General features: G+C 57.2%; 102 protein-coding genes and 6 tRNA genes (2 of these 108 only partly in view). 68 read left to right on the top strand and 40 right to left on the bottom strand.

Annotated elements, in window-relative coordinates; genetic code table 11:
• A protein-coding gene (gene pelG / locus C7H09_RS15575; RefSeq protein WP_106764342.1) for an exopolysaccharide Pel transporter PelG crosses the window boundary here: on the top strand, positions 1–165 show its 3' end. 1,212 nt of this gene lie to the left of the window's left edge; 165 of the gene's 1,377 nt are visible here — the last part of the coding sequence; its start codon lies off the left edge, out of view; the stop codon is at positions 163–165.
• A 75-nt stretch (positions 166–240) separates the two neighbouring features.
• On the opposite strand, the gene secD is transcribed toward pelG, so the two are convergent.
• From secD to C7H09_RS15560, 3 genes are all read right to left on the bottom strand, one after another.
• Positions 241–2,544: a protein translocase subunit SecD gene (gene secD / locus C7H09_RS15570; RefSeq protein WP_106764340.1), complete on the bottom strand. Its 2,304-nt coding sequence runs from the start codon at positions 2,542–2,544 to the stop codon at positions 241–243.
• A 63-nt stretch (positions 2,545–2,607) separates the two neighbouring features.
• Positions 2,608–2,985 carry a hypothetical protein gene (locus C7H09_RS15565; RefSeq protein ID WP_106764338.1) on the bottom strand — a complete coding sequence of 126 codons (378 nt, stop codon included), beginning with the start codon at positions 2,983–2,985 and terminating at the stop codon, positions 2,608–2,610.
• 157 nt (positions 2,986–3,142) lie between these two features.
• The gene (locus tag C7H09_RS15560) at positions 3,143–4,315 is read right to left on the bottom strand and encodes a trans-sulfuration enzyme family protein (protein WP_106764335.1); all 1,173 of its coding nucleotides are present in this window, start codon (positions 4,313–4,315) and stop codon (positions 3,143–3,145) included.
• Positions 4,316–4,425: 110 nt separating this feature from the next.
• Here C7H09_RS15560 and selD point away from each other — a divergent pair, with 110 nt between their 5' ends.
• Positions 4,426–5,463 carry a selenide, water dikinase SelD gene (gene selD / locus C7H09_RS15555; RefSeq protein WP_106764333.1) on the top strand — a complete coding sequence of 346 codons (1,038 nt, stop codon included), beginning with the start codon at positions 4,426–4,428 and terminating at the stop codon, positions 5,461–5,463.
• Positions 5,464–5,535: 72 nt separating this feature from the next.
• Here the strand turns inward: selD and C7H09_RS15550 are convergent, their stop codons facing one another.
• On the bottom strand, positions 5,536–6,690 hold the full coding sequence (locus tag C7H09_RS15550) for a cytochrome P450 (protein ID WP_106764330.1): 1,155 nt from the start codon (positions 6,688–6,690) through the stop codon (positions 5,536–5,538).
• A gap of 99 nt (positions 6,691–6,789) precedes the next feature.
• On the bottom strand, positions 6,790–7,176 hold the full coding sequence (gene rnk, locus C7H09_RS15545) for a nucleoside diphosphate kinase regulator (protein WP_106764328.1): 387 nt from the start codon (positions 7,174–7,176) through the stop codon (positions 6,790–6,792).
• Positions 7,177–7,504: 328 nt separating this feature from the next.
• Between rnk and C7H09_RS15540 the strand changes: the two genes are divergently transcribed.
• Positions 7,505–8,419: an AEC family transporter gene (locus C7H09_RS15540; RefSeq protein WP_106764326.1), complete on the top strand. Its 915-nt coding sequence runs from the start codon at positions 7,505–7,507 to the stop codon at positions 8,417–8,419.
• On the opposite strand, the gene C7H09_RS15535 is transcribed toward C7H09_RS15540, so the two are convergent.
• The gene (locus C7H09_RS15535) at positions 8,387–9,352 is read right to left on the bottom strand and encodes a zinc ABC transporter substrate-binding protein (RefSeq protein ID WP_106764324.1); all 966 of its coding nucleotides are present in this window, start codon (positions 9,350–9,352) and stop codon (positions 8,387–8,389) included. The genes C7H09_RS15540 and C7H09_RS15535 overlap by 33 nt on opposite strands.
• Before the next feature lie 139 nt (positions 9,353–9,491).
• Here C7H09_RS15535 and gltX point away from each other — a divergent pair, with 139 nt between their 5' ends.
• From gltX to C7H09_RS15520, 3 genes are all read left to right on the top strand, one after another.
• Positions 9,492–10,973 carry a glutamate--tRNA ligase gene (gltX, locus tag C7H09_RS15530; protein WP_106764322.1) on the top strand — a complete coding sequence of 494 codons (1,482 nt, stop codon included), beginning with the start codon at positions 9,492–9,494 and terminating at the stop codon, positions 10,971–10,973.
• A gap of 116 nt (positions 10,974–11,089) precedes the next feature.
• A tRNA-Ala gene (locus tag C7H09_RS15525) sits at positions 11,090–11,165 on the top strand.
• Positions 11,166–11,172: 7 nt separating this feature from the next.
• Positions 11,173–11,248 (top strand) — tRNA-Glu (locus C7H09_RS15520).
• Positions 11,249–11,439: 191 nt separating this feature from the next.
• Here C7H09_RS15520 and C7H09_RS15515 read toward each other — a convergent pair.
• The 4 genes from C7H09_RS15515 to C7H09_RS15500 all read right to left on the bottom strand — a co-directional run bounded on the left by C7H09_RS15515 (position 11,440) and on the right by C7H09_RS15500 (position 15,561).
• Positions 11,440–12,294, bottom strand: a complete 855-nt coding sequence (locus tag C7H09_RS15515) for a 6-carboxytetrahydropterin synthase (RefSeq protein ID WP_106764320.1) — start codon at positions 12,292–12,294, stop codon at positions 11,440–11,442.
• A 203-nt stretch (positions 12,295–12,497) separates the two neighbouring features.
• Positions 12,498–13,610: a response regulator gene (locus C7H09_RS15510; protein ID WP_106764318.1), complete on the bottom strand. Its 1,113-nt coding sequence runs from the start codon at positions 13,608–13,610 to the stop codon at positions 12,498–12,500.
• A gap of 55 nt (positions 13,611–13,665) precedes the next feature.
• A complete protein-coding gene (locus C7H09_RS15505; RefSeq protein ID WP_106764316.1) occupies positions 13,666–14,985 on the bottom strand; it encodes a PEGA domain-containing protein in 1,320 nt (439 codons plus the stop codon).
• A gap of 114 nt (positions 14,986–15,099) precedes the next feature.
• The gene (locus tag C7H09_RS15500) at positions 15,100–15,561 is read right to left on the bottom strand and encodes a hypothetical protein (RefSeq protein WP_106764314.1); all 462 of its coding nucleotides are present in this window, start codon (positions 15,559–15,561) and stop codon (positions 15,100–15,102) included.
• Positions 15,562–15,660: 99 nt separating this feature from the next.
• Here C7H09_RS15500 and C7H09_RS15495 point away from each other — a divergent pair, with 99 nt between their 5' ends.
• Positions 15,661–18,585, top strand: coding sequence for an insulinase family protein (locus tag C7H09_RS15495; RefSeq protein ID WP_106764312.1), 2,925 nt, complete (start codon positions 15,661–15,663; stop codon positions 18,583–18,585).
• Positions 18,586–18,637: 52 nt separating this feature from the next.
• On the opposite strand, the gene ppsR is transcribed toward C7H09_RS15495, so the two are convergent.
• Positions 18,638–19,453 carry a posphoenolpyruvate synthetase regulatory kinase/phosphorylase PpsR gene (gene ppsR, locus C7H09_RS15490; protein ID WP_106764310.1) on the bottom strand — a complete coding sequence of 272 codons (816 nt, stop codon included), beginning with the start codon at positions 19,451–19,453 and terminating at the stop codon, positions 18,638–18,640.
• A gap of 133 nt (positions 19,454–19,586) precedes the next feature.
• Here ppsR and ppsA point away from each other — a divergent pair, with 133 nt between their 5' ends.
• Together ppsA and rraA are read left to right on the top strand one after the other, a co-directional pair.
• Complete coding sequence (gene ppsA / locus C7H09_RS15485; RefSeq protein WP_106764308.1) at positions 19,587–21,959, top strand: phosphoenolpyruvate synthase; 2,373 nt, start codon at positions 19,587–19,589, stop codon at positions 21,957–21,959.
• Complete coding sequence (gene rraA / locus C7H09_RS15480; protein ID WP_206074341.1) at positions 21,943–22,470, top strand: ribonuclease E activity regulator RraA; 528 nt, start codon at positions 21,943–21,945, stop codon at positions 22,468–22,470. The genes ppsA and rraA overlap by 17 nt, the downstream gene beginning before the upstream one ends.
• A gap of 55 nt (positions 22,471–22,525) precedes the next feature.
• Here rraA and C7H09_RS15475 read toward each other — a convergent pair whose 3' ends face one another.
• From C7H09_RS15475 to C7H09_RS15465, 3 genes are all read right to left on the bottom strand, one after another.
• On the bottom strand, positions 22,526–22,816 hold the full coding sequence (locus C7H09_RS15475; protein ID WP_106764306.1) for a PilZ domain-containing protein: 291 nt from the start codon (positions 22,814–22,816) through the stop codon (positions 22,526–22,528).
• Positions 22,817–22,820: 4 nt separating this feature from the next.
• The gene (locus C7H09_RS15470; RefSeq protein ID WP_106764303.1) at positions 22,821–23,489 is read right to left on the bottom strand and encodes a TIGR04211 family SH3 domain-containing protein; all 669 of its coding nucleotides are present in this window, start codon (positions 23,487–23,489) and stop codon (positions 22,821–22,823) included.
• A gap of 134 nt (positions 23,490–23,623) precedes the next feature.
• Positions 23,624–23,923: a YciI family protein gene (locus C7H09_RS15465; protein WP_106764301.1), complete on the bottom strand. Its 300-nt coding sequence runs from the start codon at positions 23,921–23,923 to the stop codon at positions 23,624–23,626.
• Positions 23,924–24,008: 85 nt separating this feature from the next.
• Here C7H09_RS15465 and C7H09_RS15460 point away from each other — a divergent pair, with 85 nt between their 5' ends.
• Entirely contained in the window at positions 24,009–24,875 is an 867-nt protein-coding gene (locus C7H09_RS15460) for a PHP domain-containing protein (protein WP_106764423.1), read from the top strand.
• A gap of 4 nt (positions 24,876–24,879) precedes the next feature.
• Here the strand turns inward: C7H09_RS15460 and C7H09_RS15455 are convergent, their stop codons facing one another.
• Complete coding sequence (locus C7H09_RS15455) at positions 24,880–25,422, bottom strand: YecA/YgfB family protein (RefSeq protein ID WP_106764299.1); 543 nt, start codon at positions 25,420–25,422, stop codon at positions 24,880–24,882.
• Positions 25,423–25,424: 2 nt separating this feature from the next.
• Positions 25,425–28,574, bottom strand: a complete 3,150-nt coding sequence (gene rne, locus C7H09_RS15450; protein WP_106764297.1) for a ribonuclease E — start codon at positions 28,572–28,574, stop codon at positions 25,425–25,427.
• A 626-nt stretch (positions 28,575–29,200) separates the two neighbouring features.
• Between rne and rluC the strand changes: the two genes are divergently transcribed.
• From rluC to C7H09_RS15435, 3 genes are read left to right on the top strand one after another with little or no spacing between them, the layout of a single operon-like run.
• Positions 29,201–30,238 carry a 23S rRNA pseudouridine(955/2504/2580) synthase RluC gene (rluC, locus tag C7H09_RS15445; protein ID WP_106764295.1) on the top strand — a complete coding sequence of 346 codons (1,038 nt, stop codon included), beginning with the start codon at positions 29,201–29,203 and terminating at the stop codon, positions 30,236–30,238.
• A complete protein-coding gene (locus C7H09_RS15440; RefSeq protein WP_106764292.1) occupies positions 30,235–30,888 on the top strand; it encodes an HAD family hydrolase in 654 nt (217 codons plus the stop codon). The genes rluC and C7H09_RS15440 overlap by 4 nt, the downstream gene beginning before the upstream one ends.
• 52 nt (positions 30,889–30,940) lie before the next feature.
• Complete coding sequence (locus tag C7H09_RS15435; RefSeq protein WP_106764289.1) at positions 30,941–31,990, top strand: S49 family peptidase; 1,050 nt, start codon at positions 30,941–30,943, stop codon at positions 31,988–31,990.
• A gap of 13 nt (positions 31,991–32,003) precedes the next feature.
• Here the strand turns inward: C7H09_RS15435 and C7H09_RS15430 are convergent, their stop codons facing one another.
• Positions 32,004–32,600, bottom strand: coding sequence for a Maf family protein (locus C7H09_RS15430; RefSeq protein ID WP_106764286.1), 597 nt, complete (start codon positions 32,598–32,600; stop codon positions 32,004–32,006).
• Positions 32,601–32,743: 143 nt separating this feature from the next.
• Here C7H09_RS15430 and C7H09_RS15425 point away from each other — a divergent pair, with 143 nt between their 5' ends.
• From C7H09_RS15425 to C7H09_RS15355, 15 genes are all read left to right on the top strand, one after another.
• Positions 32,744–33,301 carry a YceD family protein gene (locus C7H09_RS15425; protein WP_106764283.1) on the top strand — a complete coding sequence of 186 codons (558 nt, stop codon included), beginning with the start codon at positions 32,744–32,746 and terminating at the stop codon, positions 33,299–33,301.
• Positions 33,302–33,331: 30 nt separating this feature from the next.
• Positions 33,332–33,511 carry a 50S ribosomal protein L32 gene (rpmF, locus tag C7H09_RS15420; RefSeq protein WP_029653924.1) on the top strand — a complete coding sequence of 60 codons (180 nt, stop codon included), beginning with the start codon at positions 33,332–33,334 and terminating at the stop codon, positions 33,509–33,511.
• Positions 33,512–33,554: 43 nt separating this feature from the next.
• Positions 33,555–34,559, top strand: a complete 1,005-nt coding sequence (gene plsX / locus C7H09_RS15415) for a phosphate acyltransferase PlsX (protein WP_206074340.1) — start codon at positions 33,555–33,557, stop codon at positions 34,557–34,559.
• Positions 34,560–34,683: 124 nt separating this feature from the next.
• Complete coding sequence (fabD, locus tag C7H09_RS15410; protein WP_106764279.1) at positions 34,684–35,622, top strand: ACP S-malonyltransferase; 939 nt, start codon at positions 34,684–34,686, stop codon at positions 35,620–35,622.
• A gap of 16 nt (positions 35,623–35,638) precedes the next feature.
• Entirely contained in the window at positions 35,639–36,382 is a 744-nt protein-coding gene (gene fabG / locus C7H09_RS15405) for a 3-oxoacyl-ACP reductase FabG (protein ID WP_106764277.1), read from the top strand.
• A gap of 132 nt (positions 36,383–36,514) precedes the next feature.
• Positions 36,515–36,748: an acyl carrier protein gene (gene acpP / locus C7H09_RS15400; RefSeq protein ID WP_022988070.1), complete on the top strand. Its 234-nt coding sequence runs from the start codon at positions 36,515–36,517 to the stop codon at positions 36,746–36,748.
• A gap of 124 nt (positions 36,749–36,872) precedes the next feature.
• The gene (gene fabF, locus C7H09_RS15395) at positions 36,873–38,120 is read left to right on the top strand and encodes a beta-ketoacyl-ACP synthase II (RefSeq protein WP_106764275.1); all 1,248 of its coding nucleotides are present in this window, start codon (positions 36,873–36,875) and stop codon (positions 38,118–38,120) included.
• A gap of 6 nt (positions 38,121–38,126) precedes the next feature.
• Positions 38,127–38,936: an aminodeoxychorismate lyase gene (pabC, locus tag C7H09_RS15390; RefSeq protein ID WP_106764272.1), complete on the top strand. Its 810-nt coding sequence runs from the start codon at positions 38,127–38,129 to the stop codon at positions 38,934–38,936.
• Between the two features lie 14 nt (positions 38,937–38,950).
• Positions 38,951–40,015, top strand: coding sequence for an endolytic transglycosylase MltG (gene mltG, locus C7H09_RS15385; protein ID WP_240616611.1), 1,065 nt, complete (start codon positions 38,951–38,953; stop codon positions 40,013–40,015).
• A 1-nt stretch (position 40,016) separates the two neighbouring features.
• Entirely contained in the window at positions 40,017–40,658 is a 642-nt protein-coding gene (gene tmk / locus C7H09_RS15380) for a dTMP kinase (protein WP_240616610.1), read from the top strand.
• Positions 40,659–40,665: 7 nt separating this feature from the next.
• Positions 40,666–41,445, top strand: a complete 780-nt coding sequence (locus C7H09_RS15375; protein WP_106764268.1) for an AraC family transcriptional regulator — start codon at positions 40,666–40,668, stop codon at positions 41,443–41,445.
• 327 nt (positions 41,446–41,772) lie between these two features.
• Positions 41,773–43,263, top strand: a complete 1,491-nt coding sequence (gene putP, locus C7H09_RS15370) for a sodium/proline symporter PutP (RefSeq protein ID WP_106764266.1) — start codon at positions 41,773–41,775, stop codon at positions 43,261–43,263.
• A 160-nt stretch (positions 43,264–43,423) separates the two neighbouring features.
• Positions 43,424–44,434 (top strand): TAXI family TRAP transporter solute-binding subunit, encoded by a 1,011-nt coding sequence (locus C7H09_RS15365; protein WP_106764264.1) that lies wholly within the window; start codon positions 43,424–43,426, stop codon positions 44,432–44,434.
• Positions 44,434–46,596 carry a TRAP transporter permease gene (locus C7H09_RS15360; RefSeq protein WP_106764262.1) on the top strand — a complete coding sequence of 721 codons (2,163 nt, stop codon included), beginning with the start codon at positions 44,434–44,436 and terminating at the stop codon, positions 46,594–46,596. Before C7H09_RS15365 ends, C7H09_RS15360 begins: the two co-directional genes overlap by 1 nt.
• Positions 46,597–47,343 carry a sulfite exporter TauE/SafE family protein gene (locus C7H09_RS15355; RefSeq protein WP_106764259.1) on the top strand — a complete coding sequence of 249 codons (747 nt, stop codon included), beginning with the start codon at positions 46,597–46,599 and terminating at the stop codon, positions 47,341–47,343.
• Between the two features lie 88 nt (positions 47,344–47,431).
• Here the strand turns inward: C7H09_RS15355 and C7H09_RS15350 are convergent, their stop codons facing one another.
• Positions 47,432–50,041 carry a bifunctional aconitate hydratase 2/2-methylisocitrate dehydratase gene (locus tag C7H09_RS15350; protein WP_240616609.1) on the bottom strand — a complete coding sequence of 870 codons (2,610 nt, stop codon included), beginning with the start codon at positions 50,039–50,041 and terminating at the stop codon, positions 47,432–47,434.
• A gap of 241 nt (positions 50,042–50,282) precedes the next feature.
• On the opposite strand from C7H09_RS15350, the gene C7H09_RS15345 reads away from it, so the two are divergent.
• Positions 50,283–50,903: a MiaE family protein gene (locus C7H09_RS15345; RefSeq protein ID WP_106764257.1), complete on the top strand. Its 621-nt coding sequence runs from the start codon at positions 50,283–50,285 to the stop codon at positions 50,901–50,903.
• On the opposite strand, the gene C7H09_RS15340 is transcribed toward C7H09_RS15345, so the two are convergent.
• Positions 50,867–51,772, bottom strand: coding sequence for a LysR family transcriptional regulator (locus C7H09_RS15340; RefSeq protein ID WP_106764254.1), 906 nt, complete (start codon positions 51,770–51,772; stop codon positions 50,867–50,869). The genes C7H09_RS15345 and C7H09_RS15340 overlap by 37 nt on opposite strands.
• 166 nt (positions 51,773–51,938) lie before the next feature.
• Here C7H09_RS15340 and C7H09_RS15335 point away from each other — a divergent pair, with 166 nt between their 5' ends.
• From C7H09_RS15335 to C7H09_RS15325, 3 genes are all read left to right on the top strand, one after another.
• Positions 51,939–52,709: a ferredoxin--NADP reductase gene (locus C7H09_RS15335; protein WP_106764252.1), complete on the top strand. Its 771-nt coding sequence runs from the start codon at positions 51,939–51,941 to the stop codon at positions 52,707–52,709.
• A gap of 103 nt (positions 52,710–52,812) precedes the next feature.
• A complete protein-coding gene (locus C7H09_RS15330) occupies positions 52,813–53,214 on the top strand; it encodes an acyl-CoA thioesterase (RefSeq protein ID WP_106764250.1) in 402 nt (133 codons plus the stop codon).
• Positions 53,204–54,109, top strand: a complete 906-nt coding sequence (locus C7H09_RS15325; RefSeq protein WP_106764247.1) for a hypothetical protein — start codon at positions 53,204–53,206, stop codon at positions 54,107–54,109. Before C7H09_RS15330 ends, C7H09_RS15325 begins: the two co-directional genes overlap by 11 nt.
• Here the strand turns inward: C7H09_RS15325 and lpxH are convergent.
• Both lpxH and C7H09_RS15315 read right to left on the bottom strand, forming a co-directional pair.
• Positions 54,104–54,829 carry a UDP-2,3-diacylglucosamine diphosphatase gene (lpxH, locus tag C7H09_RS15320; RefSeq protein ID WP_106764244.1) on the bottom strand — a complete coding sequence of 242 codons (726 nt, stop codon included), beginning with the start codon at positions 54,827–54,829 and terminating at the stop codon, positions 54,104–54,106. The genes C7H09_RS15325 and lpxH overlap by 6 nt on opposite strands.
• The gene (locus C7H09_RS15315; RefSeq protein WP_106764242.1) at positions 54,826–55,326 is read right to left on the bottom strand and encodes a peptidylprolyl isomerase; all 501 of its coding nucleotides are present in this window, start codon (positions 55,324–55,326) and stop codon (positions 54,826–54,828) included. Before C7H09_RS15315 ends, lpxH begins: the two co-directional genes overlap by 4 nt.
• Before the next feature lie 166 nt (positions 55,327–55,492).
• Here C7H09_RS15315 and C7H09_RS15310 point away from each other — a divergent pair, with 166 nt between their 5' ends.
• The 3 genes from C7H09_RS15310 (at position 55,493) to C7H09_RS15300 (ending at position 60,883) form a co-directional block, all read left to right on the top strand.
• Complete coding sequence (locus C7H09_RS15310; protein ID WP_106764239.1) at positions 55,493–57,172, top strand: glutamine--tRNA ligase/YqeY domain fusion protein; 1,680 nt, start codon at positions 55,493–55,495, stop codon at positions 57,170–57,172.
• Entirely contained in the window at positions 57,172–58,557 is a 1,386-nt protein-coding gene (gene cysS, locus C7H09_RS15305) for a cysteine--tRNA ligase (RefSeq protein ID WP_106764236.1), read from the top strand. The genes C7H09_RS15310 and cysS overlap by 1 nt, the downstream gene beginning before the upstream one ends.
• A gap of 154 nt (positions 58,558–58,711) precedes the next feature.
• Positions 58,712–60,883, top strand: a complete 2,172-nt coding sequence (locus tag C7H09_RS15300) for a malate synthase G (protein ID WP_106764233.1) — start codon at positions 58,712–58,714, stop codon at positions 60,881–60,883.
• 86 nt (positions 60,884–60,969) lie between these two features.
• Here the strand turns inward: C7H09_RS15300 and folD are convergent, their stop codons facing one another.
• Entirely contained in the window at positions 60,970–61,827 is an 858-nt protein-coding gene (gene folD, locus C7H09_RS15295) for a bifunctional methylenetetrahydrofolate dehydrogenase/methenyltetrahydrofolate cyclohydrolase FolD (protein WP_106764231.1), read from the bottom strand.
• Positions 61,828–62,066: 239 nt separating this feature from the next.
• Here folD and C7H09_RS15290 point away from each other — a divergent pair.
• From C7H09_RS15290 to C7H09_RS15245, 10 genes are all read left to right on the top strand, one after another.
• A tRNA-Pro gene (locus C7H09_RS15290) sits at positions 62,067–62,143 on the top strand.
• 32 nt (positions 62,144–62,175) lie between these two features.
• Positions 62,176–62,252 (top strand) — tRNA-Arg (locus C7H09_RS15285).
• Between the two features lie 90 nt (positions 62,253–62,342).
• A tRNA-His gene (locus tag C7H09_RS15280) sits at positions 62,343–62,418 on the top strand.
• Between the two features lie 62 nt (positions 62,419–62,480).
• Positions 62,481–62,565: transfer RNA gene (locus tag C7H09_RS15275), tRNA-Leu, on the top strand.
• A 220-nt stretch (positions 62,566–62,785) separates the two neighbouring features.
• Positions 62,786–64,090: a trigger factor gene (tig, locus tag C7H09_RS15270; protein WP_106764228.1), complete on the top strand. Its 1,305-nt coding sequence runs from the start codon at positions 62,786–62,788 to the stop codon at positions 64,088–64,090.
• Between the two features lie 159 nt (positions 64,091–64,249).
• On the top strand, positions 64,250–64,885 hold the full coding sequence (gene clpP, locus C7H09_RS15265) for an ATP-dependent Clp endopeptidase proteolytic subunit ClpP (protein ID WP_106764225.1): 636 nt from the start codon (positions 64,250–64,252) through the stop codon (positions 64,883–64,885).
• A gap of 73 nt (positions 64,886–64,958) precedes the next feature.
• Positions 64,959–66,242, top strand: coding sequence for an ATP-dependent Clp protease ATP-binding subunit ClpX (clpX, locus tag C7H09_RS15260; RefSeq protein WP_106764222.1), 1,284 nt, complete (start codon positions 64,959–64,961; stop codon positions 66,240–66,242).
• A gap of 163 nt (positions 66,243–66,405) precedes the next feature.
• The gene (gene lon, locus C7H09_RS15255) at positions 66,406–68,823 is read left to right on the top strand and encodes an endopeptidase La (RefSeq protein WP_106764220.1); all 2,418 of its coding nucleotides are present in this window, start codon (positions 66,406–66,408) and stop codon (positions 68,821–68,823) included.
• 237 nt (positions 68,824–69,060) lie between these two features.
• Positions 69,061–69,333 (top strand): nucleoid-associated protein HU-beta, encoded by a 273-nt coding sequence (hupB, locus tag C7H09_RS15250; RefSeq protein ID WP_106764218.1) that lies wholly within the window; start codon positions 69,061–69,063, stop codon positions 69,331–69,333.
• A 171-nt stretch (positions 69,334–69,504) separates the two neighbouring features.
• Positions 69,505–71,355 (top strand): SurA N-terminal domain-containing protein, encoded by a 1,851-nt coding sequence (locus tag C7H09_RS15245; protein WP_106764216.1) that lies wholly within the window; start codon positions 69,505–69,507, stop codon positions 71,353–71,355.
• A gap of 555 nt (positions 71,356–71,910) precedes the next feature.
• Here C7H09_RS15245 and C7H09_RS15240 read toward each other — a convergent pair.
• From C7H09_RS15240 to C7H09_RS15205, 8 genes are all read right to left on the bottom strand, one after another.
• Complete coding sequence (locus tag C7H09_RS15240) at positions 71,911–72,591, bottom strand: sensor histidine kinase (protein WP_106764214.1); 681 nt, start codon at positions 72,589–72,591, stop codon at positions 71,911–71,913.
• Entirely contained in the window at positions 72,588–74,228 is a 1,641-nt protein-coding gene (locus C7H09_RS15235) for a tetratricopeptide repeat protein (protein WP_206074339.1), read from the bottom strand. The genes C7H09_RS15240 and C7H09_RS15235 overlap by 4 nt, the downstream gene beginning before the upstream one ends.
• Complete coding sequence (locus C7H09_RS15230) at positions 74,225–77,743, bottom strand: hybrid sensor histidine kinase/response regulator (protein WP_106764213.1); 3,519 nt, start codon at positions 77,741–77,743, stop codon at positions 74,225–74,227. The genes C7H09_RS15235 and C7H09_RS15230 overlap by 4 nt, the downstream gene beginning before the upstream one ends.
• A 28-nt stretch (positions 77,744–77,771) precedes the next feature.
• Positions 77,772–78,278, bottom strand: coding sequence for a hypothetical protein (locus C7H09_RS15225; RefSeq protein WP_106764211.1), 507 nt, complete (start codon positions 78,276–78,278; stop codon positions 77,772–77,774).
• A 101-nt stretch (positions 78,279–78,379) separates the two neighbouring features.
• Positions 78,380–80,176 carry a sodium:solute symporter family protein gene (locus C7H09_RS15220; protein ID WP_106764209.1) on the bottom strand — a complete coding sequence of 599 codons (1,797 nt, stop codon included), beginning with the start codon at positions 80,174–80,176 and terminating at the stop codon, positions 78,380–78,382.
• A gap of 6 nt (positions 80,177–80,182) precedes the next feature.
• The gene (locus C7H09_RS15215; protein ID WP_106764207.1) at positions 80,183–80,446 is read right to left on the bottom strand and encodes a DUF4212 domain-containing protein; all 264 of its coding nucleotides are present in this window, start codon (positions 80,444–80,446) and stop codon (positions 80,183–80,185) included.
• 205 nt (positions 80,447–80,651) lie between these two features.
• A complete protein-coding gene (locus C7H09_RS15210; RefSeq protein ID WP_106764204.1) occupies positions 80,652–81,359 on the bottom strand; it encodes a 3'-5' exonuclease in 708 nt (235 codons plus the stop codon).
• A 15-nt stretch (positions 81,360–81,374) separates the two neighbouring features.
• On the bottom strand, positions 81,375–83,291 hold the full coding sequence (locus tag C7H09_RS15205) for a putative nucleotidyltransferase substrate binding domain-containing protein (protein WP_106764202.1): 1,917 nt from the start codon (positions 83,289–83,291) through the stop codon (positions 81,375–81,377).
• 198 nt (positions 83,292–83,489) lie between these two features.
• Between C7H09_RS15205 and smrA the strand changes: the two genes are divergently transcribed.
• The 6 genes from smrA (at position 83,490) to C7H09_RS15175 (ending at position 87,361) form a co-directional block, all read left to right on the top strand.
• Positions 83,490–84,071 (top strand): DNA endonuclease SmrA, encoded by a 582-nt coding sequence (gene smrA, locus C7H09_RS15200; RefSeq protein ID WP_106764200.1) that lies wholly within the window; start codon positions 83,490–83,492, stop codon positions 84,069–84,071.
• A 45-nt stretch (positions 84,072–84,116) separates the two neighbouring features.
• The gene (locus tag C7H09_RS15195) at positions 84,117–84,308 is read left to right on the top strand and encodes a hypothetical protein (RefSeq protein WP_106764198.1); all 192 of its coding nucleotides are present in this window, start codon (positions 84,117–84,119) and stop codon (positions 84,306–84,308) included.
• 111 nt (positions 84,309–84,419) lie between these two features.
• Positions 84,420–85,046, top strand: coding sequence for a methylthioribulose 1-phosphate dehydratase (locus C7H09_RS15190; RefSeq protein ID WP_106764196.1), 627 nt, complete (start codon positions 84,420–84,422; stop codon positions 85,044–85,046).
• Complete coding sequence (locus tag C7H09_RS15185; protein ID WP_106764194.1) at positions 85,043–85,603, top strand: 1,2-dihydroxy-3-keto-5-methylthiopentene dioxygenase; 561 nt, start codon at positions 85,043–85,045, stop codon at positions 85,601–85,603. The genes C7H09_RS15190 and C7H09_RS15185 overlap by 4 nt, the downstream gene beginning before the upstream one ends.
• Entirely contained in the window at positions 85,600–86,292 is a 693-nt protein-coding gene (mtnC, locus tag C7H09_RS15180) for an acireductone synthase (RefSeq protein WP_106764192.1), read from the top strand. The genes C7H09_RS15185 and mtnC overlap by 4 nt, the downstream gene beginning before the upstream one ends.
• Before the next feature lie 10 nt (positions 86,293–86,302).
• Entirely contained in the window at positions 86,303–87,361 is a 1,059-nt protein-coding gene (locus tag C7H09_RS15175) for a DUF3080 domain-containing protein (protein WP_106764189.1), read from the top strand.
• 6 nt (positions 87,362–87,367) lie between these two features.
• On the opposite strand, the gene tfpB is transcribed toward C7H09_RS15175, so the two are convergent.
• The 4 genes from tfpB to arsC are packed head-to-tail and all read right to left on the bottom strand — an operon-like array spanning position 87,368 to position 90,573.
• Positions 87,368–89,173 (bottom strand): type IV pilus assembly ATPase TfpB, encoded by a 1,806-nt coding sequence (tfpB, locus tag C7H09_RS15170; RefSeq protein WP_106764187.1) that lies wholly within the window; start codon positions 89,171–89,173, stop codon positions 87,368–87,370.
• A 28-nt stretch (positions 89,174–89,201) separates the two neighbouring features.
• Positions 89,202–89,561: a DUF2069 domain-containing protein gene (locus C7H09_RS15165; protein ID WP_106764184.1), complete on the bottom strand. Its 360-nt coding sequence runs from the start codon at positions 89,559–89,561 to the stop codon at positions 89,202–89,204.
• 33 nt (positions 89,562–89,594) lie between these two features.
• A complete protein-coding gene (wrbA, locus tag C7H09_RS15160) occupies positions 89,595–90,200 on the bottom strand; it encodes an NAD(P)H:quinone oxidoreductase (protein ID WP_106764182.1) in 606 nt (201 codons plus the stop codon).
• A 19-nt stretch (positions 90,201–90,219) separates the two neighbouring features.
• Positions 90,220–90,573: an arsenate reductase (glutaredoxin) gene (arsC, locus tag C7H09_RS15155; RefSeq protein WP_106764179.1), complete on the bottom strand. Its 354-nt coding sequence runs from the start codon at positions 90,571–90,573 to the stop codon at positions 90,220–90,222.
• Between the two features lie 71 nt (positions 90,574–90,644).
• Here arsC and C7H09_RS15150 point away from each other — a divergent pair, with 71 nt between their 5' ends.
• From C7H09_RS15150 to C7H09_RS15070, 17 genes are all read left to right on the top strand, one after another.
• Positions 90,645–91,121 carry a TlpA family protein disulfide reductase gene (locus tag C7H09_RS15150; RefSeq protein WP_106764176.1) on the top strand — a complete coding sequence of 159 codons (477 nt, stop codon included), beginning with the start codon at positions 90,645–90,647 and terminating at the stop codon, positions 91,119–91,121.
• A 2-nt stretch (positions 91,122–91,123) separates the two neighbouring features.
• On the top strand, positions 91,124–94,606 hold the full coding sequence (gene dnaE / locus C7H09_RS15145; RefSeq protein ID WP_106764417.1) for a DNA polymerase III subunit alpha: 3,483 nt from the start codon (positions 91,124–91,126) through the stop codon (positions 94,604–94,606).
• A gap of 102 nt (positions 94,607–94,708) precedes the next feature.
• Positions 94,709–95,662, top strand: coding sequence for an acetyl-CoA carboxylase carboxyl transferase subunit alpha (accA, locus tag C7H09_RS15140; protein ID WP_106764173.1), 954 nt, complete (start codon positions 94,709–94,711; stop codon positions 95,660–95,662).
• Positions 95,646–96,983 (top strand): tRNA lysidine(34) synthetase TilS, encoded by a 1,338-nt coding sequence (tilS, locus tag C7H09_RS15135; RefSeq protein ID WP_106764171.1) that lies wholly within the window; start codon positions 95,646–95,648, stop codon positions 96,981–96,983. Before accA ends, tilS begins: the two co-directional genes overlap by 17 nt.
• 88 nt (positions 96,984–97,071) lie before the next feature.
• Positions 97,072–98,700, top strand: a complete 1,629-nt coding sequence (locus tag C7H09_RS15130; RefSeq protein WP_106764169.1) for a CTP synthase — start codon at positions 97,072–97,074, stop codon at positions 98,698–98,700.
• Positions 98,701–98,702: 2 nt separating this feature from the next.
• Complete coding sequence (gene kdsA, locus C7H09_RS15125) at positions 98,703–99,548, top strand: 3-deoxy-8-phosphooctulonate synthase (protein ID WP_106764167.1); 846 nt, start codon at positions 98,703–98,705, stop codon at positions 99,546–99,548.
• A 327-nt stretch (positions 99,549–99,875) separates the two neighbouring features.
• Positions 99,876–101,171 (top strand): phosphopyruvate hydratase, encoded by a 1,296-nt coding sequence (gene eno / locus C7H09_RS15120; RefSeq protein ID WP_106764165.1) that lies wholly within the window; start codon positions 99,876–99,878, stop codon positions 101,169–101,171.
• A 201-nt stretch (positions 101,172–101,372) separates the two neighbouring features.
• Positions 101,373–101,645: a cell division protein FtsB gene (gene ftsB / locus C7H09_RS15115; protein ID WP_106764163.1), complete on the top strand. Its 273-nt coding sequence runs from the start codon at positions 101,373–101,375 to the stop codon at positions 101,643–101,645.
• A 143-nt stretch (positions 101,646–101,788) separates the two neighbouring features.
• On the top strand, positions 101,789–102,490 hold the full coding sequence (gene ispD / locus C7H09_RS15110) for a 2-C-methyl-D-erythritol 4-phosphate cytidylyltransferase (protein ID WP_106764415.1): 702 nt from the start codon (positions 101,789–101,791) through the stop codon (positions 102,488–102,490).
• Between the two features lie 34 nt (positions 102,491–102,524).
• Positions 102,525–103,004, top strand: coding sequence for a 2-C-methyl-D-erythritol 2,4-cyclodiphosphate synthase (gene ispF / locus C7H09_RS15105; protein WP_106764161.1), 480 nt, complete (start codon positions 102,525–102,527; stop codon positions 103,002–103,004).
• A complete protein-coding gene (truD, locus tag C7H09_RS15100; protein WP_106764159.1) occupies positions 103,001–104,077 on the top strand; it encodes a tRNA pseudouridine(13) synthase TruD in 1,077 nt (358 codons plus the stop codon). The genes ispF and truD overlap by 4 nt, the downstream gene beginning before the upstream one ends.
• 17 nt (positions 104,078–104,094) lie before the next feature.
• Positions 104,095–104,865 carry a 5'/3'-nucleotidase SurE gene (surE, locus tag C7H09_RS15095; protein ID WP_106764156.1) on the top strand — a complete coding sequence of 257 codons (771 nt, stop codon included), beginning with the start codon at positions 104,095–104,097 and terminating at the stop codon, positions 104,863–104,865.
• The gene (locus C7H09_RS15090; protein ID WP_106764154.1) at positions 104,862–105,518 is read left to right on the top strand and encodes a protein-L-isoaspartate(D-aspartate) O-methyltransferase; all 657 of its coding nucleotides are present in this window, start codon (positions 104,862–104,864) and stop codon (positions 105,516–105,518) included. The genes surE and C7H09_RS15090 overlap by 4 nt, the downstream gene beginning before the upstream one ends.
• Positions 105,518–106,492, top strand: coding sequence for a DUF368 domain-containing protein (locus C7H09_RS15085; RefSeq protein ID WP_240616608.1), 975 nt, complete (start codon positions 105,518–105,520; stop codon positions 106,490–106,492). Before C7H09_RS15090 ends, C7H09_RS15085 begins: the two co-directional genes overlap by 1 nt.
• Before the next feature lie 265 nt (positions 106,493–106,757).
• Positions 106,758–107,537: a peptidoglycan DD-metalloendopeptidase family protein gene (locus tag C7H09_RS15080; protein WP_106764411.1), complete on the top strand. Its 780-nt coding sequence runs from the start codon at positions 106,758–106,760 to the stop codon at positions 107,535–107,537.
• Positions 107,538–107,733: 196 nt separating this feature from the next.
• Complete coding sequence (gene rpoS, locus C7H09_RS15075; RefSeq protein WP_106764152.1) at positions 107,734–108,726, top strand: RNA polymerase sigma factor RpoS; 993 nt, start codon at positions 107,734–107,736, stop codon at positions 108,724–108,726.
• A gap of 210 nt (positions 108,727–108,936) precedes the next feature.
• A complete protein-coding gene (locus C7H09_RS15070) occupies positions 108,937–109,512 on the top strand; it encodes a chalcone isomerase family protein (RefSeq protein ID WP_106764150.1) in 576 nt (191 codons plus the stop codon).
• Between the two features lie 55 nt (positions 109,513–109,567).
• Here C7H09_RS15070 and nth read toward each other — a convergent pair whose 3' ends face one another.
• The 6 genes in view from nth to rsxB are tightly spaced (at most 20 nt apart) and all read right to left on the bottom strand, a layout consistent with a single transcriptional unit that may run on beyond the window.
• Positions 109,568–110,206 (bottom strand): endonuclease III, encoded by a 639-nt coding sequence (gene nth, locus C7H09_RS15065; protein WP_106764148.1) that lies wholly within the window; start codon positions 110,204–110,206, stop codon positions 109,568–109,570.
• 16 nt (positions 110,207–110,222) lie between these two features.
• Entirely contained in the window at positions 110,223–110,939 is a 717-nt protein-coding gene (locus tag C7H09_RS15060) for an electron transport complex subunit E (protein ID WP_106764145.1), read from the bottom strand.
• Positions 110,936–111,643, bottom strand: coding sequence for an electron transport complex subunit RsxG (gene rsxG, locus C7H09_RS15055; RefSeq protein ID WP_106764142.1), 708 nt, complete (start codon positions 111,641–111,643; stop codon positions 110,936–110,938). Before rsxG ends, C7H09_RS15060 begins: the two co-directional genes overlap by 4 nt.
• 3 nt (positions 111,644–111,646) lie before the next feature.
• Positions 111,647–112,699 (bottom strand): electron transport complex subunit RsxD, encoded by a 1,053-nt coding sequence (rsxD, locus tag C7H09_RS15050; RefSeq protein ID WP_106764139.1) that lies wholly within the window; start codon positions 112,697–112,699, stop codon positions 111,647–111,649.
• Between the two features lie 20 nt (positions 112,700–112,719).
• The gene (rsxC, locus tag C7H09_RS15045) at positions 112,720–114,540 is read right to left on the bottom strand and encodes an electron transport complex subunit RsxC (protein WP_106764136.1); all 1,821 of its coding nucleotides are present in this window, start codon (positions 114,538–114,540) and stop codon (positions 112,720–112,722) included.
• Positions 114,540–114,943 carry the 3' portion of an electron transport complex subunit RsxB gene (gene rsxB, locus C7H09_RS15040; RefSeq protein WP_106764133.1) on the bottom strand. The gene runs 175 nt beyond the window's last position, so only the last 404 of its 579 coding nucleotides appear in the window; the start codon falls outside the window, past its right edge — the gene reads right to left on this strand; it ends in the stop codon at positions 114,540–114,542. Before rsxB ends, rsxC begins: the two co-directional genes overlap by 1 nt.

The following is a 114,943-nucleotide window of genomic DNA, read 5'->3' as shown; positions in this document are numbered from 1 at the left end:
ATCTCCAACATCGTATTTACCTTCATCACCATAGAGCTGGGCGCCGCGTTTTACGGCTATGGCTACGCTGGCGCGACCCTGGTCTCCGCGTTCGCTGGCCTGGTGCTGCTGTCGCGCAAGTTCGACGAACTGGAATACGAAACCTTCATGCTCCAGGGCCGCTGAGTGTGGGGTCAGGCCCCCGGACATTTGCTGGGGCGAAATGTCTCTGGGTCTGACCCCAAAGCTCGACTCCAAAGCTCAGGGGATGAGGTCGAGTTGCTGGCGCAGTTCTTCGGCAGAGGGCCGGAGCTGGGGCCGGCCTTTTCTTGATCGCCGCTCACTGAGGTAGTACAGAATCGGTGAAGCGATAAAGATGGACGAGCTGGTGCCTATCACGATGCCGAACAGCATAGGCTGCGAGAAGCTGGCAACTGCGGTTCCCCCGGCAATGCCCATGGGCAACAGGGCCAGGAAGGTAGTCACCGATGTGAACACAGTGCGGCCAAGAGTGGCGGAGATGCTCTGGTTCAGTACCTGGATAAAGGGCGTCTCGGGTGTCTGCCTCAGCTTTTCGCGGATTCGGTCAAACACGACCACCTTGTCGTTCACCGAATAACCGATCAGCGCCAGTAGTGCCGCGACGGCCGTAAGGTTGAATTCAACGCCAGCAAGGGCGAAGAAGCCGATGGTCTTGGTGAGATCCAGCGCAATGGTGAGCGTTGCGGCCAGTGCAAAGTGGGATTCGAATCGCCACCACAGATACGCCAGCATACCCGCGCCCGCAAGCAATATGGCCAGAATTGTTGCATCGCCGAAACCACCGCTTACTTTCGGGCCCACCACGTCCACTTTCGTGAAACTGGCGGCGGGCTGCATCTCCGTGACCGCAACTTTCAGAGTATCCACCGTCTCAGCGGCATCAGCACCTGAAGCGGTGTCGGCGGGCAGGCGTACGAGATAGTCACCTGCCTGGCCAAATTCCTGGATGGAGGCCGAGCCCAGATCCCGGGCCTGTAAAGCTGCTCGCAGTTGATCCACCGATACCGACGGGGCCGACATTTCCACCAGCGTTCCGCCGGTAAAGTCTACGCCGTAGTTCAGGCCTGGCTTGAGGAACAGTCCGATGGCTGCTATCGACAGCAGAGCGGATAGGCTTAGCCCCAATACCCGACCTTTCATAAAATTCAGGTTTCGGCCGGTCAGCCGGTCTAGCCAGGCGAAACCGCCAATTGCCAAAGGAGACCGTTCCCGGCCGCGAATCCACCATTCCATTACCAGGCGGTTAAAGGCCACAGAGGTGAATAGTGACGTGAGCAAACCGATGCCAATGGTTACGGCAAACCCGCGAACCGGGCCACTACCGAACATAAATAGCAGGCTGACAGCGATAAGGGTGGTGATGTTGGAGTCCAGAATCGTGCTGTAGGCACGCCCGAAGCCTTCCTTTAAAGCCATCCAGGCGGGTTTTCCCTGCCGGGATTCCTCTTTGATGCGTTCGTTGATCAGGACGTTGGCGTCCACGGCCATGCCAAGAGTGAGAATAACGCCGGCAATGCCAGGCAGAGTAAGGGTGGCGCCAAGCACACTGAGCAGGCCAAATACCAGTCCGATGTTGATGGCAAGGCCAGCACAGGCAATCAGGCCCCACCGACCATAAATGCCCAGAATGAAGGCCACCACAAGGGCGGCGCCCAACAGACCTGTGCTGATGCCCATGGCAATGGCATCACTGCCAAGATCCGGGCCAACCGAGCGCTGCTCGATGACGTGCAGCGGCGCGGGCAGTGCTCCGGCGCGCAACAGAAGCGCCAGATTGCTGGCTTCTGTGGTGGTAAAGGATCCGCTGATTTCACCGCTGCCTCCGGCGATCACGCCACGAATGACCGGCGCGGTCAGAACCTGGTTGTCCAGCACAATGGCCAGTGGGCGACCAATGTTGAGGCGCGTCATGTCACCAAAGCGTTTGGCGCCCTCTGTGTCCAGCCTGAAATTGACCACGGGTTGGCCGGTGTCCGGGTTGAACGCCATGTGGGCGTCCCGGATGCGTTCGCCCGCCAAGGCGACGCGTTTCTCCAGTGTGTACGTCTGGCCGTCGGCGTCGGTCAGGCGCAAGGTGGCTGAGCGCGGAGTATTGTCGCCTCGGGCCACCCAATGGAAGCTCATCTGAGCGGTGGTGCCCAGCAAGTCACGAATGTCTGCCGGATCTGCCACCCCGGGCATTTGTACCAGAATCTGGTCTTCACCCTGCCGGGTGATGCTGGGTTCGACAAGGCCGGTTTCATCCAGCCGCCGGCGCACCACTTCCAGGCTGCGTTCAATCGCATCCTTTACCAGTTGCTGGCGGTTTTGATCGGGGTTGGCTGCAATCAGTTCGCTGGTATCGACTTCCAGCAGCAGGTGGGAGCCGCCCTGCAGGTCGAGACCGAGCGCGATCGTATTTTCCTGATACCAGGGCGGGAGCTTCTCGGCCAGGTTACCAGGCAGTAGATTGGGTAGGGCACAGAGCAGCCCGAGCAGAATCACCAGACCATAGACAATGGCCCGTGAACGTAATGATTTCATGGGTAATCCTTTGCAAAAGTGATGCTATCGGCGGTGAGGCCGGATCTTTGGCGCGTATGGGGATTACTTTGCGGGCGGTGCTCTGGGTGACGGCGAAAAGAAGGCCGGTGGGTGTGATATTGACGGCCGAGGCGCGATGGCAGGCGTGTGGCGGTTTAATGTGGTTGCCGGTGCCCGTTCGGATAAGGGCAGGAAGTCGCCGTGGTCAGGTTGGGCTTCGTTATCATCCGGTTGGGTTGCTCGCTGGCTTTGCCAGGCGGATGAATGGCTGGCGACCACCAGATGTTGCAGCTGACTTGCGGCCGAAGGGCCGTCTTCGAAGTTCGGACTGGTCTGTGCCTGAGTTGCCGAGCATACAAACACCAACGCCAGCAACAGCGCCGAAAGCCCGGGAATCAGGCGTTTCAGGGGCTGAGATAGCGGCTGGCGATTTGGCTGCATGGGCGGTTGTTCCGGGGTCAATACCGCAGTTTGAGGCCAGGGTACCGCCTCGTCAACGGACGGAACTACCTATACCGGGGTCAGACCCCCGGACATTCAATGTGGGGTCAGACCCCAACGTCGAAATGTCACGGGGTCTGACCCCAACGTATAAGCTTCAGTCGAGGGCCTGGTGGAGGTCGTTGATCAGATCCTGGGCGTCTTCCAGGCCGACGGAGAGCCGGAGCATGCCGTCGCCGATGCCGCGTTGCAGGCGCTCTTCTCGGCTCAGACCGTGGTGGCTGGTGGCGCTGGGTTGGCTGACCAGGCTTTCCACGCCGCCGAGGCTGGTGGCCAGCAGGAAGACCTGCAGCTTGTCGGCAACCCGGGCGGCGGCTTGCTGGCCCCCTTCGACCTCGATACTGAGCATGCCACCGAAGCCCTGCATTTGCCGGGCGGCCAGTGGGTGATCCGGGAACGAGGGCAGGCCGGGATAATGTACTTTGAGCACAGCCGGGTGCTGTTCCATGGCCCGGGCGACGGCGAGCGCGTTTTCGTTATGCTGGCGGATTCTTATCGGCAGGGTTCGCAGGCTGCGGGACAGCAAGGCCGCGGTTTCCGGCGCAATCAACTGGCCCAGATTCTTGCGCCAGGCGATAACGGGTTTGATCAGCTCAGCCGAGGCCATGAGTGCCCCGGCGGTCAGGTCGCTGTGGCCGCCCAGGTATTTGGTGGCGCTGTGCAGCACCAGGTCGGCGCCAAGGGCCAGAGGATTCTGGTTGACTGGGCTGGCGAAGGTATTGTCCACCGCCACCAAGGCCTGTTTACGGTGAGCGAGTTCGGCAATGGCCGCGATATCCAGAATGGCCAGATTCGGATTGGCCGGAGTTTCGAAATACACCAGTTTGCCCGGCGCCTGGAGGTGAGCTTCCAGTTGCGATAGTTCGCCTCGGAACAGAAACTGAACGTCAATGCCCAGCGCCATGCAGTGATTTTTCAGGAATTCCTGGGTACCGCCATAGAGATCCCCCACGCAAACAATACCCTGACGACCGTGGGCCAGCAGGGTGGCAGAAATAGCGGCCATGCCCGAAGCGAAGGCCAGTGCAGTCTCGGCCTGCTCGAGCCGGGCCAGCCCTTGTTCAAGCTCCTGGATACTGGGGTTGGTGCCCCAGCGGGTGTAGAGGTTGCCCGGGGTGCGTCCTTCGATAACGTCCAGCAGAGCCTGGGTGTTTTCGAAGCGGTAGGTGGTGGTGTTATATACCGGGCTGTAAGGGCTGCCGAAGGCGTCCTGGTGGCGCTGGTTGTGGATAATGCGGGTTGCAGGGCCCTGTTGGTCTGAAGTGCTCATTGAATTTCCTGTTTTGTAGCGACAAGGTAGGCTGGACGTAAGGCTCGGCCGTATTCAGAATAGGTCTGAGCCATACTATCAAAGATTTTCATCCGCAGAAGGAACCGACTTTGTCTATCAAATTGACCCAGTTCAGCCATGGTGCCGGTTGTGGCTGCAAAATTGCGCCCGATGTTCTGGATCGCATTCTGCACACCGATGCGCCGGAATTCCACGATCCACGCCTGCTGGTGGGTAACAGCAGCCGGGACGATGCTGCGGTGGCCGACGTGGGTAACGGTATTGGTATTATCAGTACGACCGACTTTTTTATGCCGGTGGTCGATGATCCGTTCGACTTCGGCCGGATTGCCGCCACTAACGCCATCAGTGATGTCTACGCCATGGGCGGCAAGCCGGTTATGGCGATTGCCATCCTTGGCTGGCCGGTGAACGAACTGGCTCCGGAAGTTGCGGCGAAAGTGATCGACGGTGGCCGGGCGGTCTGTGCCGAAGCCGGAATTGCGCTGGCGGGCGGCCACAGTATTGATTCGCCCGAGCCAATTTTTGGTCTTGCAGTGACTGGCCAGGTGTCGGTGGATCGCATTATCCGCAATGATACCGCTAGGGCAGGCGACTTGTTGTATCTCACCAAGCCATTGGGTGTCGGCATTCTCACCAGCGCCTCCAAGAAGGGTAAGGTCACCGAGGCGGATTTGGCGGTGGCGGTTGAGAATATGGCGACATTGAACAAGGTCGGTGAAGTGTTTGCCGGTATCGAGGGGGTAAATGCCATGACCGACGTCACCGGTTTTGGTCTGGCCGGGCATTTGCTGGAAATCTGTCGCGGCAGCGGAGTGCAGGCGAGGGTGAGCCGCAAAGCCGTGCCGCTGTTGCCTAACCTGAAACCCTACATTGACGCTGACTGTATTCCTGGCGGTACGCACCGCAATGCGGCGGCGTTTGGCAAGGTAATCTCCGGCATGAGCGAGGCTGATAAACTGGTGTTCTGCGATCCCCAAACCAGTGGTGGCCTGATGGTCAGTGTGGCGGAAAGCCAGCGTGCTGCGTTTGAGGCTGCTGCAAGGCAACAGGGTCTGGACTTGCAGCCGCTGGGGCGTCTGGAAGAAGCCGCTGGTGGCGAAAGCCTGATATTTATTGAAGACTGAGGATCAGGCCGCGTCCGGGTTATCGGATGTGGCCTGGTTCGTGCCGTGAATTCCAGGCGTCTGCGCAGACGCCTAGCGGAACACCAGGGGCAGATAGTTGAAGCCGCCGGTGGGGAACATGGCGCGCTCGGGCTGTTGGTCTGCCGCCGGTTCGATCTTGTCGATCTGTTTCAGCAACTCCTCCATGAATACCTGCAATTCCATTCGTGCCAGAGGCGCGCCCGGGCAAACGTGAATGCCAGCGCCGTAGAGCAGGTTTTTCGACGCGTTCTGGTGTGGGCAGAAGGCCTCGGGGTCACCAAAGACGGCTTCATCCCGATTGGCGGATGCCCAGAGCAGGGTGATTTTCTCGCCAGCGGGAATGGTGCGCCCGCCGACATTCACTTCCCGCGTGGTTACCCGACGATTCGATATCAACGGGGCGTCTATGCGAAGAATTTCATCAATGGCGCCTGGCAGTTCATCGGGAGCGGCCTTGAGATCTCGCAACAATGATGGGTGATTGGCCAGATAGCTGGCCAGAATGGAAATGCTGGCAGAGATGGTTGCCAGCTCGCCGACCGTCCAGTTCCGCAGCAGACTGACCAGTTCTTCGTCGGTCATCGGCTTGCCGTTCACTTGTTCCCGCATCAGTCGGGTGGTTACGTCGTCCGGCGCCTGATCGCCCGCCTGGCGGCGGCTTTCCAGCAGATCCCGGATGTAACCGTCGAATTCTTCGGCCACATCTGCCATGGCAGCGCGATCCCGGGCCAGTGTGGCGCGGTGATTTTTTACCACCCAGTCGGCCAGCGGCTGGTGCAGGCTGTTAGGCCAGCCCATAAACGCACACTGGATTCTCAGAGCGAACGGCCGGCTGAGCGCATCAACGACATTAACCGGCTGGCCTTTGCTCAGGGTGGCGACCAGCGCCCGGGCAACCTCTCGACACTCCGGCTCGAATCTGGCCATGGGTTCGGGGGCGAAATAGGGCTCGATGGCCCGGCGATAGGCGGTATGGTCGGGTAGATCCATACCATTGGGGACAGAGAGGTGCGCGGACACTGCGTTGCTGAAAGTGTCGTGATCTTCCAGAGCCTGCATGACGTCTTGATGTCGGAACAGCGTCCACTGCTGGTAGTCACTCCAGGCTACCGGGCACTCGCGGCGCATGGCGTCGTAAGCCGGTATCTGATCCTTCTGGATGTGGCGGGCTCTTGGATCCCAATCTTCCGGGCGCTGTTCGGTCATACGGCCTCCTTACACTATGTTTGCCCTTGAGAGGGTAACACCGGAGGCCGTTTTTCCTTTGGAGAAATATCAAGTCCTGATATATGTAAAGGAAATTGCTTACGCGTTTCGGGTAACGGCGACCACTTTCAGGTGGATCGGCTTGCGGCCTTTCATCGGCCACTCAATGCTGTCGCCAATGCTCAGGCCGAGCATGGCGGCACCGGCCGGTGCCAGAATGGACACTTTCTGGATAGAGTCGCCAACTTCGTGAGGGTACACCAGTGACACCTCGTTCTCCTCGTTGGTGTCGGTATTCAGAAACCGCACTTTGGAGTTCATGGTGACCACGCCATCCGGCATCTCGGCGAGCGGCATCATATCGGCACGGCTAAGCTCTTCTTCTAGGCCGTCGGCCACGTCAGACTGGCCAGCCATGCGCTCGAGCAGGGTGCTCAGGCGATTGTAATCTTCTTCTGCAACAGTTATGGATGGTAAATCAGCCATAAAAAACTCCGGGAAATAGGTTTTGAACTTCGGTTACTTGCTGAATCCGGGAAGGTATCTTGAAGGGGGGATTCAGCGAAATCAGAGACGAGCAGCTGACCTGCCGGTGTTCCTGATGGAAAACCGCAGTGACAGGGGAGATGTAAGCATGCCTGAATAAGAAAAAATCACGGCTTTCGCATTTCACTTGAAAGAAGCTGTATTGCTGAATCTACCTTTGGCCGATGAAAATGGCAACTGCGAAGTTGTGCTTGTTCTATGATAGTGTTCCCGTTGGAGAGGTGGGGCCGTTCCCGGTGTCCCAGGCCAACCTGAAAGGAAGTAGGCAATGTCGGTGGTGCTGCAGGCGCTGGTTCCTGTTTTTGCGTTGATCATGCTTGGCCACGTTCTGCGCCGGCTGGATTTTCCCGGAGGGGATTTCTGGCCCAGGGCGGAGCGCTTTACCTACTATGTGCTGTTCCCGGCGATGCTGGTATTCAAACTGGGGCAGGCTCGATTGCCGCCCTCAGCCTATGCCGATACTGCGCTGTTGATTGTCTCCATGCTGGTGGCCATGTCGCTGGCGTTGTTTCTGGTGCAGCTGGCATGGAAATGGCGGGGCCCGGTGTTTTCGTCGGTGTACCAGGGCGCCATCCGTTTCAATTCTTATGTGGGCCTGGCGGCCGGTGGCATGTTGCTCGGTGATGACGGGCTGTCGCTGACCGCCATTGCCGTCGCTATCATGGTTCCACTTCTCAACCTGTTGTGTATTCTGATGTTTTCCCTGGTGTCGAGTCAGGGGCGGGTCAGTCTTGCCGGTGTCTTGAAAACCATTGCCTCAAACCCTCTGATTCTTGGCTCCGTGCTAGGGGTAGTGTGGGGCTATTTTGAGATCGGTTTCCACCCTTTACTGGCCGGTACTCTGGCGCCTTTGAGTAATCTTGCGTTACCCATGGGGCTGATGGCGGTAGGGGCCGGGCTGGAGCTGAGCGCGCTTCGGGGCAGCACATCCGCTTTCGTTGTGTCGTCGGTGTTGAAGTTGGTGGCACTGCCCTTGATGGCGGCGGGATTGGCCTGGGCGCTCGGGCTGGAGGGGCTTCTGGTACAAGTGGTGGTTTTACTGGCGGCCTTGCCCACGGCAACTTCCGCTTACATCCTGGCGCGTCAACTGGGCGGAGATGCACCGCTGATGGCGGGCATCATCAGCGGCCAGACCCTGTTGGCGATGATTTCAATTCCTCTGATGCTGGCCCTGCTCTGGTAAACAGTTCAGCGTCGCCGTGGCTATGGCCTGCTGAAACTGTATGTAGCCGTCCGGCGTGGAGGGGATATCAGTTGCCAGAGGGTCCCAGGTGCTGAACCTCACGTTCAGTCCCTCGGTGATTGAATGCCACCACTGCCTGTTGAACTGGGGTTCGGTCAGCAGGCAGGGTTGGCTGGCGGTTCTGAGCTTCTGCTGCACTTCGGCCACGTGTCTGGCGCCCGGTGACAGTTCGGGGTTGAGCGTGAGCACGCCGTGCAGAGACAGCCCGTAATGTTCGGCAAAACGGGTATAGGCGTCGTGATAGGCAAACAGGCTGACGCCTTCCAGGCCCTGGAAGCTCGCTCGAATTGAGATCTCGGTTGCCATCAGCTTTTGTTCAAAGCGCGCCAAATTGTTCTCGAGCAAACGTTCATCGAGACTGCCCAGCCCGCCCAGAGCGCTTTTAATTGTTCTCGCCATATCCAGCGCTAACAGCGGATCTACCCAGATGTGAGGGTCTTCGCCGTCGCCATGATCGTGGTGTCCATGCTCATGCGGATGCTCGGGTTCGTGCTCCTGCCCGGACTCCTCATGACCGTGAGCGTTATGCTCACCTTTTTCGTCAGGCGCGGCTTCGGTGAAGGCAACGGTTTTGTCCGCAAATTCCTGGCCGCTCAGAAGCCGGTTCAAAAAGGTTTCCATGGCCGGGCCAACCCAGAACACCAGATCCGCCTCGGCCAGCGCACGGCGCTGAGAGGGTTTCATCGTGTAGTTATGGGGGCTGGCGCCGGGGGGCACGAGTGATGTCACGTCCACGGCATCACCGGCTACCGCCTTCACCAACAATTCGACTGGCTTTATTGAGGTGACAATATTTACCTCGGCTGCGGAAACCGGCGCGGTCAGTGCCAGCGAGGCCAGGATCAATGAGCGGGGAAATCGTTTGCGGTTCATGGAGTAGTCGTTCCTGATGTGTGTAATGTTATAATATAACAGCGTTGTGGGAGGATGCAAAAGCCGGTCATGCGAAAAAGCGGGAGGGCCGGTATAATGCCCGCTTTATCAACCGGCCACTTATTTTCAGGATGGATTCATGACTGTACGTACTCGAATTGCCCCGTCGCCAACCGGTGATCCACACGTTGGCACCGCCTATGTGGCCCTGTTCAACCTGTGTTTTGCCCGTCAGCATGGCGGTCAGTTCATTCTTCGCATTGAAGATACGGATCAGGCTCGCAGTACCGCCGAGTCTGAGCAGGATATTCTCACCGCATTGCGCTGGCTGGGGCTGAACTGGGATGAAGGCCCCGATGTAGGCGGTCCCCATGGCCCTTACCGTCAGTCTGAGCGCAAGCACATGTATGCCCAGTATGCCGAGGACCTGGTAACCGCAGGCCACGCCTTTTATTGCTTTCGTACTCCGGAAGAGCTGGATGCCATCCGTGAAGAGCGCAAGGCGCAGGGCCTTAACCCGGGTATCAAGGGCAACCTGGAGTTGCCCGCGGAGGAGGTGAAACGCCGCCTTGATGCGGGCGAGAGCTATGTCATCCGGATGAAAGTGCCGGACGAGGGGGTCTGCGAGATTCAGGACATGCTTCGGGGCACCATTGAAATCGATTGGGCCCAGGTGGATTGTCAGATTCTGCTGAAATCCGATGGTATGCCGACCTACCATCTGGCGAACGTGGTGGATGATCACCTGATGGAGATCACCCATGTTCTTCGGGGTGAGGAATGGATCAACTCTGCGCCCAAGCATAAGTTGTTGTACCAGTACTTTGGCTGGGACATGCCCGAATTGTGCCACCTGCCGCTGCTGCGCAACCCGGACAAGAGCAAGCTCTCCAAGCGCAAGAACCCCACCAGCATCAATTTTTATGAGCGCATGGGCTTTTTGCCGGAGGCGGTGACGAACTACCTGGGCCGAATGGGTTGGTCTATGCCGGACGAGCGGGAGAAGTTCACCCTGGATGAGATGATCGAGAACTTCGACATTCAGCGGGTCTCCCTGGGTGGGCCGGTGTTTGATGTGGAGAAACTGCGCTGGCTGAACGGTCAGTGGATTCGTGATGAGCTGAGCGACGAGCAGTTCATGGCCCGACTGCAGCAGTGGTGGTTCAATAAAGACGCCCTGAAGGCTGTCGTGCCGCACATCAAGGGCCGGGCAGAGGTGTTTGCCGATGTCGCGCCTATGGCGCAGTTCATGTTCAGTGGTATGTTGAGTCTGAAGCCTGAGGATTTCGCCCATAACAAACTGGAAGAGGCCCAGATCCGGAGGGTGTTGCAGTTTACCCTGTGGAAGCTTGAGGCTCAGCGGCACTGGGGCAAGGACACCATCTTTGCCGACATCAAGGCGTTGGCCAAGGCGATGGACTTGAAGATGGGGGACTTCATGTTCTCGATCTTCGTCGCTATTGCTGGAACGCCCAATTCCTGGTCGGTTATGGACTCCATGGCACTGCTGGGGCCGGACATGACCCGTGCCCGTTTACGCCATGCGCTAGAGGTGATGGGCGGTTTTTCCAAGAAAGAAACCAAGAAAGTCGAGAAAGAGTACGCAGCTTTGGCGGTTTAATAACCGCTTTGTGCAAGAAGTGAACGGATTGAGCAGGGATGTTCAGAAAAGTGAAAAAAAGTGGAAATTAACGGTTGACGACCCAGGGGGCGATCCTTAATATACGCATCCGTTGAGGGGCCATAGCTCAGCTGGGAGAGCGCAACACTGGCAGTGTTGAGGTCGGCGGTTCGATCCCGCCTGGCTCCACCAATTTCTAGTCCCCTTCGTCTAGTGGCCTAGGACTCCGCCCTTTCACGGCGGCAACAGGGGTTCGAACCCCCTAGGGGACGCCAATTAGGCTTGACGGTTTAGTCCACCGGATAGCCATCAAAAAACCGCCTTCGGGCGGTTTTTTTGTTTTTAAGGGTCTGACCCCGAACAGGGTCAGACCCTACCTTCCTTTACCAAGGTTGAGCCTGATACCAAGTTGAATGGTGTTGGTGTTACTTTGGGGTGGGTCAGACCCCATTCGGGGTCAGACCCTTTAGGCCCTGTGGGCAATCGCGCCCTTGCCAACGCCTTCGTAGGCTTTTACGCGGATACTGTCGCCGGGGTATTCGGCTTGCAGGGTGTCGGCGATGTGGGCGGCAATCAGTTCTACAGTGGTGTCGGTGGCCAGCATGTAGACCCGGCTTTCCGGCAGGGTGAGGGCGAACTCGCCCTGGTTGGCTTCATACTCGAAGCTGATGTAGGCCTCGCCGTTACCTTCCACAAACCGGCGAGTTACATCTTCCTCGGTGCCTACGTAGATATCTTCCCAGAGCTTCGCCCAGTGCTTTTCCAGGCCTGTATCACGGTGCCCGTTGCGGTCTATACGAATCGGGGAGCGATGGCCGTGGGCAATGCGCTGGCAGTTGCCCAGGTGCTTCTTCAGGCCATGCACGTAATGGTAGTAGGCGCCTTCGATCACATCTTCCCGAAGATTTATTTCAATGGAGGTTACGTTACCGGGCAGCACGGCTTTCAGTTCTTTTTCCAGAAGTTCCGCCACGGCCGAGGGCAGTACCCGGTCAGCCGATAACCAGACGACCGCTTCGTCGGGGGAGGTGTGTTCAATATAGTTGCCGTCGACCAGTTGCCAGCGGAAGGTGTCGGGCCGGTCTTCGTCCCATTGCAGGCCAGGGTAGCCCCTGGGGATGACCAGCCGATGGTCTACCCGCTCATCGATCACCCGCTTGATGGTGCGTTTGACGTTGCTGAAATCGAACACCATGCCCTGTTCATCCAGCTCCCCGCCCAGTACAACATCGGCAATCCAGCTTTCTCCCACCAGGCCCCGTTTCGGATCCAGGTAGGCGAAATCAATGACGGTCAGGTTGTCGACAAACAGATGGTTCATGAAGGTTCCAGAGCGTGAAGTTGCACAATCGCAGAAGTCTAGCAAAATTAGCGGCATTCAGCAGTTCGCAGGGGCGTATCTTAGCGCCGGGTGGGCGCATCATGGATCCGCAGTTTCCGGCACGAGGTGATAGCCAGGACTTACTGTGAGGGAGGGCCCGGGAGCGCGCGTATGCGCCCCCGGATATTGGGCTAAGCTGTTGCCTAGCTAAACAACCCGGCCAGCCAGGCAATGCCGACGCTGAAGATTCCCAGGCTGACTGCAAGCGCGATGGTGTAGAGGCGGGAATTAGCCGACTTTTGTTGTGATACATACAAGTCGATTGTCCGCTGGGCAATGTCTTCAGCGGTTTCCCGTGATATTTCGTGGGCCTGTTGAATGGCTTCAGATTGCAGTGTTTGCCAGAACTCTGTGTCGATCGTTTGCACGCTGGTAATGTGGTCTTTGAGCTCTGCCAGATGATCCGGGGTAAACCCGGCATTTTTCGACAGGTCTTTCTTCAGTGCCGAGAGTTCCCGGGCAAGGTTCAGGTTTACTTCGGCGGCGACTTCATCCCGAAGGTGGGTGCTGCGCTCTTCGAGCAGGCGGATAACCTCTTGCAAGCGGGCCTCGATGGCTGCTTCCTGGCGGCTTCTGCTTTCTTCCAGCGCCCGTTTCAGATGGTCGAACTGCTCGTCGAAAAGCGAGCCCAGCAGTTCGTGCAGACGATTGTTGATCTGGGTCTTCACTGCAGACCGGGCAACCTGTTCAACTCGCTCACTGCTCAGCGACATTTCTGCCGGATCCGCCTGAACTTCCTGTTCCCGAAACTCTGCAGCGATGCCGGTGTCTGGCTGGCCTTCCGTTGCCACTTCTGCCGCTGTTTCTAAAATAGCGGCCTCCGGCTCTGAGAGGTCCGCTTCACGGGGGCCAGGTGCAGGCCCGGACAGGCTGCCTTCGTCAGCATCGCTGGCCAACTGATCCAGAATCAGGTTCAGGCTTTCCGTGTGCGGCGGCTTGGTGAGTATGTTGTAAACTCCGAAGTTGCGTGCCTCCTCCATAAATGAGGATGACTTCTTCGATGTGCACATGATTATCGGAATGCCAGCGGTATCCGGGTTGTTCTTGATGACCTTTATGGCCTCAACGCCGCTCATACCCGGCATCAGATGATCCATAAAAATGACATCCGGCTTCGCCTTGCTGTTGAGATAGTCGAGCGCTTCTTCAGCAGAGCCTGCCATTTCGACTTCCATGTCACGGCTTTCAAGCAGCTTGCTCAGGGCGAACCTGGCTACTTTGGAGTCGTCTACCAGCAGGGCATTTTTGATGGTCATGTTGTTGCTGCCTCAATCGGTTACTGCAATAGCGTGAATGCCTCGTCGGCCGTTATCACCAGCCTTCCAGAGCAGGGCACTGGGTGGCCCGGTAGCTCTTGTCGCGGTAGCACACGCCGGGTTCTGTCGTGCGGGCCGTAAAAATTTCGCCAGAGGCCGTGGTAAGCCGTACCTGGCCATAGGGTTCGCCGTGCCGGAACGTGGCCTCGATGGAGCTGCCGTTCGGGTTTTGCAACAGGCCTTTGCCATGAAACTGGCCTTCCATATACTGCCCGTTGTAGCGCTTGCCGTCTGCAAAGACTTCCGAACCCTTGCCATGAAATGTACCGTTGGAGAATTCGCCCTCGTAGGTGCGGCCATCAGGGTAGGTCAGTACGCCCTGGCCATGAAACTCGCCGTTCCGGAAGCTGCCAACGTAGAGCATGCCGTCGACGGAGGTCAACGAGCCACGGCCACTCAACTGGCCTGCCAGCCAGTTGCCCGTAAAAATGTCGCCATTGGCCAGGGCAAGCGTGCCCTCGCCGTGAAACTGATCGTTGCGGAACTGTCCGGTGTAGGTGGTGCCATCGGCCGAGCGCCAGCGCCCCTCACCATGGCGGGCACCGCCGTTCCAGTCGCCTTCATAGCGGCTGCCGTCGGCGTACCACGCGGTGCCCTGGCCATCAAATTTACCGTTGATAAAGTGGCCCTCGTACCGCAGGCCGGTTTCGTCCTGCCAGCTGCCATCGCCGGTTTGGATACCACCCACCCATTCACCGTTGCGGTAATTGACATGGGTAAGGGCTTCCAGACGCCCCACCAGGGTATGCGCATCTCCGGCTTCGAGTGCCAGCTGGGTTCGCCAGGGTTGGTAGCCCGGTTTTTCGATGCGGATATCGTAATTTCCTGGTGCTAACTCCAGATCCAGCCTGGTGGCTCCGTAGTCCTTGCCGTTGATGGTGACCTGGTCGCCAACCACATTGGAACGAATCACCAGATCGCCCGTGGTGGGTGGCTCGGGTGTTGGCTCTTGCAGCACCTCCGGTTGCACATTTTTCGCTTCGACAGGTACAGGTGCGGATACTGGATAGGGGGTTGTTTCCGGCGCAATAAAAGCTGACACCTCTGTTACTGACGGTTTTTGCTCCGGTTTTGGCGGTGGGGCTGCTTCAGTGGCCGTTGCCGGAGGGGATGGCCGGTCTTTCTGGCTGCGATTTATGTCGACCGGTGTGGTGGTGTCGGCGCGGACAATAGCCGGGATTTCGACGGGTTCGGGCGGCGTTGCAGTAAAGTGCTCTGCTGCTGGCAGATGATTGTGTACGGATGCAAAGCCAGCAGTAACCAGCAGCATGAGTGCGAGTGCATTAGCGAACAGCAGTGGCCTTACATCGACCATGACAAAACCTCTTGATCCCATCGTTCCGGATGCTTTGTTATGAAATCATCTTAACCACTCATCGCAACGTTATGTAACAGAAAGTGACTGGAGTTAGCCAGAATGCCGGTCAGGTCACGTTTTCTCCGGAAGCTGGTCATGGTTGAGCTGCTCCCAGGATTTCATGTACACATCGGCTTCGTATTGATAAGGCGACCGAAAGGGCGTCAGCACAAAATCAAAAACCAGAAAGAACGAACCTATAGATAGCCAGGCGATCAGAAGTGTACTGATGCTGTTGGCTTGTTGTTCAGGGTTTGAATCGATGAACGCCTGCAGCAGCGGGATGAGGTCGTTGGCCATAACCACCGGGTTGAAGCTGGCCAGAACAAACGGCAACCAGAAAGCGATAAATACCGGAAAGAATCCGAAAGACCAGAGCAGGCGACGGATAATGTAGAAAAGCGCCTCTCGCCAGAATTTTTGGCGGAGCTCCGGTACCTTTCGTATCCGTTCGAGGTACTGGCGCCTCTCGGCCCACCAAGCGGCAACTTCCGGGGCTTCGATCTGTCTATTATCGGGTGTGCGTTGTGTCATTGCTTGCCGTGCTACCTTGTTGAGTCCGTTCCGTGCATGATATCCGATACTACGTGTTACCCTGTAATTCTCCAATCGTTCTATACACAGGATTTATTAATGGCTGCAGAGACTGATAACGCAATCCATCCGGCTTTTGAAAAGCTTCGCAGTCACCGGATTGGCACACTCAACCTGGAGGTTGAAGAGTACCGCCACAAAAAAACCGGTGCCCGCCACCTGCATCTGGCAGCAGACAACGACGAAAACGTGTTTTTCGTTGCACTGCGCACTTTTCCGATGGATTCCACCGGTGTGGCTCATATTCTGGAGCACACAGCCCTGTGCGGTAGTGAGCGTTTTCCGGTACGGGATCCGTTTTTCATGATGATCCGGCGTTCGCTGAACACGTTCATGAACGCCTTTACCAGCAGCGACTGGACGGCGTATCCCTTCGCCAGCATGAATCGGAAAGACTTTGACAATCTGCTGACGGTGTACCTGGATTCGGTCTTCTTCTCCAAGCTGGATCGTCTGGATTTTGCCCAGGAAGGCCACCGGCTTGAGTTTGAAAAGCCGGATGACCCCACCAGTGATCTGGTCTACCGCGGCGTTGTCTACAACGAAATGAAAGGCGCCATGAGCTCGCCAACCTCGCAACTCTGGCAGAACCTGAGCAGCCATCTGTTCCCGACCACCACCTATCATTACAACAGCGGCGGCGAGCCCGATCATATTGTCGACCTGAACTACGACGATTTGTTGCAGTTCTATCGCCACCACTACCACCCGAGCAATGCCATCTTTGCTACCTATGGCAACATTCCTGCCCGGGAGCACCATGAGAAATTCGAGGCGTTGGCGCTGAATCGCTTTGACCGGCTGGATATCGAACTACCGGTAAAGGATGAGAAGCGGCTGTTTGCGCCGGTTCGGGTAGAGCAGGGCTATGCCGTTAACGAAGGTGAAGGCACCGATGCCAAGACCCATATTGTGATGGGGTGGTTGCTGGGCCACAGTTTCGACCTGCAGGAGAATCTTGAGGGCCAGTTATTGTCGTCGGTTCTGCTGGAGAACAGTGCGTCGCCGCTGATGCGGGCGCTGGAAACCACAGATCTGGGCCATGCGCCGTCCCCGATGTGCGGTCTCGAAGACTCCAACCGTGAAATGACCTTTGTCTGCGGTATCGAGGGCAGTGAGCCGGAACGCCGGGCGGAGCTTGAGCAACTGGTTGAGGCGACTCTGCAAAAGGTGGTTGAGGAAGGCGTCAGTCAGGAGCGCCTCGAGGCCATACTGCATCAACTGGAACTGCACCAGCGGGAGATTGCCGGCGACCAGTTCCCCTATGGCCTGCAACTGATCATGAGCGCCATCGCACCTATGGTGCATGGCGGTGATCCGGTCGAGTTGCTGGACCTGGAGCCGGTACTGGCAACGCTACGCGAGAAGATCAAGGATCCGGACTATGTGCCGAACCTGATTCGACGTAAGTTGCTCGATAACGCGCACCGGGTAACCCTGACCCTGCGCCCGGATGAGCAGCTGGAGAATCGTCGCCAGCACGCCATCCGCGAGGCACTGGCAAAGCGTAAGGCCATGCTGACAGACGCTGACAAGGCGGAAATTGTTGAGCGCGCCAAGGCCCTGGAAGAGCGCCAGATGCGTAAGGACGATGACTCCATCCTGCCCAAGGTTGGTCTGGACGATGTGCCCCTGCAGATGCCGGAGCCGGAAGGGCGATTTGATGCCGAGGTGGGCGCGACGCTCTATGCCCGGGGCACCAACGGCCTGGTCTACCAGCAACTTGTGTTGCCGCTGCCTGAGTTGAGCGAAGAAGAGTTGCTGTTGCTGCCGTTCTACACCACGTTGATTTCCGAAGTGGGCTGTGGGGATCTGGATTACCTGCAAATGCAGGATCGGATTTCTGCCGAATCCGGTGGCATTGGTGCATCTTTTACCGCCAAAGGCCAGATCGATGATGTTCAGGCGATGTCTGGTTATCTGATCTTCAGCGGCAAGGCGTTGTCACGGAACAGCAAAGCGCTCACCCGGTTGCTGAAAGACGTGTATACCGGTGTTCGCTTTGATGAAAAAGGCCGCATTCGTGAAATTATTGCCCAGATCCGTGCCCGGCGCGAGCAGGCGGTCACCGGCAGTGGTCACGCCTTGGCCATGGGTGCCGCCGCCCAGGGGTTGAGCTCCGGGGCCTGGTTGTCTTATCGCCTCGGTGGTCTGGCCGGTATCCGCGGTACCAAAGAACTGGACAAGCAGTTGAAAACCGAAGAGGGGCTGGTGGGCTTCTGCGCCCGGCTGTCATCACTGCACGACAAGATTCGTAACCAGAGCCGCCAGTACCTGTTGATTGGCGAGGAAGAACAGCTGCAACCCATGCTGGATGAGTTGGCAGCCGCCTGGCAGGGCCTGGAGGGCGTGCAGTCGAACGCCTGGCACATGGCCCCGGTGAACTATCAGACCCGGGAAGCCTGGCTGACCTCCACGCAGGTGAACTTCTGTGCCAAGGCCTATCCGACGGTGGCGGTAGACCATCCGGATGCCGCTGCCCTGACGGTATTGGGTGGTTTTCTGAGGAACGGTTATCTGCATCGGGCCATTCGTGAAAAAGGCGGCGCCTATGGTGGCGGTGCTGGGCAAGACAGCGTGAATGGAGTGTTCCGGTTCTTCTCCTACCGGGATCCGCGCCTGGCAGAGACGCTGGACGATTTTGAAGCCGCGCTGAACTGGTTGCAGAGCGAAGCCCACGATGAGCAGTCTCTGGAAGAGGCCATTCTCGGCGTGATTGGCCAGCTTGATCGTCCCCGGTCACCGGCCGGAGCAGCCCGGCACGCGTTCCACAACCAATTGTTCGGTCGTACGCCGGAACAAAGGGTCAGGTTCCGGGAGCGGGTGCTGTCGGTGTCGATCGATGAGCTCAAGCGGGTTGCGAAGCAATGGCTGGCGCCGGAGCAGGCCAGTGTGGCGGTGGTCACCAGCCCGGAAAATCGCGGCCTGGTAGAAGGCCTGGGGCTGTCGATTCAGGAGCTGTAAGCGCACGGGCAGGGAGCGTTTGCTCTCTGCCCATCTATGCCTGAGCCAGCGATCAACGATGCCGTTTCAGGCCCGTTGTGACCATAATCCGTGTTGAAATTTCCTCCACCGAGTAGGCAGTGGTGTTCAGATACGGAATCCTTTCCCGTTTATACATCAACTCAATCTCTTCAATCTCGTGCATGCATTGCTGCATGGACGAATAACGTGAATTGGGGCGCCGTTCGTTGCGGATGGTAGCCAGTCGTTCCGGCTCGATGGTCAGGCCAAACAGCTTCTGCTTGTGGGGCCGCAGCGGTGCTGGCATCTGCTGGTCGTCCAGATCTTCTTCAGTGATGGGGTAGTTCGCGGCCTTGATGCCGTATTGCAGCGCCAGGTACAGGCAAGTGGGTGTTTTGCCACTGCGGGACGCGCCGATCAGGATCAGGTCTGCTTCATCATAATGGCGGGTGCGGGCGCCATCATCGTTGTCCAGCGCAAAGTTGACCGCGTGAATGCGGCGCTCATAGCTGCCTGCGTTGTTGATGGCGTGGGACTTGCCCACGGAATAAGACGATGAGGAATTCAGTTCCTGCTCCAGGGGGTTCAGGAAGGTGCCGAAAATGTCCACCATAAAGCCGTCTGCGGTACTGATGATTTTCCGAATATCCCTGTTCACGATGGTGTCGAACACCAGCGGCCTCTCGCCGTCTATGGCGGCTGCCTTGTTGATCCGGTCGACAAGATTGCGGGCCTTCTCTTCATCGTCAATGTAGGGCTCTGTTATTCTCTCGAAATCGATTTTTTCGAACTGGGCCAACAGAGCATGGCCCAAGGCCTCAGCAGTCAGGCCGGTGCCATCAGAGATGAAAAACGCGGTTCTTTTCATGGTTGTGTCCGATTGGGTGATCGCGATTCGGAGGGACGATGTTGGTTGCGTCCCTAGGTAATTTCCGCAGCTTACAGTATCATACACGCCAGTTTCGAGACTCCGCGCTACCAAGACTCAAGGGAGACACGCTTTGGAAGATTACATAATCTGGTTTGACCACCTGGGAATGTCCGACGTAGACCGTGTCGGAGGCAAGAACGCCTCTCTCGGTGAAATGATCAGTAATCTCGCCAATGCTGGTGTTACCGTCCCTGGCGGTTTCGCTACCACTGCACACGCTTATCGTGAATTTCTGGCCACCGACGGCCTGAAAACCCGTATCGACGACGCCCTGGATGCGCTTGACGTCAACGACGTCAATGAGCTCGCACGTGTGGGCGCCCAGATCCGCCAATGGGTGATTGAAACGCCTTTCCCGGATGCCTTGGAAAACGCTCTGAAAGAGGCATTTGCCAGTTTGCAGGATGGTAACAGCAACATGGCCGTGGCTGTGCGTTCCTCTGCGACGGCCGAAGATTTGCCGGATGCCTCCTTCGCGGGCCAGCAGGAAACCTTCCTGAATGTGGTGGGCCTGGAGCAGGTGCGTACTTCAGTAAAAGAAGTGTTCGCCTCGCTGTTTAACGATCGCGCGATTTCCTATCGGGTACACCACGGTTTTGATCACAAGCTGGTGGCTTTGTCGGCCGGAATCCAGAAGATGGTGCGCAGCGAAACTGCCTCCAGTGGCGTGATGTTTACCCTGGACACCGAGTCCGGTTTCCGGGATGTGGTGTTCATTACCTCTTCCTACGGCCTGGGCGAGACAGTGGTGCAGGGTGCGGTGAACCCGGACGAATTTTACGTTCACAAACCGACACTTGAAGCTGGCCGTCCGTCTGTACTGCGGCGCAATCTCGGCAGCAAGGCCATCAAGATGGTCTACCACAGCGAGCCGGGCGAAGGTAAGTTTGTTGAAACAGTGAAAGTTGAGCAGGAAGATCGTAACCGCTTCTCGATCAACGATTCCGAAGTGGAAGAACTGGCCAAGCAGGCCATGATTATCGAAAAGCACTATCAGCGCCCGATGGACATCGAATGGGCGAAAGATGGTGACGACGGTCGCATCTACATTGTTCAGGCCCGTCCTGAAACCGTTAAAAGCCGTGCCTCTGCCAACGTGATGGAGCGTTACCTGCTGAAAGAAACCGGCAAGGTGGTGGTTGAGGGCCGCAGTATCGGCCACAAGATTGGCAGTGGCCCAGTCAAGATTATTACCAGCATCAATGAAATGGATCGGGTGCAGGCCGGTGATGTATTGGTTACCGATATGACCGACCCGGATTGGGAGCCGGTAATGAAGCGGGCGTCTGCCATCGTGACTGATCGTGGTGGCCGAACCTGTCATGCCGCCATCATTGCCCGTGAGCTGGGTATTCCTGCTGTGGTTGGCTGTGGCGATGCCACCGAAGAGCTGAAAGACGGCCAGCTGGTGACCGTGTCTTGCGCCGAAGGCGACACTGGCCTGATTTATGAAGGCGCGCTGGATTTTGAGCTGCGCGAAAACACTGTTGATTCCATGCCCAATATTCCGTTCAAGATCATGATGAACGTGGGGAATCCGGATCGCGCTTTCGATTTTCAGGCGTTGCCGAATGAAGGTGTGGGCCTGGCCCGCCTTGAGTTCATCATCAACCGGATGATTGGCGTTCATCCCAAAGCCTTGCTGAACTACGAAGGCTTGCCGCGGGACATCAAGCAGACGGTTGAAAAGCGTATCTCCGGCTACGAATCACCGGTGGATTTCTATGTCGACAAACTGGTTGAAGGCATTTCCACTCTGGCGGCGGCCTTTGCACCGAAGAAAGTGATCGTTCGGCTTTCTGACTTCAAATCCAATGAATACGCCAACCTGATTGGTGGCACCCTGTATGAGCCGGATGAGGAAAACCCGATGCTGGGTTTCCGGGGCGCATCCCGCTACATCTCGGAAACCTTCCGGGATTGTTTCGAACTGGAATGCCGCGCCTTGAAGAAAGTCCGCAATGAAATGGGGCTGACCAACGTGGAAGTGATGGTGCCCTTCGTGCGCACCGTAGGCGAAGCCGAACAGGTAGTGAGTCTGCTGGCGGAAAATGGCTTGAAGCGCGGCGAAAACGGCCTGCGGGTGATCATGATGTGCGAGCTGCCAGCCAACGCCTTGCTGGCAGACCAGTTCCTGGAGCACTTTGACGGCTTTTCGATTGGCTCCAACGACCTGACCCAGCTGACTCTGGGGCTGGATCGGGATTCCGGCATTATTGCCCACTTGTTCGATGAGCGTAACGATGCCGTAAAGGTTCTGTTGTCCAATGCGATTCAGGCCTGTAAGAAGGCTGGCAAGTACATTGGTATCTGCGGCCAGGGGCCGTCTGATCATCCGGATCTTGCCAAGTGGCTGATGGAAGAGGGCATCGATACGGTGTCCCTGAACCCGGATTCCGTACTGGATACCTGGTTCTTCCTGGCCGATGAAAAGATCGATTGATCAACCCTTCAAGGAAAAGGAGAACGAAAGCGTGAGCAACATTATTACTCCGGATTTGTGCGACGATTTTCCCGAAGTGAAGGTGGTCGAACCTGGCTTCAACAACTACGGTGGGGTGCGCCAGTTTGGTGGTGAAATCGTGACCGTGAAGTGCTTTGAAGACAACTCGGTGGTGAAAGAGCAGGTTGGTCTGCCGGGCAATGGCCGTGTCATGGTGGTTGACGGCGGCGGTTCCAAGCGCAACGCATTGTTGGGCGACATGCTGGCCGAAAAGGCAGCCAGCAACGGCTGGGCAGGCCTGGTGATTTATGGTTGCATCCGTGATGTGGATGAGATCGGCCAGACGAATCTAGGCGTCCAGGCGCTGGGTACGGTGCCCCGTAAAACAGAAAAGCGCGGGATTGGCGACCTGAACGTACCGGTGACTTTTCACGGTGTGACGTTTGAGCCAGGCCAGTATGTGTATGCCGATAACAACGGTATTATTGTGTCAGAGAAACCGCTGATATAACCCCTACGCGGTAAAGACACGGAAGTAAAACGGCGGCCTGCGGGCCGCCGTTTTATTATTGGGTCACTTCGATAATATTGATCCCAAGCAGGTAGCGGTCACCGTCCGGCTCGCACCTGACCACCTCGCAAAGTGTTTCCAGGGCAGGAAACTGGTCTCCATTGCCTTCAATACGGGCTTTCAGTTCGTCGCCCACCTCAAAGGCTGAGCCGATTGTCACCAGCATGCCAGCTGCACTGAGGTCTTTGCAGACACCCGCGTGACTCTGGCCATCCGGCCCGGTGACCGTGATGCTGCTGTTTACCTGCATACGGTGAAAATCGCGTTTTTCCGAATAGTCTTTCATCAGCTTACGCCCAGTTGTCGGTTTTTCTTGTCGGTTTGAGCATCGGGATAATAAGTGCCAGGAGCACACCGCCGAACACGAGGCCCGCACCCAGAAGCATAAAGTCGGAATCCTTGCTTGCCTGCAGTCGTTCGTTCTCTGCCGTCAGAACCTCCAGGTCATTGGAGAGTTTCTGGTTTTCTTCACGTAACTCGCGGTTTCTGCGTTCGAGGTTAATGGAATCTGCGGCGATATTCCTGATCCGCTGAAGCTCGCTTTGCAGGCCTTCGGCACGGTCTGAAAGGTTGCTTTCAGTGCTTTGGAGGTCATTGCGTTCATCGGTGACGACTTTCAGTTGTTCCCGGGCCTTTTCCAACGCGGTGCGGGTCTCATCCAGTTGGCGGGTAATGCGCTTGAGCTGATCCGCGGCAATGGGCTCATTGCTCAGGTATTGGCTGGAAACCCAGCCTTCGGTGCCCTTGGGGGTTCGAACCCGTGTGTAGGTGTCGCCTGCTTCGAGCACTTCCAAAGGAGTTCCGCTGGGTACCGCATTCTCGATAATACGATACTGTGTTCCTGCTCCTGAGCGCACGGGAAGATAAAGCTGGTCGTCAACCCAAACGGTACGGGCCTGCGCGACAGAGGCCGAGCTGACAATGAGAATGGTGCAGATAAGGAGGCGGAGCGGTGTCACGGGCAATGGTTCCCTGAGTGTTATTACGGATGATTAAAAAACGCAATTCTGTCACATGGCGGCCGCTATTCAAGCACTGCAGGGTTACAATCCGCTCATGCGGCCGCGTTTGTTTGGTTGTGCACGGCTGTGGTCTACGGCAGGGCAACCACATAGGGTTTTACAGTAACCTGCTGGTAGACGCCGGCTTCAATGTAAGGGTCTGCATCGGCCCAGGCTTGCGCATCCTCCAGCGAATCAAACTCGGCGATCACCAGGCTGCCTGTGAACCCGGCGTCGCCGGGGTCGGCAGAATCGATTGCCGGGTGGGGGCCTGCAACCAGCAGCCTGCCATCTGCTTTCAGGGTTTCAAGGCGCGCCAGATGAGCAGGGCGCGCTTGCTTGCGCAGGGGCAGGCTGTTGTTGATGTCTTCGCTGATGATGGCGTAATACATGGGTGCTCGCTCTGGTACTGGCCCGCGTTAGGGAGCCCGGCATAGGGCTGTTACAATGGGGCCTGTTCATTTTTTGGATTTGTTTGTGACTATACCTCAAGACTCCCCGGTGTGCATTGATCTGCATTGCCACAGTACCGCGTCGGATGGCGCCCTGTCGCCATCGTTGCTCATTGCCAGAGCGCAGGAACAGAAAGTGGATTATCTGGCCCTGACGGATCATGACACCATCGCCGGACTGTCTCCCGCCAGAGAGGCCCTGGAGGGCTCTGATCTTACACTGATCAACGGTGTCGAGCTTTCCTGCGTCTGGCGTAGCCATACTATCCATGTGGTCGGGCTGGATTTTGTTGATACCGATCCGGCGTTTCTGGCGGCCCTTGCGCGACAGAAGGAAAACCGGTGGCAACGTGCAAGAATGATTACCGAGCGCCTGCACAAGCTGAGGGTGAATGACTTGCTGGAAAAGGCGACAACTATTGCGGGTGGCGATGTACCGGGCCGCCCACATTTTGCCGAAGTGTTGGTGAATGAGGGCGTGGTTCCCCGCGTTGAGCACGCCTTTAAGCGCTACCTCGGCAGCGGCAAGCCCGGTGACGTGAAAGCCTGCTGGCCGGAATTGGCCGAGGTTGTGGGCTGGGTTCGGGCTGCCGGCGGTATCGCTGTACTGGCTCATCCCCGCAAGTATCGGCTGACAGCCACCCGGTTGAGGGAGCTGGTGGCCGACTTCCAGCGCGCAGGAGGCCAGGGAATTGAAGTGTCTGTGTCGGGGCAGTCCAGCGGCGATCTGGGGTTTGTCGCTGAGCTTGCAAGAAGGCAGGGGTTGTGGGCGTCTCAGGGTAGTGATTTTCACTTTCCGGGTGCGCCCTGGTGCGAACTTGGCCGGATAACAAAAATGCCAGAGGGGCTAGAGCCCGTCTGGCATCATTTTCGGCAACCAATCAACGCCTGAGGCGTTAGTCCGGCGCGTGAAACAGCAGGTAGAGATCGGTCAGTGAGTCCGGAATGGCTTCGGCCATTTTGCCTGCAAGCTTCTCGTCATTTCGGGCATTTTCGAAGTCTTCGTCTTCGAACAACCCGGAAAGCGTTAGCATGGGCACCATAAGGTCTGCCACTTCCTCTTCGTCGGCGGCTTGCAGCCACTCTTCCTCGTGTTCAAGGAAGGTATCGACAAAGCCTGCGCACCAGTTCTCCAGCGCGTTCATGGGATCGCCATCTTCCGGTTCGGGCAGTTCCAGTGCCTGGCCCATATCCAGGGCATTGGCCATGCTCCTGGCCAGGTGCTCGACACACTGGCGGAAGATGGGCGGTACACCCCCTTCCGGCAGTTGGTCGGTTCCCGTGGCCAGGCGGAAGATATCTTCCGCCTTCAGGGCTTCAGGGCCGATGACACTGGCACAGACAACGCCGTGAAAACCGAAGAAATCCAGCGCTTCATCGCCCCAGGGCTCCGCAAACAAAATATCTTCAAGCTGTTCTATGTCGGAATTGCTCAGCATATCTATTCGCTCCCACCCTGACTGGCTTCTTCGGCCTTTTTGGCAGCTTCAGCCGCGCGCTGGCGTTTGCGCACTTCACGCGGATCGTTGTAAGCCCTTCCTGGCGTCACCGGCACCTCTGGCGCTTTTTCGGCAGCCTTGGGTGCTTCCTCGTTGGCTTTGGCACCAACCTTGTCTGCCACAGGAGCAGCAGGCCTGGTGGCTTCTGCCTTGGGTTCATCCAGAGTGACCTTGGCCGGAGCGTCGGGCTTCTTCGGCTCGTCAGCTGCAGGTTTCGGTATGCTGGCAGCTTCGGGCTTGTCGGATGCCTTTTTTGTCGCTTCAGCATCTGCAGACCCGCTGGCCGGTTCTGACTTGCTGGAAACTGTGGCTGCAGCATCTGGAACTGGCTGGCCTGCTGCTTTCTCATTCAGCTTGTCTGCGGGTGCCGCTGCGGCGTTCGCTTTGGTCGCAGGCTTGACGGAAGCTTCAGTGTCTTCCGGTTTTGCTACAGAGGTTGTTCCTTCAGTTGGCTTTTCCGCCTCATTTTGCGGGGTTTGGCCAGGATTTGAGCGAGGTTTGCGTTGGCGGCCGTTGCTGCGGCCTTTGCGCCCATCCTTCTTCTCCAAACCTTCATCAGCGTCTTTGCCGGTGCCTGTGTCTGCCTTTTTGTCGTCTGCAGCCTTCGCGGTATCGCCTTCGGGCTTCTCGCTGTCAGGTTTTGGCGAAGTGGTTTCCGCTCGGGCCTCGTGTTTTTCAGGTGAGGCTGCCGAGCCTGCTTTCTCTTTGTCTTGAGTTGCAGGTTGTTCGGCTGCGGCGGTGTCTTTGGCCGGTTTGGCTTCTGTTGAGGCTGCCTGTACTGGCTTGCTGTCAACAACCGCCGTTGCAGTTACATCATCGGCGGCCTTTTCTGGCTGGGTGTCTTTCTGATGTTTGTTACTGCGCTCGGCCTTCCGTTCTGCCGGGGTTGATACTGGTACATCGGCCGGGGAGCCATCGCGATTACGCTGGCGGCGCGGCTTGCGGGGCTGCTCATCACCGGATGGCTTTTCACTGGCCACGCCTTTCTGGTTTTCCGGCTGGCTCTTCTGGTCACGCTGCGGGCGATTGCGGCTCTGGCCCCGGCTCTGGTTATCCTTGCGGCTATCCCGGCGGCCGTCGTTGCCTTTGTTGTCACCGCTTTTGCCATCGCTACTGCGGTCGTCACGACTTTGCTGACGGCTCTGATTGCCGCGGCTCTGGTCGTCACTGCGATTGTTGCGGTTACGATTACGGTTATCATCGCCGCGGTTTTGCTGGCTACCCTGGCGGCGATCGTTGCCGCTGCGGTTGCCACCGGAACGCTGATCGTCGCGGGCTACCCGGGACTTCCTGCGATCCTGGCGTGCCTGGTTGCGCCGCTCATCAGGCTGTTTTGCGGCCGGTTCTTTTCGCCCGTTTTGTTCGGGCTGCTCGCCCCGGAAGAAGCAAGCGATCTTCTTGCCCAGTTTGCTGAACAGGCCAATCTCCTGCTCCTCTTGCTCGGCTACCCCAGCAGCGGGGGCAGGAGCGGGGGCCGGGGCTGCAGGGCGAATCGCCTTGACCGCAGCCTGTTCCCGAACCGGCTTCTCGGCGCCCGGCAGTTCAACAACGGCCTCTTCTTCCCGGTCACTGTACTCCTGGGCCACCTGATGGCTGGGTACGTGCTCCGGAGAGGTTTCGTCCTGGCGTAGACGCAGAATCTCGAAGTGAGGCGTTTCCATAGTCGGTACCGGGGCGACAATGACATCCACACCCTGGCGGCTTTCGATATCAGCCAGCTGCTTGCGCTTTTCGTTCAGCAGGAAGGTTGCCACAGAAACCGGTACCATGGCACGGACTTCGGCTGTCTTCTCTTTTGAGGACTCCTCGTAGATCAGACGCATGATACTCAGCGCCAGGGATTCGATGCCCCGGATTGTGCCCTGGCCTTCGCAACGGGGGCAGACTTCACTGCGGGTTTCGCCCAGAGAGGGGCGCAGGCGCTGACGGGACATTTCCAGCAGTCCGAACCGGGAAATTTTGCCGACCTGAACGCGCGCGCGATCCAGCTCCAGTGCCTCACGCATTTTCTGCTCGACTTCCCGCTGGTGTTTGGCGGGCGTCATATCGATAAAGTCGATGACAATCAGGCCACCCATATCGCGCAGGCGCAACTGGCGGGCGATCTCTTCCGCCGCTTCGAGGTTGGTTTGCAGCGCGGTTTCTTCAATATCCTGACCTTTGGTGGCGCGCGAGGAGTTGATGTCGATAGACACCAGGGCTTCGGTCGGGTCGATGACAATAGAGCCGCCTGATGGCAGTTTTACTTCGCGCTGGAAGGCGGTTTCGATCTGGCCTTCGATCTGGTAGCGGCTGAAAAGCGGTATTTCATCTTTGTAGAGTTTGATCTTGTTCTCGAACGACGGCATCACCGCACGCACAAAGCTGAGCACGTCCTCGTACACACTGCCGGCGTCGATCAACACTTCACCAATATCCTGGCGCAGGTAATCCCGAACGGCTCGGATAATTACGTTGCTCTCCTGGTGGATCAGGAACGGCGCTTTGCGTTCGTCTGCGGCCTGGGTAATGGCCTCCCAGAACTGTACCAGATAGTCGAGATCCCACTGCAGTTCTTCCGAGGTTCGGCCGATACCCGCGGTACGGACAATGATGCCCATGGATTTCGGCACCTGGACATCGTTCATGGCATCTTTCAGCTGGGCCCGGTCTTCACCTTCGATGCGGCGCGAGATGCCGCCGGCACGGGGGTTGTTCGGCATCAGCACCAGATAGCGGCCAGCCAGAGAAATAAAAGTGGTCAGCGCGGCGCCCTTGTTGCCGCGCTCTTCTTTATCGACCTGCACGATGACTTCCTGACCCTCGGAGACAACATCCTTGATGTTGATCTTGCCTTCAATCTGGCCAGGTGATTTCTTGAAATATTCCTTGGAGATTTCTTTTAGCGGTAGAAAACCATGACGTTCGGCGCCGAAGTCGACAAATGCCGCTTCAAGGCTGGGCTCTACCCGGGTGATGCGCCCTTTGTAAATATTGGCTTTTTTCTGTTCGCGGGTGCTGGATTCGATATCCAGATCAAACAGCCGCTGGCCGTCTACCAGAGCTACGCGCAACTCTTCCGGGTGGGTTGCATTTATCAGCATTCTTTTCATGAGAAATGAAGGAGTTCCTGTCAGTTGTTGATGACAGAAAACCGGGGAGACAATTGTGAAGAGGGATGTGCGTGCCGCGGGCTTATACTGCACAGGCGCCAGCGGCCAGACGAATCAGACCTTGCCGGGCTGTAATCCTGGATGTCTGAGACCACCGCCGATGCAGCTCCTGCCAACAGGCGGAGCGGGATCGAGTAGGGTGAAAGTCTGTTGACGCATAGTATCCGTTGTCAGGTTCACACAACTCCCTGGGTCTCACGTCGTATTGTTTGCTGGACGGCCCGGGGTTGCGTGGCAATGATTCTTCGTAATGTCGCCCGACGGTTTTCTGGTCGGCTTTTTCTTCTCCGGGGCAGGTTACAGCCGTTTTCGGTCTGGCCTGTGTTCCGGGAGTGTTTCCGGTTTGCGCCGCCTCCGGTAATGTGTGGCTTGGCGGCGTTCAAACTCTTAATCAGTATCGGTATACTTCTGCCGCTCCGGCTTCTGACCAGGATCTGTCAGGCCGTAAACAAACGACAAAGCACGCTGGAATATAACAGGTAACCCGGTGCCCGACAACTCTTTGGTGACGGCCCCGGGATTGCGCTAAATCGTCTTCTTCCAGCGTGCGGTGACAGAGGGTTTCCATGTCCCGAAAACCAGATTCCGGAAAAGCCGCGCCAGCGCCGTCCCGGTCGGCTACCCATCCGGTACCGGCAAAAGGCCAGGTTGCCACCGGTGTTCAGTGGGTGACTGTTGATGAGGATATGGCTGGCCAGAGGCTGGACAACTTTCTTCTGGCCCGGCTGCGGGGAGTGCCTAAAAGCATCGTGTACCGGATTGTAAGGAAGGGCGAGGTGCGGGTAAACAAGGGGCGCGTTAAGCCGGATGCCCGGCTGAGTTCGGGGGATGTGGTGCGCATACCGCCGGTGGTGCAGAAGGCCCGGGCGGAGCAGCCTGTGCCGGGTGCCCGGGTTCAGCAGGTGGTTGAGGCGGCAGTGGTCTTTGAAAACGATGACATGCTAGTGGTGAACAAGCCCTCGGGCATTGCTGTTCATGGCGGCAGCGGCCTGAGTTTCGGGTTGATTGAAGTGTTACGTTCTGCCCGTCCGGATGCCCGTTTTCTTGAGCTGGTGCACCGGCTGGATCGGGACACCTCGGGGCTTGTCATGGTGGCCAAAAAGCGGTCGGCACTCAGGTTTCTGCAGGATGAGCTGAGGAATAAGCGTATCCGCAAGTACTATCATGCGCTGGTTGCAGGGAGCTGGTCTGACAAAGTCAGGCGGGTTGCCGAGCCTTTGTTGCGATACGAAATGCCCAATGGCGAAAGGCGGGTTCGGGTGAGCGAAGAAGGCAAGGAGTCGCTGACCCTTTTTTCGTGTCTGCAAGCGTTCCATGGGTATAGTCTGGTAGAGGCGTCTCCGGTGACTGGCCGGACTCACCAGATCCGAGTGCACAGTGCCTGGGCGGGGCATCCGATTGCGGGCGACGACAAGTACATGGACGATGCGAGCCAGAAGGCTTTCCGGGCTATTGGTGGGCAACGGTTGATGCTGCATGCCAGGGCTCTGGAGTTCTGTTTGCCGGGGTCGGGAGACTCTCTTCGGCTGGAAGCCCCTTACGATGAGCCCTTTGCAAAGGTGCTTGAAGAATTGTCAAAGCGAAACGGGAAGCATGACGGATGAATGTAAAGGTTGTTATTTTTGACTGGGACGGGACGCTGATCGACTCGGTGGATCATATCGCCGACAGCCTGCATCAGGCCGCGACCGAGCTGGGCTACCCGGAGCTGGAGCGGGAAGCGTACCGCGACATTATCGGTCTTGGCATGATTGAGGCGCTGGAGAAGCTGTATCCGGGCCTGAGCCGTGAGGAAATGCTGCGCATCCGAGAAGGTTACGCCGGCTACTTCTTCAAAAAAGTGACAACGCCGCAGAATGTGTTTGATGGCATGGCCGACGTGGTCGCTGATGTCAGGGGGGCGGGGCAAGGCTGTTCGGTTGCCACGGGTAAGAGCCGTCGCGGCCTTGAGGTGGCGCTTACTTCCAGTGGTCTGGGGCCCCATTTCGACATTACCCGCTGCGCGGATGAAACGCGATCCAAGCCCCATCCTCTGATGCTTGAGGAGATTCTTGCCTTCTACGGTTACGAGCCGGATGAAGCGGTGATGATCGGTGATACGCGCTACGATCTGGAGATGGCGCAGCGTATCGGTATGCCGTCCATCGGCGTTGACTGGGGAGTGCACGGGCGCGATGTTCTGGGTGAATATGCGCCCCGTGCGGTTGTCAGTTCCGTGGACGAGTTGCGCAAAGTGCTTGGGCTTCGACCATAGAAGCGCTTGAGCTTCGCCGATTAATGATGAAATTTGTTTGCAGGGGAAAAGCATGAGTGAGTGGGACAAGGACGGGCAATCCGGTTGGGATGATGCCCCGGTCGGGCAGGAGAAGCCTTCGGAAGGAAAGCGTTTTTTTGGTTCGAAGAAGCCAAATATTCCGCCGGAAAACGGTCGTGACTGGCGGTTGATTGAAAAGCTGGTAATGTCTTTGCAAGCAGAGCAGAAGCGAAGCCGGCGCTGGGGTATATTCTTCAAACTGCTGACCTTTGTATATCTGGCCGCCCTGTTGTTTATGGTTCGTTCGCCCATCGGCGAAGGGGTGGCGGCCGCCGCCGGAGCGCATACCGCGCTGGTGGAAGTGAATGGCCCGATTGCTGCCGATGAGCTCGCAAGCGCGGACAACCTTGTCGGAGCCTTGCGGGCAGCGTTCGAGGCCGAGAACTCCCGGGCCGTGGTGTTGCGGATCAATAGCCCTGGAGGCAGCCCGGTGCAATCCGGGTATGTCTACGATGAAATCAAACGACTGAGAGTCGAGTATCCGGACAAGAAAGTCTATGCGGTGATTTCGGATATAGGGGCTTCCGGCGCTTACTATATAGCGGCTGCTGCCGATGAGATCTACGCCAACCGGGCGAGTCTGGTCGGATCAATCGGCGTGGTTGCCGGAGGTTTTGGTTATACAGGGGTTATGGAGAAGCTGGGCGTTGAGCGCCGGCTGTATACATCTGGTGACAATAAGGCATTTCTGGATCCATTTTCGCCCGAGCAGGAGCAGGAGGTGGCGTTCTGGCAGGGTGTTCTCGAGAACACTCATCAGCAATTTATCGAAGCCGTAAAAGCAGGGCGTGGCGATCGCCTTGCTGATGATGATCGCCTGTTCAGCGGGCTTGTCTGGAGTGGCCAGCAGGCTGTGGAGCTTGGCCTGGTAGATGGATTGGGTAGTACCTCCTGGGTTGCGCGCCAGCTGGTAGGTGAGGAAGAGCTGGTCGATTACAGTCGAAGCCGGTCGCCGCTGCAGAAGTTTGTGGAGCAGCTTGGGGTCTCGGTGGGGCAGGGCGTTGCCGGTTATCTGGCGAGTGCCAGGCTGGAATTGCGTTAACCGGCTTTCTGGCTTAGCCGTGGGTCAACGGATTGACACCAGCCTGAATCAGTATGCTTGTCAGCGCGATGAGTGGCAGGCCGATCAGGCTGTTTGGGTCGTGGCCTTCCATGCTGCTGAACAGCGTGATGCCGAGGCCTTCCATCTTGAAGCTGCCAGCGCAATCATACGGTGTTTCTTTGTGCAGATAGCCCTCGATCTCGGGCTCGGACAGCACCCTGAAATGAACATCAAAGGGTTCGCAATGGCTTGTTATGGTATCGGTGCGGGTGTCCAGTACAGCCAGGCCGGTGAGGAAGCGGATGCGTTGGCCGCTGCTATGCATGAGTTGCGCCCGGGCGGCCTGGTGGCTGCCGGGCTTATTCAGCAGGGTGCCATCCGGCAGGGTTGCAACCTGATCAGAGCCGATGATCAGGCTGTCGGGGTAGTCATGTTGTAGTGCCCGGGCCTTTTCGCGGGCCAGTCGCACGGCAAGATGTTCGGGGTTTTCGCCCGGGGACGGTGATTCGTCAATATCAGGGCTGGCTGTGGTGAACGTCAACCCCAGACGCGCCAGGAGTTGCTTGCGGTAAGGCGATGACGAAGCCAGTACGATGTTCGGGTTGGGCATGATCGGTGTTCTCTTTGTCTGTTGGGGGCGGAGCCGTCCGGGCAGTGTATCATCGTAAAATACCCTTATTTTCAGCAGTTGCTACTGCAGAAAGGCGATTAAGCTTTGACAGAAGCGGGTCCCGCCCCTAGAATTGCGCGCCTATGTCCAATGCACCAATCGTCGAGCTGCCCAGATCCGTAGACCCCAACCGTCTTGCGGAACAAAACGTAACGCTTGAAGGGGGAGTCCCTTTCAAGGCGTTGTCTCGTTTTTTCGGGGCTGTACCGGGGCTTCCCGAAGATGGACAGTGTCGTGTCAGACTGGAGTTTTATCTTGACGGAGAGCGCCGAAGGGTGGTTTCCGGCCAGTTGACGGCACCGGTTGTGCTCGAGTGCCAGCGCTGTATGGGCGACATGCAGGCGGTTCTGGAGTCTGCCTTTGAACTGGGGCTGGTGATTAGCGATGAGCAGGCGCAGCGCTTGCCAAAGGCGCTGGAGCCTTTCCTTGTGGAAGACTACAGTGCGGATCTCTGGTCGATGGTGGAAGACGAGCTGCTGCTTGTGTTACCTCCGTTTCCCCTGCACGAGCGCGACGACTGCCCGGCAAAAGAAGAGCTTGAGGCGCTGGAGCCGGCCCGTGAGCCGCTCGAGCCAGAAGTTGAAAAGAGAAAAGACAACCCGTTCAGTGTTCTGTCGGGTTTGAAAACGACTAAGCATTAACGCATTCGAAAATAGGTCAGGAGCATAATCATGGCTGTACAGCAAAACCGTAAGACCCGTTCCAAGCGTGGCATGCGCCGTTCACACGACGCGCTGACTGCTGCTGCGCTGTCTACCGATTCCACCACTGGCGAAGTTCATCGTCGCCACCACGTATCTCCGGATGGTTTCTACCGGGGTAAGCAGGTTGTAGAAGCCCGCGACGAGTAACATCGTCGGGATCTGTACCTGACCTGTGCCGCATGAGCGCGTGGTGAGCAAGCCTGTCACCATAGCCATTGATGCCATGAGCGGTGATCGCGGGGCATCTGTGGTGGTTCATGCTGCGCTGGATGCAGTGCGTAAAAACGAAGCCTTGAGTCTTGTTCTTGTAGGAATACGGAGCGAGCTTGAGGCTTTGTTGTGTGAGGGTCATGCCAGAATACGCATTGTTGAAGCGGCAGACGTGGTGCGCATGAACGAGCGCCCCTCCCATGCGCTTCGGCACAAGAAAAGCTCCTCCATGGCAATTGCCCTTGGGCTGGTTCGCGATGGTGAGGCTCAGGGGTGTGTGAGTGCCGGTAATACCGGGGCCCTGATGGCGTTCGGCCGCTCGATCATCCGCATGTACCCGGGTATTGAACGGCCTGCCATTTCCAAACTTATTCCTTCTCTGCGTGGCCGGTGTCATGTCCTTGACCTGGGCGCCAATGTCGATTCAACCGCCGAAAATCTTTACCAGTATGCATTGATGGGGTCGCTCATGGCCTCTGCGATCTGTTCCGAAACCGAGCCCCGGGTGGCCTTGCTGAATGTGGGTGAGGAGGAGATCAAGGGCAATGAGCAGGTAAGGCTTGCCTCTCACATGCTCGCTCAGTGCGATACCATAAACTACATCGGCTATGTTGAGGGCAGCGATCTCTTCCGGGATGTAGCAGATGTTGTTGTGTGCGACGGTTTTGTCGGAAATATAGCGCTGAAAACCGGCGAAGGCGTTGCCGGGTTGTTGATTGAGTTACTTGAACAGGCGTTTACCCGCTCGCCCTACAACCGGTTTGTCGGCATGCTTGCCAAGCCGATTATCGGCCGCCTGCTGCAGTTGATGGATCCCTCCCGTCATAATGGCGCCAGCCTGCTTGGCCTTCAGGGTGTGGTGATAAAGAGTCATGGCAACGCCAACGAAAGAGCGATGCTGGCGGCGATTCAACAGGCTGTTCGGGAAGTTGAGCTGGAAGTGCCACGAAGGATCAACGAAAGACTGGACGATCTGGTGTTATGATTCCCCTCCTGTCGGCTTGAGACTAAAGTCGTCCCGCGCGCAGCGCATAGAGCGCGGATAATTGGCCTGAATTGTACTATTGGCTAATCTTCACCAACCCTTCAATAACGATAAGATTCGGCTTATGAAATCAGCATTTGTTTTTCCCGGACAAGGCTCGCAGTCGATCGGTATGCTGGCCGGTGCCGCTGAGGCGTGGCCCATGGTCAGCAAGACCTTTAACGATGCCTCTAATGTGCTCGGTTATGATCTGTGGCATCTGTGCCAGAATGGCCCGGCCGAGGAACTCAACAAAACCGCAATTACCCAGCCGGCGCTTCTTACGGCCAGTGTGGCTTTGTGGCGGCAATGGTGCGTTGCTGATGCCCCAAGGCCGGATTTTTTGGCCGGGCACAGCCTGGGTGAGTACAGTGCGCTGGTGGCGGCCGAGAGCCTGGATTTTGTTGAGGCGGTCAAGCTGGTTCAGCTGCGTGGCGAATTGATGCAGGACGCGGTGCCGGCAGGCGAAGGTCGTATGGCTGCCATTCTCGGGCTTGAAGATGCCGATGTTCTGGCAGCGTGTGAAGAAGCTGCCGGTAATGATGTGGTAGCAGCGGTCAACTTCAATGCGCCGGGACAGGTTGTCATTGCAGGCTCATCTGCGGCCGTAGAGCGGGCAATAGAGGTTTGCAAGGCAAAAGGCGCCCGCAAGGCCATGCCATTGCCGGTGAGTGTGCCGTCCCACTGCGCCCTGATGAAAGGTGCGGCGGAACAGTTGGCCGAGGCGCTGGAAGACGTACGGTTTAACAACGCCCTGATACCGGTTGTGCAAAACGTAAATGCAGAACCGTCGACGGATGCCGAGACGCTCAAGCAGAATCTGCTGAAACAGTTGTATTCGCCGGTGCTGTGGACAGATTCTGTCAAGCGTCTGGCGGCTGACGGCGTAAACGTTGCAGTCGAGTGCGGTGCTGGCAAGGTGCTGGCCGGACTGGTCAAGCGAATCGATCGTTCCCTGCCGGTTCACAATATCGAAACCCCGGAGGCCTTGTCTGAGGCTATGAAGGCTTTCGGGAAGTCCTGATCACAGGGAGTTTGTTATGTCTTTGGAAGGCAAAGTGGCGCTGGTTACAGGTGCCAGTCGTGGTATCGGCAAAGCCGTAGCTCATGAATTGGCAAGGCTTGGCGCAGAGGTGGTTGGTACAGCCACCTCCGAGACTGGCGCCAAAGCGATTACCGATGGCCTGAAAGATGCGGGTTACGCCGGTTACGGTATCGTCATGAATGTGGCGGAGCCAGGGAGCATCGAGGCTGGGCTGAAAGAAATGACAGAGCGCTCCGGTGCGCCCCAGATTCTGGTGAACAACGCGGGTATCACCCGTGATAACCTGCTGATGCGTTTGAAGGATGACGACTGGGATTCGGTCATTGAAACCAATCTGTCGAGCGTCTATCGCACCAGCAAGGCTGTACTTCGCGGTATGGCGAAAGCCCGCTGGGGCCGGATTATCAATATCAGTTCTGTGGTTGCCGGTATGGGCAACCCCGGGCAGGGTAACTACTGTGCAGCGAAGGCCGGGGTTGAGGGCTTTACCCGCAGTCTTGCCAAGGAAATGTCCAATCGGGGCATTACTGCCAACTGCGTGGCCCCCGGATTTATTGATACCGATATGACGAAAAAACTGGACGATAAGCAGCGTCAGGCTATGCTGGAAATCATACCTGCAGGCCGACTGGGTGATCCCCGGGAAGTGGCCTCAGTGGTAGCGTTTCTGGCTTCCGACGGCGCGGCCTACGTAACTGGTGAAACGATTCATGTGAATGGCGGCATGTATATGGGGTAAGCCTGTTTCAGGCTGCAGTGCAACCCCTTGTCGCACAACATGTTTGCTTCAGTCCCTGCTTGTTTGAGGGTAGGGTTTAAACTAAACTGGCAGCCATTGAGTTGCTTGGTTGATATATAAAGTGAGGACATTATGAGTACAGTTGAAGAGCGCGTGAAGAAGATTGTTTGTGAACAGTTGGGCGTTAAAGAGTCCGAGGTTCAGAACACCTCTTCCTTCGTAGAGGATCTTGGCGCCGACTCACTGGACACTGTTGAGCTGGTTATGGCCCTTGAAGAGGAATTCGAGACCGAGATTCCTGATGAAGAGGCTGAGAAGCTGGGCTCTGTGCAGGATGCGATCGACTACATCGTTGCTCACACCTGATAGCCGCATCATCAGGTAGCCAGGAAAAAGCCGTCCTTTGGGCTAATTAAGGACGGCTTTTTTATTGGTAAAAAAAGACCGGTAGCGATCGGGCAAGACAAGCATCATTTGGGTGATTTGAGTTATGAGCAAGCGACGTGTTGTCATTACGGGGATGGGTATGCTGTCGCCGGTGGGTAACGACGTAAAAACTTCCTGGGAGGCCGTTCAGGCCGGGCGCAGTGGTATTGGTCTTATCGACCGCTTCGACGCCTCGGAGTATGGCACCCGTATCGGGGGGGCCGTCAAGGATCTGGATATCAGCCCCTGGTTGTCCACGAAAGACGCCCGCAAACTCGATGCTTTTATCCATTACGGCCTGATTGCAGCCCAGCAGGCGGTTGATGACAGTGGTCTTGAAGAGTTCGACGCCCTGGATAAGGAACGGGTTGGCATTGCCATCGGCTCTGGCATCGGTGGCCTCGAGTTCATCGAAAAAAATGTTATCCAGATGGAAAAGGCCGGGCCCCGTAAAGTGTCGCCTTTCTTTGTGCCTGCGTCTGTGATCAACATGATTTCCGGAAACGCCGGTATCCGGTTTGGCTACAAGGGCCCGAACATTGCTATTGTGACGGCGTGTACAACCGGTACTCACAACATCGGCTATGCGGCCCGAACTATCGCCTATGGCGATGCAGAGGTAATGCTGGCCGGTGGTGCAGAAATGGCAACCACGCGCAGTGGTGTGGCTGCTTTCTCTTCTGCCCGGGCGTTGTCGACGCGAAATGACGAGCCGCAAAAGGCCAGCCGTCCCTGGGATCGTGAGAGAGACGGTTTCGTGTTGAGCGACGGTGCAGGTGTTGTTGTGCTGGAGGAGCTTGAACACGCCAGGGCTCGGGGAGCCACGATTTACGGCGAGGTGATTGGTTTTGGTATGAGTGATGATGCCCATCACATCACCGCACCGCCGGCAGATGGCGAGGGAGCGGCGCGCTCCATGAAAAATGCCATTCGTGACGCAGGGCTGGCACCCGATGAGGTGGATTACATCAATGCTCACGGTACCTCCACCCAGGTCGGTGATGTTGCGGAGGTCGCTGCGGTGAAGTCAGTGTTTGGCAGCCATGCCAGCGGGCTTGCAATGAGCAGTACCAAGTCCATGACGGGCCACCTTCTCGGTGCCGCCGGTGCCGTAGAGGCGATCTTCTCGGTGTTGGCCGTTCGTGATGGCATTCTGCCGCCAACCATCAACCTGGATAATCCGGACGATGGCTGCGATCTGGATTTTGTTCCGCATACAGCCCGGGCCGCGGATATAAAGGTTGCCCTGTCGAATTCGTTCGGATTTGGCGGCACCAACGGTACGCTGATTTTCCGCCGATACGAAGGCTGACGGCTGATGCTTCAGCTGTGCTGGGCAGATGAAGCAGCGCTGGAGACGAACAACCGTGGCCTTACTTATGGCGATGGTTTGTTCGAAACCTTGCGGGTGGAGGGTGCGTCGGCACCCCTGCTTTCGTATCATCTGGACAGACTGGTTCGTGACGCGGGCAGGCTTGGCATTCCGGTTGCCCGCCACGACATTGCCCGCCACTGCGATTCTGCGCTGGCGCGCTATTGTGGGCTCTATGGCGATGCAGTCTGGATTCTCAAGCTTATCCTTACCCGAGGCGAGGGAGGGCGAGGCTACAGGCCTGCGCCAAACATGAGGCCGACGCTGATTCTCCAGCATGCTCCTGCACCGCAGGCGCCGCCTGCGGCTGGCGTCTATGTCGATTTCTCCAGGGTGCCCCTGACCGTCAACCCGGTGTTGTCTGGCATTAAAACCCTCAACCGGCTTGAACAGGTGATGGCGGCCCGTGAGCTGGTCGATCCAGTATTTGAAGTACTCATGAGTAATGCGGCCGGCGACGTGGTTGAGGGTACCCGAACCAATCTGTTTGTGCGTTTGCCGGAAGGGTGGGTAACGCCACCTGCATCGAGTCTGGCGGTTTCCGGCGTGATGCGCCAGCGTGTAATTGAGCGCTTGCACAGCGCTGGAGAGGCCCTAACAGAACGGCCGCTGGGCTTGGGCGAACTGGTAGGACACAGCTGCCAGGCCATTTGCCTGACCAATAGCGTACTCGGCGTGGTACCGGTGCGTAATCTTGCCGGGCAGGATTTGCCTGTGGATTCCATGCTTGCGACAATCTGCTCTCCCTCGAATTGACTGGATTGAACTCCGTGTTTCGAAAGTTGCTGTTAGTGGTAATTGCTGCGGGCGTGCTGGCTGCGTCTGGTGTTGGTCTTTGGGTATTCCAGGGGCTACAGACCCTGCATAACAGGGTTGAAATTGACGAGCCCGTGCTGTTTAGCGTTGCACCGGGAACGGCTTTTGGCCAGCTGGCTCACCAGATGGCTGCCAGGGGGTTGGTGGATGATCCGATGTGGTTGCGGCTATACGGGCGGCTTAACCCGGAGCAGGCGCGGATTAAGGCCGGTGACTATGAGTTCCAGCCAGGTATCACGCCGCTGGATATGCTTGGAATGATGGTGGAGGGCAAGGTGAAGCTATGGTCTGTCCAGTTTATTGAGGGCTGGACCTTTGCTGACATGCGTATGGCACTGGCCCGTACCGAACGCCTGGGCCAGATAACGGCAGAATGGACGGATGAACAGATCATGGAAGCCGTGGGTGCGGAAGGGCAGAATCCCGAGGGCTGGTTCTTTCCGGACACTTATCTGTTCCACAGTCACGAGACGGATCTGGATATCCTGCAGCGAGCCTACGATATTATGGTGAAGACACTCGACGTGGAGTGGAACAGCCGGGCGGAGGGGTTACCTTATAAAACAGCTTACGAAGCCCTGATTATGGCATCCATCATCGAGCGTGAAACGGGCGTGAGCGGGGAGCGGGGACAGGTTGCGGGTGTCTTTGTCCGGCGCCTGGAGCAAGGTATGCGCTTGCAGACAGACCCCACCGTAATCTACGGCATGGGTGACAGTTACGACGGGCGCATTCGCCGTAGCGATCTGCGTAAATGGACACCGTATAACACCTATCGGATTGACGGTTTGCCACCCACTCCGATTGCATTGCCGGGCCGTGAGTCTATCCATGCGGCATTGAACCCAAGCGATGGCGACAGTTTGTATTTTGTTGCCCGCGGTGATGGCAGCCACAAATTCTCCAGGACCCTGGCTGAGCATCAGAAAGCGGTGCGGGAGTTTCAGCTCAACAGGCGGAAAGACTACCGGTCGTCTCCGGCCCCGGATACGAAACAGACAAACAGTGGAGATCAGTAGCGTGGCCAGAGGCCGGTTTATTACCTTTGAGGGTACCGAAGGCGTTGGCAAGTCGACGCAACTGGATAATGCAGCGAAAACTCTTGAGCGTCTGGGTATCGGCTTTATTGTTACCCGTGAGCCTGGTGGGACGCCGCTGGCAGAGCAGATACGCGAGTTGTTGCTGGCCTCCGGTGATGAGTCGGTGCATGAACTCACTGAGTTGTTATTGATGTTCGCCGCCCGCGCACAGCATTTGCACCGCAAAATTCTTCCTGCTCTGGCCTCCGGGCAATGGGTGTTGTGCGACCGTTTCACCGACGCTACTTATGCCTACCAGGGTGCAGGGCGGGGGGTGCCGGAAGAACGTATCGCCTTGCTGGAGACGCTGGTGCAGGCTGATGTGCGGCCGGATCATGTGATTTTGCTGGATGCGCCTGTCGCAACCGGTATGGCAAGAGCCCGCAAGCGAGGCGAGCTGGATCGCTTTGAGCTGGAGGCGCAGGCGTTCTTCCAGAAGGTTCGCAATGCTTACCTGGAAAGGGCTACAGCAATGCCAGAGCGTTATCATATCGTTAATGCCTCCTTGCCTCTGGAGCAGGTGTCCGAGAGCGTATCGGCGCTGTTGACGGCTCTGGCGGCGCTCCCTGTGGAGTCTGGGTAAATTGCCGATGCTTGATACCCGGCTGCTGAAGCTGCCAACTGCCAGCCAGCAACACCATCACCAGCACCATCAGGTGGTGCTGGGGATCCAGGGTGAGGCGGAGTTGACGGTAGACGGAGCCGGAGCCAGGCTTGATACCTGGAAAGCGTGTCTGGTGCCTACCGATGCGAGGCATGACTTTTTTGGTGATCAGCAGAACCATGTGCTGGTTATCAATATCGACCCGGTCTCTCCGGTGTTGTCATCGCCCGCCCACGCCCACTATGAAAAATTGGCCCGCTTGTTTGATAAGCCCCGGGCCTTGCAGATGGATAATCAGATGCAGAGCTTTGTGCAGTTTGCGGCAGCCGAAGTGAATCGGTGGCCGGATAACACCACCCTGCATCAGCATCTGGCTGCCGGTATCCTGCATGGCATGGCGGAGCGCCTTGTCAACGAACCGGTTCGATCCTGGCACAGGCAGGGGTTCAACCCTGAAGTTGTTCGGAACTATATTGTTGGTAATCTGCACCGGAAGATTACCGTCGCGGACCTTGCTGGCGTTGCCTGCCTGAGTGTTAGTCGCTTTCACGAGATTTTTCGGGAGGTCACCGGAACCACGCCACACCAGTTTCTTTTGCAGACCCGGTTGGATCAGGCTGTACACTTGTTGGCCTCAACAAAGGTATCTGTGTCTGAAGTAAGCTACCGCACGGGTTTCTCCTCCCAGAGCGCGTTGACCAATGCGCTGCGCAAATACCGTGGTACTACACCTTCGAAATTGCAGGCAGGCGTTTCTGTTGCCTGATTCGACAGGTTTTAAAACCTGTATGAGATCCATTATCATTACAATCCCGTAGGGTTTTGCAAAATTACCGTAGGATTTTGTAAGCCTGATGTGCGTAGTAATACTAACTTATACCTCCCACAGATCATGGGCTTTCCGACTCTGACCGTTCGGTCGCAAGCGCCAGACGATCAGCTATAGTTAGTGGGGAGTTCAAGCAAGCAAGTGCTTGCTACAGATCTGAAAATCAAGAAATGTATAAGAAGAAACGGCATATGCTGGGCTCCCTGAGTCAGCGCTGTGCCAGACGAGCGGATATCGTCCGACTCAATCAACCGGAGGAGCCTTATGGCTATTGGAGTTTGGATCAGTCTCTTTGCGTACTTTGGCCTGATGATTGCCATCGGTCTGTACGCCATGCGGACATCGTCAGCCACTGCTGAGGATTACATGCTGGGCGGGCGCGCCCTGAGCCCGAAGGTTGCTGCCTTGTCGGCAGGTGCTTCTGATATGAGTGGCTGGCTGCTGCTTGGTCTGCCGGGTGCACTCTACGTGACCGGTCTGGCATCGGCCTGGATCGGTATCGGCCTGTTTGTCGGTGCTTTTGTCAACTGGGTTGTGGTTGCGCCGAGGCTTCGTGAGCAGACAGTGCACTATGGTAATGCGTTGACTATTCCTGCCTTCCTGGCAAACCGGTTTCCCACCAAAGCGCTGCCCCTGCGGACGGTTTCAGCCATTGTTATCGTGCTGTTTTTCGCAGTCTACACGGCCTCTGGCCTGGTAGCCGGTGGCAAACTGTTTGAAAGTGCCTTTGCGGGCATCTTTAACTTTGGTGGCCTGAGTGACTACGCCGTTGGCATCGTGATTACCCTGGGTGTGGTTCTGGCATACACCGTGGTAGGTGGCTTCCTGGCGGTGAGCATGACCGACTTTGTTCAGGGCTGCATCATGATGTTGGCGCTGGTGATCATGCCTGCGGTTGTGCTCTTTGGTGAAGGCGGCGGCGGTTTCGCCCAGGCTTCGCAAACACTCAATGAGGTAGATCCAACCCTGCTTTCCTGGACCGAAGGGTTGACCTTTATCGGCTGGCTTTCAGCGGTAACCTGGGGCCTGGGTTATTTTGGCCAGCCTCACATCATCGTGCGTTTCATGGCGATCCGGACGGTGAAAGAGGTGGGTGTGGCCCGTAACATCGGTATGTCCTGGATGGGAATCTCACTGATCGGTGCCATTGCGCTGGGTGTGTTCGGTCGCGCCTACGCGGTTCGTAACGGCCTTGACGTAACAGACCCGGAAACCATCTTCATTGTGTTGTCTGACCTGCTGTTCCATCCGCTGATTACCGGCTTCCTGTATGCGGCGCTGCTGGCCGCGGTGATGAGTACCATCTCCAGTCAGTTGCTGGTGTCTTCCGCTTCTTTGACTGAAGACTTCTACCGCCTGTTCCTGCGCAAGGACGCCTCCGACAAGGAGTGTGTGAACATCGGTCGTGCCTGTGTGGTGGCGGTTGGTTTGGTGGCAGCCTTTATTGCGTCTGATCCGGACTCACAGGTTCTGGGGCTGGTCAGTAACGCCTGGGCTGGCTTTGGTGCCGCCTTCGGCCCGCTGATTATCCTGTCGCTGACCTGGTCACGCACCAACGGTGCCGGAGCCATCGCTGGCCTGATCGTGGGCGCAGCCACGGTAATGGGCTGGATCGCACTGGGCTGGAACGGCAGCTTCATGGGCGGCCCGGGTGTGTACGAGATTATCCCCGGCTTTATTGCTGCCTTTGTGGCCATCGTTGTGGTGACCCTGGCTACGGCAGATGCCGGTGAGTACCAGCATATCGAACGGTAAACGAACCCGTTCGGTTTGATGTTTAAAAAGGGCTTCCTTCGGGAAGCCCTTTTTTTTCTGGTGTGTCGGGTTGTTGCTGGCATTGATTACCGGTTAGGGCTATGTTTGATGGGCTAAACCTTCCTAACTTACTAAGAATAATGGCGAAAGGAGCTACATCATGAAGGCTAAACGATTTCTTGCATCCGCCGCGGGCATGCTGGCGGCTGCCTCTTTGCTGGTTGCACCCGTTGCCACGCACGCTGAGGGCAACTACGTAATGGGAACGGCGACTACCGGAGGAACCTACTACCCGGTGGGTGTCGCTATTTCGACGCTGATCAAGGTGAAGCTGGAGCCGAAAACCGGTATTTCAGTGTCTGCCATCAGTTCAGCAGGTTCCGGAGAAAACCTGAAACTGATGGATGAAGACCAGATCCAGTTCGGCATTCTTCAGGGCCTATATGGTGCCTGGGCCTGGAATGGCACCAAGCCGGTTCCCAAGGCTTACAAAAACCTTCGCTCTGTCTCAATGCTCTGGCAGAACGTTGAGCACTTTGTGATTCGGGAGGAACTCGCAAAAACCGGCACCATTGCTGATATGAAGAATCTGTACGGCGAAAGCTTTTCCATTGGTGCCCGTAACTCCGGCACCGAAGGCTCCGGTCGGTTCATTCTTGGCAATGTCGGGGTAGATCTGGAGCAAGTGAATCTGGCGTTTCTTGGCTACGGGCCCAGTGCCGATGCGCTGCAGAACGGCAACATTGATGGCATGAACATACCGGCTGGCGCACCTGCATCTGCGGTCACCCGCGCCTACGCCAATATGGGCAAAGATATCGTCACCCTGGATTTCACAGCGGAGCAGTTGGCCCAGGTGAACAAGGATTTCGAACTATGGAGTGCCTACACCATCCCTGCTGGTACGTATCCGAGCCAGGACAAGCCGATCAACACCATCGCCCAGCCCAATATCCTGGCGGTGCGGGACGATGTCTCGGAAGAGGATGTGTATGAGATCGTTAAAACCATCTATGCCAATCTTCCGTTCCTCAATAACATCCACCCGGCCACCAAAGCGATGGCCCTGGAAAAAGCAATCGTCGGCCTGCCCATGCCCTTGCATCCGGGTGCTGCACGCTTTTACAAGGAGCAGGGCGTCAGCATTCCTGACCGTCTGATTGCCAACTGATGGTGAGCAAGCCTGATAACCGCGGGTCTCTGGAGGAGATCCGCGACGATACCGTTAAAGAGGCCAGTGAACGCCTGGAGCACCGGTTGCTCGGGCCGGTTATCACCGCACTGGCTATCATCACATCGCTGGTACACCTGTACTTCAATACTTTCTCCACCTTGTCCGAACTCTGGACCTCGGCCCTGCATTTCGGGTTGTTCGGGCTGATCTGTACCCTCACCACGCCGATGCTGAAGGCCCGAACGGGCGCCGGACAGCGGCTGGTGCTGGGGCTGGATGTGGTATTGGGTGCGCTGGCTCTGGCCTGTGCCTTCTATTTGATCGCCTTTGAAACCGCGCTTTATGAGCGGGGCGTGAACTTCAACAGCACGGACTGGCTGGTGTCTGTGGTGGCGGTGTTGCTGGTGCTGGAATTTGCTCGTCGCACCGTGGGCTGGTTTATTCCGCTATTGTGTGTTGTGGCTTTGACCTATGTGGCCTGGTGGGGGCAGTACGTAGACGGCATTTTCAACTTTCCAGGCCTGAGTTGGGAAACCGTTTTGTTCCGCTCTTACATTGGCGGCCAAGGCATGTTGGGCACCATTGCCCGCATTTCCTGGACTTACGTGTTCATGTTCATCCTGTTCGGAGCGTTTCTGGTGAAGTCCGGAGCAGGGGATTTTATCATCGAACTGGCCCGGTGTGCGGCCGGGCGCTTTATTGGCGGGCCCGGGTTTGTGGCGGTTTTTGCTTCCGGCCTGATGGGCTCGGTGTCCGGCTCGAGTGTTGCTAATACGGTTTCTACCGGGGTGATCACCATCCCACTGATGCGAAAATCCGGTTTTCCGGCCCGCTTTTCTGCGGGAGTTGAGGCAGCGGCTTCAACCGGCGGGCAGTTGATGCCACCAGTGATGGGGGCGGGTGCCTTTATCATGGCGTCTTACACCCAGGTGTCTTATCTCACCATCATCAGTGTCGCAGCGCTGCCTGCGCTGCTGTATTTCCTGTCTGTGGCAATGTTCGTGCGGGTGGAGGCAAAGCGCAGCCATGCTATCCGGCTGGAAGAGGCGGATGCCCCGAGCCTGGCCGAGGTGCTGAAAAATGGCTGGCACTTCCTGTTGCCGCTGGTGGTGCTGGTCGGCGCGCTGATTTACGGTTTTACCCCAACGTATGCCGCGGGCATCGGTATTTTGTCGGTGATCGGGGCGTCCTGGTTGTCCCGCAGCCCGATGGGATGGCGGGATGTTTTCGAGGCGTTGGCCATGGGCGCCCGGAATATCACCACAACTGCGATTCTGCTGATCACGGTAGGGTTGATCGTGATGGTGGTATCGACCACGGGCATCGGTAACACCTTTTCCCTGATGGTCACAGACTGGGCCGGTGGCAGCCTGCTGATCACCATCCTGCTGGTTGCCCTGGCCTCGCTGATTCTGGGGATGGGGCTGCCGGTAACCGCGGCCTATATCGTGTTGGCAACCTTGTCCGCGCCAGCAATCTATCAGCTGATTGCCCAGAGCCAGTTGCTGGACTTACTGGTAAGCGGGAATCTGCCGGAGGAGGCCAAGGCAATCTTCATGCTGGTGGCACCGGATCAGCTGTCTGCTCTCTCGGCCCCGATGGGCAAGGCCGAGGCGATGGCTCTGCTGGCGGCGGTGCCGGATACCTTTGGTAGTCAGTTGTTGGAACAGGCCCTGTCGCCTGCAACCCTGTCGATGGCGCTGGTGGCGGCCCATATGATCATCTTCTGGTTGTCTCAGGACTCCAATGTGACCCCCCCGGTATGCCTGACCGCGTTTGCTGCCGCGGCCATTGCCGGCACGCCGCAGATGCGTACCGGGTTCACTGCCTGGAAGCTGGCGAAGGGGCTCTATATTGTGCCTCTGCTGTTCGCTTATTCGCCCCTGATTACCGGCGATTTTGAGCAGATGCTGCAGGTGTTCTGCTTCGCCCTTTTCGGTATTTACGCCATCATTGCGGGGCTTGAGGGGTATCTGGAGCATCCGTTGAATCCGGTTATCAGGCTGGTGATGTTCCCGGTGGGTGGGCTGATGTTGTGGCCGCACGGTGAGCTGATGCTGGATATGGCCGGACTGGTGATTTTTGTATTGATGTTCATCTGGAGTGCCCGGCAGGGGCGGTTGACAGAGCCGAACCGGGCGGTGAAAGGGACTTTGTAAATGGCGTGGCTGGATATCGCAGCACTGCTGGCGATCGGCGGTGTTGCCGGGTTTATCAATGTGTTGTCCGCCGGTGGCTCGATGCTGACGCTGCCACTGCTGATGTTTCTGGGGTTGCCGCCCCAGGTCGCCAATGGTACCAACCGGGTGGCGATCACCCTGCAAAGCGTGACCGCGGTGAGCGGGTTTCGTCGGATGGGGCAGGGCAATCTGAAGGTCAGTCTGCATCTCGCGGTGCCTGCGGTTTTGGGCTCGCTGATAGGAGCCTGGCTGGCGATCCGGGTGCCGGATGCGGTGTTCGAGGCTGTTCTGGTGGCGGCCATGCTCGGGGTGTCGGTATTCATGTTGCTGCCGCAGCCGTCCCTGGATACCCGGCCGTTGACCACAGAACGGCTCGGCCCGGTAATTTACGGTGCCATGTTCCTGATTGGCCTGTACGGAGGCTTCATCCAGGTGGGGGTGGGTGCGCTGTTTCTGGTGGTGCTTTACCGTATGCTCAAGATTGATTTGCCCCAGGTTAACGTGTTCAAAGTAGCCGTCATTCTGCTGTATACCCTGCCGGCACTGCTGGTGTTTGCGCTGAACGGACAAGTACGCTGGGTGATGGGGCTGACCCTGGCGCTGGGCAATATCGCCGGTGCGTTTGTGGCGGTGCGGGTCAACCTCAGTGCCCGGGGCGCCCTGTGGGTGAAGTGGCTGACCCTGACTATGGTGGTGCTGATTTTGTTACGCCTTATGTGGTTCTGAGTGTTGAGCTGCTCATAAAAAACGCCAGCCCGAGGGCTGGCGTTTTTTATTACAGGCCCGTGTTACCGGGCCCTGCCTCGACGGCGCCTCAGCTTACAGAAGCCTCGGCTGCTTTCTTGGTGTAGTCTTCCATCTGGTCGAAGTTGAGATACTTGTAGATCTCTTTCGACATGCTGTTCAGGTCCTTGGCGTACTCCATGTACTCCGCCGGAGTTGGCAGTTTGCCCAGAACCGCACCAACCGCCGCCAGTTCCGCAGAGGTCAGGTACACGTTGGCACCATCACCCAGACGGTTCGGGAAGTTACGGGTGGATGTGGACAGAACCGTGGACTTCGGAGCCACCCGCGCCTGGTTACCCATGCACAGGGAGCAGCCCGGCATCTCGGTGCGAACACCAGCGGTGCCGTAGGTGTTGAAGTAGCCTTCTTCCATCAGCTGCTGCTGATCCATCTTGGTGGGCGGGGACATCCACAGGCGAGTGCTCAGCGGGCCTTTGTGCTGCTCGAGCAGCTTGCCGGCCGCGCGGAAGTGACCGATGTTGGTCATGCACGAGCCGATGAACACTTCGTCTACCTTGTCGCCAGCCACTTCAGACAGGAACTTGGCATCGTCCGGGTCGTTCGGGCAGCACACGATAGGCTCTTTGATATCTGCCAGATCGATTTCGATCACGTGGGCGTACTCGGCGTCCTTGTCGGCACGCATCAGCTTCGGATCTTTCAGCCACTCTTCCATCTGCTGGGCACGGCGCTCCAGGGTACGCGGATCGCCGTAGCCTTCAGCGATCATCCAGCGCAGCATCACGATGTTGGAACGCAGGTACTCGGCCACGGAGTCTTCTGACAGGTTGATGGTACAACCGGCAGCGGAACGCTCGGCAGAGGCGTCGGACAGTTCGAACGCCTGCTCAACGGTCAGGTGCTCCAGGCCTTCGATTTCCAGGATGCGACCAGAGAATTCGTTGATCTTGCCCTTCTTCTCAACCGTCAGCATGCCCTGCTTGATGCCGTACAGCGGAATGGCGTGTACCAGGTCACGCAGGGTAATGCCCGGCTGCATTTCGCCTTTGAAGCGAACCAGCACAGATTCCGGCATATCCAGCGGCATAACGCCGGTCGCGGCAGCAAATGCCACCAGGCCGGAACCGGCCGGGAAGGAGATACCCATTGGGAAACGGGTGTGGGAGTCACCACCGGTACCCACGGTGTCTGGCAGCAGCATGCGGTTCAGCCAGGAGTGGATGATGCCGTCGCCCGGGCGCAGAGATACACCGCCACGGTTACGAATGAAGTCCGGCATGGTGTGCTGCATTTCAACGTCAACCGGCTTCGGGTAAGCAGCGGTGTGACAGAACGACTGCATCACCAGGTCTGCCTGGAAGCCCAGACACGCCAGATCTTTCAGCTCGTCACGGGTCATCGGGCCGGTGGTGTCCTGAGAGCCAACGGTGGTCATGTGCGGCTCACAGTAGGTGTTCGGACGAACACCCTGGCCTTCTTCCAGGCCACAAGCCTTACCCACCATCTTCTGGGCCAGAGTGAAGCCTTTGTCACCTGCTTCCGGATCTTCCGGCAGACGGAACAGATCGGTCGGGCCCATGGCCAGCGCGGTGCGCGCCTTGGCAGTCAGGCCACGGCCAATGATCAGCGGAATACGACCGCCAGCCTGCACTTCGTCCAGAATCACGTCAGACTTGAACTTGAACTCGGAGATGGTTTCACCGGCTTCGTTCAGGATCTTGCCTTCGTACGGGCGAATTTCGATCACGTCGCCCATGTTCATGTTGTCGACCGGGGCTTCGAACACCAGAGCGCCAGCGTCTTCCATGGTGTTGAAGAAGATCGGGGCTACCTTGTTACCGATACAGACACCGCCACCGCGCTTGTTGGGTACGCCCGGAATATCGTCGCCGAAGAACCACAGAACAGAGTTGGTGGCAGACTTACGGGAAGAACCGGTACCGACAACGTCACCCACGAAAGCAACGGGCAGGCCTTTGGACTTGATCTCCTCGATCTGGCTCATAGGGCCGGTAACGCCGGGCTCTTCCGGCTTCAGGCCGTCGCGTTCCATCTTGTAGGCAGCGCGGGCGTGCAGCGGGATGTCCGGGCGGGACCAGGCATCCGGTGCCGGCGACAGGTCGTCGGTGTTGGTCTCGCCAGTTACCTTGAACACAACCATCTTGGTGCTTTCGGCCACCTTGTTACGGCTGGTGAACCAATCGGCGTTGGCCCAGGACTCAATAACCGACTTGGCGACGGTGTTGCCAGCGTCCATTTTTTCTTTCACGTCGTTAAACGCATCGAACATCAGCAGGGTGTGCTTCAGCTCTTCACCGGCCAGTTCGGCCAGCTCGGGGTTGTCCAGAAGGTCGACCAGGGTTTCGATGTTGTAACCACCCTGCATCATGCCCAGCAGTTGGACGGCTTTTTTGCTGTCGATCAGCGGAGACTTGGCTTCTCCTTTTACGATCGCGGTCAGGAATGCGGCTTTCACGTAAGCCGCTTCGTCGACTCCTGGTGGTACGCGATTTTCCAGGAGATCTACCAGAGTGTTTTCTTCTCCGGCTGGCGGGTTTTTCAGCAACTCAACCAGAGCAGCCGTCTGCTCGGGGTTCAGGGGCTTGGGGGGAATTCCCAGGGCTTCACGTTCAGCAACGTGTTCACGGTAGGCTTCTAACACGATTTGGACCCTCATCAGTTGGAATGTGCCGCATGGTGGGCATAAGGCGCCTGCGGAAGTTTATGGCGAAAAAGCCACAGGAGCCTCTGAATAAGGCCTCAAATCACCGATGGGGTTTCAGGATTTATTCAGAGACTCCTTGATCTGGCGCCGTATTCTATAGGAAACCCCTTATAAAGTTAAGTTGGACAGAGGTCGGAGAAGCATGTTAAGTCCGGTATACTCCGCCGCTCCCGGAATGACAGCGAATATAACCATGATGGATGCCTTGCACGAGATTCACGACTTTCTGCCTTGCCGGACACCGGCACAATGGATTGATAACGCGTTGGAAAATCAGGATCTGTTGCTGATAGACCACGCGCATTGCGAAAAGAAGGCAGCCTCGACGGCTCTGAGCCTGATGTATCGTTACGTGGACAACAACGACTTGCTGAACAAGATGTCGCGGTTGGCCCGGGAAGAGTTGCGGCATTTCGAGCAGGTGCTGGCGATTATGAATAAACGTAATGTGGCCTACACGCACCTCACCCCGGCACGTTACGCCGCTGGCCTGCGGGAGGCGGTGCGCACTGAAGATCCCGGGCGCCTGGTGGATGTGTTAATTGTCGGCGCAGTTATCGAGGCCCGCTCCTGTGAGCGTTTTGCCGCGCTGGCGCCGTTTCTGGATGAAGAGCTGGCGGGGTTCTATACCGGCCTGCTGAAATCAGAGGCTCGCCACTATCAGGACTATTTGGCGCTTGCGGTGAAGGCAAATAGCGGCCCGGTGGATGAGCGTGTGGCCACCTTTCTGGCTATTGAACAGCGCCTGATCGAAACGCCGGATGCTGAATTTCGGTTTCACAGCGGGCCGGTGTCTGCTGCCGGTAAGGCCTGACACAGCGACATCCAGCGGGCGATCCCGGCACTTCGATATTTCTGTTTGTGCAGAATGAAATAAAAGTGCCGGTTGAAGTTGCGGTAGTCCGGCAGTGTCAGTGGCACCAGGCTACCCCGCTTAAAGGCGTCGGCCAGAACCACCTTCGACAGGCAACCAATGCCCAGATTCGCCTCGACCGCTCGCTTGATGGCTTCCGTGTGTTCCAGTTCCAGCAAGATGTTCAGATCCGGCAGCAGGCCATGCATGCCCCGCTCAAAACTTTGCCGGGTTCCCGAGCCTGGCTCCCGCATAATCCAGACCGCATCCCGTAAATCCTGATCCGACAGCGCCGGTTGTTGTGCCAGCGGGTGAGAGGGCGAGCAGAACACGGTTAATTCGTCTGACCGCCAGGGGATTACCTCCAACTCCGGGGATTGCAGCTCGCCTTCGATCAGGCCAATGTCCAGCTCGAATTCACGCACCCGCCGGGCAATGGTGCTGGTGTTGGCGACTTCCAGCGAGACTTTGGGGCGGGTAGGGGTATTCATGTATTTTGCCATCACCCCAACGGCCAGATAGTTCCCTATAGTGAGTGTGGCACCGACTTTGAGGGCGCCGACTTCGGAATGCTTGCTGAAGGCCTGCTCCAGCTCGGTGGCCTGGGCCAGCAGGGATTCGGCTTTGGGCCGGTACAGTCGGCCCAGTTCGTTCAGCTGCAAGCGCTTGCCGACCCGGTCGAACAGCTGAATGTTGAACTGGCTTTCCAGTTCTTTCAGTGCGCTGCTGGCGGCAGACTGCGACATCGCCAGAGATTCCGCGGCCCGGGTGATGTTCTGGAAGTGGGCTGCAGCCAGAAAAACTTCAAGCTGTCGGAAACTGTATTTCATAGCACTTCCCTGGTGGCATGTTTAGCGTTGGATAATTGAGTATCGACTAGCTTATCGAAAAAATCGAATAGCGTTATGAGAACAGCCCGTTTTGTCGATTTCAAGTAGGCGGTTAGAATTATTGTTAATTGTTGACTGACTTTTAGTAACTTTGGTGGGGATTTCCATGAGCAATCTGATGAAAGAAACCGTAACCAGCGTTCACCATTGGAACGACACGCTGTTCAGTTTCAAAACCAGCCGGGATCCGGGGTTCCGTTTCAAAAACGGTCATTTCGTGATGATTGGCCTGGAAACCGATGGCAAGCCTCTGATGCGGGCCTACAGCATTGCCAGTGCCAATTACGAGGAAGAGCTGGAGTTTTTCTCAATCAAGGTGCCGGATGGCCCCCTGACTTCCCGGCTGCAGCAGATTCGCGTGGGCGACGAAATTTTGGTGAGCCGCAAGCCAACCGGCACCCTGGTTCTCGACAACCTGCTACCAGGCCGCAATCTCTGGTTGATCAGCACCGGCACCGGCCTGGCACCTTTTATGAGCATCATCAAGGATCCGGAGGTTTACGAGGCCTTCGACAAAGTTATCCTGACCCACGGTGTGCGCTACATTTCTGAACTGGCGTACCAGGACGAAATCGAAGAGCTGCCGGAGAACGAGTTTTTCGGTGAAATGGTTAATGGCAAGCTGGAATACTATCCGACGGTGACCCGTGAGCCCTTCCGCAACGAAGGGCGCCTGACCGACGCCATGAAGTCTGGCAAGATCACCCGTGATCTCGGGTTGCCTGATTTCGATGTGGAGCAGGATCGCTTCATGATCTGTGGCAGCCCCAGCATGCTCAAGGATACCTGCGCCATTCTCGACAACTTCGGTTTCCGGGAGGCCCGCGGTGGTGAGATGGGGCACTATGTTATCGAGCGGGCGTTTGTTGAGCAGTAAGTAAGCCTTTAGTCGTGGTTTCACCCATGTTGCTGCTGGCGCTGGGTGAAATCACCAAGGTTTTCTGTATAGTCTGCGCAGTCTCTTTTTCAGGATTGCGCAGATGTTTACCACCCAGATAGAACCCCGTTTCAGCGACACCGATGCCCTTGGGCATATCAGCAACACCACCATTCCCGTCTGGTTTGAACAGGCGCGCACGCCCATCTTTCAAATATTCCACCCCAGCCTCGACATCAAAACCTGGCCGCTGATCATTGCTCGCCTGGAGATTGATCTTCTGGCCCAGAGTTACTGGGACAAGCCGGTTGAAGTTCGCACTCACATAGGCAAGATCGGTAATAGTTCGTTTCAGGCCATTCAGGAGGCCTGGCAAAATGGCAAAGTGATTGCCAGGGGCACAACGGTACTGATTCATTTCGACTACGAAACTGAAAAATCGGTGCCCATTCCCAAGGCAGTGAAAAGCGAATTGGCCCGCCATCAGGTTGAAAATGCTGGCTGAATCGGGGTGGTTCCGGATATCAGGAAAGCCGGTCGCCATCGCCGTGATGCTGCTTTCGGGCTGGCTGGCCGCGTGCGATTCCGGGCCTTCTGATGATCCGCAAGTTTCCAGTGTGTCAGCCGCTGCCAATGCGCAGGATGTCAGCTTGGTACTTGAGCCCGGGCAGCTGGATTGGGTTGGTGGCAAAATTTTCCAGAACGAATGTGCGGGGCAGCATAGATGCCTGGTGCACTGGAATCAGGGAGAAGCCTTTCCCTCGTTAGGCATCGGCCACTTTATCTGGTACCCCGCAGGTGTTGAGGGGCCGTTTGTCGAGAGTTTTCCGGGCCTGATCCGATTTATGCAGGCCCGAGGCGTGGTGATCCCCGACTCGCTGTTGCAGTTAGATCCTTTTGCCGCCCCCTGGCCGGACAAGGCCGCTTTTCAAAAAGCAGAAGACTCCCCTCAAGTTGATGCGCTCCGGGATTTTCTGGCGCGCACCGCCGGTATTCAGGCGGCCTATATTTTCGCCCGGGCGCAGGGCTCATTCGCAAGCATTTTGGCGGTGGTGGCGGAGAATGATCGAAGCCTGCTGCGTTCCCGGCTGCAGGCATTGAGCGAAACCCCCGGAGGCGCCTACGCCCTGATGGATTACGTCAATTTTAAAGGCGAAGGTTTGGTTGAAAGCGAGCGCTATCAGGGCCAGGGTTGGGGATTGTTGCAGGTGCTTGAGGAAATGGATGCCCGGCAGGGCCAGGCGCCATTGGCCGCATTTCGGGAGGCCGCCGCCAAAGTATTGACCCGCCGTGCGGCCAACGCCGAAAACCCGATTGAGCGCCAGCGCTGGTTGCCCGGCTGGCTCAAGCGTTTGGAGACCTACCGGGAGCCGGAGCCTGGGGAGGGTGCCGCGTTATAGCGGCTGCTTGTTCAGGGCTGGTTCCTCGCCCGGCTTGACTTCCAGCCACCAGATATTTTCGTCCCAGTCGCCCAGCACAATGCGTTGTGCTGATTGGTCATTAGCTTCCAGCTGATGAATAGCCGGGCGATGGGTGTGGCCGTGAATCATCCGCTGAACGCCGTGGGCTTCCAGTTCCCGAACCACTTCGTTCGGGGTAACGTCCATGATGGTTTCCGCCTTGCCCTGGTTTTTCGCCGTGGAAATCTCCCGGAGTTGCCGGGCCATTTGCTGGCGGTCTTTCAGAGGGCGGGCGAGCAGCATCTTGATCATCTGCGGGTTGCGCATACTGGCGCGGAATTTTTGATACTCCACATCAGCGGTACACAGGCTGTCACCATGCAGTAACAGGGTGGGTGTGCCGTAAAGATCAATGACCGTTGGATCATCCAGCAGTGTCGCGCCAGCCCTCTGGCAGAATTCTTCACCGATCAGGAAATCGCGGTTGCCATGCATCAGGTAGATGCTCGTTCCGCTGGCAGCTAACTTACGCAAGGCATCGGCCATCTGCTCCTGCAAGGGTGTACGCTCGTCGTCGCCAATCCAGGCCTCGAAGAAGTCGCCGAGGATATACAGCTGTTCAGCGCCGCGGGCTTTCTGGTCGAGATATGCCAGAAACGCGCCCGTAATGTCCGGGCGCGATTCCTCCAGATGCAGATCCGAGATAAACAGCGTGGTCACGCGTCCTCCAGAACCTCGGCTTTTTCAATCACTACGTCCTCGAAGGGCACGTCCTGATGGCCGGAACGCATGGTGGTGCGCACCGCGCGGATCTTGTTTACCGTGTCCATGCCCTCGACAACCTTGCCGAACACGCAGTAGCCCCAGCCTTCTGCGGTTTTCGCGGTGTGATCCAGAAAGCCGTTGTTCTCTACATTAATGAAGAACTGGGCGGTGGCCGAGTGCGGGTCCATGGTGCGGGCCATGGCCACGGTGCCGACCATATTGCTAAGGCCGTTGTCGGCTTCGTTCTGGATAGGATCCCGGGTTTTGCGCGGGGTCATGCCCGGCTCCAGTCCGCCGCCCTGAACCATGAAGTTGCTGATGACGCGGTGAAAGATCAGGCCATCGTAGAAGCCGTCGCGAACATACTGTTCAAAGTTCTTGGCGGTTTCCGGCGCCTTTTCGTGGTCCAGTTCCAGTTTGATGTCACCGAGGGAGGTCTGCAGCAGAATCATCAGGGCTTCCTGTTCATTAGTGGATACGGATGTGAATTCGATTGGCTATTGTACTCAAGAGTTTCCTCCGGTGCATGAGTCCGGGGCTATTTTGTGAGTATAATAGGCGGTTTAAACGGAGCGTTTGCACAGCTCCCCTGATCCATTCCCTGTTAACAGAGATCGTATGAGCGCCGAGTCGAAGAAAGCCCACAATTTTATCCAGAGCCTGATCGAAGATGCGATTGAGACCGGGCAGCACACCGGGCAGGTGATCACCCGTTTCCCGCCGGAGCCCAACGGCTACTTGCACGTTGGCCACGCCAAGTCGATCTGTCTGAATTTCGGTATTGCAGAAACCTTTGGTGGTGAGTGCAACCTGCGGTTTGATGACACCAACCCGGAAAAAGAAAGCCAGGAATACATCGATGCGATCAAGCAGGATGTCGAGTGGCTCGGTTACCAGTGGGCTGGTGACGTGTATTACGCCTCTGATTATTTCGACCAGCTGTATGGCTTCGCTGAGGAGCTGATCCAGAAGGGCAAAGCTTATGTGTGTGCGCTGACCGCCGACGAAATGGCACAGTATCGGGGTTCCCTTACCGAGCCCGGTAAGAACAGCCCGTACCGGGATCGTCCGGTTGAGGAAAGTCTGCAGTTGTTCCGCGATATGCGTGATGGCAAGTTCAAGAACGGTGAACTGGTGCTGCGGGCGAAAATCGATATGTCGTCGCCCAACATCAATATGCGGGATCCGATTCTGTATCGCATCCGCTATGCCGACCACCACCAGACGGGCGACAAGTGGTGCATCTATCCAATGTACGACTTCACCCACCCGATTTCCGACGCCCTGGAAGGTATTACCCATTCCCTGTGTACCCTGGAATTTGAAGACCACCGCCCACTGTACGACTGGGTGTTGGATAACATCACCATTCCATGCCATCCGCGCCAGATCGAATTTGCCCGGCTGAACCTGAACTACACCATCACCAGCAAGCGCAAACTCAAGCGCCTGGTGGATGAGAATGTGGTGGATGGCTGGAACGATCCGCGCATGCCAACCATCTCCGGCATGCGTCGCCGGGGTTATACGCCCCAGTCCATTCGCGCTTTCTGCGACATGATCGGCATCAACAAGGCGGGCGGCATCGTTGATGTGGGGATGCTGGAGTTCGCGGTGCGGGAAGATCTGAACGCCCGCGCGCCCCGTGCCATGTGTGTGATGCGTCCGCTGAAGGTTACCCTGAGTAATTACCCGGAAGACAAAACGGAGACCCTGGTTTTGCCGGTACACCCGCAAAACCCCGAGATGGGCGAAAGGGAAGTCAGCTGGAGCCAGACCCTTTATATTGACCGGGAAGATTTCGAAATGGAGCCGCCGCGCAAGTGGAAGCGCCTGGCCCCGGAGCAGGCGGTGCGCCTGCGGGGTGGCTACGTAATGACCTGCAAAGAGGTGGTTCGGGACGAGGCAGGCCAGATTGTCGAGCTTAAGTGTGAGTATGATCCCAATACCCTGGGCGTGAATCCGGAAGGGTACAAGGCTAACGGCGTAATCCATTGGGTGTCGGCGACCGACAGCGTGGAGGCGGACATTAACCTCTATGACCGTCTGTTCAATCATGAATCACCGGACAGCGACAAAGACGGAGATTTTCTGGATCACCTGAACCCGGAGTCCCTGGTGGTGCTGCGTGGCGCCCGGGTTGAAAAGAGTCTGGCTGAACCGCGCGAAGATCTGCCGTACCAGTTCGAGCGTGAGGGCTACTTCTTCTGCGACCCGGCACTTACCAAAGAGGCTGGTAAGCCGGTCTTCAATCGCACCGTGACCCTGAGGGATTCTTGGGGCAAGGGAGGCAAGTAATGCGTATCTACAATACGCTGACCCAGCGCAAAGAAGAGCTGAAAACCATCGAGCCGGGCAAGGTGCGCATGTACGTGTGCGGGATGACGGTTTACGACTACTGTCACCTGGGCCATGCCCGGGTGTTGGTGGCGTTTGATGTGGTGACCCGTTACCTGAGGCATCGAGGTTACGATGTGCAGTACGTGCGCAACATCACTGACATTGATGACAAGATTCTGCGCCGTGCCGACGAGAACGGTGAGGTGTATACCGATCTGACCGACCGGATGATCGCCGCAATGCACGAAGACGAGGCCAAGCTCGGCGTGTTGTCACCCAGTGCCGAGCCCCGGGCGACCGCTTACATTGATGACATTGTGGCTATGATCGAAAAACTGATTGCCAGCAACAATGCCTATGCTGCTGATAATGGCGACGTGTATTTTGCCGTGGAGTCCTACTCGGATTACGGCAAGCTCAGCAAGAAAAAGCTGGAAGACCTGCTGGCCGGTGCTCGGGTGGATGTGCAGGAGGCCAAGCGCAGTCCGGCAGATTTTGCGTTGTGGAAAGCGGCCAAGCCGGGCGAGGTCAGTTGGCCGTCGCCCTGGGGTGATGGGCGGCCAGGCTGGCACATTGAGTGCTCAGCCATGTCGACCCGCTGCTTGGGGGATACCTTTGATATCCATGGGGGTGGGCCAGACCTGCTGTTCCCGCATCATGAGAATGAAATTGCCCAGTCGGAATGCGCCACCGGCCACACCTTTGTTCACACCTGGATGCACGCCGGTGCCATTCGAGTGAATAAAGAGAAGATGTCCAAGTCGCTGGGCAACTTCTTTACCATTCGCGAAATTCTGGAGAAATACTCGGCCGAAGTGGTGCGCTACTTCCTGGTGTCCAGCCATTACCGCAGTCAGGTGGATTACTCCGAGGACAATCTGGCTGAAGCCGGGCGCACCCTCACCAAGCTTTATCATGCGCTCCGTGGCGTTACGCCGGCGGCCTCACAGCAGGTGCCGGAAACCGATCATGACCGCCGCTTCGCCGAGGTGATGGATGACGACTTCAACACCGCTGGTGCCATCGCGGTGCTGCATGCGGTGGCCAACGACATCAATCAGCAGCGTCGTGACGGTGATGAGCGGGGGGCCGCGGCCAGTGCTGCGGTGCTGCTGCGGTTGGGGGGCATTCTCGGCCTGTTGCAGCAAAATCCGGAGGCCTTCTTCCAGGCCGATACCGGCGGTGAGCTGACCGCCGAAGATATTGAAGCGCAAATCCAGGCCAGGGCAGATGCCCGTAAAGCCCGGGATTTTGCCGAGGCCGATCGCATCCGGGATGCGCTCCTGGAAAAGGGCATTATTCTTGACGATAGCCGCGAGGGAACCACCTGGCGTCGGGGCTAGATGCTACTTGATGCAGAAAAAGCCGCATTGTGCACTCGGGAATGACCTGATACGGAATTTCACGTACAATGCGCCGCTTGAATCGGAAGGCCCCCACGCTCAGGGTGGGTGAAAGGGGGAGTCGGGATGAATAAATCCATTGAGGCAAGCAACGATGACAGAACGCGTACAAGTTGGCGGCATCCAGGTCGCGAAGAATCTGTATGACTTCGTGAACAACGAAGCAATCCCCGGCACGGGTGTTGACGCGGACAAATTCTGGGCCGAGTTCGACAAGATTGTGAACGAGCTGGCGCCGCGCAACCGCGAGCTGCTGGTTAAGCGTGACGAAATCCAGGAAAAACTCGATACCTGGAACCGTGAACACAAAGGCCAGAAGCTGGACATGGCCGAATACCAGGCCTTCCTGAAGCAGATTGGCTATCTGGTTGACGAGCCAGCCGATTTCAAAATCTCCACGGCCAACGTGGACCCGGAAATCGCGACCATGGCTGGCCCGCAGCTGGTGGTGCCAGTGATGAATGCCCGCTTCGCACTGAACGCTGCGAACGCACGTTGGGGCAGCCTGTACGATGCCCTGTACGGCACCGACGCGATTTCTGAAGAGAATGGTGCGGAAAAAGGCCGGGGCTATAATCCGGTGCGTGGTGCCAAGGTTATTGAATGGGCCCGCAACCTGCTGGATGGCTCTGCGCCACTGGCGTCTGGCAGCCATAAAGATGCGGCCAACTATGCCGTTAAAGATGGCAAGCTGGCAGTTACACTGCAAAACGGTGAGGTGACAGGCCTGAGTGACGAAGCTGGCTTTGTTGGCTACACCGGTGCCGCAGACGCACCCACCGGCATTTTGTTGGTAAAGAATGGCATGCACTTCGAAATCCAGATTGATGCCACGCATCCGATCGGAAAAGATGACGGCGCCCACGTAAAAGACGTTCTGATGGAGTCGGCCCTGACCACCATCATGGATTGCGAAGACTCCGTGGCCGCGGTTGATGCGGAAGACAAGGTTATCGCCTACAAAAACTGGCTTGGCCTGATGAAAGGCGACCTGGAAGAGTCATTCGAAAAAGGCGGCAAAATGATGACCCGCCGTATGAATGGCGACCGCAGCTACATCGGTGCTAACGGCGAAGACGTGGTTCTGAAAGGTCGCAGTCTGCTGTTTGTGCGGAACGTTGGTCACCTGATGACCAACCCGGCCATTCTGCTGAACGATGGCAGCGAGATTCCCGAAGGCTTGATGGATGGCCTGCTGACGTCCCTGATCGCGATTCATGATCTCAAGGCGGAAGGCAAGTTCCAGAACAGCACCAAGGGTTCGGTTTACATCGTTAAGCCCAAGCAGCACGGCCCGGAAGAGGTTGCCTTTACCGATGAGTTCTTCGGCCGCGTTGAAGATGCTCTGGGGCTGCCTCGTTATACCCTGAAAGTCGGCATCATGGATGAGGAGCGTCGTACCACGGTTAACCTCAAGGCCTGTATCCACGCCGCGAAAGATCGCACCGTGTTCATTAACACTGGCTTCCTGGATCGTACCGGTGATGAGATCCATACCTCCATGGAGCTGGGCCCGTTTATCCGTAAAGGCGAAATGAAGTCCGCCGCCTGGATTGGCGCCTATGAGCAGTGGAACGTAGACATCGGCCTGGAGGCCGGTTTGTCTGGCGTTGCCCAGATTGGTAAAGGTATGTGGGCCATGCCGGATCTGATGGCTGGCATGCTGGAAGCCAAAATCGGCCATCCGAAAGCCGGTGCCAACACCGCGTGGGTGCCTTCTCCGACGGCGGCAACTCTGCATGCTACCCACTACCACCAGGTAAACGTGTTTGACGTGCAGAAGCAGCTGGAAAGTCGCCAGCGGGCAGCTCTGGAAGATATACTGACGGTGCCGGTCATGGCGGACGCGTCTGCACTGACGGCCGAAGATATCCAGCAGGAGCTGGACAACAACGCTCAGGGTATTCTGGGTTATGTGGTGCGCTGGATCGATCAGGGCGTTGGTTGCTCGAAGGTGCCGGATATCAATGATATCGGCCTGATGGAAGACCGCGCGACACTGCGTATTTCTTCCCAGCTGCTGACGAACTGGCTGTACCACGGCATTTGCACGGAAGAGCAGATTCTGGAAACCATGAAGCGTATGGCGGCCGTTGTTGATCGTCAGAACGCCGGTGATCCCGAATACCGGAATATGGCCCCCGGGTTCGACGGTGTGGCTTTCCAGGCTGCGCTGGATCTGGTGCTCAAGGGTCGCGAGCAGCCGAACGGTTACACCGAGCCGCTGCTCCACGCCTATCGCCTGAAGGCAAAGGCGGCTAACTAAGTCGTTTACAGGTACAAAAAAACCCGCTTCGGCGGGTTTTTTTGTACCTGAATGAGCGGCAATTACGTCCGCTCGGGCGCTCGCTGTCAGTCGATATGAAGAACGTTGGCTGCGTACAGGGTGTTTTCCAACAGGGTGGCAATGGTCATCGGGCCAACGCCTCCGGGCACCGGGGTGATGTAGCTGGCACGCGCTGAGGCGGCGGCAAAATCCACATCGCCATAGAGTTTGCCATCGTCAAGCCGATTGATGCCGACATCAATGACCGTCGCGCCTGGTTTGATCCATTCGCCCCTGATGATGCCAGGCCTGCCGACGGCAGCAATCAGGATGTCCGCTTCACCAACAAATTTCTCGAGATTGTCGGTAAATCGGTGACATACCGTTACGGTGGCACCTTTAAGGAGCAGTTCCATACTCATAGGGCGGCCCACAATGTTCGAGGCGCCCACAATAACGGCGTGCTGGCCCTTGTAGGGGGTGTCTATGGAGTCGAGCAGGGTGATCACGCCAGCCGGAGTGCAGGGGCGCAGGGCGGGCTTGCGCTGCATCAGTCGGCCGATGTTGTAGGGGTGAAAGCCGTCGACATCTTTATCCGGGCGGATTTTTATCAGAATCGGGTCGGCGTCCAGATGGGAGGGCAGGGGCAGTTGCACCAGTATGCCGTCGACGGTCCGGTTTTCGTTCAGTTCATCAACCAGGGCTTCCAGGGCCTCCTGTGACGTGTCTTCCGGCAGGTCGTAGGACAGCGAGAGGATGCCAGCCTCTTCACAGGCTTTGCGTTTATTGCCTACGTACACCTGCGACGCAGGGTCCTGGCCAACCAGAACCACCGCCAGCCCTGGCACCCGAAGGCCTTGCTGTTTTCTGGCTTCTACGCCAGCGGCAACCTGCTGCCGCACGCGGGCGGCGATATCTTTTCCGTTTATCAGAGTAGCGCTCATGTTTCCGTCTTGTCGGTTGGCGTGTATAAATAATAAGAAGTGCGGTATTCTCTCATGGTTCGGGGAGCAGGCCAATGTGGCGCTTGCTTCTGAGGGCGGGGCAGGGAACTTTTTCGACCTTGCACCATCTGCTCATCAGGTGCCTTTTTTCAACTATTTGAAAATCCTGGTTGACGGAGGCATTCGGCGCAGGTAATATGCGCGCCAACTTTGCTGAGGCACTTGTTGTTCAGTTTTAACGGGGTATAGCGCAGTCTGGTAGCGCGCCTGCTTTGGGAGCAGGATGTCGGGAGTTCGAATCTCTCTACCCCGACCACTTTCTGAATATTCAGGTGGGCGAACGGTCAAGCGCCCGTAGCTCAGCTGGATAGAGCATCCGCCTTCTAAGCGGATGGTCGCAGGTTCGAGTCCTGCCGGGCGCGCCATCATGTCGTAGTACTGACAGGCACCGGACTCGCCAAACCAGCAAAGTTGCAGATAATTGGCTCGCATTCGTCGGTCGGTTGTCGATTGTGGTGGACGTAGCTCAGTTGGTAGAGCTCAGGATTGTGACTCCTGCGGTCGAGGGTTCGAACCCCTTCGTCCACCCCATTTTCTCCTTGTTGTTTTCCGGTTCTGAGTCCAAAGACGCTGTTCAGTCTGGCGCCGGATATGCGAGAGTGGCGGAATTGGTAGACGCACTGGATTTAGGTTCCAGCGGGGCAACCCGTGAGAGTTCAAGTCTCTCCTCTCGCACCACCCTTTTATTCTTCTGTTTCATCCCCATTTTGATCTGTGATCAGGTTGTTATCCCTGCGCTCAGGCTCGCATTCTGTTGGGTCTGGTGATTCTCTCGGCGGGGTAAACCGTGATAAACTACCGGCTTTTAATTTTGCGCCCTTCAGAAGCCTTGAGCTCCCGGCGGGCGAATGTTGCGATTTATCATTCACCTACAGAATCTGTAATTTGAGGAACTTCCATGCAAGTGTCTGTTGAAACGACCTCCAACATCGAACGTCGGATGACGATTGGTGTGCCCGCCCAGGAAATCGACCAGGCGGTTCAGAAACGTCTGCAGGAAACGGCTCGCACCGTGCGCCTGAACGGGTTCCGTCCTGGAAAAGTTCCCATGAGCGTGGTCAAGCGTCGTTTCGGTGACAGCGTGCGCCAGGAGATCGTTGGCGAAGTCATGCGCGACAACTACATCAAGGCGCTGCAGGAGCAGGACATCAATCCGGCTGGCTGGCCGCAATTCGAGCCGAAGACGATGGAAGAAGGCAAGGATCTCGAATTCGTTGCTATCTTCGAAGTGCTTCCTGAGATCGAGCTGGGCGATCTGAGTGCGATCAACGTCGAAAAGCCGGTAGCTGAAGTTGCCGACAAAGACATCGATACCATGATCGACAACCTGCGCCGTCAGCAGGCCACCATGAAGGAAGTCAAGCGCAAGTCCAAGAACAAGGACGTTGTGACCATCGATTTCAAAGGCTCCATCGACGGTGAAGAGTTTGAGGGCGGTTCCGCCGAAGGTCATCGCCTGACCCTGGGTTCCGGTCAGATGATTCCGGGTTTCGAGAAGGGCATTGTCGGTGGCAAGGCCGGAGAAGAGCTGGAAATCGATGTTGAGTTCCCTGATGACTACCAGAACGAAGAGCTGGCTGGTAAGCCTGCCAAGTTTGCAATCACGATCCACAAAGTAGAAGAGCCGCAGCTGCCAGAGCTGGATCAGGAGTTCTTTGCCCGGTTTGGCATCGAGGCTGAAGACGAAGCCGCTTTCCGTGAGGAAGTGAAGAAAAACATGGAGCGTGAGCTCAAACAGGCCGTATTCAACAAGGTCAAGAACGACGTGGTTGACGGTCTTCTGGAAACCACCGAACTGGACGTTCCGGCAGCTCTGATTGATCAGGAAATTGATCGTTTGCGTCAGGATGCCGTGCAGCGTTTCGGTGGCCAGGTTGATTTCCAGCAGCTGCCGAAAGAAATTTTCGAAGAGCAGGCCAAACGCCGTGTGAAGACCGGCCTTTTGTTCCAGGAAGTGGTCAAGAAGAATGACCTGAAGGCCGACGATGCCAAGGTTGAAGAGAAGATCCAGGAGATCGCTTCCACCTACGAGCAGCCGGACGAGGTGATTGCACACTTCAACAGCAACCCGGATCAGAAGTCTCAGGTCGAGTCCTCGGTTCTGGAAGATGCCGTGGTTGATCTCGTGCTTGGCCAGGCCAAGGTGACCGAGAAGAAAATGAAGTACGAGGAAGCGGTTCAGGCCGGTCAGCAGCAGCGCTGATCGCCTCCGGGCCCAGGCCCGGAACCGTGCCCTGGAAACAGCCGGCCAGTCCGGCTGTTTTCATCTGGGTGATCTGCTGGCATTGTATGGGGGTACTCTAAGGTATCCCGCACATTCAGGCAGATACCCAACCATTGCCCATAAGGAGTTCAGGCGCACATGACGCAGAAACCGTTTGATGGTCCTACAATGATTACCAATGCAGGCCTGGTGCCGATCGTTATCGAGCAGACCGCGCGCGGAGAACGTTCGTTTGACATCTATTCCCGTTTGCTGAAAGAGCGGGTGATCTTTCTGGTAGGGCCTGTCGAGGATCACATGGCCAATCTGGTGGTTGCCCAGTTGCTGTTCCTGGAATCTGAGAATCCGGACAAGGATATCCATCTGTACATCAACAGCCCGGGCGGATCCGTCACTGCGGGTATGTCCATTTACGACACCATGCAGTTTGTTAAGCCGGACGTTGCCACCCTGTGTATCGGTCAGGCGGCCAGCATGGGTGCGTTCTTGCTGTCGGGCGGGGCCAAGGGCAAGCGGGCCTGTTTGCCTAACTCCCGTGTTATGATCCACCAGCCACTGGGTGGGTATCAGGGGCAGGCCTCGGATATCGAGATTCACACCCGTGAGATCCTGAAGATCCGCAACACGCTGAACGAGTTGCTTGCGCAACACACTGGTCAGGATCTTGAGACCATTGCCCGCGATACGGACCGTGACAACTTCATGGATCCCACGCAGGCTAAAGAGTATGGCTTGATCGATACGGTACTTGATAAGCGTGTACCGAATACATAATACTGAAAGTCATCGCATCACGGAGGGCTGGCGTACACCATAGCGCCAGCCAACGAAGAACAGAGGTATTTCAATGGCAGATGAAAGAAACGGCAGAAGCGATGATAATGGCAAGTTGCTCTACTGCTCGTTTTGTGGAAAGAGCCAGCATGAAGTCCGTAAGCTCATTGCAGGGCCCTCGGTTTTCATCTGCGACGAGTGCGTTGACCTGTGCAATGACATTATCCGGGAAGAGGTTCAGGAGAACTCTCCGGAAGAAGCCAGTGATCGACTGCCGACGCCGCTGGAGATCCGCGATACGCTGAATCAGTATGTGATTGGCCAGGATCGCGCTAAAGTGGTTCTTTCCGTCGCGGTTTATAACCACTACAAGCGCCTTCGCTATGGGGAAGGCAAAAGCGATGTGGAGCTGGGCAAGAGTAACATCCTGCTGATTGGCCCGACCGGTAGTGGTAAGACGCTGCTGGCTGAAACGCTTGCGCGCATGCTGAATGTGCCTTTTACCATCGCCGACGCCACCACGCTTACAGAGGCGGGTTATGTGGGCGAAGATGTCGAGAACATCATTCAGAAACTGCTCCAGAAATGCGATTACGATGTAGAGAAAGCCCAGCGGGGTATTGTCTACATTGATGAGATTGACAAGATCTCCCGCAAGTCTGATAACCCCTCCATCACCCGTGACGTCTCGGGAGAAGGTGTGCAGCAGGCGCTGCTGAAGCTGATAGAAGGCACGGTTGCCTCCGTGCCGCCCCAGGGTGGCCGAAAGCACCCGCAGCAGGAATTTTTGCAGGTGGATACCGGCAACATCCTGTTTATCTGTGGTGGTGCCTTCGCAGGTCTGGAGAAGGTAATCCAGGATCGCTCGGAGCGCAGCTCTATCGGTTTTTCGGCCACAGTGAAGAGTCAGGACGACAGCAAGAGTGCTGGCGACATCATCCGTGATGTCGAGACAGAGGACCTGGTTAAGTTTGGTCTGATTCCTGAATTCGTAGGGCGTCTCCCTGTGGTGGCCACGCTGACCGAATTGGACGAGCAAGCGCTGGTTCAGATTCTGACAGAGCCCAAGAATGCCCTGACCAAGCAGTATCAGAAGCTGTTTGATATGGAGGGAGTGGAACTGGACTTCCGGGAAGACGCATTGAAGGCTGTTGCCCGCAAGGCAATGGAGCGTAAAACCGGTGCCCGTGGTCTGCGGTCCATTCTGGAAGCGACTCTGCTGGATACCATGTACCAGATTCCTTCTGAGCACGACGTGTCGAAGGTAGTGATCGACGAAAGTGTCATCAGCGGTGATTCAGAGCCCTTCAAGATTTACGCCAGCAGCGATCACGCCAAGGCGGTTCCGGAAGACTGACCCGCGCAGCGGCAGATCTGAACGTTAAAAAGGGGCGCTTGTCGCCCCTTTTTCGTGGCTGATGTGCTAATTCCCCGGAAATCCGTTCCGGAAAGATTGTAATTTCCATCAGCGCCCCAACGATGGGTGGTATGCTGAAAGAAAGACTGTCAGAGGATTCCCCATGACCCGTATACCTGATGAAACTGTGCAAGACTACCCGTTGCTCCCCCTGCGCGATGTGGTGGTCTTTCCGCACATGGTGGTTCCGCTGTTTGTGGGCCGCGAAAAATCCATTCAGGCGCTCGAAGCAGCGATGGACGGCAGCAAGGAAATCCTGCTGGTGGCCCAGAAAGATGCCGGTACCGATGAGCCCGGTTCAGGCGATGTTTTCTCCATGGGAACCCTGGCGACCGTGTTGCAGATGCTAAGGTTGCCGGATGGTACCGTGAAGGTTCTGGTTGAGGGCAATGCCCGGGCCACCTTGTCTGATATTACCGAGGGTGACTATCTGGTCGCGCAGGCCATCCTGATGGATGAAGACAGCTTGCCGGAGCGTGAGGAAGAAGTACTCACCAAAACCCTGATGGATGAATTCGAGAAATATGTGAAGCTCTCGAAGAAAGTACCGTCAGAAGTATCGAATGCCCTGACCGGTATTCAGGAGCTGGAGCGCCTGGTGGACACCATGGCGGCCCATCTGGATATGCGCATCCCGGAGAAGCAGGAACTGCTCGAAGCTCTGGATGTCCGTAAACGGGTTGACCTGTTGCTGGGTAAGCTTGACGGTGAAATTGACCTGATCGAAGTTGAAAAACGCATTCGTGGCCGGGTCAAGAAACAGATGGAAAAGAGCCAGCGGGAGTATTATCTGAACGAGCAGATGAAGGCCATCCAGAAAGAGATGGGGCAGCTCGGTGAGGGTAACAACGATTTTGAAGAGCTGGAACAGAAGCTTGAAGAGGCAGGGTTGCCCGAAGAGGCGCGTAAGAAAACCGAAGCGGAACTGAACAAACTGAAAATGATGTCGCCCATGTCGGCCGAAGCAACCGTTGTGCGGGGCTACATTGACTGGATGCTGGCGGTACCCTGGAAGAAGCGTAGTCGCGTTCGCCATGACCTCGACAAGGCCCGCGAGATCCTCGATCAGGATCATTATGGCCTCGACGAAGTCAAAAAGCGTATTCTCGAGTATCTGGCGGTACAGAGCCGGGTGAAAAAAGTAAAAGGCCCGGTTTTGTGCCTGGTGGGGCCGCCCGGAGTAGGTAAAACCTCGCTTGGGCAGTCGATTGCCCGTGCGACCAACCGCAAGTACACCCGCATGGCGCTGGGCGGTGTTCGGGATGAGGCCGAAATCCGTGGCCACCGTAAAACCTACATTGGTGCCTTGCCCGGTAAACTGCTGCAGAAGTTGTCAAAAGTAGGCGTAAAAAACCCCTTGTTCCTGTTTGATGAGATCGACAAGATGGGGATGGATCACCGGGGGGATCCTGCGTCCGCTTTGCTGGAAGTGCTGGATCCGGAACAGAACCACACCTTCAACGATCACTATCTCGAGGTGGACTACGACCTGTCAGATGTAATGTTCGTGTGTACCTCCAACTCCATGAACATTCCTCCGGCACTGCTGGACCGGATGGAGATCATCCGGATTCCGGGCTACACCGAGGATGAAAAAGTAAACATTGCGCTGCGCTATCTGTTGCCTAAACAGCTGAAAGCAAACGGTCTGCGTAAAGATGAGCTGGAGCTGCCGGAAGAAACCATTCGGGATCTTATCCGCTACTACACCCGTGAGGCGGGCGTTCGTGGGCTTGAGCGTGAGATCGCGAAGCTGTGTCGGAAGGTGGTTCGCGAGCACGTGGAAAGCGACAGCAAGGCGTCTATCACCTTGCGTCCGGACATGCTGGAAGACTACTCCGGGGTCAAGAAGTTCCAGTATGGTCTGGCTGAAGAAACCAACGAAGTGGGCCAGGTAACCGGGCTGGCCTGGACGCAGGTGGGTGGTGAGCTGTTGACAATCGAGTGCGCTCTTACGCCCGGCAAGGGGCGCGTAGTCAAGACCGGCTCGCTCGGCGATGTCATGCAGGAGTCTATCCAGACCGCGCTTACTGTGGTGCGCAGCCGGGCGGAAGGGCTGGGCGTGGCCACTGATTTCCATGAAAAGCATGACCTGCACGTGCATGTACCTGAGGGTGCGACACCGAAAGATGGCCCAAGTGCCGGTATTGGTATGTGTACGGCGCTGGTGTCGGCGTTGACCCGTATTCCGGTTCGGGCGGACGTTGCCATGACCGGTGAAATCACCCTGCGTGGCAAGGTTCTGGCCATCGGGGGCTTGAAGGAAAAGCTGCTGGCAGCCCACCGGGGCGGCATAAAGACGGTTGTTATTCCTGATGAAAATGTTAGAGATCTCAAAGAGATACCGGACAACATCAAGGAGTCGCTGGAGATCCGTCCAGTCAAATGGATTGATGAAGTTCTTGATATTGCTCTGGCCTATCAACCGGAACCTCACGTTGAAGGCAGCGGCAAATCCGCCAAGGGCAAGGCCTCTGGCGACGATTCCGGAGACGCGGCAGAGCGCATAAATACACACTAAACCCGGGATGAATTGTTGACACGCCAGAGAGCCCGTTGGTATAACTGTTTCGCCGTGAAGCAGCCAATATCAAGGGCTCCCGCGCAGTAAGTGCCTATTCCGACTATCGGTTAACTGCCGCAAGGAATAAAAAAACTGAAGAATGGAATTCTCCCATCGCTTGTGCGATAGTCGAGAACGTCCGCGAAAAAATAACCGATCTATAACATCTTCAACCTGAAATCGAAGGGGTTTAGTGTGAACAAGTCCGAACTGATCGATGCAATTGCAGAGTCCGCAGACATCTCCAAAGCCGCAGCTGGCCGTGCGCTGGATGCCATGACCAACTCCATCACCGGTGCTCTTAAAGATGGCGACCAGGTTACCCTGATCGGCTTTGGCACCTTCTCTGTAAAAGAGCGTGCAGCCCGTACCGGTCGCAACCCGCAGACTGGTAAAGAAATCCAGATTCCGGCCTCTAAAGTGCCCGGATTCAAGGCAGGTAAGGCCCTGAAAGACGCCGTTAAGTAACGGTTTTTTTTACGGCAGTTGTCCGCTCAGAGGCTGCCGCAAGAATCCAAGGCGCATTCCGGCAGGGTGCGCCTTTTTGCGTGTTAGTGGTAGCTGCGACAGACCTCCCTCAGTACTACCAAAAGCCCGTACTACCCACAGCAGAACCTTGAACAGGGATTTGAGAACAACATGCTTCAAGATATTCGGGATAACGCCCAGAGTACGATCGCCAAGGTTATCGTTGGCCTTCTGATAGTGTCGCTGTCGATCTGGGGGATGGACGCGATTATCGGTGGCTTTACCGGTGAGCCCGAGGTGGCCACGGTGAACGGAAAAGAGATAACCGAGAGAGAGTTTCTCCGGACTGTGCAACTGGAAAGCCAGCAGCGCCTGATGCAGATGGAGAGTCCGGATCCGTCGTTGCTTAACGAAGACCAGATCCGGAAGGATGTTCTTGACGCTTTGATTCGCGAAGCGGTGCTGACCCAGGATGCTGAAAACCAGGGCCTGGAACTCACCGATGCTGATATTGATGCGTTGATTACCCAGATGCCTCAGTTCCAGGTAGATGGAGTGTTCAACCGGGATCGGTTTGTTGCGACGGTTCGAAATGCCGGTATGGGTGTTGCGGAATTTCGCGAAAGCATGCGCAAGAACTATGTGGTAAATCAGATTCGGGCGGCCATTGCCCAGACCGGCGTGATGGCGCCGGAGAATATTGCCCACCTGCTGGCCATCCAGAACCAGACCCGCGATTTCCGGGTTCAGATACTTGATGCAGGCAGCGTGGCTGCACAGGTAGAGGTGTCCGAGGCGGACGTCGAGTCTTATTATGAGGAAAACAAATCCCTCTTCCGTAAGCCGGAACAGGTGGATGCTGCTTATATCACCTTGTCTCGCGGAGTGCTGGCAGAGTCTATCGAGATCTCCGAGGGTGATCTGCAAGCCTATTACGATCAGCGCTCCGAAGCCTACGCCCGGGAAGAGCGTCGTGCTTCTCACATTCTGATAGAGGCTGGATCTGAGGCTCAGGCGACGCTGGCAGAAATCCGGGAAAAGCTGGCGGCAGGGGAGTCGTTTGAAAAACTGGCAGAAGCCTACTCTCTCGATACCGTGTCGGCCCGTGAGGGTGGTGATCTCGGTTACGCTGGTCGTGGTGTTTACGACGAAGCCTTCGAGAATGCGCTGTTTGCACTGGAGCCCGGCCAGGTGTCGGAGCCAGTGGAAACGACCTTTGGCCTGCACTTGATCCGGCTGGACGATGTGCGTCGCTCCGATGTGCCGTCCTTTGCTGAGCTTCGTGAGCAGTTGCAAGATGAGCTTGCCCAGGAGCGGGCTGGTGAAAGGTTTGCGGAAATTCGCGCGCAATTGGCAGATGCGGCCTATGCCGCGGACGACCTGAAAGGCCCGGCCAGTGAGCTGGGGCTGGAAATCCGTCAGGCTGAGGGTATTACCCGAGATGGCGGAGTGGCGCCTTTTGATCACGCCGGTCTGGTGCGCCAGCTGTTCTCTGAGGACGTCCTGAGCGAAGGTTACAATACCGAGCTGATTGACGTGGGTGACAGTGTTTCTGTTGTTGCCCGGGTGACCGAGTATCATGAGTCGCGGCAACTGGATCTGGCCGAGGTGGAACAGGATATACGTTCTGCGCTGGTCGCACGAAAGACCCGCGAGGCTTTGGCAGCCCGAGCTGACGAGATGGTTGCGGAGCTCGAGGGTGGGGCTGTTAATGATCTGGATGGCGCAGGGTGGCAGATCTTTGAGGCTCAGGGTCGCAATGCCTCAAATCTGAGCCCGGCGGTGGTAGAGCAGGTGTTCGCCATGGCGCGCCCGGGCGACGATGCACCGACGATTGGCCGGGTGGTGAGTGGTAATCAGGCGGCAGTCATTGTGCTTGATGCGGTGAATGAGGGTGAAGCCGATCCCGAGGCGGCAGAGTATCAGCAGTTGCAGCAGTTCCTGGCACAACTGGAAGGGCAGCGTGAATACACAGCCTACCAGCAGTATCTGCGGAATACGGCTGAAGTGGAGCGCAACTAAGCGATCTGCGAGATAAAAAAGACCCCTCGGGGTCTTTTTTTGTTTGCCCGGCGAAGCTGGCAAACCCGGCCACCTGAAAGAAGGTGGCGTCACCCCGGCCGAGGGGAAGACAATCCGACTGGCAAGGGCGCCGCTGGCCAACGGCGGGGTCTGAAGGAAGCCATAGGAAGCAGGATGAACATAGCGAGAGCGAACCTGATTCGGCGGTCTACCGGTGGTAAGCGTGCAAAATTGCGCGAAGCCCGATACTCGGTCAGTGGTAGAACGTGTTTGAGGATGGATTATCTTGCAGGGAGCCGCTGCAGTAACCGGGGAAGCCTGACCCCGCACCCTGAACTCAGGGCACATGGCGCCAAGGCGAAAGCCAAGATCGATGTGGGGGCGAGGTGGCAGATGAAGTCGTAGTAGTGTGGAAATTCCGGCCTGAGAAGCCTGGTAACCGCGTGGAGGAGAAAACCGGAATGACCGATATTTTGGGCTTTAAAACACCCATGCAGCATATGCTGCCGAAACTTCTATTTTCTGGACGTCAGGATTCCCGATGGAGACGGGTAATCAAGGCAGTCGTATTTCAAATACACCGCCGCCGAGAGTGCCGCCGTTGTGTAGCGCGATACGTCCTGTGCGATCACCGTTCTGGTGAAGAACCGCAACTGAAGAGGCAAAGAAAAGCCCCAGGCTGGTGTTACCGGTTTTGAAATCGAGCGATTTAAAGTCGGGCGTGCCACTGTGCTGCATACTGGCCGGGTAACCCTGGCCATCATCCTCAACACCGATGACAAGTTCATGATCTTCTTGTCGGGCGGTGAGCAGAATTTTACTTTTGGTGTATCGGATAGCGTTGTTGATCGTATTGTTGAGTACGCCGGTCAGCAGGTCTTCGTCGAAGAACCCATTGATGTCAGCCGCATCAATGGCATAGTCAATACCAAGGCCCTCCAGCAGGGGTGTATGTCGGGCCAGGTGCTCGGCCAGAAAATCCGGTACGTAATGCTCATCAATGTGGGCAGACAGGTTGTTCTCACCCAGTCGGTAGATGCCCAGAAGTTGCACGAGATCGTTGTGCATGCGCTCTGCTTCATATTGCAGCATGTTGAACTTGTTGGAACCGACCAACGCAGGCTCATGCTCTATCCGAAGTTCATCCAGACTGTTTAACAGCATCCCCAGCGAGTTCTTCATGTCGTGAACGGCCGAAGCCAGAACCATGGAAAAGTCAATGTTCGGATCGGTCATTGCATCAGTCCTTGCAGTTTGCGCTGGAGAGCCAGGTAACGCCTGTGCTGGCGATGTTGCTCAGGCAAACCCTTGAGGGTATCCAGGTGGCGTTTACAGGTGGCCAGAATAGCGGGTTCCGGGTATTCGTCGTGCTGCTTCATCATTACCTGCACCAGGTTGAGGTTCAGAGCGGCATGGTCAGGAACGATAGTCAAAGCGTTCTGGAAGGCCTCCACGGCTGCGTTAAGGTCTCCGGACTCGAATGCCCGTATGCCGTCACGGTTGAGCCCGCGGGCCTCAAGCTTTTGCCTGAAGCCGACCGGCTCATCCATCAGGCTTTCGATTTTTTGCAGTACATCGGGTTGGTCTTCATAGTATGCGGCCAATTCGGATAATAGTTGTCTGGCCCGCGTGGCTTGATTCATACGAAAAAGCGTTTTGGCAAAGTCGACACCTACCTCGGCTGAAAACCCGGTAATGGGTTCAAGCCGGGGAGTGATTTCCTGCAAAATGCGCTCTGCCTCCTGGTTCTGACCCTGGCCTGCGTGTACGCGGCATTCAATAATCCGACTTCTCAGGTCAAGGTTTTCGTCATCTGGAAAACGCTTCTGCATTCGTGCCAGGACGTTAACGGCCTCATTGGCTTTTTCGGCACCCTCCTCATCAAGATTACCTTCACTCAGGTCAGACAGGCTTTGTGCCAGCGACAGGTAATGCCCGGCACTGTCATGGATGGAGTGGGTGCCTAATGATACTGTCTGGCGCCATGCCTGGGTTGCAGTGTCTATGTCCTGGTTGGCTCCAGCCACTTCAGCCAGGTGCTTCTGGCGCAAAAGTGCATTCGGTGAGTGTTCAGCTGCTTTCTCAAGAACCTTTTGTGCTTGCAGTGCTTTGCCCTGTTGCTCCAGCCCTTCAGCCAGAAGATCGTAGGCCTCCATATAATCCGGGTGCTTCTCAATCAGGGCTTTGAGGCTGTCAACAGCCTGGTCGAGGCTGCGGTTTGCCAACAGGATTTTACACTTGCCCAGACGAGCCCAGGATAGCTCTCTCTGGTTAAGGACGTCGTCGTAAATCTTTTGTGCGTGTGCCAGATCACCTACCTGACAATACAGTTCGCCGAGGGTTTTCATCAGCCAGGTCTTGTACCTTGGCTGTTGTGGCAGTGCCTGAAGGCACATGGTGATGGCTTCCGGGTAGTTTTCCCGGTCTATTTCACGGGTGACAGGAAGCAGGGCGTTGCGCTGTCGGATAAGACTGCCCAGGCGTTTATCGAGCATGGCCCGGTTGATTGGCTTGGTCAGGTAGGCATCTGGCTGGTATTCCCTGGCTCCCATCACCATTTCCTTCGATGTTTCTGCGGTTACCATCAAAAAGAGTGAAGAGCGCTTTAACAGTTTCTTGTGCCGTAATTCTTCAAGCACATGCTGGCCGTTCTTGCCGTCGCCAAGATTGTAGTCGCACAGTACCACGTCTACGTGATTGTAGGTGCAGTACTGGATTGCCGGGCCACCGTGAGCAACCAGCTCGATTTTGTCAGCGCCGCAACTGCGAAGCATCTGCCGCATGGACAGCCGGAAGTTCTCGAAGTCGTCTACCACCAGAAAGGTCAGTTTACCAAAGGGGTTTACGCTGTCTTTCCGCAGATTTTGCATCATGACCAGTTCTGCTTCAGAAGTTTATTGACCATTGCACGCAGGGCGGCGGGTTTAACGGGTTTGTAGAGCACCTGATACCCCCTTTCTCCGGCGTCGTCTCGAACCTCCGGCGCCATATAGCCAGTAATGAGAATACCCGGAATACTGTCGCCCAGGTTTTCGCGGATACTGTCCATGGCGTCAAGACCGTTCTGGTTGTCGTCAAGCTGGTAATCCGCCAGGATGATTTCAGGCCGCCGCCCGTCAAGGCGCTCCAGTGCGTCCGGCAGGCTTTCGGCAGCGGTTACGTCGCATCGCCAGTTGCTGAGCAGTGCAACCATACCCTGTAGGATAGACGAATCGTTGTCGATGCAAAGCACATGCAGCCCGCCCAGGCTGGAGACCCGTCGGGCATTGCGACGGCTGTCCTGGCTGATGTCCTTCCTTTGCTCAGCCGGAGCAACGGGAACGGTGATCCCGAAGACGCTGCCTTTTCCCTGAACGGAGCGAACTGTTACGGGGTGATGCAGCATATCGCTGATTCGTTCGACGATGGCCAGTCCCAGCCCCAGCCCTTTTTTGTCTCTGCCATGCTGGAACCGCCGGAACTCTTCGAAAATATGATTCAACTGGTCTTCGGACATCCCCGGGCCTGTATCCCAGACTTCGATTCTAAGCTGGCCTTTCAGCCTGCGGCACCCCAGCAAAATTTTTCCGCTGACGGTATAGCGGATAGCGTTTGACAGGAAGTTCTGTACCACACGTCGCAGTAATTTCGCATCCGAGCGTATCCAGGCAGAGCTTGGTACAACATGGAGCTCAAGATCCTGATCCTTGGCAATCGCAGAGAATTCCGTTGCCAGATGCCGTAGCAGGTCATTCACCGGAAAAATGCCGATATCCGGCTCCAGGGCACCGGCGTCGAGCTTTGATATATCGAGTAGCGTGCTGATGATTTCTTCTGCAGCGCCCAGGGAACTGTCGATGTGGTCAACCAGATCCCGGGTTTCGTTCGCCATAGCCTTTCCGGACAAGGCAGACGTAAACAGGCGGGCGGCATTCAGGGGCTGTAGCAGGTCGTGACTGGCAGACGCCAGAAACCGCGTTTTGCTCTGGTTGGCCTGCTCGGCGACGGATTTGGCTTTCAGCATCTGCTCGTTGATTACCTGAAGCTCCTGGGTTCTCTCCCGTACCCTTTGCTCCAGATAGATGTTGGTCTCTTTGAGCGCCTGCTCTGTCCGGCGCATGGCAGTAATGTCCTGAAAGGTTGTTACGTAGCCACCCCCGGGGATCGGGCTACCGTCGATACGGACAACGGTTCCATCTGGTCGTTGCCGTTCATACGACATGGGCTTGCCGTCACGCATGGTGTTACAGCGGTTTTCTACTATTTCGTCAATTCGTCGGGCCGACAGGTTGGCGTGGGTCAGGTTATAACGCATCAGGTCTTCAACCGGCCTGCCTACACGAACATAGCCCTTCGGATAATTAAACAGCTCTAGATATCGCTGGTTCCAGACCACGAGTTGTTGCTGGTGGTTGATGACCGAGACGCCCAAGCTGATATTTTCTATGGCCGACTGCAGCAGCTCCCGGCTGAAGGTCATCGCCTGGGACGCTTCGTCAACAATACTGACCACGTCTTCGATCTGCATGTCGCGGCCGGTCAGCGTGGATTCCAGAACGACCCGGGCTGTTGATGCGCCAATGACCGACGCCAGCTGGCGCTCGATGTACTTCATCAGGTGCGTAGTTGCAGGGCGGTGCAAGTAAAGCCGGATGGCGTTGCGGCGCTCATAGTTTCGGAGCACGCTTTCGGAGCGTTCTTCTCCCATAAACCGGTCGGTCAGTGCCTGCAGGTCTGAGATCAGAATTTCACCCTGCCAGCTCTGATGTTGAGCGCTCTCTTGCCGTGGTTGTGCGTCGTGAAAAAAGGCAGCAATCTGTATCTTTTCCCGGATTCTCTGACGGGTAAGCAGCGACAGCAGGATATAGGCGAGGGTGTTGATGCCCAGGCTCCAGAGAATACCGTGGCTGATTTGATCCAGCTCGGAGCCGAACAGGGAAGTGGGGCGAGTCCAGTTCAGGCCGAACAGTCCCTGATCGATGAGGGTATCGTTGATCCAGCCAGTAGAGGCCAGGGCTGGCAGTAGCAGGGTGTAGGACCACATCAGGAAGCCCAGGCCCAGGCCCCAGGCGGCGCCGGTGAAATTACCTCTGCGCCAGAGGATGCCGCCGACCAGCGCGGGGCCGAACTGGGCGGCTGCGGCAAACGATAACAGGCCGAAGGCGGTCAGGCTGTAGTCGGCCCCGGCCATGCGATAGAAACCGTAGGCGGTTAGCAAGACCACCAGAATTGCCACGCGCCGGATGGCAAGCAGGAGCGAGCTGAGGTCAGTTCTTCGGTTCATGCCCGGGCGGAAAAAGCGAAGAAGCCCCGGCATGATGATTTCGTTACTGACCATAGTTGCAATGGCGACCGAACAGACGATCACCATGGCGGCGGCTGCAGAGCCACCCCCAAGAAAGGCGAACACCGCAAGCCAGTGCTGACCGGCCATGATTGGCAGCTGCAGAATGACGATATCCGGGTTAATCCCGAAATCCTGCGCGCGCAGCAGGCCCGCTGCTGCAATCGGCAGAACGAAAGCGCTGGCAATCACCAGATAGATCGGCATGGCCCAGCGTGCTACTTCAAAATCCCGGTGATCGGTATTTTCGACCACCATGACATGAAATTGCCGGGGTAAACAGATAATCGCCAGCATTGCGACCAGAGTTTGGGTCAGAAACGCAGGTGCTTCTATTGAGCCAGTGGTCAGTGTTGTAGTCAGGTCTGCGGCCTTCACTTTCGACAGCAGGTCGCCAAAGCCTTCATAGAGGCCGTAACCCACAAACAGCCCCACGGCCACAAAGGCAATAAGTTTGATCAGGGATTCGAAAGCAACCGCCTGGATCATGCCCCGGTGATGCTCGGTGGATTCCAGGTGGCGAGTGCCGAACAGTATGGTAAATACGGCCAGAGCCAGTGTGATGTACCAGGCTGAGTCGTTCCAGGCGGCAGAGCTGAGACCCTGGTGATCGTTTCCGGTATCGGACAGCACGCTGAAGCCCAGGGCAATCGCCTTAAGCTGCAGGGCGATGTAGGGTACGCTGCCGATCAGGGCAAACACGGCCACCATCGCCGCAAGCAGCTGGGATTTACCGTAGCGAGAGGCAATAAAGTCGGCAATCGAGGTGCTGTTGTTACGTTTGCTGATGTAAATAATGCGCCGCAGCAAGGGGGCAAAGAACAGAAACACCAGAAGCGGGCCAAGGTAGATTGGCAGAAAGGCCAGGCCTTCTTGTGTGGCCCTGCCGACGGCGCCATAGAACGTCCAGGACGTGAAGTAGACTGCCAGAGATAAGCCGTAGATGTGGGTTCGGGCGAACCGCTGGCGATACAGCCCCGGATGGCGATCGCCTGCCCAGGCTATCAGGAACAGCAGCGAGATGTAGGCGATGGAAATGGGTACAAGCAACCAGGGGCTGATCATGGTGTTCTAGCTATCCGTTCTTGACTGGTCAGGCATTACAGACAATTTCGTAAAGGGGATCGCTGGCAGGCAATACCTTCAGGTTGTTTATAGCGGGGGAGCCGTCAGATGTCAGAGGAACCAGCTCGCGCTTGGCACAATGAATCAGGTGAACCCGGTGTGACACGGCATCGGTGACGGTCTGGTCAAACCGGTAAAGAGTAAAACGGACGATCTCGGGATCCGCTGTGTCTGTCTCTATACTCTTTATGTCGACGGTAGAGAAGGCCGTCACGTAAGGAAATACAAAGGTCCAGGGGCGGAAAAACAACCCTTGCTGTTCCTCGTTCACCACCACTGCCTCTTCTGGCAACAGTGAGCGCTTGTGGTCATACCATGTGTACTCGCCGTAGATCAGGTAGCCCAGCATGCCCAGCCCGGCAAACACCGGAATGATCCAGCGCGGCGCCTTTTTGGCTGTGGCGGCTCGAATCGCAAGAGCGATACCGGCTGCACCCAGGCCGCAAAATACAGTTGCAACAAATGTCCAGAACATATTTCCGAATCCTTAAAACAAGAACGGGCTCCCTCTGGTGAGGAAGCCCGTTCAGGAATCAACCGGCCATCGGCTGGCAATGGCCAGGGTTGTTTTTCAGGTTAATGATCGTGGGCAGAACCGGCACCACGGGGGTAACGGACACTCTCGACCAGTTCCTGGATTTCAACGGGCGGCTCTGCAGTCGCTTTAGAGACCATGAAGGCTACCGCAAAGTTAACCAGAGCACCAACCGCACCGATAGACAGGGGCGAGATTCCCAGTATCCAGTTTTCCGGGGTGTCTGGCAGGTTGTTGGTTCCAGGAATGAAGAACCAGCCCTTGTACATAAAGATGTACACCAGGGTGAAGATCAGGCCGGACAGCATACCCAGAGTGGCACCCACGTTGTTCACCCGCTTGGAGAAGATACCCATCATCAGAGCCGGGAACAGAGATGCTGCGGCAATACCGAAGGCCAGTGCCACCACCTGTGCCGCAAAGCCTGGCGGATTAGCCCCCAGATAGGTTGCCACCACGATGGCGATGGCCATGGAGATCCGGGCCGCCAGCAGCTCACCTTTGTCGGAAATGCCCGGGTTTATCCGGCTCTTTATAAGGTCATGACTGATGGCTGAGGAGATCGCCAGCAACAGGCCTGCAGCCGTTGACAGTGCCGCAGCCAGACCACCGGCGGCAATCAGGCCGATAACCCAGCCGGGCAGGTTGGCGATTTCCGGGTTGGCCAGTACCAGAATGTCGCGGTTGTAGGAGAACTCGCTGCCTTGCCAGCCACGGGCTTCGGCTTCGGCGGCAAATTCCGGGTTTTTGTCGTTGTAGTACTGAACACGACCATCACCGTTCTTGTCTTCAAACGAAATCAGACCGGTAATTTCCCATTCCTTGATCCAGTGGCGGTTGCCGTCTTCGTCGAGCTCGTTTTCGATCTCGGCCCATTCGATGGGCTGGGCGGCAGTGCCTTCAGGGTAAAGGGTAGTCATGATGTTCAGACGGGCCATAGAGGCAACGGCCGGCGCTGTCAGGTACAGCAGGGCAATGAATACCAGTGCCCAGCCGCCGGACCAGCGTGCGTCGGCAACCTTCGGCACGGTGAAGAAACGGATGATAACGTGAGGCAGGCCCGCAGTACCGATCATCAGGGACAGGGTAAACAGCACCATGTTCAGTTTGTTATCGACGTCGGCGGTGTATTCGTTGAAGCCGAGATCGGTGATGACTTGGTTCAGTTTGGCCAGCAGTGGCACGCCGGATTCGGTGTGGGTTGAGAACATACCAAGGCCGGGAATCGGGTTACCGGTCAGGTGCAGTGAGATGAACACAGCCGGGATGGTATAGGCTACGATTAACACGCAGTACTGGGCGACCTGGGTGTAGGTAATGCCCTTCATGCCGCCAAGAACAGCGTATACAAAGACTACAACCGCAGCGATGATCAAGCCCATGGTGGAGTCGACTTCCAGGAAGCGGGAGAAGGCCACACCGGCACCGGCCATCTGGCCGATAACGTAGGTTACCGAGGCAATGATCAGGCAAATAACCGCGACCAGGCGGGCATTCTCGCTGTAGTAGCGGTCGCCGATAAACTGGGGCACGGTAAACTTGCCGAACTTCCGCAGGTAGGGGGCCAGCAGCATGGCCAGCAGCACGTAGCCACCGGTCCAGCCCATCAGGAAGGTTGAGTTGGAATAGCCACCCGCGGCAATCAGGCCCGCCATGGAGATAAAGGATGCCGCAGACATCCAGTCGGCACCAATGGCGGCGCCGTTGGTGATCGGATGAACACCGCCACCGGCCACGTAGAAGTCACTGGTGCTTCCGGCTTTTGCCCAGATGGCGATGCCGATGTAGATCAGGAAAGATGCCCCGACGAAAATCAGGTTGATATAAAACTGGTCCATGTGGTCTTACTCCTCGTGTACGCCGAATTTTTCGTCGATTTTGTTCATGCGCCATGAGTAGTGAAAAATCAGCACAATAAACGTGAGGATGGATCCCTGCTGGGCGAACCAGAAGCCCAGATCGGTGCCGCCAACAGCGATACCGGCCAGCATCGGGCGCAATAGAATCGCGAAGCCGTAAGACACCAGCGCCCAGATAACCAGGCTACCGAGAATCAGCCGTAGGTTGGCCTTCCAATAGTTTTCAGCGTCGTAGCTATGACCAGACATACAAGCACTCCTGCTTTGTTGTTGTGGAACTTGAGTGTTTTTTTAGTGAGGTATTGCGGATAAAGCTTTTATTATTCATTTAATACTTCTCCGACTTGTCGTCCCCTTTAACTTTACGTGTCAACGCGTCGGTGAATATTGGCAAATGGTCGAATCTACGGGCTTTTTCGTGCTCTCGCGCCAGGGGAGGGTATTGCGAATCGGGTCACATTCGGTGCATTTTCTGCAAACGGCGCTGATAACGCAGCTTTTCGATGAGTTCTTGCAAGGTTTTAATGTCTTGTTTTTTTGCCTGGTTCAGTGCGATCAGGGTCAGTTCCGCAGTCACCATGGCGTCGGCTGCCGCATGGTGTCTTGCACTGACTTCCAGGCCGAAGTGATCCGCCCAGTCGTCCAGCCCACGGTTTTTCAGGGGCGCTTTTGGAAAGAACAGCGGCATCAGTTCTGCGACATCCATCCAGACGTGTGGCTGGGTGTATCCAAGCTGTTGCCGGAGCGCCTTTTGCAGGAACTTCTGATCAAAAGCCGAGTGGTAGGCCAGAATCGGGTCTCCGTTCATCCACTCAAGCAGGTGTATCAGGGCTTCTTCGGTTTCGTGGCCCTGGGTAAGCGCTTCAGGGCCTATGCCGTGGATCAGCACGGTTTCCCGTATATCCAGCTCCGGGCGTCGGAGAACCAGATCGAACTGGTCATCCAGATGAATAGACCTATTTTCGATTGCAACCGCACCAATGGCGATGACCTCGTCCCTGGCCGCATTCAGCCCGGTGGTTTCGAGGTCCAGCACAACCAGGCGGCTGCGGCCGAGAGGTTGGTCGCCTGCGTTTTTGGGCGTTGGCAGGCTGGCGGCATCGTAACCGCCACCGATACCGCCTCGTCGCCGCGCTAGCCATTGTTTGAATTGTTCCAGCATAGACTCGGGGCCTGTTTACAGTTGGTATTTGATTTCCAGCTTCTGCTGCAGGCGTTGTGCCTGCCGGAACGACTCACGCAAAATCCGGCGATCCAACGGGTTCAGGTCATCCGGATCTATGTAATTGGTCAACGCCTCCCCGCTATCCAGCATGTCCTGATGAGCGCGCATACGTATCGCCTGAATCAGGCTGTACGCTTCTTTCCAGGCGTTTGCATCTTTAGCATCGAATACGCCTTTTCTGGCAAGTGTATCAATGCGTTCCAGCGTGTTGGCCTCGGCGATGCCATGGGCCAGGGCGAACACGCGAACCGACTCGACAAACGGCGCCAGCCCTTGGCGTTTAAGATCCAGCGAGTGCTTTTTCTCATCGTTCAGATAGCGGAAATTGCGGAACATGGTGAGCGGCGGTTTGCGCTGCAGGGCATTACCTGCAAGCATTTTCTGGAACAGGGCGTTGTTTCTGATGCGCTCCAGTACGTGCTCCAGCAGTTGTTGCAGGGGCTCGGTGGGGCCGAATACCGCACGCATATCAAGGAAGATGGACGAATAAACCAGATTCTGTGGTGTGGAGGCATCGATAAAACGAATAAACCAGTCGTCCCACTCCTTCTGGCTCAGGCAGAGTTTGGGGTTGCTGGCCATGATATTGCCTTTGCACAGAGTGAAGCCACATTCCGCCAGTTCGTCGTTAACGGTTCGGGCGAACGGCAGCAACTTTTCCCGTACCTGGTCTTCGGTCATGCCTTCCGGTGTTTCAAACAGAATACCGTTGTCCTGATCCGTCAGCAGTGTCTGTTCCTGACGACCCTCGCTGCCGAACGTTAGCCAGGTGAACGGAATACCCGGGTCGTACTTTTGCAGATTGAGTTCAAGAACCCGGCGAACGGTGACGTCATTGAGGGTGGTAATGATTTTGACCACCTGCCCGGAGTCTGCTCCATGGGCGAGCATGGCGTCGACCAGGCGCGACACATCGCTACGCAAACTGACCAGGGTGCGTAAGTGGGTCGCGGTGCCGATGGTTCTGGCCAGATTGACCAGATCCACCCGCTGCAGCGAGAACAAGTCGCGCTCGGACACCACGCCAATCAGATGATCCTCCTCATCCACTACGCATAGATGGGCAAAATGATGCTCGGCCATCAGCATGGCTGCCTCGAAGGCATGGGCAGAGGAGGGTAAGCGGCATGGATCCGCAGTCATAACCAGTCGGATAGGTGTTTCCAGCGAGCTTTTGTCCTGTGCGACCAGAGTGCGCAAATCCCGAAGAGTGAAAATGCCGGTGGGGTGGCGTTGGTCATCGGTGATGACAATGCTGCCCACATTGTTTTCGTGCATTCGGGCAACGGCCTTGCGAACCGGAAGGTCTGGCGTGCACACAATGGGGTTTCGCAGCGCATAGCGCTCGAGCGGCGTATCCAGACTGTTGCTGGATCCGATAGACGCCATGGCTTTGGACTGGATGCGCTGATTGACCTGATCCAGCAAACTGCTGACCCCCCGCAGGCAGAAGTCCCGGAACGGCTCGCTTTCGGAGAAGAGTGTCACGAAGGCTTTCTGTTCGATACTGAGGCAGAAAGTATCTCCGGATGCACGGTGCAGGGTTCGAGTGGGGCGCTCACCAATCAGGGCTGCCAGTGGAAAACATTCGCCCTGACTGATTTCAAACGTCGGCTCTGTGCGGTCTTCTTTTTCGTTTTGACGTTCGCCACGAATCCGCCCTTGTTTGACAACGTAAAACCGTTTTACCACGCCGTCGTGTGGCGAAAGGACTTCATCCCCGTCTGCGTAAAAGCGGAGCGTGGCATGTTCCGCAAAGTGCGCCAGATGGGCATCGTCCATATTGGAAAAGGGCGCATGGGCTCTGAGGAACGCCATAATCGCGCGGGTGTTCTGGGGGCGAGAAGAATCCTGGTTTGCTGCGGCCATAGCGTGTCCGTTCTGGTTACAAGCCTGAAAGCTGAAGGATGTATTGTTTTGATTCTGTTTGCAGTGTAGTCCAGCCTGTGTCCGGAAAACCTACGATTTTCGTCGCAGGTAAAGTCTGCCGTTACGGGCGGGTTTCTTTATGGGGGAACGGTGCGGTGTTAAAGTTCTGCCATTCGATCATTCGGAATTCTAATTGTCATGACCAGTAAAGATGAACGCCTGGCCTTTCTGGAGGAAATGAAGGACGTCAGGCGTATACGTAAAGCTAATCGTGCAGACGTGGTGGCGCCCAAGGAGTTGACGCCCGGGCACCTTGAGAGGCAAAGGTCGGCGGTTGAAAAGCCGGTTCGGGATCTGAACCCGCTGACTTCGGACATGGTGGAGCCCCTGACCGCCCACGATATTCTTTGTTGGCAGCGGCCTGGCATTCAGAATGGCGTTTTCCGCAAATTGCGCCTTGGACAGTACCCGATAGAGGCGCGCCTTGACCTGCACCGAATGACGGTTGAGGAAGCTCGCCGGGAGGTTTTTGGCTTCATTAACGACTGCGTACATTACGGTTTGCGATCCGTGATTATTCTGCACGGAAAAGGCGAGCGGAATCCGGACGGAATCGCCCAACTCAAGAGCTATCTGGCCAAGTGGCTGCCCGAACTGGACAGTGTTCTGGCCTTTCATTCTGCCAAAAAACATCATGGTGGAACCGGTGCGGTTTACGTAATGGTCAGGAAAAGTGATCGTGAAAAGCAGCATAATCGGGAACTCCACGGTGCCAGATAACCTGGTGTCGGTTATGTTGATATTTCTCAACTGAGGGAGTCTGTTATGCGAGTATTGGTAACGGTTGTGCTGAGCATCTTGGTGCTGGCGGGTTGTCAGGATCGGGTTATCTGGAATGATAACGGTAAGGTGGACGAGGCCACCCGGGATCGCGAGGTGTGGGATTCCAATGGCAAACTGGACACCGGGAAGCGCAAGATCTGGGTGAATAAGGACGGCAAGGAAGTTATCAAGTAACCGGTTACTGGCTGCCGCGGAGTGGTAGCGGTTTTATCCCTGTGGGGGCAAGCCTATAATGGCGCCACACAGGAGTCCGGTCGGGCTCGCTGTAAATCGGGAGGACTGACCGTGTTTGAAGTAACCCGCTATGCCACTGCGGCGCAGAGCATTGTGGAGGCTGGCCGCCTCCTGTACGAGCGTGGCTGGTCACCAGCCACCAGCAGCAATTACTCGGCCCGTATCGATTCGAATCACGTTGCGATTACCGTGTCCGGTCGCCACAAAGGGCAGCTGGGCGCGGGCGATGTGATGGTGGTGGATATGGAAGGCCTGCCAGTTCAGAGCAATGCCAAAGCCTCAGCCGAAACCCTGTTGCATACCGTGGTTTACCAGTTGTTTCCGGATGTTGGCGCGGTCCTGCATACGCACTCGGTAAAAGCGACGGTGCTCAGCCGGTTGATTGCTCCTGGTGCCGCGCTGGAGCTTGAAGATTATGAGCTTCAGAAAGCGTTTTCCGGCGTTGCTACGCACGAAGGCGTGGTGAGCGTGCCTGTGTTCGACAATACGCAGGATATCCCGGCGCTGGCGGCACAATCCCGCGACTGGTTTTCGGCCCATCCGGAGCAGCCCGGCTACCTTATACGTGGCCATGGCCTGTATACCTGGGGTGCGACCATGGCAGACTGCCTGCGCCATATCGAAGCTTTTGAATTCCTGTTTGAATGTGAACTTGAAACCATGAGGGTGCGTTCATGACCACGCTGACTGTTTTTCATGAGGATGACCTGTCCAAGGCACAGATGGAAGTCACCGAACCACAACAGATTGAGAGGGTGCTGAAGGAAAAGGGGGTTCACTTTGCCCGCTGGCCAACCCGTGATTTGCCAACGGCGGCCTCTTCAGACGCTATCCTGAGCGCCTACGCCGGGGAAGTAGAGCGCCTCAAGCAGCAGTGGGGCTTTCAGACGGCCGATGTCGTGAGCCTGTCGGCCGATCACCCGGACAAGGCCGCTTTCCGCCAGAAGTTTCTGGACGAGCATGTCCACAGCGAGGACGAAGTCCGCTTTTTTGTCCGTGGCCAGGGCCTGTTCTATTTGCACCTCGGGGAACAGGTCTATGCGTTGTTGTGTGAAAAGAACGACCTGATCAGCGTGCCGGAGGGTATCCGGCATTGGTTTGATATGGGGCCGGAGCCGGAGTTCACCTGCATCCGGCTGTTTACCAATCCGGAAGGCTGGGTGGCCAGTTTCACCGGCGATGACATTGCGGCCAAAGTGCCCCGTTACGAAGCCCTGGCCGGAGCGACAACATGATTCGCGTGGTTCTGACGGACATTGAAGGCACGACCAGTTCCATCTCGTTTGTCCATGACGTGCTGTTTCCCTACGCCAGTGAACATCTGCCCGGATATATTCGGGGTCATCACCGGACGCACCCGGCGGTAGCCGAGCAGTTGGCCCGGGTGGCCGAGGTCAGTGGTGTTGACGACAGAGATCTGGATGCTCTGATTGCGGTACTGCAGCAATGGATTGAAGAGGATCGTAAGGAAAACGCCCTCAAGGCTCTGCAGGGCATGGTGTGGGCCCAGGGTTACCAGAACGGTGAGCTCAAGGGCCATATCTACCCGGACGCCGCAGACTATTTGCAACGCTGGCATGATCGGGGGTTGCGCCTGTTCGTATATTCCTCCGGGTCGGTTGAGGCCCAGAGGCTGATCTTCGGCCACAGCCAGGAGGGAGACTTCACCCCGTTCTTCTCCGGGTACTTTGATACGGCGGTCGGTGGCAAGAAAGAGCCGCAGTCCTACCAGAACATACTGGCGGAACTCGGTGTTGAACCAGCCAGCGTGCTATTTCTGTCGGATGTGGAAGCTGAGTTGGACGCAGCAGAAGTGACGGGGATGAAAACGGCATGGCTGGTGCGGGATGGTGAGTTGCCGGGCACCGGCCGGTTTGTGGCCAGAGATTTCTCGGAGGTTGATGCGCTGCTGCGTAAGCGTTAGGAGATGATTTATGCCGGGGCGCCGGTGGCTGGTATCACTGATAACAGGGTGCTGTGCTTTCCTGGCGGGCTGTGATCCGTTCGCCAGCGCCGAATCCACCATGGACGAATATCTTGTTCGCCTGGCCCGGGTGCTGGAAACGCCGGAAATCGCCCGGGAAGCACTGCCTCCCGCAGAGTTACTGCCCAGACGGCGAGACCGGCTGATACCGCTGCCAGAGCTGGACATGGGGATGCTGGATTTCCTCTCACTCTATGGCTGTGAGTTGCAGTATGTGGTGGGGGAGCGTAATTCGGTGATGGGAAAGGTCATGGCCCCAACCAACCAGTTGCGTTACGAAGTGCGGTTTATTCGTGCTGCCGAGGCTTGCCTGCCGGAAATTGATAATGATGAACTGGTCCAGGCCTTGAACAAAGCCATTCAGAGCAAGCGGGAAAGTCTGCCGCTGGCGGTGTGGAATGCCACCTGGGGGGTGGAGGAGGTGGAGCGGCAGTTTACCCTCTCCAAAGGTTATTTCCCCATGGCTGGGAAGGACAATCCGGCAGCAAACCTGGCCCGGGATCTGCAGCAGTTGAATCGGATTGTGGCGGAGTTGTTGGCGGGGGATGTCGGCGTCGGCCTGGACGCTCTCGGGCCGATTCAGCAGCGTTGGCAAGCCGAGTACCTGGCCGGGCAGGCCATCAACAGCGCCCGGCTGCTGATCAGTACCCTGGACGCAGGAACCCGGCTGCTCGCTGCCCGCCTTGAGGAACGCCCGTTGTGCCTGAATGGTAATCCCAACAACCAGTCTGCGGTCGTTCAGAATTTTTTCTTCAACATCTACATTGAAAAAATACAGCCCTATATGAGTGTGGTCAGTCGGGCCCGGGATACGTTGGTTCATGGCTTCGATCAGCTCGCTCGCCAACAGCAGGCGGTGATGCCCGAGGTGTTCCTGCCCTGGCATCAACGGCATCTGTCGGTAACTTCCCCGGCCAGCCTCTGGCAGGAGTTGGATCGGTCGATGATGGCCCACACCCGCCACTGGCAGGACTTGTTGGGGCAATGCGGGCTGCGCCCCGGCGCCTGACGCTGGTCAGCGCTGGCTTTCCGGGGTAACCCGCAGAATTTCTTCCACCGTGGTTTGCCCTGCCGCCACCTTCTGGGCACCACTCAAGCGCAGCGACTTCATGCCATCTTTGTAGGCGTCCAGGCGCAACTGCTCCAGCTCGCACTGATCGGTAATTTGTCGGGTCAGTTTGTCTGAAAGTGACAGGATTTCGTAAACACCGGCCCGGCCCAGATAGCCGGTATTGCGGCACTCCAGGCAGCCCACCGGGTGATAGAACTGGCGGGGTAACGGTGCTTTCCAGGGGCGGGTGAGGGTTTGCCAGGCCTGAGGATCGGCCTCGCCGGGTTGTTTGCAGTGGGGGCAGAGTACCCGGGCCAGGCGCTGGGCCATCACCCCCAATACAGTGGCCCGAATCAGGTAGGGCGCAATGCCCAGTTCCATCAGCCGGGTAATAGCGCTGGGGGCGTCGTTAGTGTGCAGGGTCGAGAGCACCAGGTGCCCGGTCAGTGCCGCCTGTACCGCCATTTCGGCGGTTTCGAGATCCCGGATCTCGCCAATCATGATGATGTCCGGGTCTTGCCGAAGTAGCGCCCGCACGCCCTGGTCGAAGGTCAGGTCGATCGAGTTCTGCACCTGCATCTGGTTGAAGGCTGGTTCCACCATCTCGATCGGGTCTTCAATGGTGCAGATATTCAGCTCTGGCGAGGCCAGCTGCTTCAGTGTCGAATACAAGGTGGTGGTCTTGCCAGAGCCGGTGGGGCCGGTCACCAGAATAATACCGTGAGGGCGGCTGGTGATGGTTTGCCAGCGCTCCCGGTCTTCTTTGCCAAAGCCCAGTTCCTCAAACGATTTCAGCAGCACTTCCGGGTCGAAAATCCGCATCACCATTTTTTCGCCGAAGGCGGTTGGCATGGTGGCCAGGCGCAGTTCGACTTCCCGGTTGTCTGGCTTTCGGGTCTTGATGCGACCATCTTGGGGCCGACGCTTTTCCGCCACGTTCAGGCGACCGAGAATTTTCAGCCGGCTGGTGACGGCTATGCCAACGTGCTCGGGGAATTCGTAGACATTGTGCAGCACCCCGTCGATGCGGAAGCGTACCTGGGTAACGTTGCGGCGGGGTTCGATGTGGATGTCTGACGCCCGTTGGTCGAAAGCATATTGCAGCAGCCAGTCGACTATTTTCACCACATGCTGATCGTTGGCGTCTGGATTCTTGTTGGCCCCCAGATCCAGCAGTTGCTCGAAGTTCTGGCTGGCAGCAGCCCCCGGCGCCTGACCACCACTGGCCTTGCTGACGGAACTGGCCAGTTGGTAGAACTCCACGGTGTAGCGGCGGATATCTTCCGGGTTGGCGACCACGCGCACGATGTTCTTGCGCACGGCCTGGCGCAGATTGCTTTCCCATTCCCGTTTGAAGGGCTCGGCGCTGGCGATTTTGACCTCGTCCTGGGAAATCTCGACCGCCAGAATGCCGTGCCGCTGGGCAAAGGCGTAGGACATCACCCGGGCAATGGCCGGTGTATCTATCTTCAGTGGGTCAATATGGTAGTAGTCCTGGCCAGCCCAGCGGCCCAGCCATTGGGTCAGGCGCTCGATGTCCAGGGTACGGCCGTCGTTCTGGCTGGTCAGAGCTGCAATGGCAACCAGTTCTAATGGATGTCGCGGTTGGCCGCGGTCACCAGACGAGGCGGACCCCAGGTTTGCGGTCAGTATCCGGTCGGCGTCTGCCTGTGTAATCTCACCGCTTTCCACCAGCGCGGTACAAAGATCCCGCAACGTGAGCGTCTGGCGGTGAGGGGGCGCCGGCATGGTTAGGTGCTGGTCGGGCATTCGCTTGTTCCGTCCTGGTTTGTATTGTTCAGCTGGCCACCCGGCGATTCACCTTCAGATGAATCATGGCGACAGTGAATAACAAGAAAGTGAGTACAGTGAGAATCACTGGGGCGGCATCGCCTTCCGATAGCCAGGCAGAGACCACAGCCTGAGTGAAGTAGAAAATAATAACAAATGACATCCAGATGTAGCTGCGGTTGTGGCCACGGAACACCGCCAGGGCAAAGGGCAGCAGGGGCAGCAGTTTAACGCTCAGTATCAGGGCCACCGACACGCCTTCAACGGGCGCTGGCCAGAAGGTGGTGATCAACAGGGTTGCCAGCACCGCAAGGTAAAGGGCAAAGGTCAGGCGGGCAGTATGCCGCGCTTTGTCATTGTGTAGCATGCAAGCTTCCGGTAATTGATGAAGGCGGCCGCGTTAATCGGTCGTAAGTTTCAGGGCCAGCCGGGCCAGGCGTTCGCCGAAGGCCTGGCATAAGGTTTTTTCGTGTTCACTCAGAGCCAGTTGTTCGTCGGTACCCGCCCAATGAGAGGGGCCATAAGGCGTGCCTCCGGTTTCAGTCTGGCTCAGCGCAGCCTCCGAGTAGGGCAGGCCGCACAGCACCATGCCGTGGTGCAATAACGGCATCATCATGGTCAGCAAGGTGGTTTCCTGGCCGCCATGCAAGCTGCCGGTGGAGGTAAAGGCGCCGGCCGGTTTGCCTGCCAGTTTGCCGTTCAGCCAGAGGTCGCCGGTGGTGTCCAGAAAGTACTTGAGCGGCGCCGCCATGTTGCCGAACCGGGTAGGGCTGCCCAGGGCCAGGCCCGCACAATTCGCCAGGTCATCCTTACTGGCATAGGGGGCGCCTTCATCCGGCACGGCTGGCAGGCTGGCGGTGGTGTCAGCAGACACCGCCGGTACCGTGCGGATACGTGCTTCAATGCCCTGTACGCGGGCGACGCCACGGCCGATCTGGGTCGCCATTTCGGCGGTTTGCCCGTTGCGGCTGTAGTAGAGCACCAGAATGTAGGGTGTGGTGGTCATGGTGGTTCCTGATTATCGATCAGAGAATAGTCAGTACGTTCTCGGGCGGGCGGCCGATGACCGCTTTGCCGTTGGCCAGAACGATGGGTCGCTCGATCAGTTTGGGGGTGTCTATCATGGCTTGAACCAGCTGGTCGCGGGTCAGCTCCGGGTTGTCGAGCCTCTGTTCTCGGTATTCGGCTTCTTTGGTACGCATCATGTCGCGAGGCTCGCAACCCAGCATATCGAGAATCTGTAGAAGTTGCGGCGCTGTCGGAGGTGTCTCCAGGTAGCGTATAATCTCCGGTTCGACTCCTTGTTGCTGCAACAGCTCAAGGGTCTGGCGGGATTTTGAACATCGGGGATTGTGGAAAATTTTAGGTGCGTCTGTCATGGTCGTGACCGCTTCATTGATCAGTGGATTGCATCTCGTAAAGAGGCGCTAGTCTAACAGGAGGATAACCCTTGCAGTACCCTCATTCTGGGCGCCCGGATGCCTTCAGGCACTGGCTGGCATGGCCTGTACTTATTTTGATGCTGATCGCGCTGGCCGGGTGTGAAAAAATCGAGCTCGAGCGAGCCGATGGCAGCCTGGCCCAGTGGGATCGGTACCGTGGCCAGTGGGTACTGGTGAATTACTGGGCGGAGTGGTGCAAACCCTGCCTGGAAGAAATTCCGGAGCTGAATGCGCTGGACAAAGCCCCGGACATTACCGTGCTGGGGGTGAACTTTGATGGCATTACCGGCGCGCCCCTGGTGGAGCTGGGGGAGCGCATGGGCATCGAATTTACTACGCTGGCCAGTGATCCCGGGCCGCAATTTGGCTGGCAATTGCCAGTGGCATTGCCTGCCACACTGGTGATAGACCCGGAAGGCCGCCTTGTTGAGGCGCGTTTTGGCCCGCAATCCGAAGAAGACATCCGAACCCTGATTGGCGAATGACCATGGCACAGACTTTTGTACATCTCCGCGTTCACTCGGAATACTCGATGGTGGATGGCCTGGTTCGGGTCAAACCGCTGATCGACCGTGTAGCCGAGCTGGGCATGCCCGCTGTGGGCCTGACCGAGCAGTCGAACATGTGTTCCCTGGTGCGCTTTTACAAGGCCGCCATGGGCGCTGGAGTCAAGCCGATTATTGGTGCCGATCTCTGGCTGGAAAACCCCGATGAGCCGGAAAGCCCCTTCCGGCTGACCTTGCTGGCACGCACAGAGAAGGGCTACCTGCACCTGACCGAAATTATTTCCTTGGGGTTCACCGAGGGACAACGGTTTGGTAAACCGATTATCCAGAAGCCCTGGCTGGAGGCACGCTCCGAAGGCCTGATTGCCCTCTCCGGTGCAAAAATGGGGGATGTGGGCAAGGCATTACTGGCCGACAAGCCGGAGCTGGCCCGGGAGCGGGCGAATTACTGGCAGTCGTTGTATCCGGACAGTTTTTACCTGGAACTGCAACGCACCGGTCGGGCCGGAGATGAGGAGTGTTTGCATTTCAGTGTGGCGCTGGCGGAAGACCTGGGCTTGCCGGTGGTGGCCACCAACGATGTGCACTTTCTGACCGCCGATGACTTTGAAGCCCATGAAGCCCGGGTCTGCATTGGTGAAAGCCGCACGCTCGATGACCCCCGGCGGGATCGCCGGTTCAGCGATCAGCAGTATCTGCGCAGCGCCGAGGAAATGATCGAGCTGTTTTCGGATATTCCGGAGGCGGTGGAGAATACCGTCGAAATCGCCCGACGCTGTTCGGTGAAGGTTCGCATGGGCGAATACTTCCTGCCCAACTATCCCGTGCCTGATGGCATGACCATGGATGAGTATTTCCGTCATGCCTCCGAGGAGGGGCTGGAGTTCCGCTTACAGAGCATCCTGAGCAAGGATGATCCCGACTACGAAAGCAAGCGTGCCGAGTACTATAAACGCCTGAATTTCGAGCTGGATATCATTATCCAGATGGGGTTCCCGGGCTACTTCCTGATCGTAATGGACTTTATCAAATGGGCCAAGAATAACGGCGTGCCGGTGGGGCCGGGTCGGGGTTCCGGTGCCGGCTCCCTGGTGGCTTATGTGCTGCTGATTACCGACCTTGATCCGCTGCAATACGATTTGCTGTTCGAGCGCTTCCTGAATCCGGAACGGGTATCTATGCCCGACTTTGACGTCGACTTCTGCATGGAAGGCCGCGACCGGGTGATTGATTATACCGCGCGAAAATACGGCCGGGAGGCGGTCTCCCAGATCATCACCTTCGGGACCATGGCGGCCAAGGCGGTGGTGCGGGATGTGGCCCGGGTGCAGGGTAAGTCCTATGGTCTTGCGGACAAGCTCTCCAAGCTGATTCCGTTTGAAGTGGGCATGACCCTGAAAAAAGCCATCGAAGAGGAACCCCAGCTCAAGGATTTTTTGGAGCAGGACGAGGAAGCCCAGGAAATCTGGGAAATGGCCCTCAAGCTTGAAGGTGTGTGCCGTAACGCCGGTAAGCACGCCGGGGGCGTGGTCATCGCGCCCACCAAAATTACCGATTTTTCGCCGCTGTATTGTGATGACGATGGCGGCAGCCTGGTCACCCAGTTCGACAAAGGCGATGTGGAAGACGCCGGGCTGGTAAAGTTCGACTTTCTTGGCCTGCGTACCCTGACCATCATCAAATGGGCACTGGGCATGATCAATCCGCGCCGACAACAGCGCGGCGAAGGGGAGTTGGACATCGCCACCATTCCCCTGGACGACAAACCCTCGTTCGATATGCTCAAGAAGGCGGAGACCACGGCGGTGTTCCAGCTGGAATCCCGGGGTATGAAAGACCTGATCCGGCGCCTGCAGCCGGATTCCCTGGAGGACATGATCGCCCTGGTGGCTCTGTTCCGCCCGGGCCCGCTGCAGTCTGGCATGGTGGACGACTTTATCGACCGGAAGCACGGCCGCCAGCCCTTATCCTACCCGCACCCGGATTATCAGTATCCGGGCCTGAAGCCGGTATTGGAGCCCACTTATGGGGTTATCCTGTACCAGGAACAGGTTATGCAGATTGCTCAGGTAATGGCCGGTTATACCCTGGGCGGCGCCGACATGCTGCGACGGGCGATGGGTAAGAAAAAGCCCGAGGAAATGGCCGAGCAGAAGGCGTTCTTCCTGGAGGGGTGTGAAAAGAACGGCATTGATACCACCCTCGCGGAAAACATCTTTGACCTGGTAGAGAAATTTGCCGGTTACGGCTTCAACAAATCCCACTCTGCGGCTTACGCTCTGGTGTCTTACCAGACCCTGTGGCTAAAAGCGCACTATCCGGCGGAGTTCATGGCCGCGGTGTTGACTGCCGATATGCAGAACACCGACAAGGTGGTCACCCTGGTCGAAGAATGCCGGAACATGAAGCTGGATCTGTTGGTGCCGGATGTCAGCCGCTCCGCCTACACCTTCACAGTGAATGACGAAGGCCAGATTGTTTATGGCCTTGGCGCGATCAAAGGCCTGGGTGAGGGGCCCATCGAAAGTATTGTCGAGGCGGCCAAAGACGGCCCGTTCCAAGACATCTTTGATTTCTGCCGTCGGGTGGACCTGAAAAAGGTGAACAAGCGTGCATTGGAAGCCCTGATCCGTTGCGGTGCCATGGACAAGCTCGGCGCGGATCGGGCGCGGCTGATGGCCAGCATTGGAAAGGCCATACAGCAGGCCGATCAGCAATCCCGCAATGATGCTGCGGGCATGATCGACATGTTTGGTGAAATGCTCGGTGGGAGCGATGATGACACCGACCCCTACGAGGATGTGGCCCATGTGCGTGAATGGCCAGAGAAGGAGCGGCTCAAGGGCGAGAAAGACACCTTGGGGCTGTATCTGACCGGCCACCCGTTCGACGAATGCGAACGGGAAGTGCGGCGCTTCGTGCGTTGCTCGATTGTTGACCTCAAGCCCAACAAATCGCCCCAGCGGGTGGCGGGGCTGGTGGTGGCTCAGCGCACGATGAAAACCAAGTCCGGCTCAACCATGTGCTTTATTACCCTGGACGATCGTAGTGGCCGTATTGAGGCCACACTGTTTTCCGAAGCGTTTTTTGAAAACCGCGAGTTATTGCAGTCCGACCAGGTGATTGTGGTGGAAGGGCAGGTCAGCCATGATGACTATTCCGGGCAGATGAAAATGCGGGTTAGCAGCGTGATGGACGTGGCCACCGCCCGCCAGCAGTTCAGCAAAGGCATTCGCCTGGCGTTGGAATCCGGCCAGTTGCAGAATGGGCTGCTGGATAAACTGGACACGACCCTGCGCCCGTTCCGCAATGAGGGAAGTCCGGTCTGGATTGAATATCGTAGCCCGCAAGCCAGTACCCGTATTGAGCTGGGCGAGAGCTGGCGGGTGCAGCCAGACGACGCCCTGTTGTTCGAGTTGCGGCATCTGGTGGGCGATAAGGCGGTGGAACTGGTCTATGATTAAGACCAATGTCCGCTTTTGCAGTGCGGCCAGCACTGCTATCTTTGTCTCAAATTCTGATTCTGGCGGGCTTCGGCCTGCCTGGCAATAAAATGACGGAACATCATGAACCCTAACTATCTGGATTTTGAACAGCCGATTGCCGATCTGGAAGCCAAGATTGAAGAGCTTCGCATGGTTGGCAACGACACAGATATCAACATCACCGATGAAATCAGCCGTCTGAAAAAGAAAAGTGTCAGCCTGACTGAGTCTATCTTTTCAGACCTGCAGTCCTGGGACGTGGCCAGACTGGCCAGGCATCCTCGCCGCCCCTATACCCAGGATTACATCGATCTGATGTTTGAGGACTTTGACGAGCTGCACGGTGATCGGCGTTACGCCGATGACCTCTCTATCGTTGGCGGCACGGCCCGGCTCGATAATCAACCGGTTATGGTGATTGGCCACCAAAAAGGCCGTGAGGTGCGTGACAAGGTAAAGCGTAACTTCGGCATGCCGCGCCCGGAGGGCTATCGAAAGGCCCTGCGCCTGATGGAAATGGCCGAGCGTTTTAAAATGCCGATTCTTACCTTCATCGACACCCCGGGAGCCTATCCTGGCATCGGGGCCGAAGAGCGGGGCCAGAGTGAGGCGATCGCCTTCAACCTGGCGGTGATGTCACGGCTGAAAACGCCGATCATCTCCACCGTCATTGGCGAAGGTGGTTCCGGTGGCGCACTGGCCATTGGCGTTTGCGACCAACTGAATATGCTGCAGTACTCCACTTATGCCGTGATTTCTCCGGAGGGCTGTGCTTCGATCCTGTGGAAAAGTGCGGAATACGCGTCCCAGGCAGCAGAAGCCATGGGCGTCACTGCCAGTCGCCTGAAAGAGTTGGGTGTGGCGGACACCGTGATTGCGGAGCCACTGGGTGGTGCTCATCGCAACCCGGAAGCTATGGCGGAAAAGTTGAAAGAAACCCTGACCCAGGGGCTGGCGGAGCTTGGCCGACTGCCACTGGATGAGTTGGTGTCCCGCCGTTACGAGCGACTGACCCGATATGACGGCGGGCGGTAAAGCCGCCCCCGGCGATTCCTGGCCCGAGGATCTGCTCGGGCCGCTGCGGAATCTTCCTGCACACCGAAAGCTCTGGGTCGCCCTCAGTGGTGGCCTGGATTCCTCCCTGTTATTGCATGTGGTGGCCGAACGTCATCCCGATGTCACCGCGCTGCACATCAATCATCAACTTCAACCCAACCATTTGCAGACAGAGCAGGCGTGTCGGGCTCTGTGTGTGCACCTGGGTGTTCCGCTTGAAGTGCGTCGGGTGTCTGTGGTTCCGGGGCGTGGCGGCCTTGAGCTGGCCGCTCGCGATGCCCGCTATCAGGCGTTCCATGAATTGCTGCAGACAGATGACCTGTTGTTGATGGCGCATCACGCTGACGATCAGGCGGAAACCGTTGTATTCCGGCTGTTGCGGGGAACCGGCGTGAACGGACTCGGCGGTATGCCAGTCAGTCGCCCGCTGGGTGCGGGTGCTTTATGGCGACCCTGGCTTGGCGTTGCCCGGGAGCGCTTGTTCCAGGTTGCCACAGAGCGTGGCGTAAGCTGGGTCGAAGATCCCAGTAATCAGAGCGATGTGCACGATCGAAATTATCTGAGGCTTGAAGTTATGTCCGGGCTGAAGCAACGCTGGCCCGGGTTGTTGCAACGGATAGCCCGTTCGGCCCGGGCCTGTGCCGAAAGCGAGCAACTGAACCGACGACTGGCGGAATTGCAGTGGCAGAGCTGTAGCGATGACCGTGGCAGAATCGAATTGCCTCGCTTTGCGTCACTCGGTGCGCTGGAGCGCGTCAATCTGGTGCGCTGGTGGATTGCTCATCGTGGCTTTCCGGTACCCGGTCTGGCCCGCTGGGAGCAGGTGCTCGGCGAGCTCATCGAAGCCGCACCTGATAAATTGCCGGAGTTGCAAGGCGAGGGCTTTGCCATCCGGCGCTATCGCCAGCACCTTTACCTGGTGCCGGACTTTCAGGTGCCGGAAACGCCCTGCCTGCTGGAGCCAGACACGCCCCTGTGTTGGGGTTCCAGCGGCTGGGTTCTGATGTTGACGCCCGGGCCGGAGTGGGCCGGGCAGGCTTGCCCGGAAATACGTGTATCTACGAGGCAGGGTGGTGAGCGCCTCCGGCTTGCCGATGGCCAGCCCTCCCGAGTACTCAAAACCTGGCTGCAGGAGCAAGGGGTGCCACCCTGGGAGCGGGCCGCGCTGCCGCTGGCTTGGGGCCCGGGTGAAGGTGCGGATGACTTGGTGGCGGTTGGCGATTTGTGGTGTTCTGAGCGATACTCCGAGGGTGCTCATGCCGCCGGTTGGCGGCTGGTTGTGAAGCGGGATTGTGATTGAGTAGAGGGGGGCTTTCTGGTAGTCTGGCGACCCATCTTGAGATGAACAATCTCCCTCCTTTACCGAATCAGATAATCACGGAATCTGCATGACGCGTTATATTTTCGTCACCGGTGGTGTCGTGTCCTCCTTGGGCAAAGGTATTGCGTCTGCCTCTTTGGCAGCCATCCTCGAGGCACGCGGCCTGAAGGTCACTATTCTCAAGCTGGACCCATACATCAACGTGGACCCCGGCACCATGAGCCCGTTCCAGCACGGTGAAGTTTTTGTCACCGAAGACGGCGCCGAAACCGACCTGGATCTTGGGCATTACGAGAGGTTTATCCGTACCCCCATGACCAAACGCAACAATTTCACCACTGGCCGGGTGTACGAAGAAGTTATTCGCAAGGAACGCCGCGGCGATTATCTGGGCGGAACGGTTCAGGTGATTCCCCACATCACTGACGAGATCAAACGTCGTGTGGTTGAAGGCGCAGCCGGGGTGGATGTGGCGCTGATCGAAGTTGGTGGCACCGTGGGCGACATCGAATCTCTGCCGTTCCTCGAGGCTTGCCGCCAGTTGAAGGTGGAAGTTGGTTCCCAGCGGGCGCTGTTCATGCACCTGACCCTGGTGCCCTATATCGCCACCGCCGGCGAAATCAAAACCAAGCCCACCCAGCATTCCGTGAAAGAAATGCGCTCCATCGGCCTGCAACCGGATATTCTGTTGTGCCGTTCCGAGCACGAAGTCGATGCTAGCTCCCGTCGCAAGATTGCGTTGTTCACCAACGTGGAAGAGCGGGCGGTCATCCCGCTGCAGGATGCCAAGTCGATCTACGCTATTCCTCGTATGTTGCATGAGCATGGTCTGGATCAACTGGTTATCGAACGCTTCAACCTGGATGCCCGTGAGGCAGACCTGAGCGAGTGGGACAACGTGGTTGACTCGCTGATGAACCCGCAGCAGGAAGTGACCATCGCCATGGTCGGTAAGTACATGGAGCTGCTGGAAGCCTACAAGTCCCTGATTGAGTCCCTGCTGCACGCTGGGATCAAGACCCGCACCAAGGTCAAAATCAATTACATCGACTCTGAAGACATCGAGCAGCAAGGTACTTCCGTGCTGGAATCAGCGGATGCCATACTGGTGCCCGGCGGCTTTGGAGAGCGTGGCGTGGAGGGCAAAATCCGCACCGTGCAATACGCCCGTGAAAACAAAGTGCCGTATCTGGGCATCTGCCTGGGCATGCAGGTGGCGGTTATCGAATACGCCCGTAACGTGGCCGGTCTGAAGGACGCTCACAGTACCGAATTCCGCGAGCACACCCCGGAGCCGGTGGTTGGCCTGATTACCGAATGGCTCGATGCCACCGGCGAGAAAGAAGAACGCACCGAAGAGTCCGACCTGGGTGGCACCATGCGCCTTGGCGCCCAGGATTGCGTGCTTGCCGAAGGCTCCACCATCGTTGGCTGCTACGGCAAGAAAACCATTCGTGAACGCCACCGCCACCGTTATGAAGTTAACAACCACTTCCTGCCGCGGCTGGAAGAAGCCGGCCTGAAAGTATCGGGTCGCTCGGCTGATGGCAAACTGGTTGAAGTGGTTGAAGCACCGGATCATCCATGGTTCGTGGCGTGCCAGTTCCACCCGGAGTTCACCTCCACACCCCGCGACGGCCATCCGCTGTTCAAGGGCTTTGTGGAAGCCGCACTGGCCAATAAGAAGGACGCCTGAGCATGGCTCGCAGCAACCTGAACGTCTCCGGAATCGACATCGCCAACGACAAGCCGTTCGTGCTGTTCGGCGGAATGAACGTTCTGGAGAGCAGGGAACTGGCGTTCGAAGTCGCTGAAACCTATGTGGATGTCTGCAACAGGCTGGGCATCCCCTACGTCTTCAAAGCTTCCTTCGACAAAGCCAACCGCTCCTCGGTCAACTCCTTCCGGGGGCCAGGACTGGAAAAAGGCCTGCAGATACTCGCCGACATCAAAAGCAAGTACGGTGTCCCGATTATCTCCGACGTCCACGAACCGGAGCAGGCGGCTCCGGCGGCAGAAGTCTGCGATATCATCCAGCTGCCTGCCTTCCTGAGCCGACAAACCGACCTGGTCGTGGCCATGGCGAAAACCGGTGCAGTGATCAACATCAAAAAGGCCCAGTTCCTGGCGCCCCGGGAAATGCAGCACATCATCAGCAAGTGTGAAGAAGCCGGTAACGACCAGATCATCCTCTGCGAGCGTGGCACCAGCTTCGGATACAACAACCTGGTGGTCGACATGCTGGGCTTTGGCATCATGAAGAGCATGAACGTGCCCGTCTTCTTCGACGTCACCCACGCCTTGCAGATGCCAGGCGGCCGCTCCGACTCAGCCGGTGGGCGCCGCGCCCAGGTAACTGACCTGGCGCTGGCCGGAATGTCACAGGGCCTTGCCGGCCTGTTCCTGGAAGCCCACCCGGATCCTGATCAGGCCAAATGCGACGGCCCCTGCGCCCTGCGCCTGAGTCAGTTGGAGCCCTTCCTGCAACGGGTGAAATCGATAGACGATCTGGTAAAAAGTTTCAAACCCATCGACACCGCCTGAATGGCGGTGTTGGTGTGTTCCAAGGTCGAACGTCTCACCAATGAGGGTGTGACGGCATACTGCAGACCTTAGAGAGCGAGCGACTGAAAGGGCCTGGCGAAAATTTCGGAGGCCATGGATGGCCGGAGAGAAGCGCACATGGGTGAGGCAAGCGTTTATGAAGCAGAGCTTCATGCGCCGCCGAACGACAGCAATCTGTGATTGCTGGCCGGACTCACTCGTGAGTGCTCGTAGCGGTTTTCGACAGGCCCTTTCAGTTGTTCGCTCCAGCACCATCGTCCAAAGTTTGTATAGTGCCAAGAAGATAAAACCTGGAGAATCAACCGAATGACCAAGATTGCCAACATCAAAGCCCGTGAGGTTCTGGATTCCCGCGGAAACCCGACTGTCGAAGCCGACGTGATCCTTGAAAACGGCACCCTCGGCCGCGCCTGCGCCCCGTCCGGAGCATCCACCGGCTCTCGCGAGGCCCTCGAACTCCGCGATGGCGATGCCTCCCGCTACCTTGGCAAAGGTGTTCGCAAAGCCGTAGAGGCCATCAACGGCAAAATCCGCGACGCCCTGCTGGGTAAAGACGCCGCCGACCAGCGCGCCCTCGACCAGATCATGATCGACCTCGACGGCACCGAAAACAAAGCCAACCTGGGTGCTAACGCCATCCTGGCCGTTTCCCTGGCCGCCGCCAAAGCCGCTGCCACATCGCTTGGCAAGCCGCTCTACGAGCATATTGCAGACATCAACGGCAGCTCCGGCAACTTCTCCATGCCCGTGCCCATGATGAACATTTTGAACGGCGGTGAACACGCCGACAACAACGTCGACATCCAGGAATTCATGGTACAGCCGGTTTCCGCGACCAGCTTCGGTGAAGCCCTGCAAGTCGGCGCGGAAATCTTCCACAGCCTGAAAAAAGTCCTCCAAGCCCAGGGCCTGAACACAGCCGTGGGTGATGAAGGCGGTTTTGCCCCGAACCTGCCGTCCAACGAAGCCGCCCTGGCGGTGATCAAAGAAGCCGTTGAGAAAGCCGGTTACGAGCTGGGCAAAGACGTCACCCTGGCCCTGGACTGTGCCTCTTCCGAATTTTACAAAGATGGCCAGTACCAGCTATCCGGTGAGGGCAAGAGCTTCGACTCCGAAGGCTTTGCCGATTACCTGGTAGGCCTGTGCGAGCGCTATCCCATCGTCTCCATCGAAGACGGTATGGACGAAAGCGACTGGGACGGCTGGAAAGTCCTAACTGACAAGCTGGGCCGCAAAGTACAGTTGGTGGGCGACGATCTGTTCGTAACCAACACCCGCATTCTCAAGCAGGGAATTGAAAAGGGTGTGGGCAACTCCATCCTGATCAAGTTTAACCAGATCGGTAGCCTGACCGAAACGCTGGATGCCATCAAAATGGCTCATGACGCGGGTTACACCGCGGTCATTTCCCATCGGTCCGGTGAGACTGAAGACACCACCATCGCCGATCTCGCGGTTGCTACCTGCGCGGGCCAGATCAAGACCGGTTCCCTGTGCCGTTCGGATCGGGTTGCCAAATACAACCAGTTGCTGCGTATTGAAGAGGCGCTGGATGGCAAGGCGCCGTACCGTGGCCTGAGCGAAATCAAGGGTCAGGGTTAAGAAACTGTCGCATTTAGTGGCCTGTTAGTGCATGCTGGCAGGTAACAAAATGTTAAGGCCATCGCGTTCTGGATGAAAGTTCAGTCACGATGGCCTTTTTTTACAGTGACTTACAAGAATTTGTTGCAAAACTACTATAAGGTCTATAATTATCGCTCGCGAGACGGATTTCTTTCGACATTTTTAGGTGTGTATTAAGGCATGAAAACGCTTTGGGCTATCCTGGTGGTTCTTATTCTCCTGCTGCAGGTGCGACTGTGGATCGGGGAGGGGAGCTTTGCGCAGGTGTGGGCTCTGGAGCAGTCGATTGAAGATCAGCAAGCCGAGAATGCTAAGCTGGCGGCCCGTAATGAACGGCTTTATGCGGAGGTGCGGAATCTGCGCAGTGAGCAGGGGGCTGTTGAGGAGCGGGCACGAATGAATCTCGGGCTGATTCGTGAAGATGAGACCTTCTTCCTCGTCGTTGAAAAGTAGTCTTGGAGTTAGAAGCGATGCGGGTGTCCTTTCCGGGAAACGCTACAAGCACATTCCTGTGCGCTTGACTGTGGCCATCCCTGGCCACAGACATTCCCGGAAAGGACACCCGCATCACTTCTCCCCACGTTGTGTTTACCTTCATGAATAAATCATCGTTTTGGCTCGTTGTCCCCGCCGCCGGTATCGGCCAGCGTATGAACGCGGAGTGCCCCAAGCAGTACCTGCGGATTAATAACCGCTTTATTCTCGATATCACGCTCTCCCGGGTACTGGATAGCTTGTCTTTCAAGGGCTGTATGGTGCCCTTGAATTCTCAGGATCAGTGGTGGCCAGCCAGTGAGTCGGCCAGGGACGGACGTATTCAGACCTGTGTCGGAGGCAGGGAGCGGGCGGATTCGGTGTTGTCGGCGCTGTTGGCTTTGGAGGGGCAGGCGCGGAATGATGACTGGATTCTGGTGCACGATGCGGCGCGGCCGTGTGTGCACCCGGAGGATCTGAATCGTTTGGTGGTCGCCCTGGCGGCGCATCCGGTCGGTGGTTTGTTGGCCGCGCCGGTGGCGGATACGCTCAAGCTTGCGAGCGATGGGGCGGTGCCCGAGGTGTGTGAAACGGTTGATCGCAGCCGGTTATGGCGGGCTTTAACGCCTCAGATGTTCCGGTTCGGCGCTTTGAAGCAGGCTCTGTTGCTCTGTCTGGATCATGGGCAATCCATCACGGATGAGTCCTCTGCGATGGAGTTTTCCGGTAAGATGCCTGCTTTGGTTGAGGGGCGGCCGGACAACATCAAGATTACGGTGCCGTCGGATCTGGCATTGGCTGAGTTTATTCTGGGTCGTCAGTAAGTCCCCCTCGCACGCATCTTTTTGGGAGTGTTTCATGCGCATTGGTCAGGGCTTTGATGTCCATGCCTTTTGTGAAGGCGATTCCGTTATTCTTGGTGGCGTTGCCATTCCCCACAATCAAGGTTTGAAAGCTCACTCCGATGGTGACGTTCTGCTGCATGCCCTGGCAGATGCACTGTTGGGGGCGGTCGCTTTGGGGGATATCGGGCATCTGTTTCCGGATACCAGTGACGAATGGGCGGGTGCGGACAGCCGGGATCTGTTGCGGCGGGTGATGCAGCGAGTGTTGGAGGAAGGGTTTTCCGTGGTGAACGTGGACACCACAATTATTGCCCAGGCGCCCCGGATGGCACCGCACGTCGAAGCGATTCGGATGAATATTGCCGAGGATCTGGGGGTGCCGGTGAATCGGGTGAGTGTGAAGGCGACAACCAGTGAGCGCCTTGGCTTTACCGGCCGCGGCGAAGGCATTGCCTGTCAGGCAGTGTGTTTGCTGGAAGCGGTAGCTCCGTGACCGCAGGCGGGGCGGAAGGGCCTGCCTGGCTGCTAGACTGGCCGGTGTCGGGTGGCCAGCGGGTCAGTTCTGGACAGCTGAAGACGGCGCCGGAAGATTTCCAGGTAAATGAGCAATTGTGGCCGGAGCTTGAGGCACAGACACTCGCCGGGCCTGGTATTCCGGCCGTAATCTCCGGCGCCGGAGAGCATTTGTGCCTGCGGCTTCAGAAAACCGGTGACAATACGGAATATGTGGCCCGGGAGCTGGCCCAGCTTGCGGAGTGCCGGGGCTTTGATGTCAGCTTTTGCGGCATGAAGGATCGTCATGCGGTAACAACCCAGTGGTTCAGCCTTTACCGGCCGGGTCGTGAAGCTGACGATGCCGAGTTGATGTCTCGTATTACGGAGCGCTGGCCGGTGCTGGCGGGGGTTCGTAGCCCTCGCAAACTGCGCCGGGGTGGTCATCAGGGCAATGGGTTTGTGATCAGGCTGCGTGGTGTGAGCGGGAGTCGGGCGGAGATTGATGAACGACTTTCGAAACTTGCCGAAGAGGGGGCGCCCAACTATTTCGGCCCCCAGCGTTTTGGTCATCAGGGCGCGAACCTTGACAAGGCAGTGGGCATTGACCCGACACGTATGAATCGCAAGCGCGGGCGTGCTGGCAGAAGCGCATCGAAAAACGTATTGTACTTTTCGGCTGCACGTTCCTGGCTGTTCAATCAGGTGCTTGCCTGCCGGGTGTTGAATGGTAACTGGAACGTCCTGATGCCCGGTGAGCCGGACTCAGACAGCCAGGTTCCGACAGGGCCTCTCTGGGGCGATGGTGGCACCCTTGCGACCGGTGAGCAGGAACAGTTGGAGCGGGACGTGGTGGCAACCAGCCCGAAGCTGGAAAAGCTGTTCATGGCTACCCGCATGCGGCCGGAACGGCGGCCGCTGGTGGCGCGCCCTCAAAGGTTGACCTGGCAGTGGCTGGACGCGAGCACCCTGAGCCTGCAATTCACGTTGTTGCCGGGGCATTACGCCACCACGGTACTGGGTGATATTTTCGAGCTTGAGGACATGAGCCTCAGCCACAATAACAAGCTGTAACGCTAGCGGAGAAAACTGTGCGAATTCTGTTGTCGAACGACGATGGCGTGCACTCGCCAGGTTTGGTGGCTCTTTACGAGGGGCTTGAGGGTTTTGGTGCGCTGGAAGTAGTGGCTCCGGACCGGGATCATAGCGGCGCCAGTAACGCTTTGACGCTGAACCGGCCATTGACCGTTGAGCAGCACCCCAACGGCTTCCAGTCGGTAGACGGTACCCCCACCGACTGTGTGCATCTTGCTGTTAACGGCCTGTTTGATGCGCCTTTTGACCGGGTTGTGTCAGGCATCAATACCCACGCCAACCTCGGCGACGACATTATCTATTCCGGCACGGTGGCGGCGGCAACCGAAGGGCGACACCTGGGATTGCCAGCCATCGCCGTGTCTCTGGTCAATGAAGGTCGTGGTCACTACGACACGGCGGCCCGTGTGGTTCGGCTTCTGCTGGAGAACAAGCGCGCTTTGTCCGTTGGTCCTTTGTCGATTTTGAATGTGAATGTGCCGGACCGGCCCTGGGGGGAGCTCAGGGGCATCCAGGTGACGCGCCTTGGGCATCGTGAACGAGCCGAGGGCGCCGTGCCCATGACCTGTCCCCGAGGTAAGAAGCGTTACTGGATCGGCGCCGCCGGAGAGGGGGATGACGCGGGCGAGGGCACGGATTTTCACGCGGTTCGCGAGGGCTATGTTTCCATTACACCGGTGCACATCGACATGACCCGCTATGAGGCGCTGTCGGGCCTTCAGGAATGGGTTCAGGAGCTGGATAAGTCCGCCGGAGGCGGGATATGAGTGCGCAATTTGAGGGTATCGGGATGACTTCCCGGCGTACCCGCATGCGCCTGGTACAAAGGCTGCGTGATGCCGGCATCGAGTCGGATGCAGTACTTGAGGTGATCGGCCAGGTGCCGAGACATATCTTTCTGGACGAGGCGCTGGCGCACCGGGCTTACGAGGATACCTCGCTGCCCATCGGCCACGGCCAGACACTTTCCCAGCCCTACATTGTTGCCCGTATGACCGAATTGCTGCTGGCCCATGCCCCTGAGCGCGTGCTCGAGCTGGGTACCGGCTCTGGTTACCAGACCTCGGTGCTGGCCAGATTGTTCCCGCACGTGTTCAGTGTAGAGCGAATCCGACCGTTGCAGGATCGCGCACGCGACCGATTGCGTCAGCTGGATATCCGAAATGTCTTGCTCAAGCATGCCGATGGTGGCATGGGCTGGCCAGATAAAGGACCTTTTGATGGCATTATCGTCACCGCCGCGCCGGTCGAGGTACCGCGTGAATTGCTGGATCAGCTGGCGGACGGCGGGGTGTTGATTGCGCCGGTTGGAGAGGAACGTCAGGTTTTGGTAGAAGTGATACGAAAAGGCGATGAGTTCCAGCGACGAGAGCTGGAGCCCGTACACTTTGTGCCCTTGCTTGGCGGGGTTGTGCGGTAATGTCCGGACTTCCGCAGCGTCAGGGGCAATACCACCAGAGCTTGCCCGGTGTTTTTTTGCGCGGCATGGCCATGGGGGCCGCTGACATCGTTCCGGGTGTTTCAGGCGGCACCATCGCGTTTATCACAGGCATTTACTTCCGTTTGCTCGAAGCTATCAGTGCCGCGCCCCAGGCGTTTTTCCGAAGCTTGCTGAAAGGTGACGCGGGTGGCTTCTGGCGTGCTATCGATGGTCGTTTTCTGCTGGCGCTCCTCGCCGGTATCGTTACCAGTATTGCCAGCCTTGCCTCACTGATAACCTGGCTGTTGGCAGTCTACCCTGTCCTCATCTGGAGCTTCTTCTTCGGCCTGATTCTGGCTTCGGTCTGGCATATCGGGCAGCAGATACGGCGCCCTGTGCCGGTATTGCTGGCGCCCTTTCTGGCCGGGGCATTATTTGCGTGGTGGGTAACAACCTTGCCTGGCAGTGAATTGGCACCGTCCGCTTTTGCCTTCGCCGGAGCAGGCGCACTGGCCATCTGTGCGATGATACTGCCCGGTATTTCCGGAAGCTTCCTGCTATTGATTATGGGTATGTACGCCCCGGTACTGTCTGCCATCAAGGGCTTTGATCTCATTCCCCTGGCACTTTTTGCAGCGGGTTGCCTGGTGGGGCTGCTTTCGGTTGCACGCCTGATTACGCTGGCATTCCGGCATTTTCACGATACCGTTCTGGCAGTAATGACGGGTTTCATGGTCGGGGCTCTGAGCAAAGTCTGGCCCTGGCAACAGACCCTGAGCTGGCGAACTAACAGCGCGGGTGAGCAGGTACCGCTAGCCCAGGTACCGGTGATGCCGGATACCTGGCTGTCACTGCACGGGCAGGATCCCCAAGTCGTCTATGCCTTGCTTATGGTCGCTGCTGGCTTGGCCTTGGTGCTGGGGCTTGAGGTTATTGGTCAGAGAGTAGGTAAGGAGAGGTGTGGCTCCCGGTGATCTGCCCAAAACTGTTACCTGCCGCACAAATTGACTGTTCCTTTGGGTAACATTAGCGGGTGTGGGGTAACTTGGCATTGCCTGATAATTGTGCAATAAATTAGTAGGTTAGTTCATTGAGATCGAATTTTGGTGAACTTTCAAGACGAATTCTTTATAACCAGGCATGTTCTGATACGTGATTTTCTATAACGGGCGCACTCAATCCGAGACCTTCCCGGCCAGGCAGCATGCCTTACCGGGCCTTGCCCGTTGCAGTCCTCCTCTGTTAAAAACCCTTTTTACGTTGGTATGGCTGGTGGCCTGGGGGCTGCTGGGTGGCTGTAATACCAACGCACTCTATCAGGATGATCTGTATAACCCGCCGGTATACTGGGGTAGCCACGTTGTCAAAGAAGGCGAGAATCTTTACCGCATCGCCTGGCGCTATGGCCGGGACTACCGGGAGTTGGGTGATGCCAACGGAATAGGCCCACCCTGGAATATCCGAGCCGGCCAGGTTCTGCGCCTTGACCGGAAAGGCAGCATTCGTCAGGCGAGTGCGGCACCATCGCCCAGCCGCCCAAAAGCGGTGGCCAAACCTTCACGCCCGCCCGTCAAAAACACAGCTACACGGCCAAAATCAAAGCCGCCAGGCAAAAAACCTGCGCCATCAGGCAGCCAGGTGGTCGCCAATGTTCGCTGGCAGTGGCCACATTCTGGCACCGTTATTGCTGGGTTTTCATCATCCGGCAAGGTTAATAAAGGGATTGATATTGCCGGGCAGGCTGGTGATGCCGTGAAGGCCGCCGCCGCCGGAAGTGTGGTATACGCAGGTAACGGGTTGCTTGGTTACGGAAATCTGATTATTGTGAACCACAACGAACATTATTTGAGCGCCTATGCGCACAATCGGAAAATCCTGGTAGCAGAAGGGGAGGTAATAAACGCCGGACAGGTAATCGCCGAGCTGGGCAGTAGCGGTACCGATAAACCGAAATTGCATTTTGAGATCCGAAAAAATGGCAATCCGGTCGATCCGTCCCGATACCTGCCAAAGCGCTGACGCTGGCGTACAGGGTTGTACCCGCAGATTGCATGTCGGCCTGACTGGAACCACGTAACCCGATAAATAATAAAAATGGCGACGGTGTAGCCGTTTGCCGACAGAAGAAAGTCCTGATGGAACTACAAACTGAAACCTACCCGGTATAAAAAGAAGTAACGGGTGATAGCAGGATTGTGAAGAGGCGGGGTGAACTATGTCAGCAGAACAAGAAGATCTCATCATTGATCGTGTCGAAGATATGGAAGAGGCTCAGCTGTTAGCGGAGGAAAAGGCGGAATCCGCAGCCACCGACACTGAGTCCAAAGACACGGATAACGGCTTTCCGGCCCAGGGAAAGTTCTTTTCCAATCAGAAGCAGCTGGATGCTACGCAGCTGTACCTCAACGAAATCGGTTTTTCTCCCTTACTGACACCTGAAGAAGAAGTCTATTTTGCGCGTCTGGCCCGCAAGGGTGAGGAGTCCGGCCGCAAACGCATGATTGAAAGCAACCTTCGGCTGGTGGTTAAGATTGCCCGGCGCTATGTCAATCGCGGACTGACCCTGCTCGATCTGATCGAAGAGGGCAACCTGGGCCTGATCCGTGCGGTGGAGAAATTTGATCCGGAGCGGGGCTTCCGGTTTTCAACTTATGCCACCTGGTGGATTCGGCAGACCATCGAGCGGGCCATCATGAACCAGACCCGTACTATTCGCCTGCCAATTCACGTGGTCAAGGAACTTAACCTGTATTTGCGTGCAGCCCGTGAGCTTACTCAGCAACTGGATCATGAGCCAACGGCCGAGGAAATAGCTCGCAAGGTTGACAAGCCGGTGGCGGACGTAAAGCGCATGCTGGGGCTGAACGAGCGGGTGGCATCAATGGATACGCCGATCGGCGCTGGCAGCGACAAGTCTTTGCTGGATACCGTCGCAGATGAAGGTGCTTCTGATCCTGCGGATGTGCTGCAGGACAATAATATGTGCGCTTGTCTTGAAAACTGGATTGATCAGTTAAGCGAGAAGCAGCAGGAAGTACTTTCCCGGCGCTTTGGCCTGCGGGGATACCCCATAAGCACTCTGGAAGAAGTTGGCCTGGAGATCGGGCTCACCAGAGAGCGCGTGCGCCAGATTCAGGTGGAGGCTTTGCGTCGTCTGCGGGAAATTCTTGAGAAAGAGGGTTTATCCAGCAGTCTGCTGTTCCGCTGAGACAGAGGCTCAGGCCCGGCAGGGCGTTTGGAATTGAAAAAAGTCAGCCCCGGTGACGGGGTTGGCTTTTTTCGTTTTACCCTCCCCGCAAATGAGAACCAGGCGGCGATCAGCGACAGACTATCATTGTTAAAATGGGGCACCGGTTGGCTTAGGGTGTGGTGCCGGTGACGAATGAAATCCCATAATAATGATTGAAAGGAAAGACACATGAAGAAGGCTCTTACTGCAGGATTCACCTCGTTTTTACTGGCAGGCGTACTCGCAGCGCCAGCATCGGCCCTGACCGTCGGGAATGTTGATGTTCCTGAGACTTATTCGGCGATGGGGCAGGAACTTGCTCTGAACGGCGCCGGCACCCGTTCCAAGTTTTTTATGGACCTGTATGTGGGCGGGCTTTATGTGCCTAAGAAAGTCTCGAACGGCGAGGCCGTGATCAACGCAGACGAGCCCCAGGTCATCACCCTGCACATTACCTCTGGCATGATCACCAGTGAACGCATGACCGATGCGACCATGGATGGCTTCCGGGCCTCGACAGGTGGCGATCTGTCCGGTATCCAGTCGGATGTTGACCAATTCATGTCTGTGTTCAAGGAAGAGATTAAGGAAGGCGATGTATTTGACCTTGTCTACCTTCCGGGAGAGGGGGTTCGGGTACTCAAGAATGGCGTGGAAAAGGATACCGTGGGCGATCTGACGTTCAAAAAAGCCTTGTTCGGTATCTGGCTATCGGATAAACCGGCGCAGGAAGATCTGAAAGAAAGCATGCTGGGCCAGCGTTGATGCGCTGAACCTCCAAAAAAACCGGCATTTGCCGGTTTTTTCGTTTGGCGCCGACTTACTGGTAGTCCCGCTTTTGTTTGAATTCGCAAAGATCTTCGATCATGCAGGCACCACAGCGTGGTTTGCGTGCGGTACAGGTGTACCGGCCATGCAGAATCAGCCAGTGGTGGGCATCCAGCAGGAACTCTTTGGGCACCAGGCGCACCAGGCGCTTTTCGACTTCAAGAACGTTCTTCCCGGGCGCGATACCGGTTCGGTTTGATACCCGGAAAATATGGGTATCAACCGCCATGGCAGGCTGGCCAAAAGCGGTATTCAGAACCACGTTTGCAGTTTTACGCCCGACACCGGGTAGCGCTTCAAGTTCCTCCCGGGTGTCAGGCACTTCACTACCGTGCTTCTCGATCAGTATGCGGCAGGTTTTGATGACGTTTTCAGCCTTGCTGTTAAACAGGCCGATGGTTTTGATGTATTCCTTCAGCCCATCAACACCCAGCGCCAGAATGGTTTCCGGGGTGTTGGCCACAGGGTAGAGTCTGTCTGTGGCCTTGTTGACTCCGACATCCGTTGCCTGGGCCGAGAGTATGACCGCAATCAGCAATTCGAAGGGCGTACTGTAGTTGAGCTCTGTGGTCGGGTTGGGATTTGCAGCCCGTAACCTCGAAAATATTTCCGTGCGCTTTTCTTTGTTCATGAGAAGTTTTTGGCCATCATGAGATAGTACCGGTGACCCGAACCCGCTTGCTGCCAGCAGGTGCTTGTACCGGCTCCTGGGCTTTGCGCTGTTCCTTCAGGTGGTTGTCGATGCCGTTTTTCAGGGCAATCAGAAGCCCGAGGCCGACAAACGCACCCGGTGGCAGCACCATAAACAGCATGTCCGGGTAATGCTCAAACGGGCGAAGGGTCCAGTCGGCCGCCACGGGCCCCAGCAGCAGGTGCATATCAGCAAACAGGGTGCCCTGGCCAATCAGCTCACGCATGCCGCCCAGAGTGACCAGAACCGCCAGAAAGCCCAACCCCATCATCGCGCCATCCAGTACGGCCGGAAGAGGCGGGTTTTTGGAGGCAAAAGCGTCTGCACGACCCAGAATGGCGCAGTTGGTGACAATCAGCGGAATGAAAATACCCAGAATCTGATAAAGCTCGTAGGTGAAGGCCTGCATCAGCAACTCGGCGCAGGTCACAAAAGAGGCAATGATCATCACGAACGCCGGTAGCCGAACCGACTCACCAACAAAATTTCGGATCAGCGACACCGACAGGTTCGAGCCCATCAAAACCAGCAGCGTCGCCAGCCCCAGGCCAATAGCATTGACCACGGTGCTGGTGACCGCCAGCAGAGGGCAGAGCCCGAGTACCTGTACCAGCGCCGGGTTGTTGTGCCAGAGCCCATCCTTGATGATCTCGGCGGAGGTTTTGCTGCTCATGTTCCGGTCTGCTCCTCTTTTGCCGTGCCCGCGGCAATTGCTTCGGGGTTCAGCCGTTGCTGGCCGGGGCCTGATGGTGCGTTCAGCCGCTCACGGATGACGTCCCGGTTCTGGCGGAAATAGGTCAGGGTTTTGCGAACGGCCTTTACCACAGCCCTCGGGGTAATAGTGGCACCGGTAAACTGGTCAAAGACACCGCCGTTCTTTTTTACATTCCAGGCTTTCGTGTCCGGATTGCCCAGAGATTTTCCGTCGAAACTGTAGACCCAGTCGGATTTCCGGGTTTCGATGCGATCCCCCAGGCCGGGTGTTTCCTTGTGGCTGGTTACCCGCACGCCAAGCACTTCGCCCTGAAGATCCAGGCCCACCAGCAGATGTATGTTGCCAGAGTAACCGTCTGGTGCAACCGTCGGTAATATCATGCCTACAATGCGGTTATCCTGGCGGGCAACCCAGGCCTTCATTGGCTCGCTACCCGGGAGTCTGTCGCTAGGGGGCAGCGTAACCACGTCGTTCAGCATGTCATTGTTGTGCTGGCTTTCGGGAATGATCTCGAACAGGGCCCTGGCTTCGGCGCGGGCGGCTTGCTGTTGAATCCGATCCTCAGTGAGACCCTGGGTCAACGCTATGGTGCCGCCGGTGATGATGGCGAACAAGCCAAGGCCGATGGCGCTGCGGCGAATGGATGAAGACAGTGCGCTCATGGATCAGCCCCCACTCCTGCCCGGCACACCCCGGCGGGCTTTGTGGTGCCCGTAAGTCCGTGGCGGGGTGTAGTGATCGATGAAGGGCACGGCGAAGTTCATCAGCAATACCGCAAACGCGACCGCATCGGGGTAATTGCCCCAGGTGCGGATAAGATACACCAGAATGCCAATGCCAGCGCCGTAGATCAGTTTGCCCTGGTGGCTGGTTGCCGCAGAGACCGGGTCGGTGGCAATAAAAAAGGCGCCCAGCATGGTGCCCCCGGCCAGCAGGTGCAGTTGCAGCGGCGCGTACTGGTCGGCGTTGGTGCCGAACAGCAAGCTCATGGCGACAATCCCGGCCAGGAAGGCGACCGGAATGTGCCAGGTAATGATCTTCATAAGTACCAGCAACAGGCCGCCTGCCAGAAAGGCGATGTTAACCCACTCCCAACCCCGGGCGACGAATCCGCCAAATGTCGGGTGCACCAGCACCTCTTCGGCCGTATGGGTTGCGATCTTGTGTTTGTATTCATCCAGCGGTGTGGCCATGGTCCAGCCATCGACTGCCACCTGGGTGCCGGAGAATATCTTGGCCAGGGTTTCGCCCAGCCCGGGAGCTCCGCTCCAAAGGGTACTGGCTTCGGCCCAGTTGGTGGTCATGGCCACCGGGAAGGAGATGAGTACCAGCGCATAGCCCACCATGGCCGGGTTGAAGGGATTGGAGCCCAGCCCGCCGTAAAGTTGCTTGGCGACGATAATGGCGGCAATAACGGCAATCCCCGACACCCACCAGGGGGTGAACTGCGGCAGCGCCAGGCCAAGCAACAGGCCAGTCACTGCGGCTGTGTTGTCACGCAGGAAAAAACCGACCGGCTTGTGCCGAAGCTTGAGAAACAGAGCTTCCGAGGCCAGGGCCAGGGCCATGCACCAGACTACGTTAATCAGGTTGCCCCAACCGAAGACCAGAGTCTGAGCCAGCAAGCCGGGCAGGGCAGCCAGAATCACCCACAGCATAACCCGGGAGGTGGGGCGTGCGCTGTGGGCATGGGGTGAGGACTGTTGAGCAAGAGCCATGAATATCCAGCCTGAATGAATTATTGAGACGAGGCGGGCGCTTCCGCCACCTGCTTGCGGGCATCCTCCAGCGCCTGCCTGGCCCGATTTACCCGATCGTGATTTTTGGCCACAGCCCGCTCCAGCTTGTCCACGTTATCCGCTTGCTGGGTTCTGGCTTCCTCAAGCATGCCTTGCATGGTGTCAAGTTTGGCTTCGGCCTGAGTGAGCTGCTTCTCCAGCGCTTCGATGTCCGGCATTTCTTCCACGGGCGGTGCCGCCGGTTGCTCTTTAGCCTGGGCGGCCGCTTTGGCTTTCTTGCGCTCCAGTGCCTGCTGCACCAGAGCGGCCTTGGCGGCGCGATCGTCGGTGGCTTCGCCCTGGGCGGCGGCCTGCTCGGCTTCCGCCTGTTTCTTCGCCTGGGCCTCGGCTGCGGCCTGGGCCCGCTGTTTGCGACGTTCTTCTTTCTCCTGCTGTTCCCGCTCCAGCCGCGCCTGACGGGCTTCAAAGCGCTCCCGGGCCCGGTCTGCCTTGAGTTGCTCGGCTCGCTGAGTGCGAATCTCACCCTTGGCAAAGCGGTAATACTGCACCAGCGGAATCGAGCTGGGGCAGACATAGGAACAGGCGCCACACTCAATGCAGTCGAACAGATTCAGGTGTTCCGCCTTCTCAAACTCCGCGGCTTTGGAATACCAGAACAGCTGTTGCGGCAGCAGTTCCATCGGGCAGGCCAGGGCGCATTGTCCGCAGCGAATGCAGGCCTGCTCTGGCGGCGGTTCCGGCAGCTCGCCGTGGGCGACGGCAATCACGCAGTTGGAGGTTTTCACCACCGGCACGGCGTCGGTGGTCAGGGTGTAGCCCATCATCGGGCCGCCGAGAATCAGGCGATCCAGCTTGTCTTCTCGTAGCCCTGCCTGTTCCAGCAACTGGCTGACCGGCGTGCCGATAAGGGTTTCAAAGTTACCGGGTTCACTCACTGCATCGCCGGTAATGGTGACCATACGTGAGATCAGCGGCTTGCCTTCGAAGATGGCCTGGCCAACCGCCACGGCGGTGCCGATGTTCTGGCACATCACCCCGATATCCGCCGGAATGCCACCGCTGGGCACTTCCAGGCCAGTCAGAATCTGGATCAGCTGTTTTTCACCACCGGACGGGTACTTGGTGGGGATAACGGCGATCTCGATCTGGGTTCCCTGAACTGCCTCGCGCATGGCGGCGATGGCTTCGGGCTTATTGTCTTCGATGCCGACCACACAGCGGGACGGCCGCAAAATCCAGGCCATCACCTGCAGGCCGGAAATCACCGCCACCGCCTGCTCGCGCATGGTCATGTCATCGGCGGTGATGTAGGGCTCGCACTCGGCGCCGTTCACAATCAGTGTGTCGACTTTGCGGTCTTTGGGTGGGCGAAGCTTGATGTCGGTGGGAAAGCCAGCGCCACCCATACCGGCAATGCCTGCCTGGCGGATGCGCTCCAGTACCTGGTTGCGATCCAGCTTCTTGTAATCGCTGACCGGATCCAGCGAGCACCACTGTTCTTCGCCATCGGGCTGCAACAGGATGCACCAGTCTGCCATGCCCGACGGGTGCGGCACCGAACGTTGCTCGATACCGGTAATCACCCCGGAGGTAGGTGCGTGTACGGGGACGCCCATGCCGTTACTGACGTCGGCAATCACCTGGCCTTTCAGAACCCGGTCACCGATGGTGACAGCCACCTCGGCTGGCTCGCCAATGTGCTGCTGTAGAGGCAAGATCAACAAATCCGGGAGCGCGGCCTTACGCACCGGGCGGTCGGTGGACTGATGTTTGTTTTCCGACGGGTGAATGCCCCCCGCAAAGTCCCATAGCTGAGTCATCAGGCGCTGGCCTCCTTGCGATCGGTGGCAATAATCCGGGGTTCCGGAGGCGTCCAGGTCCAGGTGCGGATGTCGGGTTTCAGGGTAATCATGTCGATGCAGTCAACCGGGCAGGGTTCCACGCAGAGATCGCAGCCGGTGCATTCACTTTCGATGACGGTGTGCATGTGCTTGGCCGCACCGAGAATGGCATCAACCGGGCAGGCCTGGATGCACTTGGTACAGCCGATGCATTCATCTTCGCGAATCACCGCCACCCGTTTGGCCTGTTCAACGCCGTGCTCGGAGTCCAGCGGCTGGGGTTCAACGTCCAGTAGATCGGCCAGAGATTTGATGGTGCCGTCGCCACCGGGCGGGCATTTGTTGATAGCTTCGCCGTTGGCGATGGCTTCTGCGTAAGGCC

This window comes from Marinobacter fuscus (assembly GCF_003007675.1).
Classification (GTDB): Bacteria; Pseudomonadota; Gammaproteobacteria; order Pseudomonadales; family Oleiphilaceae; genus Marinobacter; species Marinobacter fuscus.
The sequence above is the reverse complement of the archived record's forward strand: the minus strand, read 5'-3'. Positions and strand labels throughout refer to the sequence as shown.

Excerpts from the sequence above, each read along its gene's own strand:
- secD (WP_106764340.1), bottom strand. The coding sequence starts at position 2,544 with ATGAAATCATTACGTTCACGGGCCATTGTCTATGGTCTGGTGATTCTG.
- C7H09_RS15565 (WP_106764338.1), bottom strand. The coding sequence starts at position 2,985 with ATGCAGCCAAATCGCCAGCCGCTATCTCAGCCCCTGAAACGCCTGATT.
- C7H09_RS15560 (WP_106764335.1), bottom strand. The coding sequence starts at position 4,315 with ATGAGCACTTCAGACCAACAGGGCCCTGCAACCCGCATTATCCACAAC.
- C7H09_RS15550 (WP_106764330.1), bottom strand. The coding sequence starts at position 6,690 with ATGACCGAACAGCGCCCGGAAGATTGGGATCCAAGAGCCCGCCACATC.
- rnk (WP_106764328.1), bottom strand. The coding sequence starts at position 7,176 with ATGGCTGATTTACCATCCATAACTGTTGCAGAAGAAGATTACAATCGC.
- C7H09_RS15540 (WP_106764326.1), top strand. The coding sequence starts at position 7,505 with ATGTCGGTGGTGCTGCAGGCGCTGGTTCCTGTTTTTGCGTTGATCATG.
- C7H09_RS15535 (WP_106764324.1), bottom strand. The coding sequence starts at position 9,352 with ATGAACCGCAAACGATTTCCCCGCTCATTGATCCTGGCCTCGCTGGCA.
- gltX (WP_106764322.1), top strand. The coding sequence starts at position 9,492 with ATGACTGTACGTACTCGAATTGCCCCGTCGCCAACCGGTGATCCACAC.
- C7H09_RS15515 (WP_106764320.1), bottom strand. The coding sequence starts at position 12,294 with ATGAACCATCTGTTTGTCGACAACCTGACCGTCATTGATTTCGCCTAC.
- C7H09_RS15510 (WP_106764318.1), bottom strand. The coding sequence starts at position 13,610 with ATGACCATCAAAAATGCCCTGCTGGTAGACGACTCCAAAGTAGCCAGG.
- C7H09_RS15505 (WP_106764316.1), bottom strand. The coding sequence starts at position 14,985 with ATGGTCGATGTAAGGCCACTGCTGTTCGCTAATGCACTCGCACTCATG.
- C7H09_RS15500 (WP_106764314.1), bottom strand. The coding sequence starts at position 15,561 with ATGACACAACGCACACCCGATAATAGACAGATCGAAGCCCCGGAAGTT.
- C7H09_RS15495 (WP_106764312.1), top strand. The coding sequence starts at position 15,661 with ATGGCTGCAGAGACTGATAACGCAATCCATCCGGCTTTTGAAAAGCTT.
- ppsR (WP_106764310.1), bottom strand. The coding sequence starts at position 19,453 with ATGAAAAGAACCGCGTTTTTCATCTCTGATGGCACCGGCCTGACTGCT.
- rraA (WP_206074341.1), top strand. The coding sequence starts at position 21,943 with ATGAAAAGATCGATTGATCAACCCTTCAAGGAAAAGGAGAACGAAAGC.
- C7H09_RS15475 (WP_106764306.1), bottom strand. The coding sequence starts at position 22,816 with ATGAAAGACTATTCGGAAAAACGCGATTTTCACCGTATGCAGGTAAAC.
- C7H09_RS15465 (WP_106764301.1), bottom strand. The coding sequence starts at position 23,923 with ATGTATTACGCCATCATCAGCGAAGACATCAACAACAGCCTGCCCCTG.
- C7H09_RS15455 (WP_106764299.1), bottom strand. The coding sequence starts at position 25,422 with ATGCTGAGCAATTCCGACATAGAACAGCTTGAAGATATTTTGTTTGCG.
- rne (WP_106764297.1), bottom strand. The coding sequence starts at position 28,574 with ATGAAAAGAATGCTGATAAATGCAACCCACCCGGAAGAGTTGCGCGTA.
- rluC (WP_106764295.1), top strand. The coding sequence starts at position 29,201 with ATGTCCCGAAAACCAGATTCCGGAAAAGCCGCGCCAGCGCCGTCCCGG.
- C7H09_RS15440 (WP_106764292.1), top strand. The coding sequence starts at position 30,235 with ATGAATGTAAAGGTTGTTATTTTTGACTGGGACGGGACGCTGATCGAC.
- C7H09_RS15435 (WP_106764289.1), top strand. The coding sequence starts at position 30,941 with ATGAGTGAGTGGGACAAGGACGGGCAATCCGGTTGGGATGATGCCCCG.
- C7H09_RS15430 (WP_106764286.1), bottom strand. The coding sequence starts at position 32,600 with ATGCCCAACCCGAACATCGTACTGGCTTCGTCATCGCCTTACCGCAAG.
- C7H09_RS15425 (WP_106764283.1), top strand. The coding sequence starts at position 32,744 with ATGTCCAATGCACCAATCGTCGAGCTGCCCAGATCCGTAGACCCCAAC.
- rpmF (WP_029653924.1), top strand. The coding sequence starts at position 33,332 with ATGGCTGTACAGCAAAACCGTAAGACCCGTTCCAAGCGTGGCATGCGC.
- fabD (WP_106764279.1), top strand. The coding sequence starts at position 34,684 with ATGAAATCAGCATTTGTTTTTCCCGGACAAGGCTCGCAGTCGATCGGT.
- fabG (WP_106764277.1), top strand. The coding sequence starts at position 35,639 with ATGTCTTTGGAAGGCAAAGTGGCGCTGGTTACAGGTGCCAGTCGTGGT.
- acpP (WP_022988070.1), top strand. The coding sequence starts at position 36,515 with ATGAGTACAGTTGAAGAGCGCGTGAAGAAGATTGTTTGTGAACAGTTG.
- fabF (WP_106764275.1), top strand. The coding sequence starts at position 36,873 with ATGAGCAAGCGACGTGTTGTCATTACGGGGATGGGTATGCTGTCGCCG.
- pabC (WP_106764272.1), top strand. The coding sequence starts at position 38,127 with ATGCTTCAGCTGTGCTGGGCAGATGAAGCAGCGCTGGAGACGAACAAC.
- C7H09_RS15375 (WP_106764268.1), top strand. The coding sequence starts at position 40,666 with ATGCTTGATACCCGGCTGCTGAAGCTGCCAACTGCCAGCCAGCAACAC.
- putP (WP_106764266.1), top strand. The coding sequence starts at position 41,773 with ATGGCTATTGGAGTTTGGATCAGTCTCTTTGCGTACTTTGGCCTGATG.
- C7H09_RS15365 (WP_106764264.1), top strand. The coding sequence starts at position 43,424 with ATGAAGGCTAAACGATTTCTTGCATCCGCCGCGGGCATGCTGGCGGCT.
- C7H09_RS15360 (WP_106764262.1), top strand. The coding sequence starts at position 44,434 with ATGGTGAGCAAGCCTGATAACCGCGGGTCTCTGGAGGAGATCCGCGAC.
- C7H09_RS15355 (WP_106764259.1), top strand. The coding sequence starts at position 46,597 with ATGGCGTGGCTGGATATCGCAGCACTGCTGGCGATCGGCGGTGTTGCC.
- C7H09_RS15350 (WP_240616609.1), bottom strand. The coding sequence starts at position 50,041 with ATGAGGGTCCAAATCGTGTTAGAAGCCTACCGTGAACACGTTGCTGAA.
- C7H09_RS15345 (WP_106764257.1), top strand. The coding sequence starts at position 50,283 with ATGATGGATGCCTTGCACGAGATTCACGACTTTCTGCCTTGCCGGACA.
- C7H09_RS15340 (WP_106764254.1), bottom strand. The coding sequence starts at position 51,772 with ATGAAATACAGTTTCCGACAGCTTGAAGTTTTTCTGGCTGCAGCCCAC.
- C7H09_RS15335 (WP_106764252.1), top strand. The coding sequence starts at position 51,939 with ATGAGCAATCTGATGAAAGAAACCGTAACCAGCGTTCACCATTGGAAC.
- C7H09_RS15330 (WP_106764250.1), top strand. The coding sequence starts at position 52,813 with ATGTTTACCACCCAGATAGAACCCCGTTTCAGCGACACCGATGCCCTT.
- C7H09_RS15325 (WP_106764247.1), top strand. The coding sequence starts at position 53,204 with ATGCTGGCTGAATCGGGGTGGTTCCGGATATCAGGAAAGCCGGTCGCC.
- C7H09_RS15315 (WP_106764242.1), bottom strand. The coding sequence starts at position 55,326 with ATGATTCTGCTGCAGACCTCCCTCGGTGACATCAAACTGGAACTGGAC.
- C7H09_RS15310 (WP_106764239.1), top strand. The coding sequence starts at position 55,493 with ATGAGCGCCGAGTCGAAGAAAGCCCACAATTTTATCCAGAGCCTGATC.
- cysS (WP_106764236.1), top strand. The coding sequence starts at position 57,172 with ATGCGTATCTACAATACGCTGACCCAGCGCAAAGAAGAGCTGAAAACC.
- C7H09_RS15300 (WP_106764233.1), top strand. The coding sequence starts at position 58,712 with ATGACAGAACGCGTACAAGTTGGCGGCATCCAGGTCGCGAAGAATCTG.
- folD (WP_106764231.1), bottom strand. The coding sequence starts at position 61,827 with ATGAGCGCTACTCTGATAAACGGAAAAGATATCGCCGCCCGCGTGCGG.
- tig (WP_106764228.1), top strand. The coding sequence starts at position 62,786 with ATGCAAGTGTCTGTTGAAACGACCTCCAACATCGAACGTCGGATGACG.
- clpP (WP_106764225.1), top strand. The coding sequence starts at position 64,250 with ATGACGCAGAAACCGTTTGATGGTCCTACAATGATTACCAATGCAGGC.
- clpX (WP_106764222.1), top strand. The coding sequence starts at position 64,959 with ATGGCAGATGAAAGAAACGGCAGAAGCGATGATAATGGCAAGTTGCTC.
- lon (WP_106764220.1), top strand. The coding sequence starts at position 66,406 with ATGACCCGTATACCTGATGAAACTGTGCAAGACTACCCGTTGCTCCCC.
- C7H09_RS15245 (WP_106764216.1), top strand. The coding sequence starts at position 69,505 with ATGCTTCAAGATATTCGGGATAACGCCCAGAGTACGATCGCCAAGGTT.
- C7H09_RS15240 (WP_106764214.1), bottom strand. The coding sequence starts at position 72,591 with ATGACCGATCCGAACATTGACTTTTCCATGGTTCTGGCTTCGGCCGTT.
- C7H09_RS15235 (WP_206074339.1), bottom strand. The coding sequence starts at position 74,228 with ATGATGCAAAATCTGCGGAAAGACAGCGTAAACCCCTTTGGTAAACTG.
- C7H09_RS15230 (WP_106764213.1), bottom strand. The coding sequence starts at position 77,743 with ATGATCAGCCCCTGGTTGCTTGTACCCATTTCCATCGCCTACATCTCG.
- C7H09_RS15225 (WP_106764211.1), bottom strand. The coding sequence starts at position 78,278 with ATGTTCTGGACATTTGTTGCAACTGTATTTTGCGGCCTGGGTGCAGCC.
- C7H09_RS15220 (WP_106764209.1), bottom strand. The coding sequence starts at position 80,176 with ATGGACCAGTTTTATATCAACCTGATTTTCGTCGGGGCATCTTTCCTG.
- C7H09_RS15215 (WP_106764207.1), bottom strand. The coding sequence starts at position 80,446 with ATGTCTGGTCATAGCTACGACGCTGAAAACTATTGGAAGGCCAACCTA.
- C7H09_RS15210 (WP_106764204.1), bottom strand. The coding sequence starts at position 81,359 with ATGCTGGAACAATTCAAACAATGGCTAGCGCGGCGACGAGGCGGTATC.
- C7H09_RS15205 (WP_106764202.1), bottom strand. The coding sequence starts at position 83,291 with ATGGCCGCAGCAAACCAGGATTCTTCTCGCCCCCAGAACACCCGCGCG.
- smrA (WP_106764200.1), top strand. The coding sequence starts at position 83,490 with ATGACCAGTAAAGATGAACGCCTGGCCTTTCTGGAGGAAATGAAGGAC.
- C7H09_RS15195 (WP_106764198.1), top strand. The coding sequence starts at position 84,117 with ATGCGAGTATTGGTAACGGTTGTGCTGAGCATCTTGGTGCTGGCGGGT.
- C7H09_RS15185 (WP_106764194.1), top strand. The coding sequence starts at position 85,043 with ATGACCACGCTGACTGTTTTTCATGAGGATGACCTGTCCAAGGCACAG.
- mtnC (WP_106764192.1), top strand. The coding sequence starts at position 85,600 with ATGATTCGCGTGGTTCTGACGGACATTGAAGGCACGACCAGTTCCATC.
- C7H09_RS15175 (WP_106764189.1), top strand. The coding sequence starts at position 86,303 with ATGCCGGGGCGCCGGTGGCTGGTATCACTGATAACAGGGTGCTGTGCT.
- tfpB (WP_106764187.1), bottom strand. The coding sequence starts at position 89,173 with ATGCCCGACCAGCACCTAACCATGCCGGCGCCCCCTCACCGCCAGACG.
- C7H09_RS15165 (WP_106764184.1), bottom strand. The coding sequence starts at position 89,561 with ATGCTACACAATGACAAAGCGCGGCATACTGCCCGCCTGACCTTTGCC.
- wrbA (WP_106764182.1), bottom strand. The coding sequence starts at position 90,200 with ATGACCACCACACCCTACATTCTGGTGCTCTACTACAGCCGCAACGGG.
- arsC (WP_106764179.1), bottom strand. The coding sequence starts at position 90,573 with ATGACAGACGCACCTAAAATTTTCCACAATCCCCGATGTTCAAAATCC.
- dnaE (WP_106764417.1), top strand. The coding sequence starts at position 91,124 with ATGGCACAGACTTTTGTACATCTCCGCGTTCACTCGGAATACTCGATG.
- accA (WP_106764173.1), top strand. The coding sequence starts at position 94,709 with ATGAACCCTAACTATCTGGATTTTGAACAGCCGATTGCCGATCTGGAA.
- tilS (WP_106764171.1), top strand. The coding sequence starts at position 95,646 with ATGACGGCGGGCGGTAAAGCCGCCCCCGGCGATTCCTGGCCCGAGGAT.
- C7H09_RS15130 (WP_106764169.1), top strand. The coding sequence starts at position 97,072 with ATGACGCGTTATATTTTCGTCACCGGTGGTGTCGTGTCCTCCTTGGGC.
- kdsA (WP_106764167.1), top strand. The coding sequence starts at position 98,703 with ATGGCTCGCAGCAACCTGAACGTCTCCGGAATCGACATCGCCAACGAC.
- eno (WP_106764165.1), top strand. The coding sequence starts at position 99,876 with ATGACCAAGATTGCCAACATCAAAGCCCGTGAGGTTCTGGATTCCCGC.
- ftsB (WP_106764163.1), top strand. The coding sequence starts at position 101,373 with ATGAAAACGCTTTGGGCTATCCTGGTGGTTCTTATTCTCCTGCTGCAG.
- ispD (WP_106764415.1), top strand. The coding sequence starts at position 101,789 with ATGAATAAATCATCGTTTTGGCTCGTTGTCCCCGCCGCCGGTATCGGC.
- ispF (WP_106764161.1), top strand. The coding sequence starts at position 102,525 with ATGCGCATTGGTCAGGGCTTTGATGTCCATGCCTTTTGTGAAGGCGAT.
- C7H09_RS15090 (WP_106764154.1), top strand. The coding sequence starts at position 104,862 with ATGAGTGCGCAATTTGAGGGTATCGGGATGACTTCCCGGCGTACCCGC.
- C7H09_RS15085 (WP_240616608.1), top strand. The coding sequence starts at position 105,518 with ATGTCCGGACTTCCGCAGCGTCAGGGGCAATACCACCAGAGCTTGCCC.
- rpoS (WP_106764152.1), top strand. The coding sequence starts at position 107,734 with ATGTCAGCAGAACAAGAAGATCTCATCATTGATCGTGTCGAAGATATG.
- C7H09_RS15070 (WP_106764150.1), top strand. The coding sequence starts at position 108,937 with ATGAAGAAGGCTCTTACTGCAGGATTCACCTCGTTTTTACTGGCAGGC.
- nth (WP_106764148.1), bottom strand. The coding sequence starts at position 110,206 with ATGAACAAAGAAAAGCGCACGGAAATATTTTCGAGGTTACGGGCTGCA.
- C7H09_RS15060 (WP_106764145.1), bottom strand. The coding sequence starts at position 110,939 with ATGAGCAGCAAAACCTCCGCCGAGATCATCAAGGATGGGCTCTGGCAC.
- rsxG (WP_106764142.1), bottom strand. The coding sequence starts at position 111,643 with ATGAGCGCACTGTCTTCATCCATTCGCCGCAGCGCCATCGGCCTTGGC.
- rsxD (WP_106764139.1), bottom strand. The coding sequence starts at position 112,699 with ATGGCTCTTGCTCAACAGTCCTCACCCCATGCCCACAGCGCACGCCCC.
- rsxC (WP_106764136.1), bottom strand. The coding sequence starts at position 114,540 with ATGACTCAGCTATGGGACTTTGCGGGGGGCATTCACCCGTCGGAAAAC.